We start from the raw sequence: 92,092 nt of genomic DNA, 5'->3' as shown, positions 1-92,092 counted from the left end.
AACACAGCGCCAGCCATGAGACCAACGCGCATGCAACGGCGCCGAGTGTTACGGCGATCAAGTCCGGGCGCGACCTGCTGGACGGAGGCCGGTCGCTGGGCGGTTATCTGCGCGCGCAACCCCTATTGGGGCTGGCGGCGCAACGGCTATGTCCTCCGAGGGGGTGAGTCCTACAGGAGGGGATTGAGGAGCAGTGAAAGCGGTTGTCATCATTGATGGAATTTCCTGGCCAATGCCGATTGAAATTTTTTCGTACGAAGCGCGTTAACCTTTCGTTGGAAAAAAACAGGCCTCGATTCCATCATTTACTTATAAATAAATGACAACTTGTTACGCCATGGACAGCGTCGCAACTGTACAGACAGGCCGTATTTATGCCCGAATCATTTCCCGAACCTTCGCTGTGAGTAAGTCAAAGGTGAAAGGCTTGGTGATCAACTGCATCCCCGGGTCCAGAAAACCACCGCGCACCGCCGCGTGCTCGGCATACCCTGTAATGAATAACCCCTTGAGTTCAGGGCGAATTTGCCTGCCGATTTCCGCCAACTGCCGGCCATTCATACCGGGTAACCCGACATCGCTGATCATCAGATCAATACGCTGTTCGGACTCAATGATCGGCACCGCCGTGTTCGCGTCTGCGGCTTCGACGAACCCATAACCCAGCTCTTTGAGCACGGCGCTGACCAACACCCGTACCGCAGGGTCATCTTCGACGATCAACACCGTTTCCCCTGCATTGGCAAACGGCAGCAATGTCGGGTTGAGCGGCTCCTGGGCTTGGGGCTCGCCGATAAAACGCGGGAGGAACAAGCTGACCGTGGTGCCTTTGTTGACTTCGCTGTGGATGGTCACATGCCCACGGGACTGACGAGCGAAGCCGTAGATCATCGACAGCCCCAGCCCCGTACCCTGGCCGATGGGTTTGGTGGTGAAAAACGGATCGAACACCCGGCCAATCAAGTGTTGCGCAATACCGCAACCGTTGTCGCTGACACTCAGCTCTACGTAGTCGCCCGGTGTCAGGGTGCCGTAGGCGGCAGTGAAGACGCTGTCGAGGTGGCGGTTGGTGGTTTCCACCGTGAGCGTACCACCGGTGGGCATGGCGTCGCGCGCGTTGATCACCAGGTTGAGCAGGGCGCTTTCGAGCTGGTTCGGGTCGGCTTCGGCCGTCCACAAGGCGGCGCTCAGGCGCATGTCCAGGCTGATGCTTTCGTTGATGCTGCGTTGCAACAATTCCCCCATGGCCGTGACCAACTGGTTGATCTGCACGGGCTTGGAATCAAGCGACTGCCGACGCGAAAACGCCAACAGGCGGTGGGTGAGGCTGGCCGCGCGGTTGGCCGAGGTCACGCCCAGGTCGATCAGGCTGTCCAGGTCATCCAGTTTGCCCCGGGACACACGCCGGCGCAGCAATTCCAGGCTGCCAATAATCCCGGTGAGCATATTGTTGAAATCATGGGCGATACCGCCGGTCAACTGACCGACGGCTTCCATTTTCTGCGACTGACGCAAGGCCTCTTCGTTGTGACGCAGTTGGGCGGTGCGTTCTTCCACTTGCTGCTCAAGGGTTTCCAGAGTGCGATGCAGCCGCAGCTCACTCTCGCTCAAGTCAATCAAGCGGTCCCGCGCTTCATACTGGCGCCGCCGACCGCGCAATGCGGCGCTGACCAGGCTGATCAGGGTGATGGGGTGGAATGGCCGCTCCAGAAACGTGACGTTGCCCAGCAAGCCGCTCAGCCGGGTCGAGCCGTTCTGCTCTTTGCCGCCATGTTGAGTCATCAGCACGATCGGCAGGTCGGACCAGGCGGGCTGCTGATGCAACAGCTCAAGTAACGGCTCCAGGTCTACGCCACGCAATGCCTCAGCCGCAATGATGAGCAGGCCGGCGCCTTGCGTCAGCTCTTCGCACAGGGCCGTCAGACTGTTGGCGACAATCCCGCTGTAGCCGGCTTCGTTAAGCATCATCAGCGCCAATGAGCCATCGCGGCCCATGGGCGCCAGCACGATGGCGCGCTCGGAGATGGGAGAAAGGGCCGGCACTAGCCCTCATCCTTGAGCAGGGGGGAGCCGGCGCCCATATAGGTCGGAATGCCGCGCAGCACACCCTGGAAGTTATCCAGGGGAACACCCACCGTCATGCCTTGGCTGCCGATGCGATATTCGCGAATGGTCGACTCATGGGAGCCGGTTCTTTTCTTGATGATCGAAATCGCCCGGCGAACTTTACCCAGGGCCTCGAAATAACGCAGCAGGATCACGGTGTCGGCCAGGTAGGTGATGTCGACCGGCGTCTGCATGTCGCCGACCAGGCCGTGCTGGGCCACCGTCATGAAGGTGGCCGCACCACGGCGGTTGAGGTAAAGCAGCAGTTCATGCATATGCAGGATCAGCGCGTTTTCTTCGGGCATGGCCGCCTGGTAGCCGTTGATACTGTCGATGACCACGGTCTTGATACCGCCCTCATCCACGCAGCGGCGAACCCGGTGGGAAAATTCGCCGGGGGAGAGTTCGGCGGCGTCGACCTGTTCGATCAGCAGGTTGCCGGTGTCCCGTAAGGCGGCAAGGTCGATGCCCATGTTCTTCATGCGCTCGAACAGCAGGCCCAGTTCTTCATCGAAGATGAACAGCGCAGCCTTTTCGCCACGGGCCACGGCGGCGGCAGCGAAGATCATCGAGATCAAAGACTTGCCGGTACCGGCAGGGCCGAGAATCAGGCTGCTGGAGCCGGTCTCGATCCCCCCGCCGAGCAGAGAATCCAACTCCTCGATCCCGCTGCTCATGGTTTGACGGTTGTAACCGCCGCGATGCTCGGCCGCCACCAGGCGCGGGAATACGTGAATGCCGTCGCCCATGATGGTGAAGTCGTGGAAGCCGCCACGGTATTTCTGGCCACGGTACTTCACCACCCGAATGCGACGACGCTCGGCGCCGTAGTCGGGGGTCAGTTCCTCCAGGCGAATCACGCCATGGGCTACGCTGTGAACGGTCTTATCCAGGGACTCGGTGGTGAGGTCGTCCAGCAGTAATACAGTGGCGTCATAGCGCACGAAGTAATGTTTGATCGCCAGGATCTGCCGGCGATAGCGCAAGGAGCTTTGCGCCAACAGGCGGATCTCCGACAGGCTGTCGACCACCACACGGGTTGGCTTGACCCGTTCCACCACTTCAAAGATCTGGCGGGTGGCTTCGCCCAGCTCGAGGTCGGAGGAGTACAGCAGGCTTTGCTGGTGTTCGGCGTTGAGCAGGCTTTCCGGTGGGGTCAGTTCAAAGATATGAATATGGTCATCCAGATCCCAACCATGGGATGTGGCGCCCTGGCGCAATTCGCGCTCGGTTTCGGACAGGGTGATATATAAGCAACGTTCGCCGTTTTGCGCGCCGGCCTGCAGGAAGTGCAGGGCCACGGTGGTTTTACCGGTGCCGGGTTCGCCCTCAAGCAAAAACACGTGGCTACGCGATAGCCCGCCGGCAAGAATGTCATCAAGACCTTCGATGCCGGTGGCCGCCTTTTCACTCAACAGCTGTTTGGATGTACTCAAGAAGTGCCCTCAGGTCACGTACAAGTAGAGGGGCGCGCCGACTGGGACGCGCCATATTCACTTGACCGTAGTGGCACGTAGCGGTTCAACGTTTTGTAAGAATTACAGGCCCTGCTGTAACGCCGGATCATCCGGGTTCTGTTGCTCCAGTTGGGCGAGCAGCACCTGGACGTTCTGCAACTGCCCGGTCTCTTTCCAGTAATTGACCAGCAACACCCGGGCTTTGCGATTGGCGGGATGCCGCTGGACGATTTCTTCCAACTGGCGCTGGGCCGCCTCTACTTCGTCCTGGGCGTGCAGGGTCGTGGCCAGGTCGTAGCGATAATCCGGGTTGTCCGGCGCAAGCTCCACCGCCTTGGACAGGCCGAGCAGGGCGTAGGGGCGCTCGCCATGGTGCAGCAGCCACATGCCCAAGGCATGTTGCAGGTAGGCCGACTCCGGATGCGCCGCCAGTTGCCGGGCCAGCAGTTGGCGCGACTCGTCGGTCTTGCCTTGCTTGTCCAGCAGTTCGATTTGCGATACCACCGCTTGCAGGTTCTCCGGCTGCAAGCGCATTGCCTGCTCCAGGGCGTTTTGCGCCTCTGGCAGCAGGGCACTGTGGATGTACAGGCGCGCCAATTGAATCCAGCCTTCGGCGGTTTCGGGTTGAGCCTTCAGGGTTTTAACGAATTCGTCGAGCACCTGCTGCAGCGGGCCAAAGTACAGGCCCAGGGTGTCGGGCGACAGGCCCAGCAAGGCGTTGGCGGCGGCAAAGCGCACCGGCTGTTCGGGATCGTCCAGCACCGGGCCGAGCAGCAAGGTACGTTGGCCAGTGGGCACCAGCCCGACGATGCTGTGAATCGCGGCCTCGCGCACCAGCGCCGATTCATTGGCCAGGTCTTTATCGGCCAGCTTCAGCGCCTGGGGGCTGGGGTAATTGGGCAGCTCAGCATGCAAGGCGGCGCGGCGTTCGGGCGACAGGTCCGGCCGACCCAACTGTTGGTACAACACACGTGCGGCGCCGGGCTCGCCGTTATGCGCCTGCTTCAAGGCCTTGGAGTAGCCATGGGCGATGGCTGGAGGTACGGCCACTGCCGGGGTGCGGGAGAAAAACCAGGTGATCAGTACGATCAGCAACAGGGCGCACAGGCCGATGATGGAGTAACGGCGTGACTTTGACATGCAGGCGTCCGAAAGCTTGGGCAGCTAAAAGTGGACAGCTTCGGTCAGCGCACGGCGAGTGTCAAACCGGTGGTTCAGTGAGAGCTGTGTTGACTGACACGCCGCCTTCGCGAGCAAGCCCGCTCCCACAGGGAATTGCGCCTGGCGCTGATTCTTTGGGTGATACATAACCCCTGTGGGAGCTGGCTTGCCTGCGAAAGCGGTGGTGCAGTGACAGCTGTGGTGACTGACACGCCGCCTTCGCGAGCAAGCCCGCTCCCACAGGGAGTTGCGCCTGGCGCTGATTCTTTGGGTGATACATAACCCCTGTGGGAGCTGGCTTGCCTGCGAAAGCGGTGGTGCAGTGACAGCTGTGGTGCTGACCCACCGCCTTCGCGGGCAAGCCAGCTCCCACAGAAAAGCGAAAAAGCCCCCCGCGTTTCACTACGGGCTGGCCAAACCAGTCAGCCAAGTTGATGGCTTTGACCATTGCCGCTGCGCCGCTCTGGAGCGACTATTTCAGCGGTTTATCGAGTTGTAAACGTCCTGAAAATAAAAACACAGAAGGATAGGAAGCGATGCGTGAGTATTTGGCTGCCACCACCGAGTTTGATTACCAGCACACCGTCGACGCCGCACTGGCCGGCAATCTGCAGGCGCTCAATGCCTGTGTGGAATGCTGTGACCGTCACGCGCTGCCGGGGCGCATCGCGTTGTTTTGGGAAGGCAAGGACGGGCGCAGCGCCACCTCTACCTTCACCGAACTGCAGGAGCAGGCCGCACGTTTCGCCAACTTCCTGCTGGCCCAGGGCGTCAAGCGCGGTGACAAGGTGGCGGGCCTGTTGCCCCGCACTGCCGAACTGTTGGTAGTAGTGCTGGCAACCTGGCGCATCGGCGCGGTCTATCAGCCGCTGTTTACCGCGTTCGGGCCCAAGGCGATTGAACATCGCTTGAACAGCTCTGGCGCAGCGCTGGTGGTCACCGATGCAGTGAACCGCCCCAAGCTGGGCGAAGTCGCCGACTGCCCGACCATCGTCACTGTCGCCGGGGCCAAGGGCGAAGGCATCGTGCGGGGCGACTACAGCTTCTGGGCCGAACTGCCCAATTACTCTTCTCACTGCGAGCCGGTGCTGCTGGGCGCAGAGGAGCCGTTCCTGCTGATGTTCACCTCCGGCACCACCGGCCCGTCCAAGGCGCTGTCGGTACCGCTCAAGGCCATCGTCGCGTTCCAGGGCTACATGCGCGACGCCGTGGACTTGCGCCCCGAGGACGCGTTCTGGAACGTTGCCGACCCGGGCTGGGCCTATGGCATCTATTTCGGCGTGACCGGGCCGTTGTCCATGGGGCACCCGATCACCTTCTACGATGGCCCGTTTACCCTGGAAAGTACCTGCCGGGTCATCAATAAATACGCGATCACCAACCTGACCGGTTCGCCCACGGCGTATCGGCTGTTGATCGCCGGTGGCGAACAGTTCGCCCGTTCGATCAAGGGCAAGCTGCGCATCGTCAGTAGCGCCGGCGAGCCATTGAACCCGGAGGTGATCCGCTGGTTCGCCGACAACCTGGGCGTGACCATCCACGACCATTACGGCCAGACCGAGCTGGGCATGGTGCTGTGCAATCACCATGGCCTGGCGCATCCGGTGCATGTCGGCGCGGCGGGTTTTGCCTCGCCAGGGCATCGCATCGTGGTGCTGGATGACAACCATCAGGAGCTGGCGGCCGGCCAGCCCGGCATCCTGGCCATCGACCGCGAGCAATCGCCCATGTGCTGGTTCGCCGGGTACGACGGCGTGAAAACCAAGGCGTTCGTCGGCAAGTACTACCTCAGCGGCGACACCGTGGAGCTGAACCCGGACGGCAGCATCAGCTTTGTCGGGCGCAGCGACGACGTGATCACTACATCCGGCTACCGCGTGGGCCCTTTCGATGTGGAAAGCGCGTTGGTCGAACACCCGGCGGTGGTCGAGGCTGCCGTGGTCGGTAAGCCTTGCCCGGAGCGCACCGAACTGGTCAAAGCCTTTGTGGTGATCAGTGAGCAATACCGTGCCACCCCGGAGCTGGCTGAAGAGCTGCGCCTGCATGTGCGCCAGCGCCTCGCCGCCCATGCATACCCACGGGAAATCGAATTTGTCAGCGACTTGCCCAAGACCCCGAGCGGCAAGCTGCAACGCTTTATTTTGCGCAATCAGGAAATAGCCAAGGCCCAGGCGGCCGTGGCGTGATCCCTTTAAAAGGAAACAACGATGCAGATTGAAAACAAGGTATTCCTGGTCAGCGGCGGCGCGTCGGGCCTTGGCGCGGCCACGGCTGAAATGCTGGTCGCCGCGGGTGCCAAGGTGATGCTGGTGGACTTGAACGCCGACGCCGTGGCCGCCAAGGCCGAGCAACTGGGCGACAACGCCCGCAGTGCCGTAGCAGACATCAGCCAGGAAGCCGCTGCAGAAGCGGCGGTGAAGGCAGCGGTCGAGGCCTTTGGTGGCTTGCATGGCCTGGTCAACTGCGCGGGTGTGGTGCGCGGCGAGAAGATCCTCGGCAAGAACGGCCCACACGGCCTGGCAAGCTTTGCCCAGGTGATCAACGTCAACCTGGTCGGCAGCTTCAACCTGCTGCGCCTGGCCGCTGCGGCTATCGCTGAAACCGAGGCGAATGCCGACGGCGAGCGCGGCGTGATCATCAATACCGCCTCGGTGGCGGCTTTCGATGGGCAGATCGGTCAGGCTGCGTATGCCGCCTCCAAGGGCGCGGTCGCCAGCCTCACCTTGCCCGCCGCGCGGGAACTGGCGCGCTTTGGTATCCGGGTGATGACCATTGCACCGGGCATTTTCGAAACCCCGATGATGGCCGGCATGACCGACGAAGTCCGCAACTCCCTGGCTGCTGGCGTGCCGTTCCCGCCACGCCTGGGCAAACCTGCCGAATATGCCGCGCTGGTACGCCACATCATTGAAAACAGCATGCTCAATGGCGAGGTGATCCGTCTCGACGGTGCCTTGCGCATGGCCGCCAAATAAGGAGCAATGACTATGAACGATCCTATTGTTATTGTCAGCGCCGTGCGCACGCCCATGGGCGGGTTCCAGGGCGACCTCAAAAGCCTGACCGCGCCGCAACTGGGCGCAGCCGCGATTCGTGCGGCTGTCGAGCGTGCCGGTATCGCCACCGATGCCGTCGACGAAGTGCTGTTTGGCTGTGTACTGCCCGCCGGGCTTGGGCAAGCGCCTGCTCGCCAGGCTGCCTTGGGCGCCGGGCTGGACAAGGGCACGCGCTGCACCACTCTCAACAAAATGTGCGGTTCCGGCATGGAAGCGACGATTCTGGCCCACGATTCGCTGCGCGCTGGCAGTGTCGATGTGGTGATCGCAGGCGGCATGGAAAGCATGTCCAACGCCCCGTACCTGCTGGACCGCGCGCGCAGCGGCTACCGCATGGGCCACGGCAAGGTGCTCGACCATATGTTCCTCGACGGCCTCGAAGATGCTTACGACAAGGGCCGCCTGATGGGCACCTTTGCCGAGGACTGCGCCGAGCACAACGGTTTTACCCGTGAAGCCCAGGACGCGTTTGCCATCGCTTCCCTGACCCGCGCACAAGAGGCCATCACCCACGGCAGCTTTGCCAGTGAAATCGTCCCGGTGCAGGTCACCGTGGGCAAGGAACAAAAAACCATCCTGCACGATGAGCAACCGCCAAAAGCCAAGCTGGACAAGATTGCCAGCCTTAAACCGGCGTTCCGTGACGGCGGTACAGTGACAGCGGCCAACTCCAGCTCGATCTCCGATGGCGCCGCGGCGTTGTTGCTGATGCGTGAGTCCGAGGCGCTCAAGCGCGGCCTCAAGCCGTTGGCGGTGATCCATGGGCACGCCGCGTTTGCCGATGAGCCAGGGCTGTTTCCAGTGGCGCCGGTGGGGGCGATTCGCAAGCTGATGAGCAAGACCGGCTGGAGCCTCGACGAGGTGGACCTGTTCGAAATCAACGAGGCCTTCGCCGTGGTCAGCCTGGTGACCATGAGCAAGCTGGAGATTCCCCACGACAAGGTCAACGTGCATGGTGGTGCCTGTGCATTGGGCCATCCCATTGGTGCCTCCGGCGCGCGCATCCTGGTGACATTGCTCGCGGCCCTGCGCCAGAAGGGCCTCAAGCGTGGTGTCGCCGCTATCTGCATTGGCGGCGGTGAAGCCACGGCCATGGCCGTTGAATGCCTGTATTAAGGATGACCTATGTTGCCCAATGACGAACAACTGCAGATCAGCGACGCCGCCCGGCAATTTGCCCAGGAGCGCTTGAAACCCTTCGCCGCCGAGTGGGACCGCGAGCATCGCTTTCCCAAGGAGGCCATCGCGGAAATGGCCGAGCTGGGTTTTTTCGGCATGCTGGTCCCGGAACAGTGGGGCGGTTGCGACACCGGCTACCTGGCCTACGCCATGGCCCTGGAAGAAATCGCCGCGGGCGACGGTGCCTGCTCCACGATCATGAGCGTGCACAACTCGGTGGGTTGCGTGCCGATCCTCAAGTTTGGCAATGACCAACAGAAAGAGCAGTTCCTCACGCCCCTGGCCAGCGGCGCCATGCTCGGTGCCTTCGCGCTGACCGAACCCCAGGCCGGCTCCGATGCCAGCAGCCTGAAAACCCGGGCGCGCCTTGAAGGCGACCACTATGTCCTCAACGGCTGCAAACAGTTCATCACCTCCGGGCAAAACGCCGGGATCGTGATTGTGTTTGCGGTCACCGACCCCGCCGCGGGCAAACGTGGGATCAGCGCGTTTATCGTGCCCACCGATTCGCCCGGTTATACCGTGGCACGGGTAGAAGACAAACTGGGGCAGCATGCCTCGGACACTTGCCAGATCCTGTTTGAAGACGTGAAAGTGCCGGTGGCCAACCGTCTGGGCGAGGAGGGCGAGGGCTACAAAATCGCCCTGGCCAACCTGGAAGGCGGCCGTGTGGGCATCGCCTCCCAGTCGGTAGGCATGGCCCGCGCCGCCTTCGAAGCGGCCCGCGACTATGCCCGTGAGCGTGAAAGCTTTGGCAAGCCGTTGATCGAACACCAGGCCGTCGCCTTTCGCCTGGCCGACATGGCCACCCAGATCGCCGTCGCCCGGCAAATGGTGCATTACGCCGCCGCCCTGCGTGACAGCGGCAAGCCGGCGCTGGTGGAAGCGTCCATGGCCAAGCTGTTTGCCTCGGAAATGGCCGAGAAAGTCTGCTCGGCCGCCTTGCAAACCCTGGGCGGTTACGGTTACCTGAACGACTTCCCCCTGGAGCGGATCTACCGCGATGTGCGGGTCTGCCAGATTTACGAAGGCACCAGCGATATTCAACGCATGGTCATCTCACGCAATCTTTAAGGAGCCGATACATGAGTTACGAAACCATCCTGCTTGACGTCCAGGGCCGTGTCGGGCTGATCACGCTTAACCGCCCCAGCGCACTGAACGCCTTGAATGCACAACTGGTCAGCGAGCTGAACCAGGCGCTGGACAGCCTGGAAGCCAACCGTGAAATTGGCTGCATCGTGCTGACCGGCTCTAAAAAGGCCTTCGCGGCCGGTGCCGACATCAAGGAAATGGCCGAGCTGACCTACCCGCAGATCTATATGGACGACCTGTTCAGCGACAGCGACCGCGTGGCCAACCGCCGCAAGCCGATCATCGCCGCCGTGAATGGCTTCGCCCTGGGCGGCGGCTGCGAGCTGGCCCTGATGTGTGACTTTATCCTTGCCGGCGACACCGCCAAGTTCGGTCAGCCGGAAATCAACTTGGGCGTGCTGCCAGGCATGGGCGGCACCCAGCGCCTGACCCGTGCAGTGGGCAAGGCCAAGGCCATGGAGATGTGCCTGACCGGGCGTTTTATTGACGCGGTAGAGGCCGAGCGTTGCGGGATTGTGGCGCGTATCGTGCCCGCCGATGAACTGCTGGAAGAGGCGCTGAAAGTGGCCACCCTGATCGCCGGTAAGTCCGTGCCGATCAGCATGATGGTCAAGGAAAGTGTGAATCGTGCGTTTGAAGTCAGCCTGTCCGAAGGCGTGCGCTTTGAACGCCGGGTGTTTCATGCGGCGTTCGCCACCCAGGACCAGAAGGAAGGCATGGCCGCGTTTGTGGCCAAGCGGGCGCCGGAATTCAAGGATAAGTAACCCCTGCCAAACGCCGCAGATCAAAGGTAGGAGCTGGCTTGCCTGCGATGGCATCGCCTCGGTTTAACTGATGTACCGAGGTGTCTGCATCGCAGGCAAGCCATAATGCCAGACAGTTAAGGCTTTTTTGTAGGAGCGAGCTTGCTCGCGAAAAGCTCACAGGCGCCGCGGTCAGTCAGCAAGCACGCGTTATCGTTGACGTTTTTCGCGAGCAAGCTCGCTCCTACAGAAGGCGATTGCGTGATGTCTGTTAGAGCTGGTAGTTTTTCAACTCCCTGGCAATCACCATCCGCTGAATCTCGCTGGTGCCTTCGTAAATCTGCGTGATCCGTGCATCCCGGTAGTAGCGCTCCACCGGGTAATCCTCCAGGTACCCATACCCACCATGAATCTGCATTGCGTTGGAGCAGACTCGCTCGGCCATTTCCGAGGCAAACAGCTTGGCCTGGGAGGCTTCGGACAGGCACGGTTTGCCGGCAGTGCGCAGGCGCGCGGCATGGAGGATCAGCAGGCGCGCAGCGTTGAGCTGGGTTTGCATGTCGGCCAGCAGGTTGGCCACGCTCTGGTGTTCGATGATCGCCTTGTCGAACTGCACCCGATCACGGGCGTAGGCCAGCGCGGCTTCAAACGCGGCGCGGGCGATGCCCAGGGCCTGGGCGGCGATACCGATGCGTCCGCCTTCGAGGTTGGAGAGGGCGATGGCCAGGCCCTTGCCGCGCTCACCCAGCAGGTTGGCTTCAGGAACCTTGCATTGGTTGAGGGTGACGGCGCAGGTGTCTGACGCACGAATACCCATCTTGTGCTCGGTGCGGTCGACCACGAAACCTGGGGTATCGGTCGGCACCAGGAACGCCGAAATGCCTTTCTTGCCCAGTTCCGGGTCGGTCACGGCGAACACGATGGCCAATTTGGCGCGCTTGCCGTTGCTGACGAACTGCTTGGCGCCATTGATGACCCATTGGCCGTCACGCAACTCGGCACGGGTGCGCAGGTTATGGGCTTCGGAACCGGCCTGGGGTTCGGTCAGGCAGAAGCAACCGATGGCTTGGCCACTGGCGAGTTCGGCCAGCCAGGTGTGTTTCTGTTCGGTGGTGCCGTAGTTGAGGATAGGCCCGCAACCGACTGAATTATGGATACTCATCAACGCGCCCGTCGCAGCGTCACCGGCGGATATCTCCTCCACGGCCAGGGCGTAGGCGACGTAATCGACATAGGTGCCACCCCATTCTTCCGGGACCACCATGCCCAGCAGGCCCAGCTCACCCATCTTCGCCACCAGGGCGTCGTCGATCCAGCCGGCTTTTTCCCAGGCTTGGGCATGGGGGGCGATTTCGCCACGGGCAAAATCCCGCGCCATGTCGCGGATCATCACTTGTTCTTCAGTGTATTCAAGATCTTGCATGGCTTATTTCCCAATCTGCACGAAGTCGCGGAAGAAGCTCTCCACATGGCTGGCGTCCAGCGCATGGAGGGTGGGCGGGTTCCACTTCGGCGTCTTGTCCTTGTCGATGATCAGGGCGCGAACCCCTTCGATCAGGTCGCCGCGCTCGAACCATTGGCGATCCAGGTGCAGTTCGAGAGCAAAGCACTGGTCCAGTGGCAGGTGGCGGCCGCGGCGCAGCATCTCTAGGGTCACGGCCATGGCCAGGGGCGAGCGGGCCTGCATGAGGTTGGCGGTGGTCAGCGCCCAGTCATGGCTATCGGCCACGGTGACTTGTTGCAGTTGCTCGACGATGCTGGGCACGTCCGGCAACCCGAAAAAGTGGTCAATGGCCGGGCGCAAGGCCGCCAACGGGGCGTCGGGCAATTGCTGCACGGCGAGCTTGGCGAGTGCGCCTTGCAAGTCCTTGAGCGGCGAGTCGTGCCAGTGCAGGCCGTCGAGTTTCTGATCCAGATCAACCAGCTTGGCGCTGTCGATGTACCAGTCTGCCAACCCGCAATATAAGGCATCCGCTGCGCGTATCTGCACCCCGGTCACCCCTAGGTAGGTGCCCAGTTCGCCAGGAATACGCGAGAGGAAATAGCTGCCGCCGACATCCGGGAAGTACCCGATGGCCACTTCCGGCATCGCCAGGCGGCTGCGTTCGGTGACCACCCGCAGGTCCGCGCCTTGCACCAGGCCCATACCGCCGCCGAGGACAAAGCCGTCCATCAGCGCCAGTACGGGTTTACGGTAGTGGTGGATGGCCAGGTCGAGGGCATATTCCTCGACGAAGAAATCCTGGTGCAGGGTGTCGCCTTGCTTGAAGCTGTCATACAGCGAACGGATGTCGCCACCAGCGCAAAAGGCCTTCTCACCGGCGCCGCGCAGGACGACGGCATAGACCTCAGGGTCGTCGGCCCAGACCTGCAAGTGCGCCGCCAACTGGCGGACCATGTCCAGGGTGATGGCGTTCAAGCCAGCGGGACGATTGAGGGTGAGGTGGCCGATATGGTTGCGCACGCTTGCCAGGACAGCGTCCTGCTGGACCTCGGCGTGGCTTGCTTGGGATGAAACCTGAGCAGTCATCTCTAACTCCCTGCTTTTATTGTCTTTATCAAGATGTTCGCGAATGAACTCTCTCGTGATCGTACCAGTGCAAATTTGCCCCGTACAACCCGGAATCCTGCAGGTCGTTGTTGCATTTATGCAGTGTCGAGTGTGTCTTCGTCGGGGGAAAAGTGTTCAACCAGAGCTTGTGCGCAGCGGAGTATGGCCTTTCGCGCCGACGGATGTTCGCCAGGGTAATTGATAAAGCCGTGCTGCATTCGCGCAAATACAGTGTGTCGCACCCGTACGCCGGCGTTTTTCAACCGCCGTGCGTAGGCTCGGCTCTCATCGCGCAGTAAATCGCAGTCGGCACTGAGAATCAGCGCCTCGGGTAAACCGTGCAAAGTCGCATGGCGGGCGGGCGAGAGCCAGGGATGAGCCAGCGATTGGCCTTCGCTCACATAGTGGGCGAGATACCAGTCCAGCATTTGTGCGGTGAGGCCAAAGCCAGTGGCGAACTTAACCCGTGAATGATTGCGCGCCAGGCAATCGAGAACGGGGTAAAGCAGCATTTGAAAACCGATGCCAGGGCCGCCGCGATCACGAGCAATCTGGCAGATTACCGCAGCCAGGCCACCACCGGAGCCGCCCCCGGCCACCGCCAGTCGAGCACTGTCCAACCCCAGGCCGCTGCCTTGGGCTGCGACCCATTCGGTAACGGCGTAGCAATCTTGCACCGCGGCTGGGAAGCGAGATTCCGGTGGCCGCGCGTAATCCACGGCAACCACCCCACACTGCGCCCATTCGCACATGATCCGGCAGAAGCTATCGTGGGTGTCCAGATCACCCGCAACCCAGCCGCCGCCGTGAAAATACAACAGCACCGGGGCTGGCAAGGCCGCTGGTTGACGATACAGGCGTATGCGTACCCTGCGCTGCGGCCCTTCAATCCAGTGGTCCCGCACATCCATCACCACAGCATCACGTATCGCTGTACGCACCCCTTCGGGAGTCGTCAGAGGCCTGTCCATGCTTGCGCCTCGATTTCGATGAGATAGGCAGGCGCGATCAATTGATTGACGCCCAGTAGCATAGTGGTCGGCGGACAATGGCTGAAGAATTCCTGGTGAGCCTTGGCGATTTGTGGCCACCAGGCAACATCAGTGGTGTACATGCGCGTAGCGACTACCAGGGTTCTGTCCACTCCCAGTTGCTTGAGCGCGGCCTCGATGATCTCCAGGCAACGTCGGGTCTGGCGGTACACATCCCCAGGCGCATAAGGATTGCCTTGCTCATCGAACGCCACGGTACCACTGGTGACGACCAGGTTGCCGGCACGAAGCGCTCGACAATACCCTCCGTTTTTCTCCCATGGTGCTGCGGAAAAGCAGCGCGTGAGGGTGCTGTCCACGGGCTCCAGCATGACGGGGATACGACTCAACCCACGAAATTGCAAACTATTGGTGCGCCATGTTGGCGGTTGTCCCTCTATCAGTCGCAGGCACGGAAAACGCTGCAATAGACGACTGAAGACGATCTTTGCCTCCAGCTTGAAGAGCAACGTGCCCATACAGAAATGCGGGCCACGGCCAAATGCCAGGTGGTCGTGCTTCTGGCGATGGATGTCGAAGCGGTCGGGGTCGCTGAAATGGCGTGGGTCGCGGTTGGCCGCCGCTCGGATCAGGTATACGAGGTCACCTTTGCGCATCGTCTGACCGTGCAGCGTAACCTCCTCGGTGACGACGCGATGGCTCAGTTGCCCCGCCGGGCAGATGCGCAGCGCTTCCTCAATGGCATTCGGGATCAGGCTCGGGTTGGTCTTGAGTTCCGCCAGTACCTCTGGGTTGGCGAGAAGATAGAACAGGATGATGCCCAACTGATCGGCGCTGGTTGTGGTGGCAGCCACCACGATAAAAGCCAGTTGAGCCAACACATCGTCCTTGCTCATCCCTGCTTCGTCACCTGCGGCAATCACTTGGCTGACTAAGTCGCTGCCCGGCGACTGCCGGCGGTCTTCTACCAACCGGGAGAAGTGGGCGTACATGTGCTCCATCGCTTGCAACGCTTCTCGAGGACCAAATGCGGGGTCGGTGCTCCCGACCATGAACACGATCATTGCATCCGTCCAGCGTCGCACTTTCGGCGAGTCCTTGGCGGCAATGCCGAAAATGTGCGCCAGTATTAGCGTTGGAACCTCGTTGAACAGTTCGCTCATCAACTCGGGCTGTGGGCTCAGTTGTTCCAGCAGGTTATCCACGATCAGTTGAATATCGTCCGCCAGCGCGTCGATGGACCTCGGCGTAAACGCCTTGCCCAACACCTTGCGGCCGGCCTCGTGCGCCTTCCCGTCCTGGGAGTACATCCAGCGAGAAGCCCTCTCGATAAAAGGTTCCAGTGCGGCTCGTTCATGCGCGGGCACTTGGGCATTTACCAGTTCGCGCATTCGATTGGACGAGTAACGCCGGGCATCGGCTTGCGCGCTGGCGACGTCGTCAAACCGGGTCATCAACCAGGCTTTGTAGTGAGGCGACCAGTACAACGGATGGTGATGGCGCAGATAAGCGAATGCTTCGTAGGGTTCACCAATGGTTTCTGGAACGGAAAAATCCGGTAGCAACTGCAGGGCCATGTCATTGCTCCTCGTAGAGTGCGCGAGTGAACTGCTGGATGTAATCAGGGCAATCGAACAGTGCGCTGACCAGGGTTTGCGGTGGCTTGAGCAATATTGCCAGCGCTTCGACCTGTTGCGGGCTGACGTCCAGCCCGGCCCTTTCTGGCTTACGCACATCCCAGGGATACAGCTGATCGGCGAATTCACCGACCAGGTCATCCAGCGTCGCGGGCTCAAGTACACCTACGTTTTCGACTTCTTGAATCACCAGGTCCAACGCCCTGGCGTACACCAGACCTAAGGCCTGCCCGTGGGTAAATCCGGTAGGTTGAACGCATTCCTTGATGATTTTCGCTTCGACGCGCTGGCCTATGGTGGTGGGAAAGCTGTCGACGAACCGAGGCCGTGCGACGGCATCTTTAGCGACTTGATAGGCCATCACCGAACTGTCGCCGGCAAACGTGTTGGCAACCTCGCAATCCATGCGTTGAGTGACCACTTGGTTGTAATGATGAAAGCCTTGGGACCCACACAGCTCGCGTGAGCGCGCCATCACCTCGAGCGCCTGCCAGGCACCCACTGCTTTGCACACGGCTGCTAGCACATGAAGCTCCTTGCGCTTGGCCTCGTTGGCCCAGTTCGCTTCGAAGCGCTTGCGTACGGCCTGCTCCAGGTACTTAAGCGCCAGCGCCTTGAGCTGTACGGCATACAGGCGTTGACGAAACAATGGTTGACTCAATAGCGCCACTTGGCCGCTGGGGGCATGGATCATGCGGTGCCGGGCGAAGCGATAGCTCAAGTGAGCTGTCAATCCGGCGCTATGGCGAACGCCGGCCATGAACAGCAGTCGTTCCTGCAAGAAGGTCTTGAGCGCGCTGACAAAACGCTGGGGCAAAGGTAAGTCGCTGACGAAAGCGCCCTCGTCTGTGAAACGGGCGTGGCGCTGCAGTAACGCATCAAGGGGTAGTCTCATCTGGCAGAAACGTATGGCCGCCACTTGGTTGGCATGAATCCCACCCTTTGGGTCACAGGCCATTATCTTCACGCCATTGAGCAGGCGACCATTTTCACGTTTGCGAATAACAACGCGAAACCAGTGATGGCCTTGGTCCTCGCCATCAACGATCAGGCGAGCGAGTACCATCAGCACCTGAGCGGCGCGAAAAGCGTTGCCTATCCAGCATTTACAGGCTTCGGGTGAAGGGGAGTCGAGGACCAAGTCATGGTTTTCTCTGTTGTAAGTGACGGTGGTGCGCACGTTGCGTACATCGGTCCCCACGGCGACTTCCGTACAGCCGAAGGCGTAAACCTTGTGCAGATGAACCGCCTCGTCTCGATAGCGTTTTATCTGTGCGTCAGAGCCGTGGTTGAACAATGCGTCGACGGCAATCATGTGATCGACTATGGAGGAATGGAGTGCGTAGTCAAACGCTCCCAGATTGCCCATTCGCTCACACAGTGAGGAAAATTCAGATTGCCGCGGTTGCCCCAGCCACAGGTCGTTATTGACCAGCCCTGTGCCAAAAATCGCATGCATGCGCTTGATGGTCAGGTCCATATAGGTTTTCAGATTAACGTGATGACGCTGGCGTGGCTCAAACAGAGGCGAGCGTAGCAGTTGTTGAAATAGCTCATCCATGGCGAAGCTCTCCCGTTTCGAATCAATCTTTCGAAACACTAGGCAGGAGGGCTGGCAAGAAAAATACGAGGAGTGCAGCCGGGAGGCACGAAATAGGGCCGCCAAGTGCTACTGATCCACAGCCAGACGTTCCTTGTCTTCGCTACTGGTACGGCGTTGGCCCAGACATCGTTGAACAGCAGACAACTTCAAGTGTTGAATTGACTGTAGCTGTCACAAAGTTGATCGCAAGCGTGGTGCTGCACCACTCGTCGCTATTACGCAACGCGACTGGCGAGTACTTCACTGATGCTGCGCCGCCGCGCATGGCCTTGAGCTGCATGAATCAGTTGCTCCAGCTCGGAGGGCTCAACGTCGAAGAATTGTTCCATCTCGGCCAGCGCCAGTTTGAGGTCAGCCGCAGTGATGGACGGGTCGATCACAGGGGCGCTGGCGATTACGGCGGGGCTCGGTTCGTTAAGCCCCTTGGGATAACGCGTGCGCGTGGCATTGTTATAGGCCAGCGCGCAGGCGAGCAGGGCGCTGGCGCCGAGCATCACGGGCGCCAGTTCGTACCAGCCAAGGGCGATGGATTCAGGATCGGCCAGCACCAGGGTCATGGCCAGGCCGCCGGCCGGTGGGTGCAGGCAGCGCAGCCAGCAGATGAGGACCACGGTCATGCCCGCCGCCAGGCACGCGCTGCCCAAGGTGCGCCCCAGGACGCGGGCGACCAGCAACGCGACGACGCCTGCACACAGGTAACTGCCGATTATCGACCAGGGTTGGGCCAGCGCCCCCGACGACACGGCAAACAGCAATACGGCCGATGCGCCAAGAGGGCCGAGCAGGTGCAGGGCCACCTCCATGCCGAACACCTGGGCACAGGCCCAGACACTGAACAGCGTGCCCAGGGCCATGCCGATGGCTGCACGGCTCCATTCGGCGGGACGGGTGTTGATTGCAGCGGGTAACCAGCGAGCGAGCATTGAAAGACGATCCATAAACAGCGGGCGAAAAAAAAGGCCTGCCTGGTTTCCCGGAACAGCCCTTTGAAGGTTCCAACATTGGGGGAAGGAACCTGTGCAGTGTGCCGCGCTTGATCAGGTGGCGCCACTGCATATTAATGAGGGTTGAATGCAAAATAAATGCAGTTAACCGGCTTCGCCATAGGTTATCTGCCCGGTGGGCGTGGATGCAGCCGGGTTGATCTTGCCCAGCACGCGACTATGAGTTTCTTCGTTGAACAGGCGCGCTTGCAAGTCTTCGCGCAGCCTGGGGTCGTCGGCCAACGGCCCCTTTAACGCCACCAGTGCGTCACGCAATGCCATCAAACGATCCAGCCTGGGTAAGGGTACGGTTAACAGGTCTTCTCGCACGGCATTGTCCTCTCAATGAAGTAAGCCATCGCGCGCGGGCAGCCTACAACGTCCTTGTTGTGAAGTGCCCTGACCCAAGCGTTTCAGGGCAGTCCTGACGATCGGGTGGTAGATAGTGAGTGCACGTGGCAGCGAGTCTACAGTTGGGCTTCGAGCACCGGAAGGGAAAGTGCACCAGCCATTACGCAAACAAATGTAGGTGTTTTCTTGGTACCTATGATGAAAGTCGCCCACTCGTGGCGGGAGTGGGCGTTCTTTCTTACAGTGCAGCCGGAAAAGTTCTCAAGGTGTCGAGGCTTTTGCCAAATGCAGCAACACATAGGGGGTTTTGTCGAAATCTGCGGTAAGCGTCGGCGTGATTGAACGCAGGCGCGGATCGTCCAGCGCCTGGAAGTCGGCCTGGCTCATGACCAACCATGCCGGCGCCTGGACCGGTTTCAAGTCGGCGGGCAACTGGGTGAATAGCGGGACCTTGTCGCAATCGAAGTTGACCATGAACTTGATGGCTTTCGCGTCTTTGCCCAGTGCGTGCAACACCAGCGGCGCCGGTTGCTGCTGAACCTGCGCCTTGACGGCGAGGCTGAAGGTGCGGGTGTCGTACACCTGACGTTCCAGGGGTTCAACCACCATGATGTAGGTGGTCCAGAGGGCGAGCACGGCGGCCAAGGCGGGGCCGTAGGTGCGCAGCCGCGAGCGGAACAATGCCAGCAGGGCCAGCACCTGTAGCAAGCCAAGCACGACGACGATCAGCTCCAGGTCGGCCAGCGGTTCCGGGTAGCGCCGCCGTGCTACCACCAAACCAATGGCCAACAGCGTTGGCAACAGCGTCCAGATGCCCAACATCAAGGCGCGCAGCCACGCAAACAGTCGCCCTTGCGCCACCGCGAAGGGATACGCGGCAATGATCGCGGCCATCGGTAACATCGGCAGGATATAGCGCGCTTTCTTGGCTTGGGGCACCGACAGGCCCACCATCACCAGCACACCGGCTGCCGCGCAGTAGAGCACCAGCTTCAATGCCGGGTCCGGCGCACGTCGACCGCCCATCAGCACCGCCAGCAGCACCAACAACGCGATTGGATAGGCCAGGGCGTAGTTGCCCAGGGAGCTGGTGAAGTAATACAGCACGCCGCCGGAGCCTTCGCTGCCATCCATGCGCCCCAGGAACTGCATGCGAATCACGTCATGCATAAAGTCTTCGCCGCCGCTGAGCTTGGCCAGCAGCAGCAACAGGCCGACGCACGCCGCCAGCAGCGCCAGTGCCAGCAGGCCGAAGCTGAACAACAGGCGCCACTGGCGGTTGATCAGGTAGTAGCTGCACAACACGCCCGTAGGGATCACCAGGCCGATCGGGCCCCGGATGGCAAACCCCAGCAGCAACAGCAAAAACACCCAATGCAGGCGCTTGGCTGCGGCGAAATGGTCATGGGCATAACCCAGGTAGAACACCGCCAATGCCACCGCGGCGAGCATCTGATCGAGGGAGACTGCGCGGGTTTCGCTGACGAAGGTACTGCTGAGCAGCAACATCGCAATGCTCAACAGGCCCCAACGCGGCGAGTAGGGCGCAGTGAGGCGATAGACCAGCACCACGATCAGCGCCGACGCGAGCGCCGTGGGCAGCCACGCCGTCAGGCTGGTGACTTGGCCCAAGGGCACCGACAGCAGCCACGTCAGCAGGGTTGACGTAGCCAGGTAATCGGCATACGGCTGGCCATAGGTCGTGGGGAAGAAACTGGGCCCGTGGCGCAGCATTTCCTGGGCAAACAGCACGAAGCGCGAATCGAAGCCGATGATCGCCTGGTGCCAGTTGCCGATGATAAAGAGCACCAGCGCCAAGAGCCCAAGCCCCAGCGACTGGTGGCGGATCGTTACGCGCTGCGCGGACGGTAAGGCGATGTTCACCTAGCAAGCGTCCTTGGCCCGTTCCACCCAGTTTTGCTGGGGGATCGGCAATTCGCAGGAATCGCCGCGGCCGATGGGGAAGTACTTGAAGCCTTTGCGCGTCAGGCGCTCGCCGTCGTACAGGTTACGGCCATCGAAGATCACTGGAGTTTTCAGGCGCTGGTGAATCAGGTCGAAGTCCGGCGCCTTGAATTGCTGCCATTCGGTGCACACGATCAACGCATCGGCGCCGCCCAAAGTGGATTCCGGGGTGCCCATCAGCATCAGGCGCGGGTCATCGCCGTAGATCCGCTGGGTTTCCTGCATGGCTTCAGGGTCGAAGGCGCGCACATTGGCGCCAGCAGCCCACAGCGCTTCCATGAGCACGCGGCTGGGGGCATCACGCATGTCATCGGTGTTGGGCTTGAAGGCCAGGCCCCACAGGGCAAACGTCTTGCCCTTTAGGTTGCCCTGGAAGAAGGCGTTGATGCGCTCGAACAGCTTGCTCTTCTGGCGCTGGTTAATGGCTTCCACGGCTTCGAGCAGGTCGCTGGAGCAGTTGGCCTGCTTGGCGCTGTGGATCAGAGCGCGCATGTCTTTGGGGAAGCACGAGCCGCCATAACCGCAGCCGGGGTAGATAAAGTGGTAGCCGATGCGTGAGTCGGCACCGATGCCCAGGCGCACCGACTCAATGTCGGCACCCAGGTGTTCAGCCAGCTCGGCGATCTGATTGATAAAGCTGATCTTGGTGGCCAGCATGCAGTTGGCGGCGTACTTGGTCAGTTCGGCGCTGCGCAGGTCCATGAAGATGATGCGGTCGTGGTTGCGGTTGAACGGTGCGTACAGGTCGCGCATCACGTCGCGCACCTCTTCGCGCTCGCAGCCGATGATGATCCGGTCCGGGCGGCGGCAGTCAGCAACGGCGGAGCCTTCCTTGAGGAATTCCGGGTTGGAGACGATATCGAACTGCAGCTCACGGCCGGCGGCGCGCAGGTTATTGAGGATGTGGTCGCGCAATGTGTCACCAGTGCCGACCGGTACCGTGGATTTTTCCACCAGGATCACCGGCGCCACGCGATGGCGGGCAACTGCATCACCCACCGACAGCACGTATTTCAAGTCGGCCGAACCGTCTTCATCCGACGGCGTGCCCACGGCAATAAACAGCACTTCACCGTGCTCGACGGCAAGTTTTTCGTCGTGGGTAAAGTGCAGGCGCCCGCTTTCCAGGTTGTCCTTGACCATGGCTGCCAGGCCCGGCTCGAAGATGGTCACATGCCCCTTCTGCAGCGACTCGACTTTGTGCTTGTCAACGTCCATGCAAATGACATCGTGACCGACTTCGGCTAATACAGTGGCCTGGACCAGACCAACGTAACCACTACCAAATACACTGATTTTCATGGGGTATTCCTGGGACTTGAGGTGCTAGCACGACGAGAGTTGATAACCAGTACGCCGAGGATGACCAAGGCCACCCCCAGGGTTTTTGAAAGCGAAAAATCTTCGTTGAACACCGGCAGGCTGGCGGCCAGCAAATACACCAGCGCGTAACTGATGCTGAGCAGCGAATAGGCGCGGCCCAGGGGTAAGTGCTTCAGTGCGCCGAGCCAGCACAGCATCGACAACGCATAGGCGATGATCGCCAGGATCACCACGCCCAGGGCGCCCAGGTCGATGCTGTTATCCGTCAAGGCGGCCATCCATTGAGTGGGGAGGGGCAGGCGCGTCATGCTCCAGCGCATGCCCAATTGGGCGCCACTCACCAGGCCGACACTGCCCAGGGCCAGGGCGAAACCTCGTACGCGGCTCATACCTGGCGCCCCAGCAAGACCACGCCGGCAATCACCAGCCCCACGCCCAGCCAGTGACGGCCATCAATGGGTTCGTGAAACACAAAGCGCGCCATCAGTGTGACCAGCACAAAATTCAGGCTGAGCATGGGGTAGGCAATGCCTACTTCCAGGCGCTGCAACACCAGTAGCCATACAAGCAAGCCCAGGCCCAGGCACACCAGCGCCGACCACAACCACGGCGAGCGCAATTTCAAGGCCCAGCCGTCCGGCACGTCGCGCCAGCTTTCCACGGCGAACTTTTGCGAGACCTGGCCCATGCAGGTCAGCAGGCAAGCCGTGAGCAGTAGCAGTAGGGTGATCATGGCGCGACCTGCGGGAAAATCAGGATCACGATCTTGCCTTGCGCATAACGCTTGCCGTCAGTGGGCAGCAGCGCGAGTTCTTCCTTTTCGCCGGTGCTATTGACGCGCATCACCACGCCGACCGCGCCGGTGCGACGGGTTTCAGCCATCCATGCCTGGATGCGGTTACGGTCGACCAGACGCGGGGCCGTGTCCTCGTAAGCCAGGCCGTACTTGACCTCACCCGAGGTGTTGTACAGCGTGATATCCGGGCGTTTGAGGCGCCAGGACAGCGCCGAGGCGGCGCCCAGGTCGTTGCTCAGCAGGGCAACACTGGGTTGCAATTCGTCGATGTGATCAATGATGAACTGGTCCGGGGTCTTGTTGTAAACCACCGAATGCGGCAGCGCCGCAGGCACCAGCAGCACCAGTAATCCACTGCCGATCAGCGGCGCGGCCCACAATGCCAAGGGGCGTGCTGCTTGCAGCAGATTGACGACGATCCAACCGAACAGAAAGATGAACACCAGCACCAGACTGAGGGTTTCCTCACCCGGTTCGTATACCGGCTTCTTCAACTGGAACCAGCTGAGGGCCAGCAATACCAGCACGCCGATCGCCAGGTTCAACCAGCCATTGATGCGCAGGACGCGGCCGTGGCCTTGAGCCAGTTTGTCGCTCAGGGCCGAGCCCATCAGCAAGGCCAGGGGGAGCATGCACGGCATGATGTAGGAGGGCAGCTTGCCTTTGGCCAGGCTGAAAAAGGCCAGGGGCATCAACAGCCACAGTAGCAGGAACGCGGTTTTCGGCACGCGCCGTTGCAGCCAGGCCTGCTTGAACGCGCAGGGCAACAGCGCGACCCACGGCAGCGCGAACCCTACCAGCAGCGGCAGGTAATACCAGAAGGGTTCGGCGTGCTGGGCGTCTTCACCGGCAAAGCGCTGGATGTGCTCGTGCCAGAAAAAGAAATGCCAGTAGTCCGGCTCTTGCAGGTGCACGGCCAACGCCCACGGCACGCTGACAGCAATCGCCACTACCACGGCAACAGGGCCAAATTTGCACAACTCGCCAAAACGTTTTTGCCAGACGGCGTAGGGCAGGGCGACCAGCACCGGCAGCAACCAGGCCAGGAAGCCCTTGGTCATGAAGCCCATGCCGCACGCCAGGCCCAGCAAGGCCCAGGACCACAAGCGCGCACGCCGTGTGGTGCTGTCGAAACAGAACCACAAGGCCACGCCCGTCAGGTTGACCCAGAAGGTGAACTGCGGGTCCAGGTTGGCATAGCCGCCCAGCGCGGCCACGCTGACGAAGCTCATGTAGAGCAGCGTGCTGACCAGACTTTTTTGCGGATCATTCCACAACCGACGAGAGACCAGGTACACCAGCAAAATGCTCAAACCGGTGCTCAATGCCGAGGCGAACCGCACGCCGAACAGGTTCTGCCCGAAGATCGCCTGGCCCAGCGCGATCATCCAATAGCCTGCGGCGGGCTTCTCGAAATAGCGAATGCCCATGAAGTGCGGCGCGGCCCACTTGCCGGTCAGCAGCATTTCCTGGCTGATTTGCGCATAGCGGGTTTCATCGGGAATCCACAGGCCATGGGTGGCCAGCGGCAGCAGGTAGAACACGGCGAACGCCAGCAGGAGCAGGGGCAAAGCCCAGCGGCGGATCATGCCTGCTGCACTCCCAGCCAACCCTCGCGGCCGCTCAAGGCGCCGCGCACCAGCTGTTGCTGGGGCAGGGTGGTCAGATCCGTGGGCAACAGCTCGCCCAAGGGTTTGAACTCGATGCCGCGCTGCCCGGCCTGGGCGAGCAACTGGCGAAAATCATTGGCCATCAGAATCCCTTCTACTTCCGCGTGGATCGTATAGACATTCAGCTTCGACGCGCTGAAGCGATCGAGAATGAAACGGTTGAAATCGTTGGCAGCCACCACCGGCCCGACGACTTCGTCGAAGGTCGGCAGGTCTACCGGAATTTGTGGGGTGCCCGCGCTGCCATCGGCCAAGGTTGGTCGAAACAGGCTGGTGCCCCGGCAATCGCTGTTGTAGCGAAAGTTGAAGCCTTGCTTGGCTTGCACCACGCGCTCATCGGCGCGCCAGCCGGCGGCCGCTGAACAGTCGATGCGCTCGCCGAGGATGTCGTTCAAGGTGTCTACGCCGCGTCGAATCTGCTCGACCAGCTGTGCCTCGCTCCAACGCCCGGTGTTGGCCTGCCAGCCATGGTGGTCCCAGGCGTGCAGGCCGACTTCATGCCCGGCGGCCTTGGCCTGGCGCATCAGGTGCCCCAGGTCACGGCCAATCGGCTTGCCTGGCCAGGCGGTGCCGGCCAGCAAGATGTCCCAGCCATACAGGCCGGCAGCGTTGGAGCGCAGCATCTTCCACAGGAACTGCGGGCGGATCAGGCGCCACAAGTGACGCCCCATGTTGTCCGGCCCGACACTGAAGAAGAACGTCGCTTTGACCCCGGCTTCGGCCAGGGAGTCGAGCAACCGTGGCACACCTTCACGGGTGCCGCGGTAGGTGTCGACGTCGATGCGAAGACCTGCCTGCATTACTTTTTATCCGCAATTTCAAGCATGGCTTCACGCAGGAAGAAATCCAGGGTGTTGCCGATGGTTTCGCTCATCTGCACGCTCGGCTCCCAGTTCAGCAGGCGCTTGGCGTTGTCGATGCTCGGCTTGCGGTGCGCCACGTCCTGGTAGCCCGTGCCGTAGAACGCCTTGCTCTCGACGTCGCGGAAACCGGCGAACGGCGGGAAGTTGTGGCGCAGCGGGTGAGCCTCGAACTGACGCAGCAGTTCTTCGCCCAGCTGGCGAATGCTGGCTTCGTTTTCGGGGTTGCCGATATTGATGATCTGGCCGTCGCACACGCCATTGTCGTTATCAATGATGCGCGCCAGGGCTTCGATGCCGTCGGCAATGTCGGTGAAGCAACGCTTCTGCTCACCACCGTCGAACAGACGGATCGGCGTGCCTTCCACCAGGTTCAGGATCAGTTGGGTAATGGCGCGGGAGCTGCCGATACGCGCCGAGTCCAGGCGGTCCAGGCGCGGGCCCATCCAGTTGAATGGACGGAACAAGGTGAACTTCAGGCCCTTGTCGCCGTAGGCCCAGATTACGCGGTCGAGCAGTTGCTTGGAGACGGAGTAGATCCAGCGTTGCTTGTTGACTGGGCCCACTACCAGGTTGGAGGTGTCTTCGTCGAAATACTGGTCTTGGCACATGCCATAGACTTCGGAGGTCGACGGGAAAATCACGCGCTTGTTGTACTTGACGCAGTAGCGCACCAGCTTGAGGTTTTCTTCAAAGTCCAGTTCGAACACGCGCAGCGGGTTACGGGTGTATTCGATCGGCGTGGCGATGGCCACCAGCGGCAGCACCACGTCGCATTTCTTGATGTGGTACTCGATCCATTCGGTGTGGATGCTGATATCGCCTTCCACGTAATGGAAATTCGGGTGGCTGCGCAGGCGCTCGATGGCGTCGGAGCCGATGTCCAGGCCATAGACTTCGTAGCGGTCGTCACGCAGCAGGCGCTCGGACAGGTGGTTACCGATAAAACCGTTCACGCCCAGGATCAGCACGCGGGTACGGCGCGGCTTGCGGCCCGACTCGGCACCGCGCAGCACGGAGCCATCCACCAGGCCCAGTTCATCGGCCAGGGACGGGCCGGCCAGGTACAGGCCGTTTTCGTTGCGCTGGCCGAACTTGACCACCAGGGAATCTTCACCGCAGGCGATGCGCAGCGGGTTGACGCTGATTACACGGCCAGGCGCCAGACCTTCGTTGCCCTTGAGCACGTCGGCCTGCCACACGATCAGCTTGTGCTCGCCCACGGCACAGAAAGCGCCCGGATACGGCTGGGTCACTGCGCGCACCAGGTTGAACAGTTGCTCGGCGGGCTTTTTCCAGTCCAGCTTGCCATCGGCGGCGGGGCGACGACCGAAGAGGTGGCTTTGCTCTCGTCCTGGGCGGTTTCGCTCAGCTTGCCCTGGGCCAGCTGTGGCAGGGCATCACGCAGCAGGGCAGTGGCCGCATCACGCAGCTTGGCGTGCAGGCTCAGGCCGGTATCGCTGCGCTCGATGGTGACTTTCTGCTGGGCCAGGATGGCGCCGGCATCGGCACGCTTGACCATGCGATGCAGGGTCACGCCGGTTTCGGTTTCGCCGTTGACCAACACCCAGTTGGCTGGGGCGCGGCCACGGTACTTAGGCAGCAACGAGCCGTGCAGGTTGAACGCGCCTTTGCGGGCGGTGGCCAACAGCGGCTCGCTCAGCAGGTTGCGGTAGTAGAACGAGAAGATGTACTCCGGGTTCAGCTTGGCGATGCGTTCGATCCACAGCGGGGGGTTGGCGTCTTCCGGTGCATGTACCGGGGTGCCATTGCGGGCGCAGAGTTGGGCGACGGAACCGTAGAAGTTGTTTTCCTTGGGGTCATCGGCATGGGTGAACACGGCGGCAATGTCGTAACCGGCGCTGAGCAGCGCTTCAATGCCTGCGCAGCCAATATCGTGGTAGGCGAATACAACAGCTTTTGAACTCATGACTGGACCTGATCCGAAGAAGAAGTAGACGTATGGGAAGACACCAGGCCGTCAACCACGACGACTGGAGCCGGTGCTGCCGGTTGGTTGCGCAGCACTTTTTCAATAAAGAAGCGTGGGCGGGCGCGTACATCGCTGTACATGCGGCCCAGGTATTCGCCCAGCAGGCCCATGCCGATGAACTGGCCACCGGTGAACACAAACAACACCGCAAACAGCACGAACAGGCCATCACCGGCCCAGTCGGCGCCAAAGGCCAGGCGCATGACGATCAGGGCAAAGGCAAACAGCACGCCCAGCGCCGCCAGGCTGAAACCGACGATGGACAGCAGGCGCAAGGGCGTGGTGGTCATGCACGTCAGCAGGTCGAACATCAGGCTGATCAGGCGCATGGCGCTGTATTTGGATTCGCCGTGCTCACGCTCGGCGTGGTGCACCAGGATTTCCGTGGTGTGGCGGGCGAAGCCGTTGGCCAGGATCGGGATGAACGTGCTGCGCTCACGGCAGGCGAGCATGGCGTCGACGATGGTGCGGCGGTAGGCGCGCAACATGCAGCCGTAGTCGGTCATGGCCACGCCGGTAGAGCGCTGCACGGCGAGGTTGATCAAGCGCGACGGCCAGCGGCGGAACGCAGAGTCCTGGCGGTTATTACGCACGGTGGCGACCACGTCGTAGCCCAGGGCAGCCTGCTCGACCAGGCGCGGGATCTCTTCCGGCGGGTTCTGCAGGTCGGCGTCGAGGGTGATCACCACTTCGCCACGGCACTGTTCAAAGCCGGCCATGATCGCCGCGTGCTGGCCGTAGTTGCGGTTAAGGATCACCGCCACCACGTTGCTGCCGTCTTCGGCGGCGGCGTCTTCGAGCAGTTGGGCCGAATTGTCGCGGCTACCGTCATCCACCAGGATGATTTCGTATTCGTAAGCCAGTTGCTTGCAGGCGGCCGTGGTGCGACGCAGCAACTCAGGCAGGCTTTCTTGTTCGTTGTAGACCGGGATAACGATCGACACGCAATGAATAGGGTAGGGTTTCAAAGATTCATGACCTCGGGCTAAAGCGACTTCAAGCGTGAAAACAGCAGCGTTTATCGGGCAAAACTACAGCCCGCGGGTTACAAAACGGGGCTAAAGATGACGCGTTTTCAATAGGTTAGTCGATAATCCACGGATTGCACTTAAGTGTTGCCTACAAGGTTAAGCGCAAAAATGTGCAACGAATATGAAAGGCGGATGAAAAACTCGTTTATTTGACAGGCAGACAGCTAGGGTTCAGCTAAGTAATCAAGGCGTTACATGTAGGCCTCACAGGGCGATATCGGAGCTTCGTGCAAGACGCTTGGTTCAATCTGAGCGAGGCGATCAGCCCAATGTTTGCCCTTCAACAATCTTCTCTGCATTGGCGCTCAAGTGCCGGTAAAGTAAGCCCTCTCTTGCCAGGGTACTCGGATGAATAGCGTGCAGCTTTTACGCGGCCAGTTGCGGCCAGCGCTGATGGGATTGTTGATGACGGTGGCCTGTGTCACCAGCGTGCGGGCTGATCAGGGCGTCGCGCTGACCCCACTGGACCAGGTGCCGGACGGGGTGGAAGTGCGCGGCAAGCAGGTCGCCGCTTATACCTGGGATGACCGCCAGGGCAAAAACCTGTTGGTACTCGCCGAGCAAGTGGGCGAGCGCGATGACGATGGTACCCAGTCGGCCTTTGTCTACGCGGCGCAATACGTGCTGGGAGGCGAGCGCCCCAAGCGCGTGTGGATGCTGTACGACGATGTGCAGCACTGCGAATTCGACGCCGGGCTGCGCTTTGACCGAGCTGCCACCAAGGTTACCGACCTGCTGGGCGATGGCAATACCCAGGCTACAGTCGGTTATTCGCGGGCCTGCACCAGTGACGTCAGCCCCAATGAATTCAAGCTGATCATGCATGTCGGCAAGTCCGAGAAGTATCGTCTGCGCGGCCTCGACCGCGTGGGCGCCAGCTGGTGGGACGAGGACGCTGGCGCCTTGCGCGGCATGCCCCTGCCCACTGACTGCAGCGTCGCGGCGCAGCAAGCGTTGGTCAGCCAATACAAGGAGCAGGGCACCGAACTGCCACTGCCGGGCTGCTATGGCGACGAGAAGGACTTTGCCAAGGCACCGGACAATTACCTCGCCTTTATGCGCCAGCAGTGGTTCGCGCTGATGCAGCAACAGGACGCCGACTGGAGCCAGTCCCTGGCCCAACCCCAGGCAGCCAGCGAGGACGACGACACCGCCCCGTGATTTTGTGCCAGGGCCGATCCTGGGTTAGACTCGGCCTTCGCCAATCCACTAAATATATCGACGAATCAAATAGTTGGTCGATATATTTAATCCAAAGGCTGATCTACCTTGACCGAGTCCATTTGCAACCCGCTGACCCTTTATCTCACCCGCCTGGCGCCTTCCAGCCAACTGACCATGCGCTACGTGCTGCAGGATGCCGCCGACCGCCTGGGTTTCGAAGACCTCAACCTCGAAGAGATTGACTGGCACCTGTTGCAGCCCGAACACGTCATCGCACTGGTGGCTGCCTTGCGCGAGGACGGCTTTGCGCCGAACACTTCGTCGCTGTATGTGAATGCGGTGCGCGGGGTGATGAATGAAGCGTGGCGCATGAGCTTGATCAGCCAGGACCACCTGTTGAAGATGCGCTCGGTCAAGGCCACACCCGGCACGCGCCTGGGCCAGGGCCGCAACCTGCGCCGCACCTTGATCCGCGAGATGCTCGACGTCTGCGCCGCCGACCCTCGGCCCCAGGGCCTGCGGGATGCCGCGGTGATCGGCCTGTTATATGGCTCTGGCATGCGCAAGTCGGAGTCGGTGAACCTGGACCTGGCACAGGTCAACTTTGACGAGCGCAGCTTGCGCGTGATCGGCAAGGGCAACAAAGAGCTGGTCAAGTACGCGCCGGACTGGGCGTTTGCCAAGCTGCAGGCCTGGCTGGCGTTCCGCCGCGAGCACCTCAAGGAAGGCGAGCAGGACGACAGCTTCTTGTTCAACCGAATCCGTCGAGGCAGCCATATCACCCGGGAACGCATCACCAAGCATGCGATTTACTACATCGCGCGCCAGCGCGGCGATCAAGTGGGGGTCAAGATCATGCCCCATGATTTCCGTCGTTCATTTATCACGCGGGTGATCGAGGAGCATGATTTGTCGATTGCGCAGAAACTGGCGCATCACACCAATATCCAGACCACCGCCAGCTATGACGTGCGGGACGACAATGAGCGGCGGCGGGCGGTGGATCGATTTGATTTGTAGGCTTGTGGATACACCACGACTCAAATGTGGGAGCTGGCTTGCCTGCGAAGAGGGCCTCACAGGCAACCAGAATGTTGAATCTGCCTGCTCCTCTGCTCAGGAGGAAGGCGGGACGCTTGAAACCAGGTGAGCCGGCAAGTGCCGCAACGTCCACAAGGTGGTCAGCATCGCGGCAAGCGCACACAGCGCAATGCCGATCAACATCGGCGCCGGCGTATGGTCGGCAAAGATCCCCACCAAGGTCATCGCCACAGCCGCCGTGACCATCTGGATCGCACCCAGCAGTGCAGACGCAGAACCCGCCACCGCACCATGATCCTCCAGCGACAGCACCCCGGCCGCCGGCAATAGCAGGCCAAGAAAGCCAAAACCGATAAACAGCAGGCCCATCATCAAGGCCAGGCTGTCACCCCACAGCGTAGTAGCCGCGAGCAAGCTCATGACCGCCGCCACGCCCACCACCGACCAGCGAATCAACGGCGCCAGGCCAAAGCGGGCGCTGAGCCGTGCGGTCAGTTGGCTCATGGCAAAAAACGAGGCCGCATTGAGGGCAAAGCACAGGCTGAACTGGGTTGGCGTCAGGCCAAAAAACTCGATGTACACGAAGGGCGCGCTGCCGATGAACACGAAGAAGGTGGCCAGGCCAAACCCGCACACCACCGATAACCCCGTAAAGACCGGGTCGCGGAGGAGGGCGCCATAACTGCCGAACGCCTGGCCCAGTGTCTTGCCCAGGCGGCGCTCGGCCGGGTGGGTTTCTGGCAGTTGTACGGCGGTCATCACCAGGCAAAGCACGGCCACCACCGCCAACACGGCAAACACTTCGCGCCAGCTCCAGATCGAAATCACCAGGCTGCCGGCCAGAGGTGCGAGGATCGGCGAAACACTCATCACCAGCATCAACAAAGCCATCAGGCGCGCCGCTTCATGGCCGGTATACAGGTCGCGTACGATCGCCCGTGGGATCACCATCCCCGCACAGGCGCCGAATGCCTGCACCGCACGAAAGCCAATCAACACTTCAATGGTCGGTGCCAGCGCGCAGCCGACACTGCCAATGGCAAAGATCACCAGGCCCGCATAGATCGGAGGTTTACGCCCGAAGACATCGCTGAGTGGGCCGTAGAACAACTGGCACACGCCGATAATCATGAAGAACACCGTCAAACTCATCTGCACGGCCGCCGGCGTAGCCTGGAGGCTGGCGCCCAGAGTGGGCAACGCTGGCAGATAGATGTCGATGGCAAACGGGCCGACAGCGGTGATCAAGCCCAGCAACAGGGCGAGACGGGCGATACGTTGAGGCATTTGGCAGGTCCAGGTAGAGCAACGGACGGTCAGCTTAAGGGAACCGCGCAGATCCGCAAACTTAGGCTTCACTAACAAGCAACAGCTGCCGATAAAGGTAGCAGCGACACGCAAACGCGTTGGGCTCCCAACCGGCGGTCCTGGCACAGGGATATCACTATGACGATCAAATTACGCTTGGTGCTGTTGATTGCGACCGGGTTGCTCACCGCCTTGATCATGAGCCTGGCCGGCTACCTGGGTAATACGCGGATGGCTGATTCGGTACAGGACAACGACGTCAGCATGACGGTACTGCGCAATCACATGGAAGCCGACATGATGCACGACGCCCTGCGTGCGGATGTACTGTCGGCTATGTTGGTCGGGCTGGGCAAAAGCACCAGTACGCCGGCCGAAGTCAATAGCTCGATCAAGGAGCATGCCGAGCACTTTCGCGAGGTGCTGGCGGATAATCTCAAGCTGCCGTTAGACGCCTCGATCAAGGCCAGCCTGGAAAAAATCAAACCCAGCCTGGACACCTACATCAACACCGGTGAGCGCATCGTCGCGCTGGCCCTAGACAATCCCGAGGCCGCGCGAGGGGAACTGCAGACCTTCAATGCCGCGTTCAGCCAGTTGGAAGAACAAATGGCGGCGTTGAGCGAACTGATCGAAAACAATACCCAACTCACCAGCACCGGCACCCGGCAAACCATCAGTAACGCCAACTGGACCTTGGCCATCGTCTTGGGGGCCAGCCTGCTGTTGCTGCTGGCACAAGGACGTTGGGTGACCCTGAGCATCATGGGGCCGTTGCGCACCGCCAGCCGTATTGCCCAAAGCATTGCCCATGGCAACCTGAGCGAGCCGATTGTCGAACCCAAGAACCAGGACGAAGCCAGTGCACTGATTCGCAGCCTGGCTACGATGCAGCGGGATTTGCGCGGCATGATCGAAGTGGTTCGCAGCAATGCCCATGGCGTGAATGGCATGAGCGAACGCCTCAGCCAGGGTTGCCATGAAGTGGCAGGCAGCAGCCAGCAACAAAGCCTGGCCGGACGCACCAGCGCCTCCACCGCGAGCGAAATGACCGCCAGCATCGAAGAAATCACCCGTCACGCCCAACGTGCCCTGGACATGGCCAGCCAGGCTGAAACCTTGGCCAAGGACGGCGGCCGGGTCATCCACCAGGTGGTCAGCGACATGGATGGCATAGCCCGTTCAGCCCAGCAGTCAGCCCAAGTGATCCGCACGCTGGACAAGGAGTCCGAGGCGATCTACGGCATTATCCAGGTGATCAAAGGGATTGCCGACCAGACCAACCTGCTGGCCCTGAACGCCGCCATCGAAGCCGCCCGCGCGGGTGAACAAGGGCGCGGCTTTGCGGTCGTGGCCGACGAAGTGCGCAGCCTGGCCGGACGCACCAGCGCCTCCACCCAGGAAATCGCCAGCATGGTCGGGAGTATCCAGCAGAACACCCGTGAAGCGGTGATCAGCATGGAGGAGGGCGTTGCTCAAGTGGATAAGGGCATGGCAGTGACTGCCGAAGTGGAACGTGCCATTCGCGAGATCCTCCAGGCCACGCTGAGCACCACTGAATTGGTCAACGATATTTCCCGCACCATCAGTGAACAGAGCCTGGCCAGTAATGAGATTGCTCATCAGGTGGAGAGGATTGCGGGGATGTCGGAAAGTAACAGTCGGGTGATTGGCGAGACGGCGTCGACGACGGATGAATTGTCGAGTTTGGCGGGGAAGCTTTCGCAGTCGGTGGATAGGTTTAGGCTCTGAGGCATGACAATCAGATATAACTATACTAAATAGTCATTTAGTATAGTTATTTCTTATGGTTATATTATAAGGGTAGGGTAGCCTACCTGGTGAGCTATGTTCCGATGGCATGCATCTTTAAGGATCTCTGTTAAATGAATCACTTTCCAGGCTGGATGCTCGAAAGCGCCCATAATTATCTCAAAGCTTCTGAGCTTCTAGACGCCCAAAACCTCCCACATGTTTCCATGGTTAACGCAGCGATTGGCATGGAAATACTGCTGAAAAGCTTCATTTCTGTACCAGACCAGCATCAAGATACGTCCGGTGAAACCTACACGATTGACGTTGATGCACTCAAAGCGGCTCACAAGCATCTTCAGTCAACCGGCAAGACGCCAGCCGATCAGCGTCGTGACGGTCACGATCTGTTGACCTTGTTTCATGCCGTGCCTGCAGACATTCGTAAAGCGTTGGCCTTGGACAGCCAAGAAGATTCGTTTGAGCGGTACCGAGATGTTTTCACCAACAGCCGGTATCAGTACGAGTGGAGCAGCTGGAAGTTTTCCGATCCGGTGCTGATGAGGTTGCTGCGGTGGACGCTGGCCAACGTGGTTGGTTATCACAAGGAGCGCGGATCGGAGGACGCATTCATTGTGAGTTACATCGCCAGTCTGCAAGTTGGACCAGGTGATGCGTAAGAGCCCGTGCCAGGCTTCAAATCTGACCACCAGAGCCCTCCAACCCCGCATACGACGGTTCGCATAATGTATATTATGTTAAATCATGTGTTATGCCTTATAGGTTCAAGAGCTACGTAAGTCACTAATGATTCGACGAATTCGTTTTTACGCCTACTCTCTCAATGGGCCATGTCCATAGTGCTCATGACGAGTCCTCTTCAGGTCAACGAGTACCGCTGCTCGTGCAAGCTGGTGACGCGGCGCCGTTGCCCATGCTTGTCCCGTTCATGTACGTCCAACTCAGACTCAGGAGCCGCGCGTTCAATGATGCTTGGCGGCGAGTACCTTGAAGCCCTCGATGTCGACTCGGTTTGACGCTGGCGCTGGCGAAAGCGCTTGATGAAACTCGTGTTGATCAACTCTTCCACATCCAGATTCAAAGCACAGTTGACTAGCGACGCTTCGCTCCTCCTACGATAAGCGCGTCGGTAATCTCAGTTCAGCGCACAGTCCGCCGCCTTCGCGATTTCTCAAGGTCAGGGTGCCGCCGAGGGCTTGTGCCAGTTGCTGGGCGATAGCCAGGCCCAGGCCTGTGCCGCCGGTGCTGCGGTTGCGCGAATTTTCCACGCGGTAAAATGGCTCAATCACCCGGGCCAGCTCCTCTTCGGCAATGCCGGGACCACGATCCATCACGGTCACCGAGAGGCTGTCGCCCTCCTCCGGCTCGACCCGCAGCTGCGCGGCACCGGCGAATTTGAGCGCGTTATCCGTGAGGTTTACCAGCACTCGGCGTAGCGCGTGGGGCCGCGTGTGAATCACTGCGTTGCTTTTGCCGCTGAGCTGCACGTCCTTGCCCATGTCCTGATAGTCGAACACGAGGCTGTCGAGGAATGAATCAAGATCGGTACGGCGGCTTTCCTCGGTGGCGCCATGCACGCTGCGGGCATAGGCAACGCCTTCACGCACCAGATGTTCCATCTCGCCGAGGTCATTCCACAATTTGTCTTTGTCGCCGCAGTCGTCCATCAATTCGGCACGCAGCTTCATGCGCGTGATCGGGGTTTGCAGGTCGTGGGAAATCGCCGCCAGCAGTTGCATGCGTTCTTTCAGATAGGCCGCAATGCGCGCCTGCATGGCATTGAAGGCGATGGCAGCGTGTGCGACTTCGGTCGGGCCTTGTTCATCCAGATGCACCGGGTGAGTGTTGGGATCAAGGTTTTCCACGGCCTGGGCCAGGCGGGTCAGCGGGCGTATGGCAATACGCACAGCCAGCCACGTGCATAGAATCATCAAGGCCAACTGGCCCAGCAGAACCACCGGCAGCCACGGCGACAACGGCACCATCGAGGGGCGCACGTCGATGGTCACCGGGCTGCCGTCGGCCAGTTTCAGATGGACCTGGAAATGTTTGATCGGCCCGGGAATGTCTGTCACGGTCATCGGGTAATCCTTGCCGATGGCCTCCTTGATCGAGGTCACTGCAATCGGCGTGTCACGCAGAGCGACGCCTGGCGAGCCTTCGTCGAGCAAATAGCGGTAATTGCGTCGATCCAGTTGTTTCAACCAACTCATGCGTTCCTCGGCGGGCAAGCGGTCAAGGATGGCAATGGACGTCGACACATCGGTTTCCAGGTTACCGAGCATGGTGTTTTTCGCGGTTTCGTAACGCTCGTAATACTGCACGCCGAAGGACAAGGCCTGCGCGAGGGTCAGCCCTACCAGAAAGATCAACGACAGCCGCGAGATGAGGGTACGAGGCCAATGCAGCGAAGGCTTCATGCCGGTGCTCCAAGCACTTGCACCGGCAGCGAGAAGACATACCCCTCGCTGCGTACGGTTTTGATGTAAGCCGGCTCGCGGGCATCGTCAAGCAGGCGTTGGCGCAGGCGGCTGACCAGCAGATCAATGGAACGGTCGAACAGGTCGGCGTCACGGCCCTGGGTCAGGTTGAGCAACTGGTCGCGATTGAGTACTCGTTGCGGATGGTCGAGGAACACCCGCAGCAGGCGATATTCAGCGCCGCTGAGGGCGACCATGGTGCCGTCCTCATCAAGCAGATGGCGGGCGGAGGTGTCCAGGCGCCAGCGCCCGAACCCCAGCAACCGTCCGGTTTCGGTAACGACCAGGTTGGGCGGCAGCATGCGCGTACGGCGCAGCACAGCATTGATGCGTGCCAGCAATTCACGGGCGGCGAACGGCTTGACCAGGTAATCGTCGGCGCCCATTTCCAAACCGATGATGCGGTCGGTTTCGTCGTTGCGGGCGGTCAGCATCAGCACCGGCGTGGCCTTGTGTTTGCCGGCGCGAATGTCGCGGCAGAGCACCAGGCCATCGTCGCCGGGCATCATGATGTCCAGCACGATCAGGTCCACCGGCGTGGCCTCGAGAAACGAGCGCATCTGGCGGCCATCGGCAACCAGGGTCGTGCGCAGGCCGTTCTTCTTCAGGTAGTTGCCTACCATCTCTCGAATCTCACGGTCATCGTCCACGATGAGGATGTGATCAACGTGTTCCATGGGCCAAGCCTCTGTCATTGGAAATTGCGGCTCAGTCTATAGAGGCTGAGCCCGTTCGCCCGCGGCGGTTTGTATTGCAGTGTATCTGCTGTGGCGAAGGATACATGCAGAGGCAAAAACAACAATTTCCTAGGTTTTGTATGGCTGTGTATCGGGACGGGGTCCTGATACGAACCGATTTATCCGCGCCTGTTTTTGACACAGGCGAGATACCTCGCGGGCTTCTAATGAGCCACATCGAGGCCAACCCAAGCGCCTCGGCTCAACTGAACGACCCAACCCTTGAAGCCTTGAGGAAACGACCATGAACACCAATACCCTCTATGCCACTTGCCTGTTTGCCGCCCTGAATATCTGCACCTTCTCGGCCCGCGCCGAAGCCGACGTCACGCCGCAAACCTACACCTACGGCACGCATCTGGACATCCAGAAAGTGGTGGCATTGACAGAGGATGCCGGGGCTGCCTGCGGCATTGTCGATGCCCAACTGACCTACCTGAACTCGCAGGGCAAGACCGAGATCCTGAACTACCGCAAATTTGCCGAGTGCCACAGCGATAACTGAGCCCGGCCCACATTTCATCAGGAGACCCTTATGTTCCTCATCGCATTCCTGGGCGGCTTATTGACCGTCCTCAGCCCTTGTATCCTGCCGGTCGTGCCATTTCTGTTCGCCGGTATCGACCGCACACGCTCCTCGATCCTGCTCACCCTTGGCGGCATGGTCCTGACCTTCGCGCTGGTTTCCAGTCTGGCCGTGGTCAGCAGTGAATGGGTGATTCAGGCCAACAACGCCGGGCGTCATGTGGCACTGGTGGTGATGGCGCTGTTTGCCTTGTCGCTGATCTCGGCACGAATCAGTGGCTGGCTGGCCAGCCCGTTCGTGTTACTGGGCAATCGCCTCGCCCCCAAGACGCGCAAAATGTCCGGGCCGCTGGGTTCGCTGATGATCGGCGTCGCCACCGGCCTGCTCTGGGCGCCGTGCGCCGGGCCGATCCTCGGGGTGATCCTTACCGGCGCCATGCTGCAAGGCGCCAATGCGCAAACCAGCCTGCTGCTGGTGGCCTACGGCCTGGGCAGTGCACTGTCGTTGGGTACGCTGATTTTCGCCGGACGCGGTTTAGTCAATCGCCTGAAGGCCTCGATTCCGGTCACTGGTTGGCTGCGGCGCGTCACCGGTTTTGCGGTCCTGGCCGCAGCGCTGATGATTTCTACCGGTGCCGACAAGACGCTGTTGGCCGGGGCGTCGTCCGAAGGCGTCAGCGTGCTGGAAAAAGGCGTGCTGCAAAGCGTCCCCAAAGTCGTCGAGTCCCTGGTAAGCAAGGCCAAAGCCGAACCCACCCTCGACAACGCCCAAGGCCCGATGCCGTCGCTGTCCGGCGCTGTGGAGTGGCTCAATTCGCCCGCACTGACCAGTGAATCGCTCAGAGGCAAGGTGGTGCTCGTCGATTTCTGGACTTACGACTGCATCAATTGCCAGCACACCCTGCCGTACGTGAAGGACTGGGCGCAGAAGTACGAGAAGGATGGCTTGGTGGTAATCGGCGTCCACACCCCGGAATACGGTTTTGAACGCATCATCAGCAATGTCAGGGATGAGGTGAAAAAGCTCGGCATCACTTACCCGGTAGCCATCGATAACAACTACGCGATCTGGCGCAACTTCGATAACCAGTACTGGCCCGCGCACTACCTGATCGACGCCAAAGGGCAAGTGCGTTTCACCCACTTCGGAGAAGGTCGCTACGAGACGCAGGAAAAGATGATTCAGCAACTGCTGCAGGAGGCGAAAGCTCCAGCCGCGTAACCCTTGAAAATCCATGGCCCACAGGCAACGCGCTGTGGGCCATTAGCTTTTTCTGCTGCGGCCTGGGTTGCGCGACCACACTCTCCCGCCCACCCCAGGCTAATCGGACACGATGCTTTTGGCCTCAAGAAATGCTGACGTCGACAAGGACCGTAGGCCTGACGAAATAGCCCTTGTCCAAGCCGGTCGGTCTGCCCTCCCCGCCGATAATCAACGGCGCGCCTTGCGTCTGCCCGCGCCGGATGAAAGCTTATACGCAGTCGAATTGGGCGCGATTGACCAGCGGCCCGAGAGCAAACGAAACCCGCCGGGCGCCGTGTAAAACCCGCCTCGGCGTAGAGCGCTGAAAACGCTGCTTCGCCGTTGGCGTGTCATTTCGCCGTGGCGGCTTTTTCGATGAGGCGGGCAACCGGTTCCGGGTTCGAAACCATCACCACATGTGAAGCGCCCTTGACCACTTCAACGGCTTTGGCAGCGGCGCGCTTGGCCATGAATGCCATGGCTTGCGGGGGAATGTTCTTGTCTTTGTCGCCGTAGATGTACCAGGACGGAATGTGCTTCCAGGCAGGGCTGCCGGACGCTTCGTTGAGCGCCGCTTCCGTTACCGGGCGTTGGGTGGCGGCCATCAATGCCGCCTCGTTCGCGGGGACGTCAGCGGCGAACTGGTTGTGAAATTTGTCCTGCTGGATGTACAAGTCCTTGCCCCCATCGGCCAGCGGTACAGGCGCAGCCAGCGTTGGGCCCAGCGTGCTGCCCGGGAATTTGCCGGCCAGCCCGGCGACGGTTTCCCCGGCCTCAGGTGCAAACGCACTGACGTAAACCAGGGCTTTGACGTTTGCATGATCGTTGGCCGCATCACTGATAACGTTGCCGCCATAGGAATGGCCGACCAACACCACCGGCGAATGAATGCTCGTCAGCAATGCCGAGATTGCCGAACCATCGCTCTTTACACCGCGCAATGGGTTGGCAGCGGCAACCGCCGGGTAACCGTCCTTCTCGAGAATCTTCACGACACCATTCCAACTCGACGCATCGGCAAAGGCGCCATGTACGAGCACAATCGTGGGTTTTTCAGTTTGCGACCAGGCGTGTGTCGCCATGCCCAGGCTGACGGCGACGGCCAGTGCGGTTAATACTTTTTTCATTGGTGACTCCGGGTTTGGCGGGAAATCAGGGAGCGAAGCGAGTGAAGACAAAGTCGTGATTACGCACTCGCGCCTGGTGACAGGCGAAGCAGGTTGCGTGTTGGGCTTCATCGGCCGGTTTACCGTTGATAAACCGCCCGAATCCCCAACCACCGGTTGCTGCATATTTTTTCGAGTCCTTGACCATCACCTGCACGGTCGTGGCCGGCCCCGGGATGGACGCCGGCTCGAATTCCGGAGACTGCACATGTTTCCACGCCAGCTTTACCAGCACCGTGCCATCAGGGAATGGCAGCGTTGAATCCTGATAAGCCTTGATGGCCGAGTCATTGCCCAGCACGGCTCGCAGTTCATTCAGGGGTGCTGCTTCCTGCGCCGGCGCAATCAGCGGCCATAGGCGGTAGTTTTCAGGCAATTTCACGCCATAGATCGGTGAGGCGTCGCCAGTACTGGCGTCGCCCGAGGCAACACCGGTAGCGCTCAACGCTGCGATTGCAATGGCAGCCGACATCGCGGCCAGAAATTTCAGCTTCATCATCGCCATCCTCTCAGCCGGTTTTCAAAGATGATCGGCATCGATCACCGCCTGGGCGAAGGCTTTCGGCGCTTCCTGCGGCAAGTTGTGGCCTACACCACCGGTGATCAATCGGTACTCATACTTGCCAGTGAAGCGCTTGGCGTACGCTTCGGCAGGTGGGTGCGGTGCGCCGTTCGCATCACCTTCCAGGGTGATGGTCGGCACGCTGATGGATGGAAATGTCGCGAGTTTCTTCTCCAGCGCGTCGTATCTGGCCTCGCCCTTGACCAACCCCAGGCGCCAGCGATAGTTGAAAATCGACACGGCCACGTGATCAGGGTTTTGCAAGGACGCCGCGCTGCGCTCATAAGTGGCGTCGTCGAAATTCCACTGTGGCGACGCCAGCTTCCAGATGAGTTTGGCGAAGTCATGGGTGTTTTTCTCGTAGCCCAGGCGCCCACGCTCGGTCGCGAAGTAGAACTGGTACCACCACTGCAGTTCGGCGGCTGGCGGCAATGGCGCCTTGCCCGCCTCTTGGCTGCCTATCAGGTAACCGCTCACAGCGACCAGGGCTTTCACTCTTTCCGGCCACAGTGCCGCAACGATATCTGCAGTACGGGCGCCCCAGTCAAACCCACCCAGTACCGCCGTCTTGATCTTCAGCGCGTCCATGAAGTCGATCAGGTCGGTCGCCAGCGCAGCAGGTTGACCATTGCGAACTGTCTTGGCCGAGAGAAAATGCGTATCGCCATAACCACGCGCAGAAGGGATCAACACTCGATATCCCTTGTCCGCCAAAGCAGGAGCGACATCAGCGTATGCGTTGATATCGTAGGGCCAGCCGTGCAACAAAATGATCACAGGGCCATCGGCTGGGCCGAGTTCCGCGTAAGAAACGTCCAGCAGCCCCGCTTTCACATGCTTAAGAGCACCGAGAGAGGTGTGAGCTCCCGGGGTGATAGCCCCAATGGTGGACGCGGGTACATCAGCCGCGCTGGCTTGGGAAAAACCGACAGCTACCGCCGCGAATTGCAGCACCGCTGCTGCCAACAGCGATGGGGCAAGACCCCGCAGGCGGCTGGATTTATTTTGATTGTTCAGCAAGGTCATCTCCATGGTGTTTCTCCGTAGCGAGCCGCCGAATAGCGGCCCGGTGTGTTGACTCGATTGCGTGTGAGCTACTGGGCTGTCTTCGTTGCGCTCAGCTTGGCGCGCAGCGGCCGGAAGGCCTCCCGCAACTCTTCGCTGAACAATTGAGGTTGCTCCCAGGAAGCGAAGTGGCCGCCCTTGTTAACCTGGCTGTAGTAGGAAAGTGATGGGTAAGCGCGTTGCGCCCAGCTTTTTGGCGCCTGATAAATCTCGTGCGGGAAGACCGTGATCGCCACCGGCACCTTGATGCTTGCGGTGTTCTGCGCGGCAGCGCTGAAATTGTTGTTGTTGTTTTCCCAATAGAAACGCGATGACGATGCGCCTGCGTTCGTCAGCCAGTACAGGCTGATATCGTCCAGCATCTCGTCACGGGTCAATACCCGTTCAGGCTGGCCATCACTGTCCGTCCACGCGGCGATTTTTTCGTACATCCACGCCGCAGTGCCGGTGGGCGAATCGGCCAGCAGGTAACCGATAGTCTGCGGGCGCGTAACCATCATCGCGCCGTATGCTGCATTGCGGCCGAAGAAGGTGCTCAAGGAATCAAACGCCTTGCGTTCAGGCTCAGTGAGCCCGTCAGGGGCCGGGTCACCACTATTGATCGGCTTGACCAATTCGGGCGGGATGGTGGCCGGCATGTTCAAGTGAATGCCCAACAGCCCCGTCGGATTCAGGCGGCCCAATGCATCCGATATGACCGAACCGTGATCTCCGCCCTGGGAAACATAATGGGTATAACCCAGACGCTTGACGAGCACATCCCAAGCCTTCGCGACTCGATCCGGCCCCCAACCCAATTCAGTCGGCTTACCGGAAAAACCGTGTCCCGGAATCGATGGAATGATCACGTCGAACGAATCCTCAACCTTACCGCCGTAAGCAACGGGATCCGTCAGCGGGCCGATAGTCTTCAGGAACTCAAACTGTGAGCCAGGCCATCCGTGTGTCAGAAGCAGCGGCATCGCGTTGGGGTTTGGCGAGCGAACATGGATGAATTGAATATCGACGCCGTCGATTCTCGTGATGAATTCAGGCAGCGCATTGAGCTTCGCTTCGGCCTTGCGCCAGTCATAGCCGCTGCCCCAATACTTCACCAGCGCCTGGACCTGGGCCAACTGCACGCCTTGGGAAACGTCGTTGACGGTCTCTTTGTCCGGCCAGCGGGTCGCCGCAATGCGCTTTTTCAGATCGGCCAATTGAGCTTCATCGACGTGAATTCGATAAGGTCTAATCGATTCGGGACTGGTCGAGGCCGAGCTGGCAACTGACGCATCGGCGGCCGGGCCAGCAGCCCAGGCACCACCGCTGCCGGCTATCAGGGCCAACCCCAAAACACCCATTCTCACGGAAGAAGCCAGACAATGGCGCCAGGTGAAACCGAACGTGGCTGCAGGCATTTTGAATTTCCTATAAGTCATTGGTCGACAACGTCGCGAAACGCGCAGAGATAGCCGCGAGTTAAATGAGTCATCCATGGGAGAAGGTTTGCACCTTCTCGATGGGTTCATTTAAAGCCCCGCAGGTATCCCGTATGTGTCATCAACCGACTTAAAGGAATCGCTGTGTATCTATCCAAAGCGCAGATACAAAACGATACAAATGCGCCAATCGCTGCTAAATACAGGGTTCCACTTCGTGATCTACCCCCTGCCCATTCACGCCTTGATCGATTTGGGTATCGCGATACGGCTACTGGTCTTAATTTCGCGTAAAGCCAGACTGGACTGGATGGACGCAATACCCACCTGATGCCTGAGCACCTGCTCGATAAAGTCACTGTAGCTATCAAGGTCCTCTGCTAACACTTGCAGCACGTAATCGGCATCCCCGGTGATCTTGTGACAGGACAACACTTCAGGCAGTTGAGCGATCACCGCCTCAAAATCATCGGGAGCGTGGTCGGCGTGGGTGGAAAAACGGATGTGCACGAACGCCATGATATCCAGCCCCAGCATTCGTCGATCAAGGTTCGCCTGATAGCCTTTAATCACGCCCGCCTCCTCCATTCTCTTACGCCGCCTCCAACAAGGTGTCAGGCTTAACGACAAGCGCTCACTGAGCTCAGAGTTGGAAATACCCGCATCCTCCTGCAGCAACGCGAGAATCGCCAGGTCGGTGTCGTCGAGACTGATGCGTTTGGATGTTTTTTTCTGCATTACGTCATTCCTGAGTAAAAACGCCCGAATAATCCAGTAAACCACGAAAACAAAGCAAAGAAAGCGCATCAGAGCCGGAACAGAATATTTGCACTGGCTCACATCAACGGATGCGCACAATGTTTACAGTTTTCAGTGATTCCCACCGTTTGCACCACGGCACCGAATTGAAAGACGGCGTGCTCAAGCCGTCCTTCGAACAGCCCAGTCGGGCCGATACCGTCCACAATCGGGTCAAACAGGTAGGTCTTGGCCAGATCATCGAACCGCGGGCATTTGATCGGTCGTGCTATGTCAACGCGCACAGCGAGCGCTACGTAACTTTTTTGGAATCTGCCTGGTCTGAATGGTGTGCAACCGGGCGCACCCACGACGCCTTGCCGCTGGTATGGCCAGTGCGTGATCTGGCCAACGAGCAAGTTCCGAGTTTCATCGACGGCAAGCTGGGTTTCTACGCCATGGACGCCGGCTCCCCCATTACCGCCACCACCTGGCAAGCGGTAAAAACCAGTGCCGATATCGCGCTGACCGGACTGGCGCTGATCGATGAAGGTCACGACAGTGCCTTTGCCCTATGCCGCCCGCCCGGCCATCACGCAGCACGTGAATACATGGGCGGCTATTGCTATCTGAACAACGCGGCCATTGCCGCACAACAGGCTATTACCCGAGGCGCCAAGCGTGTCGCGGTATTGGACGTCGACTTTCATCATGGCAACGGTACCCAGAATATTTTCTACGGGCGCAGTGACGTCATGTTTGTCTCGCTGCACGGCGACCCGACGGTGTCCTATCCGTACTACTCAGGCTACAGCCACGAAGTCGGCGCTGGTCACGGCGAAGGTTACAACCTGAACTATCCGCTGCCGAAGAACACCTCTTGGGAAAGCTACCGCAACGCCTTGCTTCACGCCTGCAAGAAACTCCAGCAATTTGCCCCTGACGTGCTGGTTATTTCACTGGGCGTCGACACCTTCAAGGACGACCCCATCAGCCACTTTTTGCTTGAAAGCGAAGACTTCATCGGCATCGGCGAGTTGATAGCCGGCGTGGGCTGCCCTGCCCTGTTTGTGATGGAAGGCGGGTACATGGTCGATGAAATCGGGATCAATGCAGTCAATGTGCTGCATGGCTACGAGAGCAAACGGGCCTGAAACTCCGCAAACCACTACCGTCAGTAGCCATTACATCTCTATCAAGGTCACGTGATTCCCACTTTTCTACCAAAACTCAAAAACATAAAATCAAGAGGTTTTGTAATGAAATCGACTCCGTCCGAACGGGTTGAACAGCCCGCGCTGCAGCGCACGCTCAGCAATCGTCACATTCAGTTAATGGCCATGGGAGGTGCTATCGGGACAGGCCTGTTCATGGGGTCCGGGAAGATCATCGCCCTCTCCGGCACGTCGATCATCCTCATCTATATGATCATCGGTCTGTTCGTCTACTTCGTCATGCGTGCCATGGGCGAAATGTTACTTTCCAACTTGAACTTCAAAACCTTCGCTGATTTTGCCGGGGCCTATCTTGGCCCACGCGCAGCATTCTTTCTCGGCTGGTCATATTGGCTAAGCTGGAGCGTTGCAGTGATAGGTGATGCAGTTGTGGTGGGTGGATTTTTTCAGTATTGGTTCCCTGATTTACCCGCCTGGATACCGGCCATCGGCATGCTGATAACACTGTTCGCCTTGAACGTGCTGACTGTCAGGCTCTTCGGTGAAGTGGAGTTCTGGTTCGCGATCATCAAAATCATTGCCGTCGTTGCCCTGATTGGCGTGAGCATGGTGCTGATTGCCAGCTCCTTTGTCTCACCCAGTGGCGTCACTGCGTCCCTGAACCACTTGCTGGATAAACAGGGCGCATTCCCCAACGGCTTGTTCGGTTTCTTTGCCGGGTTTCAGATGGCGATTTTCTCATTTGCGGGCACCGAGCTGATCGGCACCGCAGCCGCCGAAACGCGCTCCCCCGAAAAGACCCTGCCTAAAGCCATCAACTCGATTCCGCTCAGAATCATCTTGTTTTATGTGCTGGCACTGGCCTGCATTATTGCAGTGACTTCCTGGCAACAGGTTTCGCCCAACAAGAGCCCCTTCGTCGAGCTGTTTCTGGTTGCGGGGTTCCCCGCAGCAGCCGGTATCGTCAACTTTGTGGTGCTGACATCCGCCGCCTCATCGGCCAACAGTGGCGTATTTTCATCCAGTCGGATGCTGTTCGGGCTGGCCAATCAGGACAACGCTCCGGGGATTTTCCGGCGTCTGTCGAGCAACAGCGTGCCTCTGCTGAGTTTGGCGTTCACCACCTTGTTGATGCTGCTGGGCGTGTTGTTGCTGTTCATCGTTCCAGAAGTCATGACCGCGTTCACCATCGTCTCTACCGTGTCAGCAATTCTGGTGATTTTCACTTGGTCGACGATCCTCGCGTCGTACATTGCCTATCGCAACACTCGCCCTGACCTGCATGCAAAATCGACCTACAAGATGCCTGGCGGCGCGCCGATGGCTTGGTTCTCTTTGGCGTTTCTGGGCTTTGTTCTTTGTCTGCTGGCATTGAGACCAGACACCCGAATTGCCTTGATGGTCATGCCGGGTTGGTTCATATGGTTGGCAATTGCTTACCAGTTGACCTGTTCCAGAAAACCCAAGCCCGCTGACAGTTCGGCAAATCAATACACACGCGAAGGCTTGGTTTAAGGGCTATGGCTTACCGCCCTCGTACCTCCTGGCGCGGAACTCCAAGAAGTACGAGGGAAATCTTGTTGAGGTTCAGCGACCAAGCAATCTCTTCAGCACCAGTAAAGCAACAGCCCCGATTGCCAGTGCAGCAACCGGCTTCTCTTTGACGAATGTAGAAACGCTGTCCAGTGCGTCGCCATAAGTTTGCGTCAGTTGACCGGCAGCCTGGCGTCCAGCGCCCTCAGCTTCCAACTTCGAATCACCAAATAGCTTCCCGACTGCGCTCTGCGCTTTGCCAGCAACCTTTTCTACAACGCCTTCTACCTGTTCGCTCTTCATGATTAACCAAACCTTCGTGTGTAATTGGGTAACCCAGGAAAAACCTGGGTTTGAGGCAACGTGCAAAGCGTTAGGTGGACAGGCTTATTGATTAGTTCAAAGTTGATGAGCCTCACTTAGTCCAGATCAACCGATAAGTCTTCTTTCCTGTAGCGGCATCCTGATAGGGATTTTCGCCCTTCGCTGTCTTGTCCTCACCATCCATTTGAATCGAAGCCATCTTCATCATCCCTATGTGTAGAGCATCCGGCCATGCCCGTTGGCCTAGCCAAACGCCTCTTTGACCAAGCTGTCGAACATACTGTAGGCCGACAGCGCTTCACGACGGTAATCTTCGTCGTTGGCGTCCAGGGGTGTGACCCGCAAGGTTTGGATCTCGATGATATTGCTGGTTGCGTCATGCTGGTAGTGAAGCAGCACCGAGATACCGTAGTTGTCGCCACACAGGCTGTAGCAGACGTTCATATACTGCGGCTTGAGCAGCGCCAGGCCGTGCATCTGGCTATGGATCGCCAAGGCACAGACCCTGGCCTGGCAGGTCGCGGCGAATGCAGACTTGGGTAGTTTCTCGGCGTAGGCCGCGTCTCCTATCACATGCACGCCCGGTACTAACAGGGATTCCAGGGTCTGGGTGTTGACCGGACACCAGCCATGTTCGGCAGCAAGGCCGTTGTACCGTGAAAAATCATCAGCCTGCTGAGGCGCAATGATGTTGATCACTTGGCCACTGACCGGCCCTCCCTCGGTCAGCAGCTGCCCTTTAGCTTCGTCGAAACCTTGCACGGTCCCGCCCTGCAAAGCGCCGATCCACTGGATGTTGGCCTGCTCGGTGCCATAGCCATAGAAGCGTTTCCAGGCCTGCTCGAATTGCGCTTGCTTGGCGAACTTCGGCTTGGCATCCAGGATGATCACGCGTGAATCGGGCTTGTGGGTCTTCAGATAATCGGCAATCAGGCTAGCCCGTTCATACGGCCCGGGCGGGCAACGATAGTCGTCCACGGGAACTGAGATCAGCACGTTGCCGCCGTTGGGCATTGCCTCCAGTTGCTGTCGAAGCAGGCGCAGTTGCTCGCCGCCGTCCCAAGCATGAGGTACACGCTGTGCCACCGCCTCGCTGTAACCAGCGATGCTGTCGTACTTGTAGCCTATGCCCGTGGCCACTACGCAACGGTCATAGCCGAGCATCGAACCGTCGGCGAGCATCACCTGCTTTCGTTTGGCATCGATCAAGCGTGCTTTTTGATGGACCACCTCGATCCCCTCGGCGCATAACTGCTCGTAACCAAATATCAGGGTTTTTTCGTCCCTCTTGCCTACCAGGTATTCGACCCCCAGCGGACAGCAGTGATACTCCCGGCTGGGCTCGACCAGCGTGATGCCGACCTTGCTATCCAGACGCCTGAGTGTACGAGCGAAAGTTGCGCCGGCAAAACCGCCGCCGATCACCACTACGCGGTAGGAAGGGATCGTTACGGGCGTCACGGTGCTCGCCAGGGCCTGGATCGACGAGGCGCCGATGCCGGTGGCCAGCCACTTGAGCAACAGCCTTCGTTGTGGGTTCAGTGGCATAAAGCCTCCTGCGAGCAACCTTGCAGGTAACCTAGCAACTGCTGTAATTCCTCACCTTTGAGGGCGGACATCGCGCTGGCCATCTCCCTTGGTATCGTTCGTTGGCCTGTGGCCATATCTTTCAGCACGTCTTCCATGTACTGCGCATTTTGCCCTTTCAAATACGGCGTATCCGCCTGCCCTTCATGGCAACCGGAACAGTGTTGAACGTACAGTCCCTCCCCTTGCCCGGGTACCTTGGACATGGCCGTCCCCGGCGTGTCTTTCGACAGGCCGCTGTAATACTTGGCGAACTGCCGGAGTGTCCGGTCGTCGTACCCTTCCATCGCCCGGTTCATGATGGTGCCCTTGAGCGTGCCGTCGCGATACGCCGCGAGGGTCTTGTACAGGTAGGCCTCGGGCTGGCCCGCCAGTGAAGGAATAGCCCCCGGCGTACGTCGCCCCTCAAAACCGTGACAATTGATACAGCCGTTGCTCAACATGAAGGGCTCGCCGCGATTGCCGGCTTGCACACCTGGAACCGCAAAAACTAGGCCGATAAACAACGACCCGATGACCACGCGCATAGGCTGGGACTCTCTCTGTTTTTTGTCGGCCGTTTTACTCGGTGAGCACGTTGCTCATGTACACCTTGGTGTGGCGCAGGTATTCCTTGGGAATGTGGTAACCGCCGTAGGCTTTCACATGGCCGTCTATGTAGCCGCTCATAGCCTCGCGTGAAGCAAATATTTGCTTGGCCCGCTCAAAGGTCGCCGGGTCCCGGTAGATCATCAGGTGGATCAACGGCTCGCCCAATTCGGTGGGGATCAGGTTGATCACCTTGACCCCGTCCTTCGATTTGCCAGCATAAGTTTGCATGTAGGCAGCTTGAGAGGTGACGAAGGAATTCAGGAACGCCTCCTCCTGCCCCTTGGGCGGCTCGAAAATGATAGTCATGGCCTTGCTGGTGGAAGTTGCAGCCGGGGCTGCAGCTGTCGGGGCCTCAGTCTGAGCCCATGTTTGGCTGCCAAAAAAACACAGAAGGCTGACCAGTCCAAGACGTGCTGTGAGCTTGTTCATCGCTATCACCGTTATCGTAACTAATGGCTTATTTATTCTGTCCGGCCAGGCACGTTAGGCGCGCAGGCCTGAAAGGGGGCTTGAGGCTTTTCCTATTTGTGCAATACGACTGAGATCATTCGTCCGTCCAGCTCCGCCGTAGGGTTGGCGGTATCTCTGGGGGCAACCTGCACCGAGCTGATTTCCACCCGGCGATAATGTTCGAACATCACTCGCTGGTACTCCCGCGGCAGCAAGGGCCGGATGCAGAACAGGGCCAGACGCCCTCCATCGCCCAGTAGCGACTGTGCGGCGAATTTGAGGAACCTGAGGTTCTCGTCGTCAACCGCCGCCATGTCGTCGGCGAACGGATCGAAGAAGATCGCCGAATAACGCTGGGGCCCGGCGTCCAGCTGTTGCCAGTAGCCTGAGTGCAACTGAATGTTCGTGCGTGTGCCCTTCCAGCGCTCAGCCTGGACCAGCACCTGGGGGTGGGGTTCGACAATGGTATGGGACGCCGGGCCGAACTCCTGCAGAATGCTGGCCGAGATGCCCATGCCGAAGCCGATTTCCAGCAGATGGTCATCGGGCGTGAGTTTGAGGTCTTCGACCATCCTACGGATCAGTGGCCTCTCCCATTCATGCATGACGTACTCATCGCCGATGCGCAGCGAGTCGCCTGTGTAAACCGCTTCTGTCGCCAAATAGTCCTTGCGTTGCGGGTCCATGAATACTCCTTTTCACTTCACTCAGGGTAGGCTCGGCGATCACGCCAACAGGGTGGCGGCGTCACCTGACCAGTTTCAATTCGGGCCTGCCGACGAAGGCTTGCGCCGGGGTTACATTTGATTTCAGCAGCAGGGTCTGGAACCCGCCCTTGAACGGGACTCTGGCGAGGATCGCGATACTCAGTTCTTCGAGGTACAGCGAAAAGCTCTGTAGCGTCTGCAGGGGCAGACCGGCTAGTACGGCGTAAGCGATTTCCAGCAACAACTGGTCGAGATAGATCACGAGGGTTCTTTCGCTGTGCCGACGGAGAATCGCTTCCAGTTCGAGGGCAAGCGCATGAAACAGAGTATTAAGGCTCTCGCTGCCGTTACGACCGGCGTAGGCATCGAACAACCAGTCCATCTTGCGGGCCCCATGCACCTGCTGCGGATCGTAGAACTCCTGCTCGAAGACCAGCGTCTGGATCTCAAGGTTGCCAGCCAGCTCCAGCACGGGGGCATAGCAGGCAGAGCGGCCGGACAGCACTAGCAGGTCGCCATGTGCCCGTTGTAGCGTCTGTAGATGGCTTTGCAATAAAGCCTCGTCGAGCTGGCGCGCACGGCGCATGAGGATCACGTTCATCTCTTCAAGTTCCTGAAGCCAGCCTCGCAGGCCGCCAATGCCTCGATATGCTGTGTACGGGTAGCGCCGACAATACAAGCATCGACCTGGCGATGATGAAAGGCGTAGTCCAGCGCAGGCTCCAAAGGAATATCGCCGCCCGCCAGACAATGCACTGCGTAAAGCCGCGACCGGGCCTTGATCTGATGTAGATAGCCCGCGTAGCTCGCGCATTGCATATTCAAGAGGTTGACTGGCACCGCAGCGCCAGCGAACGGCCGTTCTTTCAACACCTGCAGGAAGCCGGCGCTGGGATGGAACCCCAGGAGAATCCGCGAGGCCGCCGGAATGGCCGCCTCCATCTGTCGCAGGATCGCCTCAAGCAGCGCGTATTGCTGTTGCGCCAGTAGTATGTCCAGCCAGTCGCCACCCAAGGTCACCAAACCAGGCTGGCAGCACCGGATGATTTCGAGGTCTTCGGCTATTTGTTGCGCATCGGCGGTGAAGGTATAGCCAAGTGCAGTGTAGTAGTACGCCGGGGTTGCCTGGACCTGACGGACACTGACGCCCTGCCCTGTTGCCTGCTCGGTCACCCGCAGAAGAAACCGCGAATGATAGATATGCCGCGTTCGTGGGCCGCCGGCCAAGGCATTGCTGACAGCCTTGGCTGTGGGCCAGTCGCCGCTGGCCATGCCCAGGTTGGAATTGGCCAATACCCGGCGCGCGATCTCCTCGACCTGCTGCGCCGAGTAGGGGCTGGCGTAACGTTTGAGAAACCCCCGGTCACCCAGGTACAGAATCGGCTCATCCATGAGTATGTCCTTGCATCGGGCAATCAGCGAGTCAGCTCGTCCAGCTCGATGTTATGTTCCAGTCGGCAACGATGATCCACCAGTACCAGGGTATTGCCGCTACGCTCGGCATAACGGTGCAACGCCTGCACATGCTCCGGTAATTGCTCGGCGTGCAAAGCGCTGAACGGCTCATCCAGCAACAACAGACAGTGGCGGTCTTCCGGTAACGCACTCAGCCAGGTATGCATCCAGTTGCTTGCCCCTGGCTCACCGCCGAGCAGCGCCAGGGCTTCACGGTCCAGGTAATAGCGAGTTGATGTCGTCGCCTGCACCACGCCCGGCTCTTCGATGATCACGTCGGTTATCCCGGCCACGCCCTTCAGGTAATCGCTCTTGCCGGAGCCAGAGTGGCCCGATAACAAATACAGCCGGCCTCGCTGCAGGTTCAAGGCACGATAGGCACGTTGAGCGATAAAGGGCGCGATGCTCAGGCTCTGCCCGGCAATCGTCACGGCCACCAAGCTTTTGGGCCGGGCAAAGTGTTGCAGACGCGCCACCGACACCGACTGCGATTTGAAACCCGTGATGGCCAGAAATACATTGGCCAGATCGGAACGAACCAATAGCAAGGCCGTGACCGCCAGCACAAACGCTGAATCACTCGTTCGGTAGAGGCTACCCATCAGGACTATCAGGACAATCACCAGGTCGCTGAGCAACGCACAACTGGCCGCCGTGACGGTACGGGTGATCACACTGCGCATGCGGGTGGTATAGAAATGCTTCAGCCCCTCGGCTAACGCTCCGCGCTGAGTGAACGTCAGCCAGTCACCCAGGCGTTCGAAACCCGCCCCACCGGCACGGGAGACGGCAAACGCCACATGGGCCGAGCGCAGCAGGGAATCGAATCCCTTCACGCTCTCCACCCGGGTACGATATAGCTCGTTGATCGAAAGCCGGTACAACACCGCCAGCAACCCGCTGAACAGCAGTGCCACGACAATGCCGAACAGGCCGAACCCCATCCACAAAGCCACGCCATTGCACAGCAACAGCGCAATGATCCAGGCGATGTCGTGGGCATACCAGGCGATGCGTTCAAATGTCGTGGTGACGTCGCGCGAAACTGTCTGCAGCGCATCGGCCAGCCCTGTGACTCGGATGTCTCGCAGGCCATCGATGAACAAACGGGAAAAGCGGCTGCGCAACATATCCTCGATGAACAGTCCGGCAGCGATTCCTGCGCCTACCCCGGCTATGGCATACAACAGAACCTGCCAAGGCGAGAAACCTGCCTCTGGCAGCGTCAAGTTGGCGGCATAGCTCATCATCAGCGCCGGCACCAACAACATCAGCACACCCCAACGACAATACTTGAAGAGATCGCCGAGGCTAAAACGCTCCAGCACCGGGGCCCCCTGCGACACCGTCGAAGCGATACGCTCAGCGACCTGCGCCGGTGCCCCTTGGCGCTGCGCTATCGCTCTTGCAGCCGATGGGCTGAAGCTCACCCAGGACAGACGCTCCAAGGCTCCTTTGACGGCAAGGACGGCTGCGGCGTCCAACACCGAAAGGTCGTGGTCGATATTCAGGGTTCCATTCTGGACTCGGGCCAGAAACACCCCACGCAGCAGTTGCAGACGCAGGCGCTGCCCGGTGGAGAGATTGCTTGCGTCCAGTTCAATGGGCAGTTGCATAACGTGCTGTGGGTCTTGCCCCAACTCGGGTACCAAGCGGAAAGCGCCCAGCAACGCCTGCAAGTCCTCGCGCTGGCTATCCAGCGAGCCAGGAATCAGTTCGACCAGCGTTGCGGGCCATATCGGCCAGTCAGCATCGAAATCGATCACGCCGCAGGGCTGATCGGCGTCAGCGGTTCGAGGTACCGGCTGACTGGACGAATGCTGATACAGGCTATTAAGTGCCTCCAAGGAGCGGCCTACGGCCTTGTAACTCACGTACGCGCGGGGCAACGCGAGCACCGCCGCCAGCAACGGAATACTTAGCCAGAAAATCGCCCCGTCCCAGACCGAGGCTGATCCCGAGGTGCCCAGTAGTCCAAGCAATACGAAGGGAATCAAACGGCCGAAACCGATGATGTAGCTGTCGGCGCCACGCAGCAATGTGTCCAGGTTGCGAAGGTCACGTTCGCCCGCCAGTGCGTGCTCAATACTCTGCAAGGCGCTCTGGTCAGCGAACTGCTTAAGCCACGGCCCTTTGCGCAACCATGCCGAACACTGTTCGATACGCTGCGCGGTCACATCCATGATTCGCTGGTAGTTACGGTCCGAGAGCCAGGAAAGCAGATAAGAAAGCGGCAGGAACATACTGATCACTGCAACGGCCCAGAAGCCTGCCGTGCCGAAAATCAGCAATGCCAGCAGGATCGAAAGCAGCAGGAAAACCGGAATTGCCAATAGGTTAATGCTAGTACCGATGCCATCTAGAATGATGCTGAAATCCCGTGACACAACCCGTTCCAGCACCGAAACCTCAACGCGGGGGTGCAGCTTGCGCGCCAGAAGGCTCTCGAACTCGCGGCACAGCCTCAGGCAGATGTAGCGCTCCAGGTTGAGCTCGCTCACCACCAGCAAGAACCCACTGATGGCCAAGAACGCGAGGAGCGCGATATCCCACAGCACAGTATCGGCACTGCTTTGGGCGCTCACCAGTGTGCTCAGCGTGTAGATGAACAATAGTGGCACGCTATATTGCAACAGCGACACCAGTACATAAGCGCCGGTCGCCCACGGCGCAAGGCTGAAGGCCAGGCCGAAAAAGCCAGTGGCGAACGCTCGCTCTTCGCAGCGAACGGCCGGCCGATAGCGCAACGCTGGGGTAAAGCAGTACATCCACTTCACGACAGCGCCTCCTCGCAGTACACCCGACCAGGCTCCATGGCCTGCACACGCTGCAGGCAGTCTTGGATTTTGTGTAGATCGTAGTAGTGGGCGGGAATCTTTCTGCATGCGCAGTAACAGGCCACCCACTCCTCCAGACTCCACGGACATGAAGGCACAGCCCCCAGGAATCGGCTCAAGGACAAGATGTCGAACCACACGCTGCGCTGCAGGGAATGAGTCTCCAGGTCGAGGATGCGCACGCCATCCGGCGTAACGAGCAAATGCTCCGGCTTGCCGTCACCGACGCTGATGCCCTGCAGGTCAAACGAGGGAAAACGACACCGGGAAGACAGGCAGGGATCAACGAATTCAGGGGTGCTGTGGTGGCCCATGACACGCTGGATATTCGCCAGGGCCGTGGCGTGCATCGCTGCATAGGCCTTAATCACTTCAGGCAGGTCGGCCAAACCGGGCATGCGGCCTTGGAGAAACTCCAGCACCAGTACCTGATGCTGCGAATCTTGATAACGCACGCCTGCGATCGGCCCCGAGCGGAACAACAAATAACCGCTAGTTTCTGCGGCATAGGCCGCCTCGTCGAAGTAACGCTTGATCACCACCTGCTCGCCCGAGGCCATGCACAGGCCTGAGCAAACCAGGGACTTCACCGACTGGCCGAGTACACGCAGAACCTGATAACGCTCGGCCAACAGCTCGGCAAGCGCCTGGTGCTGCAGCTCTACCTGATCTGCTGCGAGAAGTTCCAGATGCACGTGCTCAAACGCTCTTTGCCCGCTCATGACGCAGTCGCCAGCGACTGTTCATAACTGCGCAACGCGCGACCATAGTCCACTTGCTCGTTGTAATACTCGAGCCAGAACGCCAGCGGGCTGTCATAGCGATCGCAGACATACCACTGTGATGCCGACAGGTTGAGCAGTTCCCATATCTGCAACTCGCCGAGAATCAGTTGGCAAAAATCACTATGGTCGACACGGATACCGTAGGGATAGCGCTTGATTGCGCCCTCGCCTTCGTCCGGCACCTCGACGAACTCAACCTTTGACACATCCAGCAGCCACTGTTGGCCGACGCCGTCATCCCGGGTCAATTGCAGTACCGCACGGCATTGGCCAACCGGGCGCCCAAGGTAACTACTCTGGGTCATCAGCACCTGCCCGTAGTGGGTAATCAGCCAGGTTCTGGCCATGTCGTCCAGATGAGCCTTGATTTGCTGTGTGTCCAGCGAGATCAGCCGGCGTTGTTCTCGCGGCGGGCGGGGGTCTGCCTGCCCCTGCGAAACGTAGATCCAGTCCGCTGGTTCCCCAGGCTGTGCCGGCAACACGTCAAAGCTTTCGCCGGGTGTCAGTGAGTGCACCGCCCGCAACAACGATAGTTCGCTACAAATCTGCGCCAGTTCAAGGTTCGACCAAGGGTGGTGCATCTTGCCTAAAGGATCGTGATAACCATTGCCCGCGAGAATCAGGGTCGGTACTTGGTTCAGCCGGCGCATCGGCTTATGTACGATTTCGTCCAACAGGCGCAGGCCGGACAACCGGGTGTAGCGCTGATCGGGTAGCGGCAATAAGTTGTCCAGGCCAACCGGACCTTGCGCCCCGCTACTCTGGAAATTGTTAGTCATCACCATGACCTGCGGCGACGTAATGGCTGCGCTATTGACATCGGCAAAGTAGGTGTCGGCGATACGGGTATCAGACTGGATGAAAACCGCTTCGCGGCCCTGGTGCTCGACATGCAGCGACGCCACGCGGCTGTCCCAGAACAGTACCTCGGTGCAGGGCATGTAAAAGCGCAGGCTCAGCGCGCCGATGACAAACTCGGCCTGAGTATCGACTCGCTGCACCTCGTAACCGCAGGCGCGAGCAATTGCTTCGGCCGCGCCGGGAAAAAGCTCCGGGACATAGACCACCCTGCGTTTGAGCAAATGCCCGAAATCCGACGACAGGCGACGCAACGAGGCGGGGTGAAAGTGCTGCAGGTGCTCGGTGGTCAAGACAATGCCATCTACCGCGGGCATGCGCTGCAGGTCGACATTGCGTGCTGGGACTATCTCGAACTGCCGGTCGACATCAGAACCGAAGCCACTACCCAGCACCGGGTCGATCAGCACGTGACTGTCGCCAGCCTGTAGCGACCAGCTTTCATGGCCGATCATTGTCAGCTTCATGGGCACGCCTCTAGATTGCGCATGTTGCGCCCGATGATTTTCGCCAATAGCTCCGGGCTGCCGTTCTCGCCGTAGTAGCTGTAGAAAAACGGGATTAAACCGTCAAAAATGCCACCCTCGAACCAGGACTGAACAGACACGCCCACGATGTCCCAGATCTGCAGGTCCCCCTCGACCATTCCAACAAAGTCCACAAGGGGCAGGCATACGCCAAAGGGATACTGCGCCACCAGCGATTCGAGCTGGTTGTGCTTTTCAGCCTCGAACTGGCCGCTGATGAGGTTCAGCGCATAGCTGTCCTGACGCCCCAAGGCATGCGATACAAAACTGAAAACGATTCTTTTCGGACCGAGCTTGCACCCCTTGTAGTGAGACATCGCCAACGCCTTGCGCCCGGTAATAAACAGCATCAGGCTTTTCGCCAGGCGTTGCAGCTCGGCTTGCGCCCGCCGCAGCAGCACTTCATATGCTTGAACGTCTTGCACGTCGGGGCATACCGAAGCGACCACCTCGACGGTCTTGCGTGCCTCGATGAATTGGTCCAGTTCCCCGATCAGCAAGTTGTGCTGCACGGTGTTCACCTGGACCCAGTCGATAACGCCCTGCTGGCAGGGCTCAGGGTCCAGGGCAAAGGCTTCGCCTGGCAGCAGGCCGACAATATTGGTGTCCAGGCTGAGCCGGTTGGCCAGCCTGCTCAATGTAGGCTGGTCGGAAAATGGAAATGCGGCGAACTCGCCCAAGCGCTTGATGAACCCGCCGCCGCACAGAGCGATGTTTGCGGGTTGCACCGGAAAATCGTCCATATAGCTGGTCAGCACGGCGCTCAGCACACCGATCCCCAGCGGACCGACCTTACGGTTGCTGTCACTCGCATTCTTGCCCCAGTTTTCCAGGGACTGAAAGGCTCCCGGAGGCGAGACCCTGGAGTTGTTCGAGACAATCACAAGCTTGGGGGGCGCCAGTCGCCCTTCGACGATATCGGTCTTGAACACTTCGGACACCAATGCGTCCACAGCAATGAAGATGCCATTACTTGGCTGCTCCGCCTCCTCGATATGCACCTGTGTGACTCGGCTTTCCCAGAAAGCGGTCTTCGGATCCGCCGGATAGAAGCGCAGGCTCAGGTCGCCGATCCGCATTGGCTCGGTGTCGTTAACTTGGGTAAGGCTGAACCCGAGGTCGCGGATGCATTGCTTGACCGGTTCGACGATGGTCGCACCCACCACAAACCTTGCTGAACGTGGCAACAGATTCAGCGACTGGATATCGAAATGATCGGAATGTTCGTGACTGAGGAAAATCAGGTCTATATCGGACAGCGCGGTGGCATCGACAGTACGTGGCGGATAGATTTCGATCCGGTGTTCGCGGACCAGACCGAAGTCCTCACATAAGAGCGGGTCAATCAGGATCCTGGTGCTTCCATGTTCCACAAGCCACGTTTGATGGCCGATAAAGATCGCCCTCATGCCCACCTCCCTGGTTGACAATTGAATACGCGTTACCCAAAAAACGAAAAAGCAAGAAAGTCCTTTCTTGCTTTTTCGGGGTCAGCTCAACGGTGGTACGCGCAGCTCGCCGCCTTGGTTTCGCAAGCACCGGTCTTGGACTTCTTGATAGCGTCGCTCAAGGCCTGCAACTCTTCTTTGCTGAAGAGTACTTTTTCGTTGTCTTGATGGTTGGGTGCGGCCACACCCTGCTGGGTTTTCTGATTCATGACTTGCTCCTTGTCTGGCTGTTTCCAGGTACGCCTAAAGCGCAACGACGTCCTGTCCTGAACCAATATAACGGAGGAAACCGATTTTTCAAGAAAGAAACATATCTTGAGTGGTGACACGGTGGAATTTTTATGCATCAGAAAAAATTTGATACAAACTCGCCATTTGCAGCCGCCTCATCACTCTGCACTCGATAGATGTGCGAAACCACCTGCCTAGTCGCCTCCTCAACCGTTCCTTCATTCCGGCACAGCACCCAACCGTTATCGACGACAGCTCGTTCAAACGCCTCGGTACAAACAATCTGCTCCTCCAGCCTATGCATCACCGTACTGCTCAACCCCCGCGGTCGTGCTGCAGCCCTGGCCCACGAAATCTGGGCAGCGGTCACCACCCCAACATGCAGGTCTGGCACTCGCACCTGTCGATCAAGGTTCATCTGAAGAATGTCGGTAAACGGAATCAGCCGTCGAAACGCAGCATCGGACGGGTACCAGCGGTCCATCAGGATGATGCTGCCAGCAGGTTGTTTACTCAGTACGTGCTGGGAGATCCAGCGACGGCTCTCAGCAAAGCGTTCACACACCTCAATCTCTAAGTCCCGGCTGGGGCTTCTGACGAGTTGGTTGACGAGGGCCATTGTTTCAGCCCTGTAGGGATCACTTTTTTTCTCGCACAGTCGCACCACTTTTTGGTTGCCTGCCCTCAGTGCTTGTGTGACGGCCTCCAACAGCGTGGTCTTGCCGGTTCCCTTGGGCCCATCCAGTGAAACAAACAAACCACGATTCATTCAATCCGTTCCCACGGTGGACTTTACGAGCGTAGATAGTATCGCAATTGACTGACAGCCATCAGGCGATCAGCCTGGCCGTTGAAAGGTCCAGGCCTTGTGTGAACACCCACCTCGCTACCGCCACAGTCAACCGATCACACGTTCGGCATCCGGCTTTCGGGCAACGCAGCCTCGTACCTCAACGCCCATGGCGCAATCAACCGCTGCGGGGTCTGACAGGTTTTGCGTTTAAGCACGAAGTTACGGCACTTTTCGGCAAACTGTTGGCGGTTATGCACCATGTCCAACTGCATCTGTGCCAACTCGTGTTCGCGGCAGCGTTCGAGCTGCTCACCCTCCAGCGTGGTTTTACGTGTGCGAGCGTGAAGATATTTTTCATCGGTCAGCGCGCACTCGGCCTGTTGCAAAAGCCATAGGCCAAATGCCTGTGGGCAACGCGGGCCGATGGCCTGAACCATGCCGTATTGCTGGGCCTGGATGGCGCTGACGGGCAGGCATTCTTCGGTGAGCTTATGCGCGATTTCACTGCCCACGGCCCGTGGCAGGCTGTAGGTCCAGTATTCGGAGCCGTAGAGTCCCATGGTCTTGTAGTGCGGGTTGAGCACCACACCTTCGCGGGCCAATACAATGTCGGCGGCCAGCGCCAGCATCACACCGCCTGCGCCTGCGCTGCCGGTCAGGCCGCTGATCACCAGTTGTCTGGCGGTGAGCAGCTCCAGGCACACATCGTCGATGGCTTGAATGTTGGCCCAGGCTTCCAGCCCTGGCACGTCGGCGGCCTGGATGACGTTGAGGTGCACCCCATTGGAAAAGCTGCCGCGCCCGCCCTTGATCAGCAACACTTGGGTATCTCGCGCCTTGGCCCAGCGCAACGCAGCCACCAAGCGCTGGCATTGTTCGGTGCTCATGGCGCCGTTGTAGAACTCGAACGTCAGTTCGCCGATGTGGCCGAACTCTTGGTAGCGAATCGGCTGATAGACCCGCTCGTTGAACGGCTGGCGGGCGATTGTACTGTCCAGCACCGGAACGCCGGCCAGTTTTTGCGCCAGAACGTGCCGGGCCGGCAGCTTGAAGGTCTCTGGGCCTTTGGGTTTGAGCGAGCCGATCCACAGGCTGTGATCTGCGGCCGCCACCAACACAGCGTCGTCCTGTACCGCGAGGATTTCTCCGGGAGTGCCCTGGCGGGCGTCCAAGTGCGCGTCGTAGAGGTAATATTGCCCGCCCGACAGGCTCGCCAACACGCCGGGCTGGCCATCGGCAGCGTCGATGCTGCGCTTGATAAAGGCTGCGCAATCGAACCAACTGAAGGTGCGGTCAGCCTGGGTCATGTTCGGCTGCAAGCGCCCGATGACACTGGGTTGGGTGTAATCGAGCGGTGTCGGCACGAAGCCCTTGGCGAATTTCGCCACTACGTCACGGATGCAGATGATCGCGGCGTCGCTCACCAGGCCGTTGTACAGCTCGGATTTGCGCACCTGGGCGGGCATGTCGAATTCACAGGTCGACCAGATTGGCCCGGCGTCCATTTCCTCCACCGCTTGCAAGGCGGTGACGCCCCAGCGGCTGGCCTGCTGGGTGATGGCCCAGTCCAGCGCACTGGCGCCGCGGTCGCCGACGATGCCCGGATGGATGATCACCACCGGGCGCTGCGGATGGCTCCACAGTTGGTGCGGCACACGGTCCTTCAAAAATGGGCAGATCACCAGGTCGGCGCCTGACGCCTCGATTTGCTGGCACACCGTGGTTTGATCGGTGAACACTACAACGCTGGGGTCGTGACCCGCCTGGCGCAAATCCAGCCAGGCCCGTTGGGTTAAACCGTTGAATGCCGATGATAACAACAGGATCTTGAGTGATCGCATGGCTGACTCTTCCTTGAGAATGTGCGACCAGAGTGCTCGTTGAGCCGTCCCTGGCCATCGATGGAAGCCCAAGGTTATAGAGCGGGCCAGCGGGGTTAGCTGATCAAGATCAATCTTGTGTCAGCCAATCGCGTTGCCTGTTCGAGTTGACAGCACCCGGCAAAACTCAACAACCTGCACCTCTCACCGCCCTGCCCTGAGGCTGCCCTTGGACTATTTCACCGCCCTCACCGCCTTCATCGAAGCCGCCGAAGGCAACAACTTCTCCCGCGCCGCCGAGCGCCTGGGGATCAAGGCCTCAACGGTTTCACGCTATGTGAAGGACCTTGAGCAGGACTTGGGCATCGCGCTGTTCAACCGCTCCACGCGCACCCTGCATCTGACCGAAGGCGGCCAGACCTTCCTGATACACGCACGCAGGGTGCTGGATGAGCTGGAACACGCCAAGGCCGCCACGTCTGCGCTGAACCAGCATCCACGGGGCGTATTGAAACTCAACCTGCCACCGGCGTTTGCGCGTCATCACATCCTGCCGGCGTTGAATGACTTTCTGGTGCGCTACCCGCAGATCAGCGTGGAACTGGTGCTGGATAACACCCAGGTCAATTTGATTCATGCCGGCGTCGACTTGGCCATCCGCATTGGCACGCTGGCCGACTCCAGCCTTAAAGCGCGCAAGCTCAGCGACGGCCGCTACCGCTTGGTGGTGAGCCCGGCGTTTGGCACGCAGCACCCCCCTCCGTCCACGCCCACGGACTTGGCCGCTGTGCCTGCGGTGCTGGGCACGGCTAGCACCGGCGATATCAGTTTTGTATCCGCCGGCCGCGCGTTCCCGATGCAGCATGACGGCGTTATTCGAATCAATGACCTGGACGCGCAACTCATCGCCGTGCGCCAAGGCTTGGGCTTTGGGCTGTTGCCGGACTGGCTCGTGGCGCGAAGTATCGAGGCCGGCGACTTGGCAGTGTGGCTGCCCGAATGGCATATCCAGGGCGTGGAGCGGGCGTTTGCGGTGTGGTTTGTGTACCCGCCCAAGCGCATTGTGTCATCCAAGGTCCGGTGTTTTATCGACTTTATCGTTGAACGACTGGGCGAAACACCGGACTGGAAGTGACTCAACTGAAGCGGATATCCAACGCACGCAAGTAGGTTTGCAGCCCCGCATCCTGAATCGGGATCAGGAACGCCTCGCTATCCGATTCATTAAAATGCGCATGCCAGTAACCGGGTGGCGTGACAAACGCCAGGCCGGGCGACCAGTCGACCCGCTGCGGGTTACGGATGTGCCCATCCGCGTCCAGCTCGGTGCCCACCAATGAATAACAGCCCTTGGGGCAATCAATAATGAAGTCCAGTGCAATCGACTGATGCCGATGGGGTTTCTGCACCGATCCCGCCGGCAGAATCCCGTACATGGCCCACAGCACGTGGGTCACCGTGCGCGTCTGCGGGAAATGGCGGTTGCCCAGCAGGATGCTGATGCGGCTGCGGTCCTGTGCCCTGGGATCATCGGCCGCTTCACGCAACTTCGCGTTGGCCAGTGCTGCTGGGTACAGGGTCGGCGCAAAGCGATCGGCGCGGGGTGTCACCCCCAGGTAACGCAGCAACGGCTCATCGTGCACATAGTAAAGGCGTGCATCCTCGCGGGCACTGAAGTGCGCCTGCTGTAATCCCGGCAGGGCGATGAAGCAGCCCTTGGACCATTGAATCTCATACTCGCCCTGGACCACGCTGCCCTCCCCGGCAATCACGTAGAACACCTGGGAGGTGGCGTTGGGTTGCAGGGTCAGCGTGTCGCCACGGTTAAGGCGCATGAAGTTCGCGCATAACCCGGGGCCTGTTGCAGGGCCTTCGCAGCCCAACGCCTCGCTGAGGTCCAGCGGTACCACGCGCGAGGGGCCATTGTCATACAGCGAGGCGGGAAAGCTGTGGTAGGGAATGCGGGAAATCAGATTGGCACTGATGGGATTCGCCGCCTTGCTGTACTCGAAGTACTCGGCGTCCACTTGGTTGATATCCGTCAGTGCGGGGTCGAATTCACGGTTCATCAGGCTCACCTCAGTCTTGGGCTGGATCGCGCAGCGCGGTTGAAGCGCTGCACGGGGTGAGTGGACTATAGGCATTGCGCGCTGGCGGATGAATGCCTGTGACGGCACAGCAGTTATGCGAAACGGGGCAGTTAACGCAACTGGAACCAGGTGGTTTTCAACTGCGTGTACTTATCAAACGAATGCAGCGACAAGTCGCGCCCGAACCCCGACTGTTTGCCGCCGCCGAAAGGCACGGTCACATCCAGCGCATCAATGGTGTTGACCGACACAGTGCCGGCATTCAGGGCACGGGCCACACGATGCGCACGGTTCAGGTCATCACTCCACACCGATGCCGCCAGGCCGTAGAGGCTGTCGTTGGCTTGCTGTATGGCCTGTTCTTCGGTATCGAAAGCACTCACCGCCAGCACGGGGCCAAACACCTCCTCACGGGAAAGGCTCATGTCAGTGGTGACGTTGGCGAATATCGTCGGCGGGATGAAGTTTGAACAACCCTCGATGCTCAACTGTTGGCCACCGGTCAACAGCGTGGCACCGTCTGCGCGAGCCTGCCCGATGGCTTGCATGATGCGTGCGGTTTGCCCGCTGTCGACGATTGCACCGGCGGCGCTGGTGGGGTTGAGTGGGTTGCCGGGCATCCAGGCACGGGACTTGTCGATCAGACGCTCGATGAACTCGTCGTGGATGCAGCGTTGTACGTAGAGGCGCGAATTGGCCGAACACACCTCGCCCTGGTTGAAGAAAATCCCAAAGGCCGCCTTCTCCGCCGCCAGGTCCAGGTCCTGACAGTCTGCAAACACCAGGTTCGGGCTCTTGCCGCCACACTCCAGCCACACCTGTTTGAGGTTGGACTGCGCGGAGTACTGCATGAAGTACTTACCCACTTGGGTGGAACCGGTGAACACCAGGCAATCGACGTCCGGGTGCAACCCCAGAGCCTTGCCAGCGCCCTCGCCCATTCCCGGCACCACGTTCAGCACACCCTCGGGGACGCCAGCCTCCAGCGCCAGTTGGGCCAGGCGCAGCGCGGAAAATGGCGATTGTTCGGCGGGCTTGAGCACCACGCTGTTGCCTGCCGCCAATGCGGGTGCCAGTTTCCAGGCGGCCATGTCCAGCGGGAAATTCCACGGCACCACGGCGGCAATCACACCCAGGGCTTCGCGGGTGATGGTTGCCAACGCGTTGTGGGCAGTCGGCGCGACCTGATCGTAGATCTTGTCCAGAGCTTCACCGTACCAGGCGAAAACATGGGCCGCGCCGGGCACGTCGACGTTATAGGCGTCCATTACCGGCTTGCCCATGTTCAGGGAGTCCAGCAGTGCGAGCTCTTCGCGGTGGGTCATCAACAGGTCAGCGAGTTTGAGCAGGATTTTCTTGCGCTCGCCCGGGGGCATGCGCCGCCAGGAGCCGTTGTTAAAGGCGCGGCGTGCAGAGCGTACTGCCAAGTCCACTTCAACCTCACCGCAGGCGGCGACACGTGCAAGGAGCTGGTTGGTCGCAGGGTTGATGGCGTCAAAGGTTGCCCCGGACAGTGCGGCGACGGCATGGCCGTCGATCAAGGCGGTGTGAATGAAGTTTTGACGGGCAGCGCGTTGCTGCCAGTAGTCGAGGTTGAACATGTCGTACTCCTATGTAATTGGGTCTAATCCACGCGGCGGCAAGCCCGACGCCGAACGCAATGCTCAAGGCAACGCAGTGCCAATGTGGGAGCGGGCTTGCTCGCGAATGCGGTGTATCAGTCAATATCAATGTTTGCTGGGCCGACGTCTTCGCGAGCAAGCCCGCTCCCACAGGGGGCCTGCGCTTGACTGATTGGCATTAGGGAACGCCGGTTTTTTTCTTATTCGGCCATGTGCAATTCGGGCATCCCCACCCGGAACCCTCGGGTGAGGCACAGCAAACACACCAGCCCCAGGCCCATCCAGCCCAGGCCGATGGTGAACGACAGGCCCGACAGGCTCGTCCACAGCCAAAGCGTGCTGAGAAACCCCAGGCCTGGCAGGGCGGCGTACAGCAGATAGTTGCGGGAACCACGCAGCTTCTGGTCGCCCAGGTAATGCTTGATCACGGCCAGGTTCACTGCCGAAAACGCGAACAGTGCACCAAAGCTGATCATGTTGGCCACGGTGTCCAGGCTGATAAACAGCGCAATCAGCGAGAACAGGCTGACCAGCATGATCGCGTTGGCCGGCACGCGCTTTTTCGTGACCAGCTTGCCCAATACCCTGGGCAATGCACCGTCGCGGCCCATCGCGAACAGCACGCGGGACACGCTGGCCTGGGAGACCATCGCAGAAGCAAAGCAGCCCGCTACATAGGTTGCGGTAAACGCACTCACCAGCAATTCACCCCCGACCCTACGCATCACATCGACCGAAGCCGAGTCCGGATCGGCGAAGCTGTCCCATTCCGGGAACACCATCTGAGCGCAATACGACACCCCCAGGAACAGCAAACCGCCAATCAGCGACACCGCCATGATCGCCTGCGGAATGGTACGGCGCGGGTCCGGCGTCTCCTCGGCCATGGTCGATACCGCATCAAAACCCAGGAACGACAAGCACAGCACTGCCGCGCCGGTCATGATCAGCGGCACACTGAAACCTTCATGGTGAAACGGCTTGAGCAGCGACACCGGCTCGGCTTGCCCGCTGAGGTTGTGGATCGACAACGCCACGAACACCACGATGAACACCAGTTGGGCCACGATCAGCACCCAATTGACCCGGGTAATCGACTCGATACCCACCAGATTCAGCGCCGTCACCAGGGCAATGGAGCCCAGCACCCACACGGCAGTGGGCACGCTGGGAAAGTATTCGGACAAGTAGATGCCGATCAGCAAATAGCTGAGCAACGGCAGGAAGATGTAGTCCAGCAGCAAGGTCCAACCGGCGATAAAACCGAAAGAGGCGCCAAACGCCTTGCGCGTATAGGTGTAAACCGAGCCCGAATACGGGTGCGCCTTGACCATGCACCCATAGCTGTAGGCCGTCAGCAACATGGCCGCCAAGGTCAACAGGTAAGCAGTGGCCAGGTGCCCTTTGGTCATCTGGGTCACTAGGCCGTAGGTGGTGAACACCGCCAGCGGCACCATATACGCCAGGCCGAACAGCACCAGGCCGACAAGGCCCAGAGGTTGTCGAAAGCGGCGCGATGAGGTTGGTTGGGTTGGGGTTTGATGGGCGGGAGTATCGGCTACGTTTGTTATTGTATTCATTGCTGACTCCTGGGAAGTGGGATGCAGGGCGCCGCGGCGTTCGATCAAATCGACGCCCTTGATGAGTCATCCATTGGGAGCGGTGGGCAGCCGCTATGGGGCGCCCACCCGGTTCAACCGAAGCGGCATGCAGGGGCTCAGCCTTTCATAGCTTTCCCGCGATCCGCGCGGTGCGGTCCACCGCAATGCGGGTCTTGTCGACCAGCTCATCGAGCTCCGCGCGACTGGCCACCAGGGCCGGCGCCATGATCATGCGGCCCAGGGTCGAGCGAATAATCACGCCTTCTTCAAAGCCAAAGGTGCGGCATTGCCAGGCCAGGTCGTTTTCATTGGCAAAGCGTTTGCGCGTGCCCTTGTCCTCGACAAACTGCAAGGCTGCCAGCAGGCCGGTGCCCTGGATCTCGCCGATCAGCGGGTGGTTGCCAAAGACTTCATGCAGGAGCGTGTGCAAATACGGCCCGGTGTCGTCCTTCACCTGACGCACGATCCCTTCGTCACGCAGGGCCTTGAGGTTGGCCAGGGCCACCGCCGCCGCAACCGGGTGCCCGGAATACGTCAGGCCATGGGCAAACACCCCGCCCCGCTCCACCAAAGCTTCGGCCATGCGTTTGCTCAATACCAAACCGCCCATGGGCAGGTAACCGGAGGTCAGGCCCTTGGCGATCGACAAAGTGTCGGGTTCGAAACCGAAATACTGATGGGCAAACCATTCACCGGTACGGCCGAAACCGCCAATCACTTCATCAGCGCACAGCAGCACATCGTATTGGCGACAGATACGCTGGATCTCTGGCCAGTAGCTTTCTGGCGGAAAAATCATGCCGCCGGCGCCCTGGAAAGGCTCGGCGATAAAACCGGCGACGTTTTGCGCGCCCAACTCCAGGATCTTTTCTTCCAGTTGCAGGGCGCAGCGCCGCCCGAACTCGGCCGGGGTCAACTCACCGCCCTGGGCGTACCAATAAGGCTCATCAATGTGCGCGACGTCCGGGATCAAGCCGCCCATTTCATGCATGAATTTCATGCCGCCCAGGGCAGACGCCGCCAGGGTGGAGCCGTGATAGCCGTTCCAGCGGCCGATCATGATCTTCTTCTGTGGCTTGCCGAGCACTTGCCAGTAGCGGCGTACGGTGCGGATCAGCACCTCGTTGGCTTCGGAACCGGAGTTGGTGTAGATCACATGGCTGTAGTGCCCTGGCAACAGGCTGAACAGCAACTCGGACAGCTCGATCACCGCCGGATGGGTGGTGTGGAAGAACATGTTGTAGTACGCCAACTGATCCATCTGCGCCGCCGCCGCAGCCGTCAGGTCCTTGCGGCCATAACCCAGCTGCGTGCACCACAGGCCCGACATCCCGTCCAGGTAACGCTTACCCTCGCTGTCCCACAGGTACAGGCCCTCACCGCGGACCATTACGCGTGGGCCTTCGGCATTCAGCGCCTTTTGATCCACAAAGGCATGGATATGGTGGGCCGCGTCCGAGGCCTGATAGTCCCGGGTCTGGCGTTGCGGTTCAAAGGGTAGGTTCATGGCATTTTCTCTTGTTGTGGGTGGTCATGCAGCCGGTCAACGGCCTTTGCTCATGTAGCGCTCAAGGGGGTCTTTACTCAGCCCGCCCTGGGCCTCGGCCAACGAGTCGATAAACAGGGAAAACAGCTCCGATTGCGTGCCGATGTCGAGCTTGCTGTAGATGTGCTTGCGGTGGGACTTGATGGTGTCTTCGGAGACCCCGAGACGCTCGGCCAGTGAACGCGTGGAGTGGCCGCGCAGGATCAACTGGGTGATCCGGCATTCGCGCTCGGTGAGCAGCGACGAGCCGAAGTTGTTGAGTGCCGAGTGAATGCGCTGTTCCAACAGGCTTTCGAAACGCGCCCCCTGAGTCTCCAGGCCGACGAAGTGCTTGCCCAGCACCGCCAGTACCCAAGGCGCTATGCGCTTGAATTGCTCGGTGGTGGTCGCGTCGAGCTTCTGCGTAAAGGCCAGCGACACCGCCAGGCTCAAGCCGTTGCTGGCCTGCAGGATGTAGTTGAGCTCATCCTCCAGGTGCGAATGCCGGTAAAACGACTGGTAGTACTCGCTGTGCTCGAAGTGATCGGGGGCTACGTCGGCGAGGTCGTAGCAACCGGAAGCCGCGCCCTCCACGCAGGCGCCGTAGAACGGGTCGAGCAAGTAAAAACCGGAGAGGTACTGGCGCACATTGCCCTGGGGCAGCCATGGCCCGTCCAGTTCGAACACTGCGCTGGGCATGCCGTCGTGGGGGTACAGGTACAAGGTCGTGGCCTGAATGGGGCGGATACACCCCAGGGCATCGAACAACGTGGCGGCAAACCCCGCGTGCCCGATGCTCTCGGTGACCCTGGCTATCTGTTCGAACCACTGGGCTGAAGACAGTCGATCATTTTCCACTTCGAAGACTCGCCGTCATAACGGTTGGGTGCGACACCAGGTCACTGGCGCCAGGGACTGAAGTGATAGTCCCACACCCGCAAAGTCATCGAAATCACCCCTTAGGGTGAGGGAGTGCGCGCAAACCTCGGAATTGCCAAGCCCAGGCTTTCACGCAAGGTCGAGCCCTCGTAGGCCGTGCGATAAACACCGCGCTCCTGCAGCAAAGGGATCACCTCCTGAGTGAAACGCTCGAACTGCCCAGGGTGCCCGATGTAGATATTGAACCCATCCACCGCCCGCGCCTCGAACCAATCCGCCAGTTTCTGCGCCACCGTGGCAGCGCTGCCCACGAACGCGCCTGGGCGCAATTGCCGGCCAAATTCGACGGCCTGGCGCAGGGTAAAGCCCTTTTCCCGGGCCTGGTCGGCAATGCGTTTGGCAGCGGTGAAAAAACTGCTGCGCGCCGCCTCCAGGCTCTCCTGCGGGAATGGCGCATCCAGGTCGTACTGGCTGAAATCATGCCAGCCAAAATTGCGCCCGAACTCCTTGAGTGCCAGCGCAAAACTGTGGTCGAGTTGATGATAGTGCTGCTCGATTTCCCGGGCATGGGCATCGGTGTCGCCCACGTAGATTTCCGCACCGGGCATGATCAGTACCTGTTCCGGATCGCGCCCCCGTTGTGCCGCCCTGCCCTTGATATCCCGATAAAACGCCTGGCCCTGCTCGATACTGGCCGCGTGGGTGAAGATCACATCGGCGGTAGCGGCGCCCAGATCGCGGCCTTGTTCCGAGTCGCCGGCCTGGAAAATCACCGGCTGGCCTTGGGGCGAGCGCTGGATATTCAGCGGGCCCACCACCGAGAAATGTTCGCCCTGGTGATTCAGGTTGTGCAGCTTGCTCGGGTCGAGAAACTGCCCGGTGGCACGGTTGCGCACAAACGCATCGTCTTCATAGGAGTTCCACAGCCCCTGCACCACCTGAACATGTTCGGCGGCACGACCGTAGCGGGTGGCGTAGTCGTAGTGTTCGTCGCGGCTGTAATTGCCGGCGGTACCGGCATCGCCACTGGTCACCACGTTCCAGCCGGCGCGGCCTTTGCTGATCAGGTCCAGGGAGGCCAGGCGCCGGGCGACGTTATAGGGTGAGTTATACGAGGTGGTCAGCGTACCGACCAAGCCGATATGCCGCGTGCTCACGGCCAGTGCCGACAGCAAGGTCAGCGGCTCCAGGCGATTGAGGTAATGGGAAGGTGAACCTTCGGTGATGAACTGGCTGTCGACGATAAACATCAGGTCGAACAGCGCCGCCTCAGCCTGGCGCGCTATCTCGATGTACCAATCGACGTTGACGCTGGCATCGGCTGGCAATTGCGGGTCAAGCCACAGGTTATGGCGGCCCGGCCCACCGCAGCCCATGGTCAGGGCGCCCAGTTTGAGCTGTCTTTTAGTCATTGCGCAGTAGTCCTTCAAGCGGTCAGGGCTGGGTCGTGGCGACGGTGGGCTGCAAGGCGGCCGCGAATGAAGGGTCGAACAACGTGGCGGCCGAGTAAGACTTGACCAGGCCCAGGCCGGCAAAAAAGTCCACGGTCTTTTGCGCCTCGATGGGCGCCTGAGGCGTCAGCGGCTCGACGGTGGTGCGTGCGCGGGCAAACCAGACACGGGCGATGTCGGCATCAGCGCGGGTGCGCTTGGCCCAGGCATCGGCATACGCGTTGGCGTTGGCCGGGCTTTGGCGGGCCCAGTCGCGGGCTTTTTTCAGGCGCTGGAGGAAGTCGCTGATGGGCTCACGCTTGGCCTCCACAGCACTGGCGTTGGCGGCAATGAAACTCTGGGCCGGGATCAAGTCTTCAGCGGTTGCCAGCACCCGCGCACCTTGGCGTTCCTGTTGCGTGACGTAGGGTTCCCAGGTGGCGATCACGTCAACCGCACCGCCTTCCAGCGCGTGGGAGGCATCCAGGGCGCTGAGGTAACGCCATTCCAGCGAATCCCGCGCAACCCCGGCCTTGTCCAGCGCGGTCAGCAACAGTTGCTGGCTCCAGGAGCCCTTCCAGATCGCGGCGCGCTTGCCTGCCAGATCGGCCAGACTGTGGATCGAGGAGTCCTTTTTTACCAGGATGGCTACGCCGTCGAGATTCTGCCGGCTGACGGCAATCACCTTGATCGGTGCGCCCAAGGCGCCCAAAAACAACACCGGGGCATCCCCAAGCAGGCCCAGGTCCAGGCTGCCGACGTTGAGCGCTTCGGCCACCGGAGACCCGGCCGTGAACTGCTTCCAGTCCAGCGTGTAAGGCAGATCATCCAGCACCCCCGCCGCTTCCATCACGGCCTGGGCGTTGTAGCTCTGGTCGCCGACCACCAAGGTTTGAGCCTGCACCGTCAGGCACAGCAAAGAGGCGGCCAACCCGGCCGCCAGGGTTTTGAGGTAACGCACGTTCGTCTCCAGATGCCTTGTGGGGCATTCAAGTCGATCCGCGCGTACGGTCTCGGTTTTAAAAGGTTATTGTCTGTGGCTATGGGGTGTGCGGGCTATTTTTGCGGGCTGAAGGCGAGATGTAAAATACTGATAACGCATAACCTAATTCAATAATAATGCGCACTATGCATCACGCTAGCGCGGCAATTCAATCCGGGCCACCAAGCCCGAACCACGCCGATTGCTCAGGCTCAGCTCACCGCCCTGCTCGCGCACAATGGCCCGCGCCGCCGAGAGCCCAAGCCCCACACCGCCAGTGTTGCGGTTGCGTGAGGTTTCAAGACGAAAAAACGGGTCGAATACACGCTCCAGGTCAGCTTCGGGAATCCCCGGGCCCTCGTCGCTGACCTCGATGCACACCCTCTGGTCGTCAACACTCAGCGCAATGCTGGGGTGCCGGGCGTACTTGGCGGCATTTTCCAGCAGGTTGACCACCACCCGTTTAAGCCCCAGTGGCCGGCCGTGATAGACCAGATGGGGCGGCCCCCGGAAGTCGACCACCAGTTGCTGGTCGCGATAGTCGTCGATGATGGTTTGCAGCAGTTCCGACAGATCGAATGCCGTGCTGTGCTCCAGCACCGTATCGTCGCGGAAAAACGCCAGCGCGGCGTTGATCATCGACTGCATTTCCTCGACATCACGAATCAGCTTGTGCTGATGGTCCAGGTCCTCCATGAACTCGCAGCGCAGGCGTATCCGCGTCAAGGGCGCGCGCAAGTCATGGGAAATGGCTGCCAGCATTTGGGTGCGTTCGCCGATGAAATGCTGGATCTGCGCCTGCATGGTGTTGAAGGCGATGGTGGCTTGGCGTATTTCGTCGGGGCCTTCAATGTCGATGGGCGGTGCGCGCAGATCGCCACCGAAGCGTCTGGCGGCGCTGGCGAAACGCTGCAATGGCTTGGCCAATTGCCGGGTAGCGACCCAGGCGACCAGCAAGGTGGCGATCAACCCCAGGATGATGATCACCGCGATCCGCGTGGGTGCGCTCAGGCCCCAACTGCGTTCGGGCGGGATGAAGGCCAACCAGCTGCCGTCGCTTAACTGCATCAGCGCCACATAATGCGCGTCGGGGCTGCCACGGGGCCAATCGTCCGGGCTGTACACCTGAATGGTGCGCCCTGTGCCAAACAACGCCTGTATCCCGGGGACTTCGCCGGCTTGTAGCGCGTTACCGCCGCTGGGCAGGCCGAAATCCACGGGGTCGGTGTGCCACGTCACCTGCAACCGGGTATCGCTGGCCGCTGCCGCCAGTTGCGAGCGCAACGGCGCAGGCGCGGCCTCGATCACTTTCAACGTCGCGGCCATCTGCTCCAGCAGCCCCGTGCGGTCGATGGGCGGGCGCGCCCACACTCCGGCGACCTGCACGAACAAGGCATTGAGGGCCAGTGAGGTGAGCATTGCGGCGAGAATGGTCAGGGCGATCCGCCGGTTCAGCGTGTCGCGGCGCATCAGGCGGTGGATCATGAGCGGGTCACCGGGGCGGTGAACAGATAGCCGCCATTGCGCACCGTGCGGATCAGGTCCGGGCGCTTGCAATCGGGTTCGATCTTGCGTCGTAGCCGGCTGACCTGCACATCGATACTGCGGTCGAAGGCATCGTGGCCCTGGCCGTGGGTCAGGTCGATCAACTGGTCGCGGGTGAGAATGCGCTGGGGGTGTTCGAGAAACACCACCAACAAATCGAACTCGCCACCGGACAGCGGGATCATGACGCCCTCGGGCGAACGCAGCTCGCGACAGGTGATATCCAGATGCCAACCGGCGAAGGCAATCACCGGGCGTGAGCGCTCGTCGGCCGCACTGACCGACTGTCCCGCACGCCGTTGCACGGCGCGCAGGCGGGCCAGCAACTCGCGCGGGGCGAAGGGTTTGGTCAGGTAGTCGTCAGCGCCCAGTTCCAGGCCAACAATACGGTCGCTCAGCTCGCCCATGGCCGTGAGCATGATGATAGGAATGCCGAACTGCGCCCGCACTTTCTGACACAGGCTGAGGCCGCCTTCGCCGGGCAACATGAGATCAAGAATGATCGTGTCCGGCCGCTGCTCGGCGATGGCCGCCCACATGGCCTCGCCGTCGGCGGCCACGTCGACGTCATAGGCGTGCTGGACGAAAAATTTCTTCAGCAATGCCAGCACTTCCACGTCGTCATCAACGATCAGCAGTCTGCTCACGTTCACAGATTTCCCAGGCCAAAAAAAGACGACATCTAAAACCATTCCGGCGCCGGGGTCATTTATTTCAATCGAGCAACATTCCTTCGCCACGGACACAACCCGGACATCTTTGGGCAAAACCTGTCGGGCATGCTGCACGCCTTCCACTCAAGGAGACGCCTATGAAAGTTTCGAGCAGCAGGTACACCGAGCAAGCAGCTGGCGATGCGCGGCCATTGGTGCTGAGCCAGCGCACCTCCTCCCCCGCACAGGATAGCCCGATGCTGTTCCAGGAATCCTGCCTGGGGCTGAACGCGGACCGTATCGTGCTGCGTCGCTACTTCGAGCACTACAGCCCGCAGGCCGGGCGCTGGGTCGAGTACGCCCACTCCATTCCCATCGCCGAGCTTGTCCACTGGATCATGACCCATGGCCAGTTGCACATCGAATCCTCACACGACAAGCCAAACGAACAGGCAACCCATTGATGGCCCGTAAATGCTCACTCCTGCTACTGATGGCGGCCACCCTGAGCCTGATGGCTTGCAGCAGCAACAAGGTCGAACCCGAGCGATATACAGGCTTTCTTCATGACTACAGCCTGCTTAAAGAGCAACAGAGCCCGTCGGGCCAGACCGTACAGAGTTGGGTCAGCCCGGCCTTGAAGCGTGGCCGGTACAAGCAGGTCTATCTGGCGCCCAGCCAGTTTTTCCCGGCTGTTGAACCCACCGCTCAGATCCCGCAAAGCACGCTCTCCCACGTCACCGGCTACTACGACCTGGTACTGCGCTCGGAACTTGGCAAATACGTTTACCTGGCCTCAAAACCTGGCCCTGACACCCTCACAGTACGCCCCGCCATCACCCGCATCGCCACCAGCCCCCAGGGACTGCGGTTTTATGAGTGGCTGCCGATCCCCCTGGTCGCAGCGGGCGTGAGCACCGCCACTGGTATCCGCGATCGAGACAGTGAAATCGCCACGGAGCTGTCATTGGAAGATGGTTCGACCGGTGATGTCGTGGCGGCCATGGTGCGTAAAGGCACCGGCACTCCCCTGGCCAATGACAAGCAAGTCATGACCGCCGACAACGTCAAGGACGTGCTCGACGGCTGGGCCCGCGACCTGGGTACGTCGTACAGTGCAGTCGCTCGATAACCCTCGCCTTGCTCAAACGTCATAATCACAGGGGCATCTGCGTGGTAATCTCCCGGCACCACGAATAGACATTGATCGTCACTTGACGATGACCAAAGCCAGGAAAGACCATGCCCAAGATTTCTCACTCAGCGCTACGCCGTAACTTCCGTGACCTGCTGGCAACGCCTCTTTGCGTTGAAACCGCCTCCGTATTCGATCCCATGTCTGCCCGCATCGCGGCCGACCTGGGGTTTGAAGTGGGAATCCTGGGCGGTTCAGTCGCCTCCCTGCAGGTGCTGGCGGCCCCCGATTTTGCGTTGATTACCCTGAGTGAGTTCGTCGAGCAAGCCACCCGCATCGGTCGTGTTGCCCAGCTGCCCTTCATCGCCGACGCCGACCACGGCTACGGCAACGCCCTGAACGTGATGCGCACCGTCGAAGAACTGGAACGCGCCGGCGTCGCGGCGCTGACCATCGAAGATACCCTCTTGCCCGCGCAATTCGGGCGTAAATCCACAGACCTGATTTCCGTCGAAGAAGGCATCGGCAAGGTCAAGGCCGCGCTGGAGGCACGTGTCGATCCGGCGCTGTCGATCATTGCGCGCACCAACGCCGGCGTGCTGCCCACCAGCGACGTGATTGCGCGGACCAAGGCCTACGAAAAGGCCGGCGCTGACGGCATCTGCATGGTCGGCGTCAAGGACTTCGACCACCTGGAACAGATCGCGGAGAACCTCAGCGTTCCGCTGATGCTGGTGACCTACGGCAACCCACAACTGCACGACAGCGAGCGCCTGGCCAGCCTGGGCGTACGCATCGTGGTGGCCGGGCATGGCGCCTACTTCGCCGCGATCAAGGCCACTTACGACAGCCTGCGTGCCCAGCGTCAACTGACCCACAGCACTTCGAACCTCAGTGCGACGGAATTGACCCATACCTACACCTTGCCTGAGAGTTATGTGGCGTGGGCCGAAGAGTTCATGGATGTAAAAGAGTAATCAATCACTCACGGTTCAGCCGTTGGCGCATCCCTGCGCTGGCGGCCGGGCCGGGCTGTACCACGCACTGATCCATCGCCACCAACCCACCTTCCTCCGTCGCCATCACCGGCTGCACCGGTCGGCCCGTCTCGCGTTCCACCACCTCGACACTGATGCCCTCCTCGGCGTAATGCCGATTGCCCCACGCCACCAACGCCATCAGCACCATACGAAAGTCTTCGCCCCTGGCCGTCGGCACGTATTCGTAGCGTGGCGGCCGCTCGCTGTAGGCGCGGCGCTCCAGCATCCCCGCTTCTACCAAGCCATTAAGGCGGCGCGTGAGCATGTTGGGCGCGATGCCCAGGCTGCGCGAGAACTCGTCGAAACGGCGCAAACCGTGCAAGGCGTCGCGCATGATCAGCATGCTCCACCACTCCCCTACCCGTTCAAGGCTACGGGCGACGGGGCATTCGGCACTGATGAGGGATTTGCGCTGCATAGGTATTCCTGTGTGCGAGTACAAACTTGTATGACACCATGTTACTTTCATGATGATAGTGACGTCCATACGCTGTGTATCCTTCAAGCAACAGGAGTCGATTGAGCATGAGTAAACGTATCGTCGTGACGGGCATGGGCGCACTGACGCCGCTGGGGTCGAGCGTGGAATCCACTTGGCGGCGCTTGCTGGACGGGCAGTCGGGCATCCGCCGTTTGCCGCAAGAATTGATCGGGGATCTGGCGGTCAGCATCGGCGGCCAGGTGCAAAGTGTGTTGCAAGACCCCGAAGCCGGTTTTGATCCTGATCGACTGTTGGCGGCCAAGGAACAGCGCAAGATGGACCGCTTTATCCTGTTCGCCCTGGCGGCCGCGGATGAAGCCCTGAAGCAAGCCAATTGGGCCCCCAAAACACCCGAGGAGCAGGCGCGCACGGCGACTATCATCGCCTCCGGTGTCGGTGGTTTCCCAGCCATTGCCGATGCGGTGCGCACCACTGACAGCAAGGGCCCGCGTCGTTTGTCGCCCTTCACCATTCCATCGTTTCTGAGCAACATGGCTGCCGGGCATGTGTCGATCAACTATGGCTTGAAAGGCCCTTTGGGTGCGCCAGTAACCGCGTGTGCCGCTGGGGTTCAGGCTATCGGCGACGCAGCGCGAATGATCCGCGCTGGAGAAGTCGACGTCGCGGTATGCGGCGGTGCCGAAGCGGCGATTCATCGCGTCAGCCTTGCCGGCTTCGCCGCAGCGCGGGCGCTGTCCAGCGATTTCAATGCCACCCCGGAGCGCGCTTCGCGACCCTTCGATCAGGCGCGCGACGGCTTTGTGATGGGCGAAGGCGCCGGCATTCTGGTAATTGAAGAACTGGAGCATGCACTGGCGCGAGGTGCTCAGCCGATTGCCGAACTGGTGGGCTATGGCACCAGTGCGGACGCCTATCACATGACCGCAGGGCCTGAAGACGGTGACGGTGCGCGTCGAGCAATGACTCAAGCGTTGCGCCAGGCGGGCATCGAGGCGTCGCAGGTGCAGTACCTGAATGCCCACGCGACCTCCACACCTGTGGGCGACAAAGGCGAACTGGCGGCGATCAAGACGCTATTCGGTACCGGCGGCAGCCCGGCGATCAGCTCGACAAAATCCGCCACCGGCCACTTGCTCGGTGCTGCGGGAGGCATCGAAGCCGTCTTCACCGTACTTGCCCTGCGTGACCAGATCGCGCCAATGACACTCAACCTGGAAAACCCGGACGCCCTCGCCGACGGCCTGGACATGGTGCGCGATGAGGCCCGGCCCATGCCGATTGAATATGCGCTGTCCAATGGCTTCGGCTTTGGCGGCGTGAACGCCAGCGTGCTGTTCCGACGCTGGCTATGAGCCGGGGTTTGCCCCTGGGGTGAATTTCACCGACCATGGCGCCTTTCTGTTCCTGCCAACACGAGGTGCCCATGGCCAACCACGACCTGTCCTATACCCCTGACCCGGACGCCGACTCCATCTCCTCCGATGTAATCGGCTTCAACGGCATCCTGGTCTCCACCCAGATTCCCACCCGCGCCGATGGCAGCCTGGAGTTGGGCGATATCACCCTGCAAAGCGAGTGCACCCTGCAAGCGCTGAAAGTCGCGCTGGAAAAAGCCGGCAGCTCTATGGACCGGGTCATGCACCTGACTATTTATCTCACCGACATGGCCGACCGCGCGGCGTTCAACGAGGTCTACAAGCGCTTTTTCGCCAAGCCCTGGCCAGTGCGGGCAGCAGTAGGCGTTGCCGCCTTGGCGGTGGAAGGTATGCGGGTAGAAGTAACGGCGATGGCTGCCAAGGCTTGAATCTGTAACGACTTTAGAACCGAACTGATCGGAATGTCGAACTCGGTCAGAAAGGTGGGAGCTGGCTTGCCTGCGATAGCGGTGGTGAATGTTCCATCGCCATCGCAGGCAAGCCAGCTCCCACATTGGGTCTTCGTTGCGTTGAGCATTGCGTTCGCTTAACGGACTTGCATTAGGCCCGACAGCCCTGCGGTAGATGCCGCCCAGGCATTTCACGGCTACAATGTGCGCCTCAACCGTGACAAGCCTGACTAAAAAAACTATGTCCTTGCCCAAGCATCACCTGGAATTGCTCAGCCCTGCCCGCGATGTCGCCATTGCGCGTGAGGCTATCCTGCACGGCGCCGACGCCGTTTATATCGGCGGGCCGAGCTTCGGCGCTCGCCATAATGCGTGTAACGAGGTGAGCGATATCGCTCAACTGGTGGAATTCGCCCGCCGTTACCACGCCCGCGTCTTCACCACCATCAACACCATCCTGCATGACAACGAGCTGGAGCCCGCACGCAAGCTGATCCATCAGCTCTACGATGCCGGTGTCGATGCGCTGATCGTGCAAGACCTGGGCGTGATGGAGCTGGATATTCCGCCGATCGAGCTGCACGCCAGCACCCAGACTGACATCCGCACCCTGGGCCGGGCCAGGTTTCTCGACCAGGCCGGTTTCTCGCAGTTGGTATTGGCCCGCGAGTTGAACCTGCAAGAGATCCGCGCCATTGCCGACGAGACCGATGCCGCCATCGAGTTCTTTATCCACGGCGCCCTGTGCGTGGCGTTCTCCGGGCAGTGCAATATCTCCCACGCGCAAAATGGCCGCAGCGCCAACCGTGGCGACTGCTCCCAGGCCTGCCGCCTGCCCTACACCCTGAAAGATGACCAAGGCCGCGTGGTGGCCTTTGAAAAGCACCTGCTGTCGATGAAAGACAACAACCAGAGCGCCAACCTGCGCGCCCTGGTCGAAGCGGGCGTGCGTTCGTTCAAGATCGAAGGCCGCTACAAGGACATGGGCTATGTGAAGAACATCACCGCCTACTACCGCCAGCGCCTCGACGAGATCCTCGAAGACCGCCCGGACCTGGCCCGCGCTTCCAGCGGCCGTACCGCGCACTTCTTCCTGCCCGACCCGGAAAAAACCTTCCACCGTGGCAGCACCGATTACTTTGTCAGCGACCGCAAGATCGACATCGGCGCCTTTGATACCCCGACTTTTACCGGCTTGCCCGTAGGCACCGTGGAAAAAGCCGGCAAGCGCGACTTGCAGGTGGTCACCCATGAGCCGCTGTCCAACGGCGACGGCCTCAATGTGCTGATCAAGCGTGAAGTGGTGGGATTCCGCGCCAACATCGCCGAGCCCAAGGGTGAGTTCGAGGAAGACGGTGAGAAGCGCTACCGCTACCGCGTCGAGCCCAACGAAATGCCAGCCGGCCTGCATCAACTGCGCCCGCATCACCCGCTCAATCGCAACCTGGACCACAACTGGCAACAGGCCCTGCTCAAGACGTCGGCCGAGCGCCGTATCGGCTTGTCATGGGTCGCGTGCCTGCGTGAAGAGCAGCTGCAAATCACCGCGACCAGCGAAGAAGGCATCAGCGCCAGCGTCACCCTGCCCGGCCCGTTTGGCGTGGCCAATAAGCCGGAACAGGCACTGGACACCCTGCGCGACCTGCTCGGCCAGCTCGGCACCACCGAATACCACGCCACCCGCATTGAGCTGGATGCGCCGCAGGCGTTCTTCATCCCCAACTCGCAGCTCAAGGCGTTGCGCCGTGAAGTGATCGAAGCACTGACCGCCGCACGCGTCGCCGCGCATCCGCGGGGTGGGCGCAAGGCTGAAACTTCGCCGCCGCCGGTGTATCCCGAAGCGCACCTGTCGTTCCTGGCCAACGTTTACAACCAGAAGGCCCGGGACTTCTACCACCGTCACGGCGTGAAGCTGATCGATGCGGCCTTCGAAGCGCACGAAGAAACCGGCGAAGTGCCGGTGATGATCACCAAACACTGCCTGCGTTTCTCGTTCAACCTGTGCCCTAAACAGGCCAAGGGTGTGACCGGGGTAAAGACCAAGGTGGCGCCGATGCAATTGATCCACGGTGACGAAGTGCTGACCCTGAAGTTCGACTGCAAACCCTGCGAGATGCATGTGGTGGGCAAGATCAAGGGGCATATCCTCGGCCTGCCGCAGCCAGGCAGCGCCGTGGAGCATTTCAACCCGGAAAACCTCATCTATCAGGGCACGCACTAACCGCTTTTGTAGGAGCGGGCTTGCCCGCGAAAAACCTGAGGACGCCGCGTGTTAACCAAATGCGCAGCGTTATCGTTGGAGTTTTTCGCGAGAAAGCTCGCGCCTACCGAGGTTGCGGGGCCACCACCAGCCCCGCTGCAACCCCGCCGCTGCCAGCAGAATCGCCGCCACACCCAGCCATTGCAGCCACCCCAGGCGATGCCCGAACGCGATCCAATCCACAAAGATCGCCGCAATCGGGTAGATGAACGACAGTGCGCCGGTAATGGCCGTCGGCAGTTTCTGGATCGCGCCATACAGCAGTACATACATCAAACCCGTGTGCACCACTCCCAAGGTGACCAAGGCCGCCCACGTCGTGGTGGATGCTGGCAGGCCATTCCAGGGCACCAGCGGCGCCAGCAATAGCGCGCCAGTGGCCACCTGGATCAACGCCATCAAATGCGGCGGTACTTCCTTGAGGCGCTTGATGATCAACGCCGCGACCGCATACAAAAATGCCGCACCCAGGGCCAGCGCGATGCCTACCAGGTAATCACCGCCACCCGTTTGTTCGCCATGGGCGGTGACAATCGCCAACATGCCCAGAAACGCCACGCTCAACCACGCCAGTTTCTGCACGGTGATTTTTTCACCGAGAAACAGCGCCGCCAGCATTACCAGAATAAACGGCTGCACGTTGTACACCGCGGTGCTGATAGCGATGGAGGCACGGGAATAGGATTCGAACAGCAGCAACCAGTTGCCGACAATGGCCACGCCGCTGAGCACGGCCAGCCCCAGTTTTGCCCAACTGAGCAGGTCCAGGCGCAGGTAACCCAGCCAGGCGCACACCAGCACCAGCGTCAGCGCACCGATCACGCAGCGCCAGAACACCACTTCGATCACCGACACGCCAGACACCAGCACGAACCAGCCAATGCTGCCCGAGATCAGCATGGCGGCGACCATTTCCCACGACCCGCGACGGATGGATGAATCCATGATTGAGGCTCCTCAAGTGAGGCTTCAGTATGGCAATCTGTTGGTGACGGCTACAGCGACTAAAAAAGGCAAAATCCCGAAATCACCTTTTCTTATTAGGCACAGACCATGATCGACACCATCGACCAGCAATTGATCGCCGCCTTGATGGACGACTCGCGGCTGTCCCTCAAGGCCCTGGCAGGGATCACCGGGCTCTCCTCGCCCAGCGTCAGCGAACGCCTGCGGCGCCTGGAAGAACGCGGCGTGCTGACCCACTACACCGTCGACATCGACCCCAAACACTTCGGCTACCTGCTACAAGCCATCGTGCGCATCCGCCCCCTGCCCGGCAAACTGCAGGAAGTGGAGCGCCAGATCCAGGCGATCCCTGAGTTCACCGAATGCGACAAGGTCACCGGCGAGGACTGCTTCATCGCCCGCCTGCATGTGCGCACCATGGACCAGTTGGACAGCCTGCTGGACCGGATCAATGGGTATGCCGAAACCAATACTGCGATTGTGAAGAAAACCCCGGTGAAACGGCGCTTGCCGCCGTTGGGGGATCGCAGAGGTTTGTAATGCCGAGGGACTGTTATGGCGATGTGTGACCTCGCTCGGTTTTATCGCCGATCAATATAAAAAACTGTCAGTTTTCACAGCTGCGCATAGCAGTGGCTGGCGCTAGCGTTAGTGCATGACACAGGAGGGAAACCCCATGTTCTGCACAGCGCTGAAAGAGATCAACGACGTCAGTTTCCAGGCCCAGGTGCTAGAGGCTGAAGGTGCGGTTTTGGTCTATTACAAAGACGCCTCTTGCGAACCGCCGGCTTATTTCGAACATTTTGCCGATCGCTATTCGGGCCGATTGACCATTGTCACGTTGGACATCGATGAAAACCCGGCAATTGCGGCGCGATACGGCGTGCGTGAAGTGCCGGTTGTGATGCTGTTTAAAGATAAAAGGAGATTTTCATGAGCGATATCAAAAACGTCACTGATGCGTCATTTGAGGCGGATGTTCTCCAAGGAGGCCTCCCGGTATTGTTGGACTTCTGGGCCGAGTGGTGTGGGCCGTGCAAGATGATTGCGCCCCTGCTGGACGAGTTGGCGGCCGTATATGACGGCCGATTGGTCATTGCCAAAATGAATGTCGATGACAATAGGGATGTGCCGGCTAAGTTTGGCATTCGGGGCCTCCCAACCTTAATGCTGTTCAAAGATGGTAAACTCGCAGCAACCAAGGTAGCTGCAATGTCAACAGCACAGTTGACTGCCTTTGTCGATTCCTACTTGTGACCCTTCCAGCCCCAGGCCAAACACAGTCAAGCCCGCTCCCACAGAGTTGCGAGGGCCTGACCTCGGCGGATAGGCGGCTTGATCGACACTTCAGGGCGGCGATTGTTTGAACCCGCCCTTGGCCACGGCCCTCCAAGCTGAATGAACCACGGCCGGATGTACGCACGATGACTTTCATTCTATGGTTGGCCGTATTGGGCGCCGTACTGCTCACCCTCGCCCTTACCTCCTCCTATTTGCGCTGGATGCCGGTGACCACCTCAGCGGTGTGCCTGTTGCTGGGCATCGCCATTGGCCCGCTGGGCGTGGACTTGTTGCACCTGGATGTGAAGGGCTCGGCGCGCTGGATGGAGCACCTGACGGAAGTGGCGGTGCTGTTTTCGCTGTTTGTCAGCGGTTTGAAACTGCGCCTGCCGCTAAAGCACCGCACCTGGCGCATCGCCTTTGGCATGGCTGGGCCGGTGATGCTGCTGACCATCCTCGGCAGCTGCCTGTTACTGCACTACCTGTTCGATTTAACCTGGGGCGTTTCATTGCTGGTGGGGGCGATGCTGGCGCCCACCGATCCGGTACTGGCTGGCCTGGTGCAGGTCAACAATGCCCAGGACTATGACGCGTTGCGATTCGGCCTGTCCGGCGAAGCAGGGTTGAACGACGGCACTGCGTTTCCTTTTGTGATTTTTGGCCTGCTGTTCATGCAACATGGCGGTTTCGACGGCGACTGGTTCGGCGGCTGGGTGCTGAAGAACCTGCTGTGGGCGGTACCGGCCGGGCTGTTGACGGGTTACTGGATGGGCCGCGGCATTGGCCGTATCACCCTGCGCCTGCGCTTGATCAATGCCGATAGCACCCTGTCACCGAATGACTACCTCACCCTCGCGCTGATTGCCCTGGCGTATGTGACGGCTGAAGCGGTCGGCGGCTACGGCTTCTTGTCGGTGTTCGCGGCGGGCCTGGGGCTGCGCCAGGCCGAGGTCAAATCCACCGGTTATGCGCAAACGCCGGCCGAGCACCTGGCCCAGCCGGTGGTGGGCCATCGGGAGATCGACCCCGAGCAGGCGCTGCACGGTGACGTCAGCCAGTTGAAGGACACCCAGATCGCCGCCGGCGTGATGATGGGCGACATGCTGGCTTTCGGCAGCCTGGTGGAGCGCTCGATGGAGGTGTTCCTGGTCAGCGTATTGGGCATCGTGTTGGTCAGCCATTGGGATTGGCGCGCGCTGGCGGTGGCGGCGTTGCTGTTCTGCGTGGTTCGCCCGCTCAGCGTGTTTGCGATGCCTTGGGGCAGCCTGCTGGATCGGCGGCAACGCAGCCTGGTCAGTTGGTTTGGTATTCGCGGGATCGGCAGCCTCTACTACCTGTTCTATGCGCTCAACCATGGGCTGATAGGTACCAGCAGCGCCGTGGCGGTGAACCTGACCCTCTCGGTGATCGCGCTGAGCGTGATGGTGCATGGCCTCAGCACCCAGCCCTTGCTGGCGTGCTACGAACGACGCGCCGCGCACAAAAAATGAATCCTGCGCCGGGCTTGGCGTGATGGATAACCGCGTACAGGGCCAGCAGGTCTCGCTTGATCAAGCACAGGAAGGAGATCTCCTGTTCAAGTTCACCGATCCCTCTGGCCCGCCGCCGGATCAATCCTGACTGTCGGTATTGCCGACGTCGGCCGCTTCATCCAGATCGTTGAGCGGCACTTGCGCATCATCCATCAGCGAACCCGGATCTTCATTGCCGGGGTCGTTGAGTTCTTCGTCGAGTTCTTTTGACATGACCGTCTCCGTTAACCGCCTTGGGTATCGATATCGGCATCGGTTTCAGGCTTGTGCTCGCGCTCAGGCTTGAAGTCTGGACTGTAGTCGTTTTCCTTGGCCTTGGGGTCGCTGGCAGGCGTCGGGTCCTTGGGCGCATCGGCAGCGGTGCCCGGAGCGGGCTCGCCACCATCGATGGCAGGGTCATTGCGGTTGCTGGTTTGGGGATCGTTGGATGTAGACATGGCATACCTCTTCACAGACCGGTGATAAATCTTTACCGCGTAAAGCTAAGGCGCCACGTGCCCCAGTGAAGTTCCGTCCGATTGCTCAGCGCAGCGGATTGTCCACCTGGATATAGAACGCATAGATACCCAACACCAACCAGAACACCATGAACAACCACGGCGCGCGCATGGAAAACAACAACGACTTGCGATAGCCCTTGTGGCTCGACTCCATCTCAGAAAACAGTGGCGACTCATCGTAGGCCATGCCCATCACCGGTTCGCTGCGCAGCAATTCGCTTTGCTTGTAGTGCCAGTGGTCGATGATTTCATACGCAGCACGGATACCGGGCCAGGCATTCAGCGAACTGAGAATACCCAGCGAAACCAGGAAGATCGGCACCACCAGCGTGAACAGCTTGCCCCATTCCGGGTTGAGGTTGCCCATGCCGGAGACAAAGGCAATCACCAGGAAGGATTGCGCGGTCAGGTAGGCGTCGGTGCGGTTGGCCAGGATGCTGGTTTCGTATTGGATCTCGCGCCGGTAAAAGTCGAGGCGGTCCTTGGGCGAGCCGAATATCTTTGCGTTGTGTTCGCTGTGGTCGTTCAGGGCCGCTTCCGGAGTGTGGGGGGAGATGATTCTGGACACGACGATGCTCCACAAGGTGACGAAACTCCTTAGAAGAATCGGGGCTCGGTGAAGTTCAAGTGGGTTGACGCACCAGTTTGGGGCGACCACCGCCCTCTGTAGGAGCGAGCTTGCTCGCGAAAAACGTCAACGATGACGCGGGCTTCCTGAATAAACGCGGTGCCGGTGAGTTTTTCGCGAGCAAGCTCGCTCCTACAGGAGGTTTACCGGTGATTAACCGCATTCCGGCACAGGCATTGCTTTATCCATTCACCAGCCGGAAAACAGGAGCATGCGTTACCCCCCGACCCAGAGCCGCCCCCATAAGAAAGTAAGGACCAGGTCTGTTGGCACCTTCAGCCACGGGCTCATAAAAACATGCGTTTTTTTAAGCGGCAGTGCCACCCAAAGCCACACTGGGCACTGACAAGGTACTGGAATGGCTCGATCTTTCTTTGATGAAATGAATGACGCAAATGGCGTATGCCGTGCGCACTATCAGGACTTCTCTCGCTGGCTGGCCAACACGCCGCCGGAACTGCTGGCCCAGCGTCGCCGTGAAGCGGATTTGCTGTTCCATCGCGCCGGGATCACCTTTACCCTGTATGGCGACGAGCAAGACACAGAACGCCTGATTCCCTTCGACATCATTCCCCGCAGCATCCCCGCCAGTGAATGGAGCCTGATCGAGCGCGGCTGCATCCAGCGGGTCAATGCACTGAACATGTTCCTCGCCGATATCTACCACGACCAGCGCATCATCAAGGCAGGGATCATTCCCGCTGACCAGGTCCTGGGCAATGAGGGCTATCAGAAAGCCATGGTCGGTCTCGACCTGCACCGCGGCATCTATTCGCACATCTCGGGCGTCGATCTGGTGCGCGACGGCGACGGTACCTACTACGTGCTGGAAGACAACCTGCGCACCCCCAGCGGCGTGAGCTACATGCTCGAAGACCGCAAGATGATGATGCGCCTGTTCCCGGAAGTGTTCGCCAAGCAGCGCATTGCCCCGGTGGACCACTACCCCAACCTCTTGCTCAAGACCCTCAAGAGCGCCAGCCGCCTCGACAACCCGAATGTGGTGGTGTTGACCCCTGGGCGCTTCAACAGCGCTTTCTTCGAACACGCGTTCCTTGCCCGGGAAATGGGCGTGGAACTGGTGGAAGGCGCCGACCTGTTCGTGCAGGACCTCAAGGTGTTCATGCGCACCACCGACGGCCCCAAGGCCGTGGACGTGATCTACCGACGCATCGACGACGCCTTCCTCGACCCCCAGGCGTTCAACCCCGAGTCGATGCTCGGCGTGCCCGGGCTGGTGGCGGCTTACTGCGCCGGCAATGTGGTGCTGGCCAACGCCATCGGCACCGGAGTGGCTGACGACAAGTCGATCTACCCCTATGTTCCGGCCATGATCCGCTTCTACCTGGACGAGGAACCGATCCTGCAAAACGTGCCGACCTTCCAATGCCGCAAGCCCGATGAACTGTCCCATGTGCTGGCCAACCTCGAGCAGTTGGTGGTCAAGGAAACCCAGGGCTCCGGCGGCTACGGCATGCTGGTGGGCCCGGCGTCGACGGCCGCCGAGATCGAGGACTTCCGCCAGCGCATCAAGGCCCGTCCCCATGCCTATATCGCCCAACCCACCCTGAGCCTGTCCACCTGCCCGACCTTCGTCGAAAACGGCATTGCGCCCCGGCATATCGACCTGCGCCCCTTCGTGCTCTCGGGCAAGGAAACCCGCCTGGTGCCCGGTGGCTTGACCCGCGTGGCGCTGAAGGAAGGCTCGCTGGTCGTCAACTCGTCGCAAGGCGGTGGAACCAAGGACACCTGGGTGGTGGAGGGCTGAGTATGTTGAGTAGAACCGCTGCGGACCTGTATTGGATGTCGCGCTACCTGGAACGCGCCGAGAACCTGGCGCGCATGCTGGAAGTCAGCTATTCGCTGTCACTGATGCCCCAGGCCGGGCGCAGCGATGGTCTGGATGAACTGGCGATGTCGTTGCTCAGCAGCGGCACCCTGGACAGTTACCTTGAGCGTCACCAAACCCTGGATGCCGAGCGCATGCTGCATTTCTTCGCCCTCGACGAAGAAAACCCGGCCAGCATCTACAACTGCCTGCGCGCCGCCCGAGGCAATGCCCATGCGGTACGCGGACGCATCACCGCCGACATGTGGGAAAACCTCAACGCCACCTGGCTGGAAATGCGCAGCATCGCCGCCGGTGGCCTGGCACGGCATGGCATCAGCCACTTCTGTGATTGGGTCAAGCAACGCTCGCACCTGTTTCGTGGCGCAACCTCGGGCACCATCATGCGCAATGACGCCTACCGCTTCATTCGCCTGGGCACCTTTGTCGAACGTGCTGACAACACCTTGCGCCTGCTGGACGCGCGCTATGAGATGTTCGGCGAAGAGTCGGAAGAAGTCAGCGACGTATCGGCACGCGGTTATTACCAGTGGAGCGCGCTGCTGCGCGCGTTGTCGTCGTTTGAGGCCTATACCGAGCTGTACCCGAATGCCTTGAATGCACGCTCGGTATCCGAGCTGTTGCTGTTGCGCAGTGATGTGCCGCGTTCGCTGCATGCCTGCATCGAGGAGTTGAGCCATATCCTGGCCGACCTGCCCGGCAGTTATGGGCGCACGGCGCAACGCCTGGCGGCGGAGTTCGAGGCGCGGCTGCGGTACACGGGGATTGATGAAATTCTGGAAGATGGGCTGCACACTCGGCTGACAGAGTTTATCGACACCGTGCGCGAGCTGGCGCGGGAGATACAAAGCTCCTACCTGGAGGTGGTCTAACACAACCTGTAGGAGCGAGCTTGCTCGCGAAAAACTCACCGGCGCCGCGTTAATTCAGAAAGCCCGCGTTATCGTTGACGTTTTTCGCGAGCACGCTCGCTCCTACAGGGGGTTGATCGCCCACCAACGTGGGAGCAACTGGCGTACCCGCGACTCGCCAAAGCGGTCGTCGATCAGCATCACCACCCCGCGATCCTGCTGGCTGCGGATCACCCTCCCCGCTGCCTGCACAACTTTCTGAATACCGGGATACAGGTAGGTGTAGTCATACCCCGCGCCGAAAACAGCGCCCATACGTGCCTTGATCTGTTCATTCACCGGGTTGAGCTGCGGCAAACCCAGGGTGGCGATAAAGGCACCGATCAGGCGCGCTCCGGGCAGGTCGATACCTTCGCCAAACGCACCGCCCAGCACCGCAAAGCCAATGCCCTGGCTGTGGTGGGTGAACTGCTCCAAAAAGGCGTGGCGCTCGGCCTCGGCCATGCCCCGCGCCTGCAACCACAACGCAATCTGCGGGTGCCGTTCGGCCATTAACTGGGCCACCTGTTGCAGGTAATCGAAGCTTGAGAAAAACGCCAGGTAGTTACCCGGTTGCGCGGCGAATTGCCCGGCGAGCAGTTCCACAATCGGTTCCAGCGATGCCTGGCGATGCACAAACCGTGTAGAGATGCGGTCAATGATGCTGACCTGCAATTGCTCGGCCTTGAATGGTGACGCCACATCAACCCAGGCGGTATCCGCCGGCAGGCCCAGCAAGTCCGCATAATAATGGCGCGGGCTCAGGGTTGCGGAAAACAGCACGCTGCTGCGTGCGGCGGTCAACCTGGGCCGGATGAACTCAGCGGGCACCACGTTGCGCAGGCACAGGGTCGAGCTGCTGCGCTTGCCGCTGAACGTGCGTTTGGTGATATCGAAGATAAAGTGCTCGTTGAACAGCTCGGCCACTTTGGCCCATTGCAGCGCGTCGAAGTAGAAGGCTTGCAGGTCGCCGTTGAGGGCTTCGGGGTGGTCGTTGAAGTAGTCGCCCATGGCGCTGGTACACAGGCTCAGGGCCTGGAGCAGTTTGTCAGGTTTGGCCGCATACGCCTGATACGGTGCGAGTTGATCCTTGTGCAAGGCATTCCACTCACGGTTCAAGCGCTGCAAGGGTTTGTTCAGGGGCTCGGGCGCGTTATCGCGCAAGGTCTTGAGGCTGTACTGGTCCAGGCTGGCGCTGTACATCGAGCGCGCCCGTTCGACCAGGTTGTGCGCCTCGTCCACCAGCACCGCGACGCGCCATTGGTTGAGCTGGGCCAAGCCGAACAGCATGGCGCCAAAGTCGAAGTAATAGTTGTAGTCGGCGACGATCAGGTCGCTCCAGCGCGCCATTTCCTGGCTCAGGTAGTACGGGCATACCTGATGGGCCAGCGCCACGTGGCGCAGGCTGCGTTGATCGAGCAGGCGCACCTTGGACGCGGCCTGGCGGGCGGCAGGCAGGCGGTCGTAAAAACCCTTGGCCAACGGGCAGGAATCACCGTGACAGGCTTTGTCCAGGTGTTCACACGCCTTGTCCCGGGCCACCAGTTCAAGCACACGCAGTGACAGCTCGGGGCTGCTGTCGTACAGCACCTGGGCGGCATCCAGGGCCAGCTTGCGGCCGGGCGTCTTGGCGGTGAGGAAGAACAGTTTGTCCAGTTGCTGCGGCGCAAGGGCCTTGAGCAGCGGGAAAATGGTGCCGATGGTCTTGCCAATACCCGTGGGCGCCTGGGCCATCAGGCACCGGCCCGTAGTCACCGCTTTGTAGACCGACTCGGCCAAGTCGCGCTGCCCGGTACGGAAGTCGGCATGGGGAAACGCCAGGCTCTGCGCGCCAGCGTTGCGTGTCGCGCGATGCTGCATCTCCTGCCGGGCCCAGTCCAGGAACAGCGCGCATTGTTGATTGAAGAACTGCTCAAGGTCTGGCGCATCGAATCGCTGGTTCAGCACGGTTTCGCCTTCGCCGACGATGTCGAAGTACACCAGCGCCAGGTCGATATGATCGAGCCCGAGTTTCTGGCACATCAGCCAGCCATACACCTTGACCTGGGCCCAGTGCAGTTGCCGATGGTTGGCGGGCTGGGCAGCGAGGTCGCCACGGTAGGTTTTGACTTCTTCCAGGCGGTTGGCGTCCGGGTCGTAGCCGTCCGCCCTGCCCCGCACCTTGAGTTGCTGGTAGTCGCCCTCCAGGGGGACCTCGTGCTGATAGTGCGCGCTGCGCCGGGATGCCACCGTGCGATGGCCGACGATGCCTTCCTGGGCGCTGGGCGACGGCGTAAAGCGCAGGTCGAGGTCACCGACCTTGGCCGTGAACTCACACAGCGCCCGCACGGCCACGCTGTAACTCAAGCGGGTTGCTCCGCCCAACGCACGTAGCAGACGGTGACCGGCATCTGGTACTCGCCGCAAAATTGCAGCCACCGCAACTGGTTGTCCTGCAGGCGGTCGCCGGGGCCCTTGACCTCGATCATGCGGTAGGTATTTTGCGCGGGCCAGAACTGGATGAGGTCCGGCATCCCGGCCCGGTTGGCACGGATATCCTGCAACAACCGCGTAAACCAATGGCGCAAATGTTCGGCGGGCAGGCAGGCCAGGGCTTGCTCCAGCAGGTCTTCGCTGAGCAGGTTCCAGAACACAAAGGGCGACTGAATGCCCCATTTGTCTACGTAGCGTTGGCGGATGCTGGCCTTGTAGCGACCGTCCTCCAGTTGCGCAAAGCACGCGGCAAACAAGGCTTCCCGGCGTTGATAAAAGTCCTCGCTGTGCAGGTCCGCCGGCCCACGCTGGAACGGGTGGAAGAACGCCCCCTGCAGCGGCGCAAAAATCGCCTCCCAGCACAACAAGCCAAACAGCGAATTGATCAGGCCATTCTCGACGTAATGCACCGGTGCATCCGGTTCGCTCAGGTGCGCCAGCACGCAGGATTCCACCGACAGCAGCGGTTCCTGCACCAGCGAAAGGTCCAGGCGTGCCACCGCTTGGGGCTTGGCCCTGGGCAGCGCCGGCCCGCCGAGTTTGCGCCGCAGGCGCGGCACTACGCGCAGCAGGTGTTGTTGTTCCGCTGCGCTGTGTGGGGCCTGTTGCGCCTCGGTCGCCAGGGCCATGGCTTGGGCGTAATCCTCCTGGCGCTCCAGTACGCGGATCAGCCGCGCCCGCGCCCCGGGATGAGTGCAATTGCGGTAGATCTGTTCGGCCAGTGCCAGCTCGGCGCACCGTTCGCAATACTGGCCGATCTGGAACAGCAGCTTGGCGCGACGCTTTTCCAGCCAGGGGTTGTCGGTGCACAACGTGGCGACCTGCGCCAACACCGTATCCAGCGCCTCACCGGCTTCAAAGGCTTGCTGGCACTGGTGCAGGAATAGAAACCCATGCACGTCGTCACGGCTGCGTAAACCACGAGACTCGGCGCAGAACTCGACTTTTTCATAGGTGTAGATGCCCAGATCTGCCAACACGAATTCCGACCAGTCCTGGTGCAGGTTGCCGAAGAACATCAGACGCAGGCGATCACACAACTCCATCACCGTCAGGCTATAGAGCACATCGTCCACGTCGGGACACCACTGGGCAAAGCTGCGCGGCTCGGTAAATTGCGCGGCCAAGGGCTCAAGCCAGTCAGCCTTGTTGCCCTTGGGTTGATTGATCCAGGGTTTGAAGGCGCCGAGCAGTTCATTTTTTTGCAGCAGCGCGAACAGGGTGGCAAACGGCAGCGGGCTTTGATCCTCTACCCATCCCAACTCACGCAAAGGCCCCGCCGCCGCATGAGGGCAACCGATTTCCAGGTAATGGAGCTTGGCGGCACGAAAATGCACGCCCTTGCGCATCACCATCCGCACCAACAACGCCTGGGACGCCAGAGGCAACCTGTCAAATTGCTGAATGAAATGCTGTTCGTGCGCATCGAGCAAATCGGCATAGCGCTGCCCCAACCAAACCAGGACTTGGCGGAAGTTATGCAAGTAATACAAGGGGTCTTCGAGGGGGTTGGCCATGGCGCAGAGCAATCAAATACTGGTTATGCATACAGATTGCCGGGGCAAAGCGGTTGTTGCAATCAGTAATAGATAAATGGCGCCTGCAACTTTTTGCAAAAAAACAATCTGATGAGGGGGTTGATCAAGTAATATTTATGGCCGCGCAGCCAGACGCTGCGGGACTTTTCAGGGTTAAAGGTAAGGGTTATGAACATGAAGAATTTGGGTCTGCCACTGGTTGCACTCACTTTTCTGGTATTGGCCGGTTGCTCCACGCAAACCGTAGTGACCTTGCAAAATGGCACGCAATATTTGACCAAGGACACGCCCAACGCCAAAACGGCCGATGGCTTCTACGAGTTCACCGATATTGCCGGCAAGCGCATTCGTATCAAGGCCGATGATGTGGCCACGGTGCGTAAGGAAAAATGATCATCTAGCAAAACCCTTCAAATGTGGGAGCTGGCTTGCCTGCGATGGCGGCGGTCGAGACAGCCATGCGGTGACTGACAAATCGCTATCGCAGGCAAGCCAGCTCCCACATTTGAAGGGT

Annotated in this window: 83 protein-coding genes and 2 pseudogenes; 28 read left to right on the top strand and 57 right to left on the bottom strand. The window is 60.1% G+C overall.

The window, feature by feature from the left end:
- Nucleotides 1-372: 372 nt before the first annotated feature.
- The 3 genes from CER19_RS18805 to CER19_RS18795 all read right to left on the bottom strand — a co-directional run bounded on the left by CER19_RS18805 (nucleotide 373) and on the right by CER19_RS18795 (nucleotide 4,703).
- Nucleotides 373-2,043: an ATP-binding protein gene (locus CER19_RS18805; RefSeq protein ID WP_116667529.1), complete on the bottom strand. Its 1,671-nt coding sequence runs from the start codon at nucleotides 2,041-2,043 to the stop codon at nucleotides 373-375.
- On the bottom strand, nucleotides 2,043-3,542 hold the full coding sequence (locus CER19_RS18800) for an ATPase domain-containing protein (protein ID WP_116667528.1): 1,500 nt from the start codon (nucleotides 3,540-3,542) through the stop codon (nucleotides 2,043-2,045). The genes CER19_RS18805 and CER19_RS18800 overlap by 1 nt, the downstream gene beginning before the upstream one ends.
- 102 nt (nucleotides 3,543-3,644) lie before the next feature.
- Complete coding sequence (locus CER19_RS18795; protein ID WP_116667527.1) at nucleotides 3,645-4,703, bottom strand: tetratricopeptide repeat protein; 1,059 nt, start codon at nucleotides 4,701-4,703, stop codon at nucleotides 3,645-3,647.
- A gap of 557 nt (nucleotides 4,704-5,260) precedes the next feature.
- On the opposite strand from CER19_RS18795, the gene CER19_RS18790 reads away from it, so the two are divergent.
- Genes CER19_RS18790 through CER19_RS18770 form a run of 5 tightly spaced genes read left to right on the top strand, consistent with a single transcriptional unit; the run spans nucleotide 5,261 to nucleotide 10,818 of the window.
- The gene (locus CER19_RS18790) at nucleotides 5,261-6,910 is read left to right on the top strand and encodes an AMP-binding protein (RefSeq protein WP_116667526.1); all 1,650 of its coding nucleotides are present in this window, start codon (nucleotides 5,261-5,263) and stop codon (nucleotides 6,908-6,910) included.
- A gap of 21 nt (nucleotides 6,911-6,931) precedes the next feature.
- The gene (locus CER19_RS18785) at nucleotides 6,932-7,699 is read left to right on the top strand and encodes an SDR family NAD(P)-dependent oxidoreductase (protein WP_116667525.1); all 768 of its coding nucleotides are present in this window, start codon (nucleotides 6,932-6,934) and stop codon (nucleotides 7,697-7,699) included.
- A gap of 12 nt (nucleotides 7,700-7,711) precedes the next feature.
- Nucleotides 7,712-8,896 (top strand): acetyl-CoA C-acyltransferase, encoded by a 1,185-nt coding sequence (locus tag CER19_RS18780; protein WP_047710882.1) that lies wholly within the window; start codon nucleotides 7,712-7,714, stop codon nucleotides 8,894-8,896.
- A gap of 9 nt (nucleotides 8,897-8,905) precedes the next feature.
- Nucleotides 8,906-10,033: an acyl-CoA dehydrogenase gene (locus tag CER19_RS18775; protein ID WP_034135008.1), complete on the top strand. Its 1,128-nt coding sequence runs from the start codon at nucleotides 8,906-8,908 to the stop codon at nucleotides 10,031-10,033.
- An 11-nt stretch (nucleotides 10,034-10,044) separates the two neighbouring features.
- Nucleotides 10,045-10,818 (top strand): enoyl-CoA hydratase, encoded by a 774-nt coding sequence (locus CER19_RS18770; RefSeq protein WP_116667524.1) that lies wholly within the window; start codon nucleotides 10,045-10,047, stop codon nucleotides 10,816-10,818.
- A 250-nt stretch (nucleotides 10,819-11,068) separates the two neighbouring features.
- Here CER19_RS18770 and CER19_RS18765 read toward each other — a convergent pair whose 3' ends face one another.
- The 15 genes and pseudogenes from CER19_RS18765 to arnC form a co-directional block, all read right to left on the bottom strand.
- Nucleotides 11,069-12,220, bottom strand: coding sequence for an acyl-CoA dehydrogenase family protein (locus tag CER19_RS18765; RefSeq protein WP_116667523.1), 1,152 nt, complete (start codon nucleotides 12,218-12,220; stop codon nucleotides 11,069-11,071).
- A 3-nt stretch (nucleotides 12,221-12,223) separates the two neighbouring features.
- A complete protein-coding gene (locus CER19_RS18760) occupies nucleotides 12,224-13,327 on the bottom strand; it encodes an enoyl-CoA hydratase/isomerase family protein (protein ID WP_116667522.1) in 1,104 nt (367 codons plus the stop codon).
- A gap of 116 nt (nucleotides 13,328-13,443) precedes the next feature.
- Nucleotides 13,444-14,319 (bottom strand): alpha/beta hydrolase, encoded by an 876-nt coding sequence (locus CER19_RS18755; protein ID WP_116667521.1) that lies wholly within the window; start codon nucleotides 14,317-14,319, stop codon nucleotides 13,444-13,446.
- Nucleotides 14,304-15,917, bottom strand: a complete 1,614-nt coding sequence (locus CER19_RS18750) for a cytochrome P450 (protein ID WP_116667520.1) — start codon at nucleotides 15,915-15,917, stop codon at nucleotides 14,304-14,306. The genes CER19_RS18755 and CER19_RS18750 overlap by 16 nt, the downstream gene beginning before the upstream one ends.
- 1 nt (nucleotide 15,918) lies before the next feature.
- On the bottom strand, nucleotides 15,919-17,643 hold the full coding sequence (locus CER19_RS18745) for an acyl-CoA dehydrogenase family protein (RefSeq protein ID WP_256660489.1): 1,725 nt from the start codon (nucleotides 17,641-17,643) through the stop codon (nucleotides 15,919-15,921).
- A gap of 152 nt (nucleotides 17,644-17,795) precedes the next feature.
- A complete protein-coding gene (locus CER19_RS18740; RefSeq protein ID WP_116667519.1) occupies nucleotides 17,796-18,503 on the bottom strand; it encodes an HPP family protein in 708 nt (235 codons plus the stop codon).
- A 165-nt stretch (nucleotides 18,504-18,668) separates the two neighbouring features.
- Nucleotides 18,669-18,857 (bottom strand): type VI secretion system contractile sheath small subunit, encoded by a 189-nt coding sequence (locus CER19_RS18735; RefSeq protein ID WP_256660491.1) that lies wholly within the window; start codon nucleotides 18,855-18,857, stop codon nucleotides 18,669-18,671.
- Nucleotides 18,858-19,175: 318 nt separating this feature from the next.
- Complete coding sequence (locus tag CER19_RS18730; RefSeq protein ID WP_116667517.1) at nucleotides 19,176-20,798, bottom strand: glycosyltransferase family 39 protein; 1,623 nt, start codon at nucleotides 20,796-20,798, stop codon at nucleotides 19,176-19,178.
- Nucleotides 20,799-22,181 carry a UDP-glucose/GDP-mannose dehydrogenase family protein gene (locus tag CER19_RS18725; protein ID WP_116667516.1) on the bottom strand — a complete coding sequence of 461 codons (1,383 nt, stop codon included), beginning with the start codon at nucleotides 22,179-22,181 and terminating at the stop codon, nucleotides 20,799-20,801.
- Nucleotides 22,178-22,591 (bottom strand): 4-amino-4-deoxy-L-arabinose-phosphoundecaprenol flippase subunit ArnF, encoded by a 414-nt coding sequence (gene arnF, locus CER19_RS18720; protein WP_116667515.1) that lies wholly within the window; start codon nucleotides 22,589-22,591, stop codon nucleotides 22,178-22,180. The genes CER19_RS18725 and arnF overlap by 4 nt, the downstream gene beginning before the upstream one ends.
- Entirely contained in the window at nucleotides 22,588-22,935 is a 348-nt protein-coding gene (gene arnE / locus CER19_RS18715; protein ID WP_116667514.1) for a 4-amino-4-deoxy-L-arabinose-phosphoundecaprenol flippase subunit ArnE, read from the bottom strand. The genes arnF and arnE overlap by 4 nt, the downstream gene beginning before the upstream one ends.
- Nucleotides 22,932-24,587 (bottom strand): lipid IV(A) 4-amino-4-deoxy-L-arabinosyltransferase, encoded by a 1,656-nt coding sequence (arnT, locus tag CER19_RS18710; RefSeq protein WP_116667513.1) that lies wholly within the window; start codon nucleotides 24,585-24,587, stop codon nucleotides 22,932-22,934. Before arnT ends, arnE begins: the two co-directional genes overlap by 4 nt.
- Nucleotides 24,584-25,468 carry a 4-deoxy-4-formamido-L-arabinose-phosphoundecaprenol deformylase gene (arnD, locus tag CER19_RS18705; RefSeq protein ID WP_116667512.1) on the bottom strand — a complete coding sequence of 295 codons (885 nt, stop codon included), beginning with the start codon at nucleotides 25,466-25,468 and terminating at the stop codon, nucleotides 24,584-24,586. Before arnD ends, arnT begins: the two co-directional genes overlap by 4 nt.
- A pseudogene (gene arnA / locus CER19_RS18700) lies at nucleotides 25,468-27,458 on the bottom strand (bifunctional UDP-4-amino-4-deoxy-L-arabinose formyltransferase/UDP-glucuronic acid oxidase ArnA). Before arnA ends, arnD begins: the two are co-directional and overlap by 1 nt.
- The gene (gene arnC / locus CER19_RS18695) at nucleotides 27,455-28,489 is read right to left on the bottom strand and encodes an undecaprenyl-phosphate 4-deoxy-4-formamido-L-arabinose transferase (protein WP_003191219.1); all 1,035 of its coding nucleotides are present in this window, start codon (nucleotides 28,487-28,489) and stop codon (nucleotides 27,455-27,457) included. Before arnC ends, arnA begins: the two are co-directional and overlap by 4 nt.
- A gap of 411 nt (nucleotides 28,490-28,900) precedes the next feature.
- On the opposite strand from arnC, the gene CER19_RS18690 reads away from it, so the two are divergent.
- Nucleotides 28,901-29,713, top strand: coding sequence for a M949_RS01915 family surface polysaccharide biosynthesis protein (locus CER19_RS18690; protein WP_116667511.1), 813 nt, complete (start codon nucleotides 28,901-28,903; stop codon nucleotides 29,711-29,713).
- A gap of 108 nt (nucleotides 29,714-29,821) precedes the next feature.
- A complete protein-coding gene (xerC, locus tag CER19_RS18685) occupies nucleotides 29,822-30,736 on the top strand; it encodes a tyrosine recombinase XerC (RefSeq protein ID WP_116667510.1) in 915 nt (304 codons plus the stop codon).
- A 96-nt stretch (nucleotides 30,737-30,832) separates the two neighbouring features.
- Here the strand turns inward: xerC and CER19_RS18680 are convergent, their stop codons facing one another.
- Entirely contained in the window at nucleotides 30,833-32,044 is a 1,212-nt protein-coding gene (locus CER19_RS18680; RefSeq protein WP_116667509.1) for a multidrug effflux MFS transporter, read from the bottom strand.
- Nucleotides 32,045-32,203: 159 nt separating this feature from the next.
- On the opposite strand from CER19_RS18680, the pseudogene CER19_RS29455 reads away from it, so the two are divergent.
- The 3 genes and pseudogenes from CER19_RS29455 to CER19_RS18670 form a co-directional block, all read left to right on the top strand.
- Nucleotides 32,204-32,959, top strand: a pseudogene (locus tag CER19_RS29455) (MCP four helix bundle domain-containing protein); the annotation flags it as partial.
- Nucleotides 32,954-33,817, top strand: coding sequence for a methyl-accepting chemotaxis protein (locus CER19_RS29450; RefSeq protein WP_371921552.1), 864 nt, complete (start codon nucleotides 32,954-32,956; stop codon nucleotides 33,815-33,817). The pseudogene CER19_RS29455 and the gene CER19_RS29450, both read left to right, overlap by 6 nt.
- Nucleotides 33,818-33,951: 134 nt before the next feature.
- Nucleotides 33,952-34,497: a hypothetical protein gene (locus tag CER19_RS18670; protein WP_116667507.1), complete on the top strand. Its 546-nt coding sequence runs from the start codon at nucleotides 33,952-33,954 to the stop codon at nucleotides 34,495-34,497.
- Nucleotides 34,498-34,950: 453 nt separating this feature from the next.
- Here the strand turns inward: CER19_RS18670 and CER19_RS18665 are convergent, their stop codons facing one another.
- On the bottom strand, nucleotides 34,951-36,258 hold the full coding sequence (locus CER19_RS18665) for a HAMP domain-containing sensor histidine kinase (protein ID WP_116667506.1): 1,308 nt from the start codon (nucleotides 36,256-36,258) through the stop codon (nucleotides 34,951-34,953).
- Complete coding sequence (locus CER19_RS18660) at nucleotides 36,255-36,995, bottom strand: response regulator (RefSeq protein WP_116667505.1); 741 nt, start codon at nucleotides 36,993-36,995, stop codon at nucleotides 36,255-36,257. Before CER19_RS18660 ends, CER19_RS18665 begins: the two co-directional genes overlap by 4 nt.
- A gap of 304 nt (nucleotides 36,996-37,299) precedes the next feature.
- On the opposite strand from CER19_RS18660, the gene CER19_RS18655 reads away from it, so the two are divergent.
- Both CER19_RS18655 and CER19_RS18650 read left to right on the top strand, forming a co-directional pair.
- Complete coding sequence (locus CER19_RS18655; protein WP_116667504.1) at nucleotides 37,300-37,560, top strand: DUF2790 domain-containing protein; 261 nt, start codon at nucleotides 37,300-37,302, stop codon at nucleotides 37,558-37,560.
- 30 nt (nucleotides 37,561-37,590) lie between these two features.
- A complete protein-coding gene (locus tag CER19_RS18650; protein ID WP_116667503.1) occupies nucleotides 37,591-38,802 on the top strand; it encodes a cytochrome c biogenesis protein DipZ in 1,212 nt (403 codons plus the stop codon).
- A 124-nt stretch (nucleotides 38,803-38,926) separates the two neighbouring features.
- Here CER19_RS18650 and CER19_RS29130 read toward each other — a convergent pair whose 3' ends face one another.
- The 6 genes from CER19_RS29130 to CER19_RS18620 form a co-directional block, all read right to left on the bottom strand.
- Nucleotides 38,927-39,046, bottom strand: a complete 120-nt coding sequence (locus CER19_RS29130) for an aldehyde dehydrogenase family protein (protein ID WP_256660490.1) — start codon at nucleotides 39,044-39,046, stop codon at nucleotides 38,927-38,929.
- 127 nt (nucleotides 39,047-39,173) lie between these two features.
- Nucleotides 39,174-39,950 (bottom strand): alpha/beta fold hydrolase, encoded by a 777-nt coding sequence (locus CER19_RS18640; protein ID WP_116667502.1) that lies wholly within the window; start codon nucleotides 39,948-39,950, stop codon nucleotides 39,174-39,176.
- A 25-nt stretch (nucleotides 39,951-39,975) separates the two neighbouring features.
- Entirely contained in the window at nucleotides 39,976-40,485 is a 510-nt protein-coding gene (locus CER19_RS18635) for a cytochrome P460 family protein (protein ID WP_116667501.1), read from the bottom strand.
- A gap of 24 nt (nucleotides 40,486-40,509) precedes the next feature.
- On the bottom strand, nucleotides 40,510-41,583 hold the full coding sequence (locus CER19_RS18630; RefSeq protein ID WP_116667500.1) for an alpha/beta fold hydrolase: 1,074 nt from the start codon (nucleotides 41,581-41,583) through the stop codon (nucleotides 40,510-40,512).
- 62 nt (nucleotides 41,584-41,645) lie between these two features.
- The gene (locus CER19_RS18625; RefSeq protein ID WP_116667499.1) at nucleotides 41,646-43,013 is read right to left on the bottom strand and encodes an epoxide hydrolase family protein; all 1,368 of its coding nucleotides are present in this window, start codon (nucleotides 43,011-43,013) and stop codon (nucleotides 41,646-41,648) included.
- Nucleotides 43,014-43,271: 258 nt separating this feature from the next.
- Nucleotides 43,272-43,772, bottom strand: coding sequence for an Lrp/AsnC family transcriptional regulator (locus tag CER19_RS18620; RefSeq protein WP_103735174.1), 501 nt, complete (start codon nucleotides 43,770-43,772; stop codon nucleotides 43,272-43,274).
- Nucleotides 43,773-43,891: 119 nt separating this feature from the next.
- On the opposite strand from CER19_RS18620, the gene CER19_RS18615 reads away from it, so the two are divergent.
- On the top strand, nucleotides 43,892-44,926 hold the full coding sequence (locus CER19_RS18615; RefSeq protein WP_116667498.1) for a histone deacetylase family protein: 1,035 nt from the start codon (nucleotides 43,892-43,894) through the stop codon (nucleotides 44,924-44,926).
- A gap of 105 nt (nucleotides 44,927-45,031) precedes the next feature.
- Nucleotides 45,032-46,462 carry an amino acid permease gene (locus CER19_RS18610; RefSeq protein WP_116667497.1) on the top strand — a complete coding sequence of 477 codons (1,431 nt, stop codon included), beginning with the start codon at nucleotides 45,032-45,034 and terminating at the stop codon, nucleotides 46,460-46,462.
- 72 nt (nucleotides 46,463-46,534) lie between these two features.
- Here the strand turns inward: CER19_RS18610 and CER19_RS18605 are convergent, their stop codons facing one another.
- The 14 genes from CER19_RS18605 to CER19_RS18545 all read right to left on the bottom strand — a co-directional run bounded on the left by CER19_RS18605 (nucleotide 46,535) and on the right by CER19_RS18545 (nucleotide 60,914).
- Nucleotides 46,535-46,783: a CsbD family protein gene (locus CER19_RS18605; protein ID WP_014718439.1), complete on the bottom strand. Its 249-nt coding sequence runs from the start codon at nucleotides 46,781-46,783 to the stop codon at nucleotides 46,535-46,537.
- Nucleotides 46,784-47,047: 264 nt separating this feature from the next.
- Entirely contained in the window at nucleotides 47,048-48,352 is a 1,305-nt protein-coding gene (locus CER19_RS18600) for an FAD-dependent oxidoreductase (RefSeq protein ID WP_116667496.1), read from the bottom strand.
- A complete protein-coding gene (locus CER19_RS18595; RefSeq protein ID WP_116667495.1) occupies nucleotides 48,343-48,918 on the bottom strand; it encodes a cytochrome c in 576 nt (191 codons plus the stop codon). The genes CER19_RS18600 and CER19_RS18595 overlap by 10 nt, the downstream gene beginning before the upstream one ends.
- Nucleotides 48,919-48,952: 34 nt before the next feature.
- Nucleotides 48,953-49,411, bottom strand: coding sequence for a hypothetical protein (locus CER19_RS18590; RefSeq protein ID WP_133298344.1), 459 nt, complete (start codon nucleotides 49,409-49,411; stop codon nucleotides 48,953-48,955).
- 92 nt (nucleotides 49,412-49,503) lie between these two features.
- Nucleotides 49,504-50,118: a class I SAM-dependent methyltransferase gene (locus tag CER19_RS18585; protein WP_116667493.1), complete on the bottom strand. Its 615-nt coding sequence runs from the start codon at nucleotides 50,116-50,118 to the stop codon at nucleotides 49,504-49,506.
- 61 nt (nucleotides 50,119-50,179) lie between these two features.
- Nucleotides 50,180-50,740: a hypothetical protein gene (locus CER19_RS18580; protein WP_116667492.1), complete on the bottom strand. Its 561-nt coding sequence runs from the start codon at nucleotides 50,738-50,740 to the stop codon at nucleotides 50,180-50,182.
- Nucleotides 50,737-51,531, bottom strand: a complete 795-nt coding sequence (locus CER19_RS18575; protein WP_116667491.1) for a hypothetical protein — start codon at nucleotides 51,529-51,531, stop codon at nucleotides 50,737-50,739. The genes CER19_RS18580 and CER19_RS18575 overlap by 4 nt, the downstream gene beginning before the upstream one ends.
- Before the next feature lie 23 nt (nucleotides 51,532-51,554).
- Nucleotides 51,555-54,371, bottom strand: a complete 2,817-nt coding sequence (locus CER19_RS18570) for a hypothetical protein (RefSeq protein WP_116667490.1) — start codon at nucleotides 54,369-54,371, stop codon at nucleotides 51,555-51,557.
- Nucleotides 54,368-55,153, bottom strand: a complete 786-nt coding sequence (locus CER19_RS18565) for a hypothetical protein (RefSeq protein ID WP_116667489.1) — start codon at nucleotides 55,151-55,153, stop codon at nucleotides 54,368-54,370. Before CER19_RS18565 ends, CER19_RS18570 begins: the two co-directional genes overlap by 4 nt.
- Nucleotides 55,150-56,541, bottom strand: coding sequence for an MBL fold metallo-hydrolase (locus CER19_RS18560; protein WP_116667488.1), 1,392 nt, complete (start codon nucleotides 56,539-56,541; stop codon nucleotides 55,150-55,152). Before CER19_RS18560 ends, CER19_RS18565 begins: the two co-directional genes overlap by 4 nt.
- Nucleotides 56,538-58,010: an MBL fold metallo-hydrolase gene (locus tag CER19_RS18555; RefSeq protein ID WP_116667487.1), complete on the bottom strand. Its 1,473-nt coding sequence runs from the start codon at nucleotides 58,008-58,010 to the stop codon at nucleotides 56,538-56,540. The genes CER19_RS18560 and CER19_RS18555 overlap by 4 nt, the downstream gene beginning before the upstream one ends.
- Nucleotides 58,011-58,096: 86 nt before the next feature.
- Nucleotides 58,097-58,258: a hypothetical protein gene (locus CER19_RS28815; RefSeq protein WP_165861649.1), complete on the bottom strand. Its 162-nt coding sequence runs from the start codon at nucleotides 58,256-58,258 to the stop codon at nucleotides 58,097-58,099.
- A 137-nt stretch (nucleotides 58,259-58,395) separates the two neighbouring features.
- Nucleotides 58,396-59,049, bottom strand: a complete 654-nt coding sequence (locus CER19_RS18550; protein WP_116667486.1) for a dTMP kinase — start codon at nucleotides 59,047-59,049, stop codon at nucleotides 58,396-58,398.
- Nucleotides 59,050-59,186: 137 nt separating this feature from the next.
- Nucleotides 59,187-60,914, bottom strand: a complete 1,728-nt coding sequence (locus CER19_RS18545; protein WP_116667485.1) for a hydrogenase maturation protein — start codon at nucleotides 60,912-60,914, stop codon at nucleotides 59,187-59,189.
- 208 nt (nucleotides 60,915-61,122) lie between these two features.
- On the opposite strand from CER19_RS18545, the gene CER19_RS18540 reads away from it, so the two are divergent.
- Nucleotides 61,123-62,028: a LysR family transcriptional regulator gene (locus tag CER19_RS18540; protein WP_116667484.1), complete on the top strand. Its 906-nt coding sequence runs from the start codon at nucleotides 61,123-61,125 to the stop codon at nucleotides 62,026-62,028.
- 1 nt (nucleotide 62,029) lies between these two features.
- Here CER19_RS18540 and CER19_RS18535 read toward each other — a convergent pair whose 3' ends face one another.
- From CER19_RS18535 to CER19_RS18490, 9 genes are all read right to left on the bottom strand, one after another.
- On the bottom strand, nucleotides 62,030-62,962 hold the full coding sequence (locus CER19_RS18535; RefSeq protein ID WP_116667483.1) for a cupin: 933 nt from the start codon (nucleotides 62,960-62,962) through the stop codon (nucleotides 62,030-62,032).
- Nucleotides 62,963-63,093: 131 nt separating this feature from the next.
- On the bottom strand, nucleotides 63,094-64,584 hold the full coding sequence (locus CER19_RS18530; RefSeq protein WP_116667482.1) for an aldehyde dehydrogenase: 1,491 nt from the start codon (nucleotides 64,582-64,584) through the stop codon (nucleotides 63,094-63,096).
- 221 nt (nucleotides 64,585-64,805) lie between these two features.
- On the bottom strand, nucleotides 64,806-66,185 hold the full coding sequence (locus CER19_RS18520) for an APC family permease (protein ID WP_116667481.1): 1,380 nt from the start codon (nucleotides 66,183-66,185) through the stop codon (nucleotides 64,806-64,808).
- 145 nt (nucleotides 66,186-66,330) lie between these two features.
- The gene (locus tag CER19_RS18515; RefSeq protein ID WP_116667480.1) at nucleotides 66,331-67,713 is read right to left on the bottom strand and encodes an aspartate aminotransferase family protein; all 1,383 of its coding nucleotides are present in this window, start codon (nucleotides 67,711-67,713) and stop codon (nucleotides 66,331-66,333) included.
- A gap of 36 nt (nucleotides 67,714-67,749) precedes the next feature.
- Nucleotides 67,750-68,589 carry a helix-turn-helix transcriptional regulator gene (locus tag CER19_RS18510; protein ID WP_116667479.1) on the bottom strand — a complete coding sequence of 280 codons (840 nt, stop codon included), beginning with the start codon at nucleotides 68,587-68,589 and terminating at the stop codon, nucleotides 67,750-67,752.
- Between the two features lie 101 nt (nucleotides 68,590-68,690).
- A complete protein-coding gene (locus tag CER19_RS18505) occupies nucleotides 68,691-70,022 on the bottom strand; it encodes an LLM class flavin-dependent oxidoreductase (protein WP_116667478.1) in 1,332 nt (443 codons plus the stop codon).
- Nucleotides 70,023-70,044: 22 nt separating this feature from the next.
- Complete coding sequence (locus tag CER19_RS18500; RefSeq protein WP_116667477.1) at nucleotides 70,045-71,001, bottom strand: ABC transporter substrate-binding protein; 957 nt, start codon at nucleotides 70,999-71,001, stop codon at nucleotides 70,045-70,047.
- A 177-nt stretch (nucleotides 71,002-71,178) separates the two neighbouring features.
- Entirely contained in the window at nucleotides 71,179-72,507 is a 1,329-nt protein-coding gene (locus CER19_RS18495) for an ATP-binding protein (RefSeq protein ID WP_116667476.1), read from the bottom strand.
- Complete coding sequence (locus CER19_RS18490) at nucleotides 72,504-73,259, bottom strand: response regulator (RefSeq protein WP_116667475.1); 756 nt, start codon at nucleotides 73,257-73,259, stop codon at nucleotides 72,504-72,506. The genes CER19_RS18495 and CER19_RS18490 overlap by 4 nt, the downstream gene beginning before the upstream one ends.
- 119 nt (nucleotides 73,260-73,378) lie before the next feature.
- Here CER19_RS18490 and CER19_RS18485 point away from each other — a divergent pair, with 119 nt between their 5' ends.
- The 3 genes from CER19_RS18485 to CER19_RS18475 all read left to right on the top strand — a co-directional run bounded on the left by CER19_RS18485 (nucleotide 73,379) and on the right by CER19_RS18475 (nucleotide 75,332).
- Nucleotides 73,379-73,684 carry a hypothetical protein gene (locus CER19_RS18485; protein WP_116667474.1) on the top strand — a complete coding sequence of 102 codons (306 nt, stop codon included), beginning with the start codon at nucleotides 73,379-73,381 and terminating at the stop codon, nucleotides 73,682-73,684.
- Nucleotides 73,684-74,352, top strand: a complete 669-nt coding sequence (locus CER19_RS18480; protein WP_116667473.1) for a DUF3313 domain-containing protein — start codon at nucleotides 73,684-73,686, stop codon at nucleotides 74,350-74,352. Before CER19_RS18485 ends, CER19_RS18480 begins: the two co-directional genes overlap by 1 nt.
- Before the next feature lie 110 nt (nucleotides 74,353-74,462).
- Nucleotides 74,463-75,332 (top strand): oxaloacetate decarboxylase, encoded by an 870-nt coding sequence (locus CER19_RS18475; protein ID WP_014718426.1) that lies wholly within the window; start codon nucleotides 74,463-74,465, stop codon nucleotides 75,330-75,332.
- Between the two features lie 4 nt (nucleotides 75,333-75,336).
- Here CER19_RS18475 and CER19_RS18470 read toward each other — a convergent pair whose 3' ends face one another.
- A complete protein-coding gene (locus tag CER19_RS18470) occupies nucleotides 75,337-75,813 on the bottom strand; it encodes a helix-turn-helix domain-containing protein (protein ID WP_116667472.1) in 477 nt (158 codons plus the stop codon).
- Between the two features lie 107 nt (nucleotides 75,814-75,920).
- Here CER19_RS18470 and fabF point away from each other — a divergent pair, with 107 nt between their 5' ends.
- The 3 genes from fabF to CER19_RS18455 all read left to right on the top strand — a co-directional run bounded on the left by fabF (nucleotide 75,921) and on the right by CER19_RS18455 (nucleotide 79,883).
- Complete coding sequence (fabF, locus tag CER19_RS18465) at nucleotides 75,921-77,189, top strand: beta-ketoacyl-ACP synthase II (protein WP_116667471.1); 1,269 nt, start codon at nucleotides 75,921-75,923, stop codon at nucleotides 77,187-77,189.
- Between the two features lie 71 nt (nucleotides 77,190-77,260).
- Nucleotides 77,261-77,641 (top strand): RidA family protein, encoded by a 381-nt coding sequence (locus CER19_RS18460; protein WP_071484081.1) that lies wholly within the window; start codon nucleotides 77,261-77,263, stop codon nucleotides 77,639-77,641.
- A gap of 262 nt (nucleotides 77,642-77,903) precedes the next feature.
- The gene (locus CER19_RS18455) at nucleotides 77,904-79,883 is read left to right on the top strand and encodes a U32 family peptidase (protein WP_014718422.1); all 1,980 of its coding nucleotides are present in this window, start codon (nucleotides 77,904-77,906) and stop codon (nucleotides 79,881-79,883) included.
- 69 nt (nucleotides 79,884-79,952) lie between these two features.
- On the opposite strand, the gene CER19_RS18450 is transcribed toward CER19_RS18455, so the two are convergent.
- Nucleotides 79,953-80,867: a DMT family transporter gene (locus CER19_RS18450; RefSeq protein WP_116667470.1), complete on the bottom strand. Its 915-nt coding sequence runs from the start codon at nucleotides 80,865-80,867 to the stop codon at nucleotides 79,953-79,955.
- Nucleotides 80,868-80,975: 108 nt separating this feature from the next.
- Here CER19_RS18450 and CER19_RS18445 point away from each other — a divergent pair, with 108 nt between their 5' ends.
- The 4 genes from CER19_RS18445 to CER19_RS18430 all read left to right on the top strand — a co-directional run bounded on the left by CER19_RS18445 (nucleotide 80,976) and on the right by CER19_RS18430 (nucleotide 83,659).
- Nucleotides 80,976-81,428, top strand: coding sequence for an Lrp/AsnC family transcriptional regulator (locus CER19_RS18445; protein ID WP_116667469.1), 453 nt, complete (start codon nucleotides 80,976-80,978; stop codon nucleotides 81,426-81,428).
- Between the two features lie 136 nt (nucleotides 81,429-81,564).
- Nucleotides 81,565-81,825: a co-chaperone YbbN gene (locus CER19_RS18440; RefSeq protein WP_165861648.1), complete on the top strand. Its 261-nt coding sequence runs from the start codon at nucleotides 81,565-81,567 to the stop codon at nucleotides 81,823-81,825.
- Nucleotides 81,822-82,145 carry a thioredoxin TrxA gene (gene trxA / locus CER19_RS18435; protein ID WP_116667467.1) on the top strand — a complete coding sequence of 108 codons (324 nt, stop codon included), beginning with the start codon at nucleotides 81,822-81,824 and terminating at the stop codon, nucleotides 82,143-82,145. The genes CER19_RS18440 and trxA overlap by 4 nt, the downstream gene beginning before the upstream one ends.
- A 167-nt stretch (nucleotides 82,146-82,312) precedes the next feature.
- Nucleotides 82,313-83,659 carry a sodium:proton antiporter gene (locus CER19_RS18430; RefSeq protein WP_116667466.1) on the top strand — a complete coding sequence of 449 codons (1,347 nt, stop codon included), beginning with the start codon at nucleotides 82,313-82,315 and terminating at the stop codon, nucleotides 83,657-83,659.
- Nucleotides 83,660-83,779: 120 nt separating this feature from the next.
- Here CER19_RS18430 and CER19_RS29125 read toward each other — a convergent pair whose 3' ends face one another.
- From CER19_RS29125 to CER19_RS18420, 3 genes are all read right to left on the bottom strand, one after another.
- Nucleotides 83,780-83,914 (bottom strand): hypothetical protein, encoded by a 135-nt coding sequence (locus tag CER19_RS29125; RefSeq protein WP_005788437.1) that lies wholly within the window; start codon nucleotides 83,912-83,914, stop codon nucleotides 83,780-83,782.
- 11 nt (nucleotides 83,915-83,925) lie between these two features.
- Nucleotides 83,926-84,138, bottom strand: coding sequence for a hypothetical protein (locus CER19_RS18425; RefSeq protein WP_032875270.1), 213 nt, complete (start codon nucleotides 84,136-84,138; stop codon nucleotides 83,926-83,928).
- A gap of 85 nt (nucleotides 84,139-84,223) precedes the next feature.
- On the bottom strand, nucleotides 84,224-84,769 hold the full coding sequence (locus CER19_RS18420) for a hypothetical protein (RefSeq protein WP_057975968.1): 546 nt from the start codon (nucleotides 84,767-84,769) through the stop codon (nucleotides 84,224-84,226).
- A 418-nt stretch (nucleotides 84,770-85,187) separates the two neighbouring features.
- Here CER19_RS18420 and CER19_RS18410 point away from each other — a divergent pair, with 418 nt between their 5' ends.
- On the top strand, nucleotides 85,188-86,597 hold the full coding sequence (locus tag CER19_RS18410) for a circularly permuted type 2 ATP-grasp protein (protein ID WP_116667464.1): 1,410 nt from the start codon (nucleotides 85,188-85,190) through the stop codon (nucleotides 86,595-86,597).
- A gap of 2 nt (nucleotides 86,598-86,599) precedes the next feature.
- Nucleotides 86,600-87,550 (top strand): alpha-E domain-containing protein, encoded by a 951-nt coding sequence (locus CER19_RS18405; RefSeq protein ID WP_116667463.1) that lies wholly within the window; start codon nucleotides 86,600-86,602, stop codon nucleotides 87,548-87,550.
- A 102-nt stretch (nucleotides 87,551-87,652) separates the two neighbouring features.
- On the opposite strand, the gene CER19_RS18400 is transcribed toward CER19_RS18405, so the two are convergent.
- Nucleotides 87,653-89,914, bottom strand: a complete 2,262-nt coding sequence (locus CER19_RS18400; protein WP_116667462.1) for an ATP-dependent DNA helicase — start codon at nucleotides 89,912-89,914, stop codon at nucleotides 87,653-87,655.
- Nucleotides 89,911-91,557: a VRR-NUC domain-containing protein gene (locus tag CER19_RS18395; protein ID WP_116667461.1), complete on the bottom strand. Its 1,647-nt coding sequence runs from the start codon at nucleotides 91,555-91,557 to the stop codon at nucleotides 89,911-89,913. Before CER19_RS18395 ends, CER19_RS18400 begins: the two co-directional genes overlap by 4 nt.
- Before the next feature lie 189 nt (nucleotides 91,558-91,746).
- Here CER19_RS18395 and CER19_RS18390 point away from each other — a divergent pair, with 189 nt between their 5' ends.
- On the top strand, nucleotides 91,747-91,971 hold the full coding sequence (locus CER19_RS18390; RefSeq protein WP_003191162.1) for a YgdI/YgdR family lipoprotein: 225 nt from the start codon (nucleotides 91,747-91,749) through the stop codon (nucleotides 91,969-91,971).
- Nucleotides 91,972-92,092 lie beyond the last annotated feature (121 nt).

The organism is Pseudomonas sp. GL93 (assembly GCF_003408955.1).
Lineage (GTDB): Bacteria > Pseudomonadota > Gammaproteobacteria > Pseudomonadales > Pseudomonadaceae > Aquipseudomonas > Aquipseudomonas paracarnis.
Note: the sequence above shows the minus strand (reverse complement) of the source record. Positions and strands in the feature narration are given on the sequence as shown.

Excerpts from the sequence above, each read along its gene's own strand:
- CER19_RS18795 (WP_116667527.1), bottom strand. The coding sequence starts at position 4,703 with ATGTCAAAGTCACGCCGTTACTCCATCATCGGCCTGTGCGCCCTGTTG.
- CER19_RS18790 (WP_116667526.1), top strand. The coding sequence starts at position 5,261 with ATGCGTGAGTATTTGGCTGCCACCACCGAGTTTGATTACCAGCACACC.
- CER19_RS18785 (WP_116667525.1), top strand. The coding sequence starts at position 6,932 with ATGCAGATTGAAAACAAGGTATTCCTGGTCAGCGGCGGCGCGTCGGGC.
- CER19_RS18780 (WP_047710882.1), top strand. The coding sequence starts at position 7,712 with ATGAACGATCCTATTGTTATTGTCAGCGCCGTGCGCACGCCCATGGGC.
- CER19_RS18775 (WP_034135008.1), top strand. The coding sequence starts at position 8,906 with ATGTTGCCCAATGACGAACAACTGCAGATCAGCGACGCCGCCCGGCAA.
- CER19_RS18770 (WP_116667524.1), top strand. The coding sequence starts at position 10,045 with ATGAGTTACGAAACCATCCTGCTTGACGTCCAGGGCCGTGTCGGGCTG.
- CER19_RS18765 (WP_116667523.1), bottom strand. The coding sequence starts at position 12,220 with ATGCAAGATCTTGAATACACTGAAGAACAAGTGATGATCCGCGACATG.
- CER19_RS18760 (WP_116667522.1), bottom strand. The coding sequence starts at position 13,327 with ATGACTGCTCAGGTTTCATCCCAAGCAAGCCACGCCGAGGTCCAGCAG.
- CER19_RS18755 (WP_116667521.1), bottom strand. The coding sequence starts at position 14,319 with ATGGACAGGCCTCTGACGACTCCCGAAGGGGTGCGTACAGCGATACGT.
- CER19_RS18750 (WP_116667520.1), bottom strand. The coding sequence starts at position 15,917 with ATGGCCCTGCAGTTGCTACCGGATTTTTCCGTTCCAGAAACCATTGGT.
- CER19_RS18740 (WP_116667519.1), bottom strand. The coding sequence starts at position 18,503 with ATGCTCGCTCGCTGGTTACCCGCTGCAATCAACACCCGTCCCGCCGAA.
- CER19_RS18725 (WP_116667516.1), bottom strand. The coding sequence starts at position 22,181 with ATGAAAATCAGTGTATTTGGTAGTGGTTACGTTGGTCTGGTCCAGGCC.
- arnF (WP_116667515.1), bottom strand. The coding sequence starts at position 22,591 with ATGAGCCGCGTACGAGGTTTCGCCCTGGCCCTGGGCAGTGTCGGCCTG.
- arnE (WP_116667514.1), bottom strand. The coding sequence starts at position 22,935 with ATGATCACCCTACTGCTACTGCTCACGGCTTGCCTGCTGACCTGCATG.
- arnT (WP_116667513.1), bottom strand. The coding sequence starts at position 24,587 with ATGATCCGCCGCTGGGCTTTGCCCCTGCTCCTGCTGGCGTTCGCCGTG.
- arnD (WP_116667512.1), bottom strand. The coding sequence starts at position 25,468 with ATGCAGGCAGGTCTTCGCATCGACGTCGACACCTACCGCGGCACCCGT.
- CER19_RS18690 (WP_116667511.1), top strand. The coding sequence starts at position 28,901 with ATGAATAGCGTGCAGCTTTTACGCGGCCAGTTGCGGCCAGCGCTGATG.
- CER19_RS18680 (WP_116667509.1), bottom strand. The coding sequence starts at position 32,044 with ATGCCTCAACGTATCGCCCGTCTCGCCCTGTTGCTGGGCTTGATCACC.
- CER19_RS29450 (WP_371921552.1), top strand. The coding sequence starts at position 32,954 with ATGCAGCGGGATTTGCGCGGCATGATCGAAGTGGTTCGCAGCAATGCC.
- CER19_RS18670 (WP_116667507.1), top strand. The coding sequence starts at position 33,952 with ATGAATCACTTTCCAGGCTGGATGCTCGAAAGCGCCCATAATTATCTC.
- CER19_RS18665 (WP_116667506.1), bottom strand. The coding sequence starts at position 36,258 with ATGAAGCCTTCGCTGCATTGGCCTCGTACCCTCATCTCGCGGCTGTCG.
- CER19_RS18660 (WP_116667505.1), bottom strand. The coding sequence starts at position 36,995 with ATGGAACACGTTGATCACATCCTCATCGTGGACGATGACCGTGAGATT.
- CER19_RS18655 (WP_116667504.1), top strand. The coding sequence starts at position 37,300 with ATGAACACCAATACCCTCTATGCCACTTGCCTGTTTGCCGCCCTGAAT.
- CER19_RS18650 (WP_116667503.1), top strand. The coding sequence starts at position 37,591 with ATGTTCCTCATCGCATTCCTGGGCGGCTTATTGACCGTCCTCAGCCCT.
- CER19_RS18640 (WP_116667502.1), bottom strand. The coding sequence starts at position 39,950 with ATGAAAAAAGTATTAACCGCACTGGCCGTCGCCGTCAGCCTGGGCATG.
- CER19_RS18635 (WP_116667501.1), bottom strand. The coding sequence starts at position 40,485 with ATGAAGCTGAAATTTCTGGCCGCGATGTCGGCTGCCATTGCAATCGCA.
- CER19_RS18630 (WP_116667500.1), bottom strand. The coding sequence starts at position 41,583 with ATGGAGATGACCTTGCTGAACAATCAAAATAAATCCAGCCGCCTGCGG.
- CER19_RS18625 (WP_116667499.1), bottom strand. The coding sequence starts at position 43,013 with ATGCCTGCAGCCACGTTCGGTTTCACCTGGCGCCATTGTCTGGCTTCT.
- CER19_RS18620 (WP_103735174.1), bottom strand. The coding sequence starts at position 43,772 with ATGCAGAAAAAAACATCCAAACGCATCAGTCTCGACGACACCGACCTG.
- CER19_RS18615 (WP_116667498.1), top strand. The coding sequence starts at position 43,892 with ATGTTTACAGTTTTCAGTGATTCCCACCGTTTGCACCACGGCACCGAA.
- CER19_RS18610 (WP_116667497.1), top strand. The coding sequence starts at position 45,032 with ATGAAATCGACTCCGTCCGAACGGGTTGAACAGCCCGCGCTGCAGCGC.
- CER19_RS18605 (WP_014718439.1), bottom strand. The coding sequence starts at position 46,783 with ATGAAGAGCGAACAGGTAGAAGGCGTTGTAGAAAAGGTTGCTGGCAAA.
- CER19_RS18600 (WP_116667496.1), bottom strand. The coding sequence starts at position 48,352 with ATGCCACTGAACCCACAACGAAGGCTGTTGCTCAAGTGGCTGGCCACC.
- CER19_RS18595 (WP_116667495.1), bottom strand. The coding sequence starts at position 48,918 with ATGCGCGTGGTCATCGGGTCGTTGTTTATCGGCCTAGTTTTTGCGGTT.
- CER19_RS18590 (WP_133298344.1), bottom strand. The coding sequence starts at position 49,411 with ATGAACAAGCTCACAGCACGTCTTGGACTGGTCAGCCTTCTGTGTTTT.
- CER19_RS18585 (WP_116667493.1), bottom strand. The coding sequence starts at position 50,118 with ATGGACCCGCAACGCAAGGACTATTTGGCGACAGAAGCGGTTTACACA.
- CER19_RS18580 (WP_116667492.1), bottom strand. The coding sequence starts at position 50,740 with ATGAACGTGATCCTCATGCGCCGTGCGCGCCAGCTCGACGAGGCTTTA.
- CER19_RS18575 (WP_116667491.1), bottom strand. The coding sequence starts at position 51,531 with ATGGATGAGCCGATTCTGTACCTGGGTGACCGGGGGTTTCTCAAACGT.
- CER19_RS18565 (WP_116667489.1), bottom strand. The coding sequence starts at position 55,153 with ATGAGCGGGCAAAGAGCGTTTGAGCACGTGCATCTGGAACTTCTCGCA.
- CER19_RS18560 (WP_116667488.1), bottom strand. The coding sequence starts at position 56,541 with ATGAAGCTGACAATGATCGGCCATGAAAGCTGGTCGCTACAGGCTGGC.
- CER19_RS18555 (WP_116667487.1), bottom strand. The coding sequence starts at position 58,010 with ATGAGGGCGATCTTTATCGGCCATCAAACGTGGCTTGTGGAACATGGA.
- CER19_RS28815 (WP_165861649.1), bottom strand. The coding sequence starts at position 58,258 with ATGAATCAGAAAACCCAGCAGGGTGTGGCCGCACCCAACCATCAAGAC.
- CER19_RS18550 (WP_116667486.1), bottom strand. The coding sequence starts at position 59,049 with ATGAATCGTGGTTTGTTTGTTTCACTGGATGGGCCCAAGGGAACCGGC.
- CER19_RS18545 (WP_116667485.1), bottom strand. The coding sequence starts at position 60,914 with ATGCGATCACTCAAGATCCTGTTGTTATCATCGGCATTCAACGGTTTA.
- CER19_RS18535 (WP_116667483.1), bottom strand. The coding sequence starts at position 62,962 with ATGAACCGTGAATTCGACCCCGCACTGACGGATATCAACCAAGTGGAC.
- CER19_RS18530 (WP_116667482.1), bottom strand. The coding sequence starts at position 64,584 with ATGTTCAACCTCGACTACTGGCAGCAACGCGCTGCCCGTCAAAACTTC.
- CER19_RS18520 (WP_116667481.1), bottom strand. The coding sequence starts at position 66,185 with ATGAATACAATAACAAACGTAGCCGATACTCCCGCCCATCAAACCCCA.
- CER19_RS18515 (WP_116667480.1), bottom strand. The coding sequence starts at position 67,713 with ATGAACCTACCCTTTGAACCGCAACGCCAGACCCGGGACTATCAGGCC.
- CER19_RS18505 (WP_116667478.1), bottom strand. The coding sequence starts at position 70,022 with ATGACTAAAAGACAGCTCAAACTGGGCGCCCTGACCATGGGCTGCGGT.
- CER19_RS18495 (WP_116667476.1), bottom strand. The coding sequence starts at position 72,507 with ATGATCCACCGCCTGATGCGCCGCGACACGCTGAACCGGCGGATCGCC.
- CER19_RS18490 (WP_116667475.1), bottom strand. The coding sequence starts at position 73,259 with ATGGTTTTAGATGTCGTCTTTTTTTGGCCTGGGAAATCTGTGAACGTG.
- CER19_RS18485 (WP_116667474.1), top strand. The coding sequence starts at position 73,379 with ATGAAAGTTTCGAGCAGCAGGTACACCGAGCAAGCAGCTGGCGATGCG.
- CER19_RS18480 (WP_116667473.1), top strand. The coding sequence starts at position 73,684 with ATGGCCCGTAAATGCTCACTCCTGCTACTGATGGCGGCCACCCTGAGC.
- CER19_RS18475 (WP_014718426.1), top strand. The coding sequence starts at position 74,463 with ATGCCCAAGATTTCTCACTCAGCGCTACGCCGTAACTTCCGTGACCTG.
- CER19_RS18470 (WP_116667472.1), bottom strand. The coding sequence starts at position 75,813 with ATGCAGCGCAAATCCCTCATCAGTGCCGAATGCCCCGTCGCCCGTAGC.
- fabF (WP_116667471.1), top strand. The coding sequence starts at position 75,921 with ATGAGTAAACGTATCGTCGTGACGGGCATGGGCGCACTGACGCCGCTG.
- CER19_RS18460 (WP_071484081.1), top strand. The coding sequence starts at position 77,261 with ATGGCCAACCACGACCTGTCCTATACCCCTGACCCGGACGCCGACTCC.
- CER19_RS18455 (WP_014718422.1), top strand. The coding sequence starts at position 77,904 with ATGTCCTTGCCCAAGCATCACCTGGAATTGCTCAGCCCTGCCCGCGAT.
- CER19_RS18450 (WP_116667470.1), bottom strand. The coding sequence starts at position 80,867 with ATGGATTCATCCATCCGTCGCGGGTCGTGGGAAATGGTCGCCGCCATG.
- CER19_RS18445 (WP_116667469.1), top strand. The coding sequence starts at position 80,976 with ATGATCGACACCATCGACCAGCAATTGATCGCCGCCTTGATGGACGAC.
- CER19_RS18440 (WP_165861648.1), top strand. The coding sequence starts at position 81,565 with ATGTTCTGCACAGCGCTGAAAGAGATCAACGACGTCAGTTTCCAGGCC.
- trxA (WP_116667467.1), top strand. The coding sequence starts at position 81,822 with ATGAGCGATATCAAAAACGTCACTGATGCGTCATTTGAGGCGGATGTT.
- CER19_RS18430 (WP_116667466.1), top strand. The coding sequence starts at position 82,313 with ATGACTTTCATTCTATGGTTGGCCGTATTGGGCGCCGTACTGCTCACC.
- CER19_RS29125 (WP_005788437.1), bottom strand. The coding sequence starts at position 83,914 with ATGTCAAAAGAACTCGACGAAGAACTCAACGACCCCGGCAATGAAGAT.
- CER19_RS18425 (WP_032875270.1), bottom strand. The coding sequence starts at position 84,138 with ATGTCTACATCCAACGATCCCCAAACCAGCAACCGCAATGACCCTGCC.
- CER19_RS18410 (WP_116667464.1), top strand. The coding sequence starts at position 85,188 with ATGGCTCGATCTTTCTTTGATGAAATGAATGACGCAAATGGCGTATGC.
- CER19_RS18405 (WP_116667463.1), top strand. The coding sequence starts at position 86,600 with ATGTTGAGTAGAACCGCTGCGGACCTGTATTGGATGTCGCGCTACCTG.
- CER19_RS18395 (WP_116667461.1), bottom strand. The coding sequence starts at position 91,557 with ATGGCCAACCCCCTCGAAGACCCCTTGTATTACTTGCATAACTTCCGC.
- CER19_RS18390 (WP_003191162.1), top strand. The coding sequence starts at position 91,747 with ATGAACATGAAGAATTTGGGTCTGCCACTGGTTGCACTCACTTTTCTG.